General features: G+C 71.9%; 109 protein-coding genes, 2 pseudogenes and 1 riboswitch (2 of these 112 only partly in view). Of the genes and pseudogenes, 51 read left to right on the top strand and 60 right to left on the bottom strand.

The features are described from left to right. Nucleotides 1-111, bottom strand: the 5' end (the start) of a protein-coding gene (locus tag ABZ490_RS07365; RefSeq protein ID WP_358985587.1) for an alpha/beta hydrolase. The gene continues 864 nt to the left of window position 1, outside the view; only the first 111 of its 975 coding nucleotides appear in the window; the start codon lies at nucleotides 109-111; its stop codon lies off the left edge, out of view. Between the two features lie 520 nt (nucleotides 112-631). After that, nucleotides 632-1324 (bottom strand): metal-dependent transcriptional regulator, encoded by a 693-nt coding sequence (locus ABZ490_RS07360; RefSeq protein ID WP_358985584.1) that lies wholly within the window; start codon nucleotides 1322-1324, stop codon nucleotides 632-634. 226 nt (nucleotides 1325-1550) lie between these two features. On the opposite strand from ABZ490_RS07360, the gene ABZ490_RS07355 reads away from it, so the two are divergent. Next, a complete protein-coding gene (locus tag ABZ490_RS07355) occupies nucleotides 1551-2315 on the top strand; it encodes an SIS domain-containing protein (RefSeq protein WP_358985581.1) in 765 nt (254 codons plus the stop codon). Between the two features lie 29 nt (nucleotides 2316-2344). Here the strand turns inward: ABZ490_RS07355 and ABZ490_RS07350 are convergent, their stop codons facing one another. After that, a complete protein-coding gene (locus tag ABZ490_RS07350; RefSeq protein WP_358985579.1) occupies nucleotides 2345-3790 on the bottom strand; it encodes a PAS domain-containing protein in 1446 nt (481 codons plus the stop codon). A gap of 114 nt (nucleotides 3791-3904) precedes the next feature. After that, entirely contained in the window at nucleotides 3905-4354 is a 450-nt protein-coding gene (locus ABZ490_RS07345) for a GNAT family N-acetyltransferase (RefSeq protein WP_358985576.1), read from the bottom strand. A gap of 593 nt (nucleotides 4355-4947) precedes the next feature. On the opposite strand from ABZ490_RS07345, the gene ABZ490_RS07340 reads away from it, so the two are divergent. Then, entirely contained in the window at nucleotides 4948-5976 is a 1029-nt protein-coding gene (locus tag ABZ490_RS07340) for a 2-oxoglutarate and iron-dependent oxygenase domain-containing protein (RefSeq protein ID WP_358985573.1), read from the top strand. Nucleotides 5977-6022: 46 nt separating this feature from the next. Here ABZ490_RS07340 and ABZ490_RS07335 read toward each other — a convergent pair whose 3' ends face one another. Continuing rightward, a complete protein-coding gene (locus ABZ490_RS07335) occupies nucleotides 6023-7123 on the bottom strand; it encodes a citrate synthase 2 (RefSeq protein WP_358985570.1) in 1101 nt (366 codons plus the stop codon). A gap of 172 nt (nucleotides 7124-7295) precedes the next feature. Between ABZ490_RS07335 and pdxH the strand changes: the two genes are divergently transcribed. Further along, nucleotides 7296-7976, top strand: a complete 681-nt coding sequence (pdxH, locus tag ABZ490_RS07330; protein WP_358985567.1) for a pyridoxamine 5'-phosphate oxidase — start codon at nucleotides 7296-7298, stop codon at nucleotides 7974-7976. Nucleotides 7977-8000: 24 nt separating this feature from the next. Here the strand turns inward: pdxH and ABZ490_RS07325 are convergent, their stop codons facing one another. The 13 genes from ABZ490_RS07325 to ABZ490_RS07265 all read right to left on the bottom strand — a co-directional run bounded on the left by ABZ490_RS07325 (nucleotide 8001) and on the right by ABZ490_RS07265 (nucleotide 25168). Then, complete coding sequence (locus ABZ490_RS07325) at nucleotides 8001-8549, bottom strand: hypothetical protein (RefSeq protein WP_358985564.1); 549 nt, start codon at nucleotides 8547-8549, stop codon at nucleotides 8001-8003. Beyond that, nucleotides 8549-9190 (bottom strand): TetR/AcrR family transcriptional regulator, encoded by a 642-nt coding sequence (locus tag ABZ490_RS07320; protein WP_358985561.1) that lies wholly within the window; start codon nucleotides 9188-9190, stop codon nucleotides 8549-8551. The genes ABZ490_RS07325 and ABZ490_RS07320 overlap by 1 nt, the downstream gene beginning before the upstream one ends. Continuing rightward, nucleotides 9178-9912, bottom strand: coding sequence for an enoyl-CoA hydratase family protein (locus ABZ490_RS07315; RefSeq protein WP_358985558.1), 735 nt, complete (start codon nucleotides 9910-9912; stop codon nucleotides 9178-9180). Before ABZ490_RS07315 ends, ABZ490_RS07320 begins: the two co-directional genes overlap by 13 nt. Further along, nucleotides 9909-11477 (bottom strand): 4-coumarate--CoA ligase family protein, encoded by a 1569-nt coding sequence (locus ABZ490_RS07310; protein WP_358985555.1) that lies wholly within the window; start codon nucleotides 11475-11477, stop codon nucleotides 9909-9911. Before ABZ490_RS07310 ends, ABZ490_RS07315 begins: the two co-directional genes overlap by 4 nt. Before the next feature lie 30 nt (nucleotides 11478-11507). Beyond that, the gene (locus ABZ490_RS07305; RefSeq protein WP_358985552.1) at nucleotides 11508-12632 is read right to left on the bottom strand and encodes an acyl-CoA dehydrogenase family protein; all 1125 of its coding nucleotides are present in this window, start codon (nucleotides 12630-12632) and stop codon (nucleotides 11508-11510) included. An 87-nt stretch (nucleotides 12633-12719) separates the two neighbouring features. Then, complete coding sequence (locus ABZ490_RS07300) at nucleotides 12720-14561, bottom strand: biotin carboxylase N-terminal domain-containing protein (protein ID WP_358985549.1); 1842 nt, start codon at nucleotides 14559-14561, stop codon at nucleotides 12720-12722. A gap of 5 nt (nucleotides 14562-14566) precedes the next feature. Continuing rightward, complete coding sequence (locus tag ABZ490_RS07295; RefSeq protein ID WP_358985546.1) at nucleotides 14567-16165, bottom strand: carboxyl transferase domain-containing protein; 1599 nt, start codon at nucleotides 16163-16165, stop codon at nucleotides 14567-14569. Then, nucleotides 16162-17856 (bottom strand): acyclic terpene utilization AtuA family protein, encoded by a 1695-nt coding sequence (locus tag ABZ490_RS07290; RefSeq protein ID WP_358985543.1) that lies wholly within the window; start codon nucleotides 17854-17856, stop codon nucleotides 16162-16164. Before ABZ490_RS07290 ends, ABZ490_RS07295 begins: the two co-directional genes overlap by 4 nt. Next, entirely contained in the window at nucleotides 17853-18647 is a 795-nt protein-coding gene (locus ABZ490_RS07285; RefSeq protein ID WP_358985540.1) for a TIGR03084 family metal-binding protein, read from the bottom strand. Before ABZ490_RS07285 ends, ABZ490_RS07290 begins: the two co-directional genes overlap by 4 nt. Before the next feature lie 121 nt (nucleotides 18648-18768). Then, nucleotides 18769-19725 (bottom strand): EamA family transporter, encoded by a 957-nt coding sequence (locus tag ABZ490_RS07280; RefSeq protein ID WP_358985538.1) that lies wholly within the window; start codon nucleotides 19723-19725, stop codon nucleotides 18769-18771. A gap of 82 nt (nucleotides 19726-19807) precedes the next feature. Beyond that, nucleotides 19808-21829 carry an ABC transporter ATP-binding protein gene (locus ABZ490_RS07275; protein WP_358985535.1) on the bottom strand — a complete coding sequence of 674 codons (2022 nt, stop codon included), beginning with the start codon at nucleotides 21827-21829 and terminating at the stop codon, nucleotides 19808-19810. Between the two features lie 115 nt (nucleotides 21830-21944). Beyond that, nucleotides 21945-22070 (bottom strand): hypothetical protein, encoded by a 126-nt coding sequence (locus ABZ490_RS07270; RefSeq protein ID WP_358985532.1) that lies wholly within the window; start codon nucleotides 22068-22070, stop codon nucleotides 21945-21947. A gap of 173 nt (nucleotides 22071-22243) precedes the next feature. Then, nucleotides 22244-25168 carry an FAD-binding and (Fe-S)-binding domain-containing protein gene (locus ABZ490_RS07265; RefSeq protein ID WP_358985529.1) on the bottom strand — a complete coding sequence of 975 codons (2925 nt, stop codon included), beginning with the start codon at nucleotides 25166-25168 and terminating at the stop codon, nucleotides 22244-22246. A 90-nt stretch (nucleotides 25169-25258) separates the two neighbouring features. On the opposite strand from ABZ490_RS07265, the gene serC reads away from it, so the two are divergent. Then, nucleotides 25259-26377, top strand: coding sequence for a phosphoserine transaminase (gene serC / locus ABZ490_RS07260; RefSeq protein ID WP_358985526.1), 1119 nt, complete (start codon nucleotides 25259-25261; stop codon nucleotides 26375-26377). A gap of 57 nt (nucleotides 26378-26434) precedes the next feature. Here serC and gcvH read toward each other — a convergent pair whose 3' ends face one another. Then, nucleotides 26435-26821, bottom strand: coding sequence for a glycine cleavage system protein GcvH (gcvH, locus tag ABZ490_RS07255; RefSeq protein ID WP_358985522.1), 387 nt, complete (start codon nucleotides 26819-26821; stop codon nucleotides 26435-26437). 107 nt (nucleotides 26822-26928) lie between these two features. Beyond that, the gene (locus ABZ490_RS07250; RefSeq protein ID WP_358985516.1) at nucleotides 26929-28530 is read right to left on the bottom strand and encodes an alpha/beta hydrolase; all 1602 of its coding nucleotides are present in this window, start codon (nucleotides 28528-28530) and stop codon (nucleotides 26929-26931) included. 244 nt (nucleotides 28531-28774) lie between these two features. Between ABZ490_RS07250 and ABZ490_RS07245 the strand changes: the two genes are divergently transcribed. After that, nucleotides 28775-29257, top strand: coding sequence for a hypothetical protein (locus ABZ490_RS07245; RefSeq protein ID WP_358985513.1), 483 nt, complete (start codon nucleotides 28775-28777; stop codon nucleotides 29255-29257). Nucleotides 29258-29311: 54 nt separating this feature from the next. On the opposite strand, the gene ABZ490_RS07240 is transcribed toward ABZ490_RS07245, so the two are convergent. From ABZ490_RS07240 to ABZ490_RS07230, 3 genes are all read right to left on the bottom strand, one after another. Further along, nucleotides 29312-30844 carry a cellulase family glycosylhydrolase gene (locus tag ABZ490_RS07240; protein WP_358985510.1) on the bottom strand — a complete coding sequence of 511 codons (1533 nt, stop codon included), beginning with the start codon at nucleotides 30842-30844 and terminating at the stop codon, nucleotides 29312-29314. Nucleotides 30845-30990: 146 nt separating this feature from the next. Continuing rightward, nucleotides 30991-31200 carry a hypothetical protein gene (locus tag ABZ490_RS07235; RefSeq protein ID WP_358985507.1) on the bottom strand — a complete coding sequence of 70 codons (210 nt, stop codon included), beginning with the start codon at nucleotides 31198-31200 and terminating at the stop codon, nucleotides 30991-30993. 504 nt (nucleotides 31201-31704) lie between these two features. Further along, complete coding sequence (locus tag ABZ490_RS07230) at nucleotides 31705-32727, bottom strand: WD40 repeat domain-containing protein (protein ID WP_358985504.1); 1023 nt, start codon at nucleotides 32725-32727, stop codon at nucleotides 31705-31707. A gap of 89 nt (nucleotides 32728-32816) precedes the next feature. Here ABZ490_RS07230 and ABZ490_RS07225 point away from each other — a divergent pair, with 89 nt between their 5' ends. The 3 genes and pseudogenes from ABZ490_RS07225 (at nucleotide 32817) to ABZ490_RS07215 (ending at nucleotide 34981) form a co-directional block, all read left to right on the top strand. Further along, nucleotides 32817-33491, top strand: coding sequence for a GDSL-type esterase/lipase family protein (locus tag ABZ490_RS07225; RefSeq protein WP_358985501.1), 675 nt, complete (start codon nucleotides 32817-32819; stop codon nucleotides 33489-33491). Between the two features lie 43 nt (nucleotides 33492-33534). Further along, nucleotides 33535-33943: pseudogene (locus ABZ490_RS07220) on the top strand (Uma2 family endonuclease). A gap of 48 nt (nucleotides 33944-33991) precedes the next feature. Further along, nucleotides 33992-34981 carry an aldo/keto reductase gene (locus ABZ490_RS07215; RefSeq protein ID WP_358985498.1) on the top strand — a complete coding sequence of 330 codons (990 nt, stop codon included), beginning with the start codon at nucleotides 33992-33994 and terminating at the stop codon, nucleotides 34979-34981. A 216-nt stretch (nucleotides 34982-35197) separates the two neighbouring features. Here the strand turns inward: ABZ490_RS07215 and thpR are convergent, their stop codons facing one another. Further along, nucleotides 35198-35770, bottom strand: a complete 573-nt coding sequence (gene thpR, locus ABZ490_RS07210) for an RNA 2',3'-cyclic phosphodiesterase (RefSeq protein WP_358985495.1) — start codon at nucleotides 35768-35770, stop codon at nucleotides 35198-35200. Nucleotides 35771-35821: 51 nt separating this feature from the next. Here thpR and ABZ490_RS07205 point away from each other — a divergent pair, with 51 nt between their 5' ends. Then, nucleotides 35822-36340, top strand: a complete 519-nt coding sequence (locus ABZ490_RS07205; RefSeq protein ID WP_358985492.1) for a GNAT family N-acetyltransferase — start codon at nucleotides 35822-35824, stop codon at nucleotides 36338-36340. A 19-nt stretch (nucleotides 36341-36359) separates the two neighbouring features. Here ABZ490_RS07205 and ABZ490_RS07200 read toward each other — a convergent pair whose 3' ends face one another. Beyond that, a complete protein-coding gene (locus ABZ490_RS07200; RefSeq protein WP_358985489.1) occupies nucleotides 36360-37709 on the bottom strand; it encodes an MFS transporter in 1350 nt (449 codons plus the stop codon). A 28-nt stretch (nucleotides 37710-37737) separates the two neighbouring features. Continuing rightward, complete coding sequence (locus ABZ490_RS07195; RefSeq protein WP_133912015.1) at nucleotides 37738-38175, bottom strand: MarR family transcriptional regulator; 438 nt, start codon at nucleotides 38173-38175, stop codon at nucleotides 37738-37740. Nucleotides 38176-38326: 151 nt separating this feature from the next. Between ABZ490_RS07195 and ABZ490_RS07190 the strand changes: the two genes are divergently transcribed. Next, nucleotides 38327-38509 carry a ribbon-helix-helix protein, CopG family gene (locus ABZ490_RS07190; RefSeq protein ID WP_133912014.1) on the top strand — a complete coding sequence of 61 codons (183 nt, stop codon included), beginning with the start codon at nucleotides 38327-38329 and terminating at the stop codon, nucleotides 38507-38509. A gap of 25 nt (nucleotides 38510-38534) precedes the next feature. Here the strand turns inward: ABZ490_RS07190 and ABZ490_RS07185 are convergent, their stop codons facing one another. Beyond that, complete coding sequence (locus tag ABZ490_RS07185; RefSeq protein ID WP_358985484.1) at nucleotides 38535-39986, bottom strand: NCS2 family permease; 1452 nt, start codon at nucleotides 39984-39986, stop codon at nucleotides 38535-38537. Between the two features lie 117 nt (nucleotides 39987-40103). On the opposite strand from ABZ490_RS07185, the gene ABZ490_RS07180 reads away from it, so the two are divergent. Then, a complete protein-coding gene (locus ABZ490_RS07180) occupies nucleotides 40104-40397 on the top strand; it encodes a DUF2530 domain-containing protein (protein ID WP_358985481.1) in 294 nt (97 codons plus the stop codon). 94 nt (nucleotides 40398-40491) lie between these two features. Beyond that, nucleotides 40492-42858, top strand: coding sequence for a cation-translocating P-type ATPase (locus tag ABZ490_RS07175; protein ID WP_358985478.1), 2367 nt, complete (start codon nucleotides 40492-40494; stop codon nucleotides 42856-42858). A gap of 73 nt (nucleotides 42859-42931) precedes the next feature. Here the strand turns inward: ABZ490_RS07175 and ABZ490_RS07170 are convergent, their stop codons facing one another. From ABZ490_RS07170 to ABZ490_RS07155, 4 genes are all read right to left on the bottom strand, one after another. Continuing rightward, nucleotides 42932-43729 carry a hypothetical protein gene (locus tag ABZ490_RS07170; protein ID WP_358985476.1) on the bottom strand — a complete coding sequence of 266 codons (798 nt, stop codon included), beginning with the start codon at nucleotides 43727-43729 and terminating at the stop codon, nucleotides 42932-42934. Nucleotides 43730-43871: 142 nt separating this feature from the next. Beyond that, complete coding sequence (locus ABZ490_RS07165; protein ID WP_358985473.1) at nucleotides 43872-44684, bottom strand: hypothetical protein; 813 nt, start codon at nucleotides 44682-44684, stop codon at nucleotides 43872-43874. A 41-nt stretch (nucleotides 44685-44725) separates the two neighbouring features. After that, the gene (locus ABZ490_RS07160) at nucleotides 44726-45661 is read right to left on the bottom strand and encodes a hypothetical protein (RefSeq protein ID WP_358985470.1); all 936 of its coding nucleotides are present in this window, start codon (nucleotides 45659-45661) and stop codon (nucleotides 44726-44728) included. 502 nt (nucleotides 45662-46163) lie between these two features. After that, nucleotides 46164-49289: a molecular chaperone Hsp90 gene (locus ABZ490_RS07155; RefSeq protein WP_358985468.1), complete on the bottom strand. Its 3126-nt coding sequence runs from the start codon at nucleotides 49287-49289 to the stop codon at nucleotides 46164-46166. Between the two features lie 157 nt (nucleotides 49290-49446). Here ABZ490_RS07155 and ABZ490_RS07150 point away from each other — a divergent pair, with 157 nt between their 5' ends. Continuing rightward, the gene (locus ABZ490_RS07150) at nucleotides 49447-49695 is read left to right on the top strand and encodes a hypothetical protein (RefSeq protein WP_358985465.1); all 249 of its coding nucleotides are present in this window, start codon (nucleotides 49447-49449) and stop codon (nucleotides 49693-49695) included. Nucleotides 49696-49834: 139 nt separating this feature from the next. Here the strand turns inward: ABZ490_RS07150 and ABZ490_RS07145 are convergent, their stop codons facing one another. Continuing rightward, complete coding sequence (locus ABZ490_RS07145) at nucleotides 49835-50764, bottom strand: DUF3027 domain-containing protein (protein ID WP_358985462.1); 930 nt, start codon at nucleotides 50762-50764, stop codon at nucleotides 49835-49837. Nucleotides 50765-51078: 314 nt separating this feature from the next. Between ABZ490_RS07145 and ABZ490_RS07140 the strand changes: the two genes are divergently transcribed. The 4 genes from ABZ490_RS07140 to ABZ490_RS07125 all read left to right on the top strand — a co-directional run bounded on the left by ABZ490_RS07140 (nucleotide 51079) and on the right by ABZ490_RS07125 (nucleotide 54611). Next, a complete protein-coding gene (locus tag ABZ490_RS07140; protein WP_358985459.1) occupies nucleotides 51079-52503 on the top strand; it encodes an MFS transporter in 1425 nt (474 codons plus the stop codon). Nucleotides 52504-52565: 62 nt separating this feature from the next. Next, on the top strand, nucleotides 52566-53051 hold the full coding sequence (locus ABZ490_RS07135) for a DUF2771 domain-containing protein (RefSeq protein ID WP_358985456.1): 486 nt from the start codon (nucleotides 52566-52568) through the stop codon (nucleotides 53049-53051). 23 nt (nucleotides 53052-53074) lie between these two features. Then, nucleotides 53075-53770 carry a futalosine hydrolase gene (locus ABZ490_RS07130; RefSeq protein WP_358985453.1) on the top strand — a complete coding sequence of 232 codons (696 nt, stop codon included), beginning with the start codon at nucleotides 53075-53077 and terminating at the stop codon, nucleotides 53768-53770. Then, on the top strand, nucleotides 53760-54611 hold the full coding sequence (locus tag ABZ490_RS07125; protein WP_358985450.1) for a 1,4-dihydroxy-6-naphthoate synthase: 852 nt from the start codon (nucleotides 53760-53762) through the stop codon (nucleotides 54609-54611). The genes ABZ490_RS07130 and ABZ490_RS07125 overlap by 11 nt, the downstream gene beginning before the upstream one ends. A gap of 92 nt (nucleotides 54612-54703) precedes the next feature. On the opposite strand, the gene ABZ490_RS07120 is transcribed toward ABZ490_RS07125, so the two are convergent. Further along, nucleotides 54704-55087 carry a cold-shock protein gene (locus ABZ490_RS07120; protein ID WP_340378024.1) on the bottom strand — a complete coding sequence of 128 codons (384 nt, stop codon included), beginning with the start codon at nucleotides 55085-55087 and terminating at the stop codon, nucleotides 54704-54706. A 179-nt stretch (nucleotides 55088-55266) separates the two neighbouring features. On the opposite strand from ABZ490_RS07120, the gene ABZ490_RS07115 reads away from it, so the two are divergent. Further along, nucleotides 55267-55524 (top strand): hypothetical protein, encoded by a 258-nt coding sequence (locus ABZ490_RS07115; protein WP_358985446.1) that lies wholly within the window; start codon nucleotides 55267-55269, stop codon nucleotides 55522-55524. Here the strand turns inward: ABZ490_RS07115 and ABZ490_RS07110 are convergent. Continuing rightward, nucleotides 55512-56135: a haloacid dehalogenase-like hydrolase gene (locus ABZ490_RS07110; protein WP_358985443.1), complete on the bottom strand. Its 624-nt coding sequence runs from the start codon at nucleotides 56133-56135 to the stop codon at nucleotides 55512-55514. The genes ABZ490_RS07115 and ABZ490_RS07110 overlap by 13 nt on opposite strands. A gap of 39 nt (nucleotides 56136-56174) precedes the next feature. Then, nucleotides 56175-57101 (bottom strand): hypothetical protein, encoded by a 927-nt coding sequence (locus ABZ490_RS07105; protein WP_358985440.1) that lies wholly within the window; start codon nucleotides 57099-57101, stop codon nucleotides 56175-56177. 80 nt (nucleotides 57102-57181) lie between these two features. Between ABZ490_RS07105 and ABZ490_RS07100 the strand changes: the two genes are divergently transcribed. Then, on the top strand, nucleotides 57182-59725 hold the full coding sequence (locus ABZ490_RS07100; protein ID WP_358985437.1) for a helicase C-terminal domain-containing protein: 2544 nt from the start codon (nucleotides 57182-57184) through the stop codon (nucleotides 59723-59725). A gap of 116 nt (nucleotides 59726-59841) precedes the next feature. Here ABZ490_RS07100 and ABZ490_RS07095 read toward each other — a convergent pair whose 3' ends face one another. Further along, nucleotides 59842-60384 carry a hypothetical protein gene (locus ABZ490_RS07095; RefSeq protein WP_358985434.1) on the bottom strand — a complete coding sequence of 181 codons (543 nt, stop codon included), beginning with the start codon at nucleotides 60382-60384 and terminating at the stop codon, nucleotides 59842-59844. A gap of 130 nt (nucleotides 60385-60514) precedes the next feature. Between ABZ490_RS07095 and ABZ490_RS07090 the strand changes: the two genes are divergently transcribed. After that, a complete protein-coding gene (locus ABZ490_RS07090; protein ID WP_358985431.1) occupies nucleotides 60515-62158 on the top strand; it encodes a DNA repair helicase XPB in 1644 nt (547 codons plus the stop codon). A 4-nt stretch (nucleotides 62159-62162) separates the two neighbouring features. Here ABZ490_RS07090 and ABZ490_RS07085 read toward each other — a convergent pair whose 3' ends face one another. After that, complete coding sequence (locus tag ABZ490_RS07085; RefSeq protein WP_358985428.1) at nucleotides 62163-62345, bottom strand: hypothetical protein; 183 nt, start codon at nucleotides 62343-62345, stop codon at nucleotides 62163-62165. A gap of 312 nt (nucleotides 62346-62657) precedes the next feature. Here ABZ490_RS07085 and ABZ490_RS07080 point away from each other — a divergent pair, with 312 nt between their 5' ends. The 4 genes from ABZ490_RS07080 to ABZ490_RS07065 all read left to right on the top strand — a co-directional run bounded on the left by ABZ490_RS07080 (nucleotide 62658) and on the right by ABZ490_RS07065 (nucleotide 66829). Continuing rightward, entirely contained in the window at nucleotides 62658-63368 is a 711-nt protein-coding gene (locus tag ABZ490_RS07080; protein ID WP_358985425.1) for a hypothetical protein, read from the top strand. Between the two features lie 36 nt (nucleotides 63369-63404). Continuing rightward, nucleotides 63405-63815 carry a hypothetical protein gene (locus tag ABZ490_RS07075; RefSeq protein ID WP_358985422.1) on the top strand — a complete coding sequence of 137 codons (411 nt, stop codon included), beginning with the start codon at nucleotides 63405-63407 and terminating at the stop codon, nucleotides 63813-63815. A gap of 255 nt (nucleotides 63816-64070) precedes the next feature. Then, the gene (locus tag ABZ490_RS07070; RefSeq protein WP_358985419.1) at nucleotides 64071-64622 is read left to right on the top strand and encodes a hypothetical protein; all 552 of its coding nucleotides are present in this window, start codon (nucleotides 64071-64073) and stop codon (nucleotides 64620-64622) included. Nucleotides 64623-64786: 164 nt separating this feature from the next. After that, nucleotides 64787-66829, top strand: a complete 2043-nt coding sequence (locus ABZ490_RS07065) for a UvrD-helicase domain-containing protein (protein WP_358985416.1) — start codon at nucleotides 64787-64789, stop codon at nucleotides 66827-66829. Between the two features lie 93 nt (nucleotides 66830-66922). On the opposite strand, the gene ABZ490_RS07060 is transcribed toward ABZ490_RS07065, so the two are convergent. After that, nucleotides 66923-67603: a copper homeostasis protein CutC gene (locus tag ABZ490_RS07060; protein WP_358985413.1), complete on the bottom strand. Its 681-nt coding sequence runs from the start codon at nucleotides 67601-67603 to the stop codon at nucleotides 66923-66925. Between the two features lie 107 nt (nucleotides 67604-67710). Between ABZ490_RS07060 and ABZ490_RS07055 the strand changes: the two genes are divergently transcribed. The 3 genes from ABZ490_RS07055 (at nucleotide 67711) to ABZ490_RS07045 (ending at nucleotide 69698) form a co-directional block, all read left to right on the top strand. Continuing rightward, nucleotides 67711-68358: a hypothetical protein gene (locus ABZ490_RS07055; RefSeq protein WP_358985410.1), complete on the top strand. Its 648-nt coding sequence runs from the start codon at nucleotides 67711-67713 to the stop codon at nucleotides 68356-68358. Then, entirely contained in the window at nucleotides 68355-68843 is a 489-nt protein-coding gene (locus ABZ490_RS07050) for a GNAT family N-acetyltransferase (RefSeq protein ID WP_358985407.1), read from the top strand. Before ABZ490_RS07055 ends, ABZ490_RS07050 begins: the two co-directional genes overlap by 4 nt. Before the next feature lie 105 nt (nucleotides 68844-68948). Then, the gene (locus ABZ490_RS07045; protein WP_358985404.1) at nucleotides 68949-69698 is read left to right on the top strand and encodes a hypothetical protein; all 750 of its coding nucleotides are present in this window, start codon (nucleotides 68949-68951) and stop codon (nucleotides 69696-69698) included. Here the strand turns inward: ABZ490_RS07045 and ABZ490_RS07040 are convergent. After that, nucleotides 69688-69957, bottom strand: a complete 270-nt coding sequence (locus tag ABZ490_RS07040; RefSeq protein ID WP_358985401.1) for a DUF4031 domain-containing protein — start codon at nucleotides 69955-69957, stop codon at nucleotides 69688-69690. The genes ABZ490_RS07045 and ABZ490_RS07040 overlap by 11 nt on opposite strands. Nucleotides 69958-69964: 7 nt before the next feature. Continuing rightward, nucleotides 69965-70378, bottom strand: a complete 414-nt coding sequence (locus tag ABZ490_RS07035) for a hypothetical protein (RefSeq protein ID WP_358985398.1) — start codon at nucleotides 70376-70378, stop codon at nucleotides 69965-69967. A 54-nt stretch (nucleotides 70379-70432) separates the two neighbouring features. On the opposite strand from ABZ490_RS07035, the gene ABZ490_RS07030 reads away from it, so the two are divergent. The 3 genes from ABZ490_RS07030 to ABZ490_RS07020 are packed head-to-tail and all read left to right on the top strand — an operon-like array spanning nucleotide 70433 to nucleotide 73872. Beyond that, nucleotides 70433-71341 carry a MurR/RpiR family transcriptional regulator gene (locus ABZ490_RS07030; protein ID WP_358985395.1) on the top strand — a complete coding sequence of 303 codons (909 nt, stop codon included), beginning with the start codon at nucleotides 70433-70435 and terminating at the stop codon, nucleotides 71339-71341. Between the two features lie 49 nt (nucleotides 71342-71390). After that, nucleotides 71391-72374, top strand: a complete 984-nt coding sequence (murQ, locus tag ABZ490_RS07025; protein ID WP_358985392.1) for an N-acetylmuramic acid 6-phosphate etherase — start codon at nucleotides 71391-71393, stop codon at nucleotides 72372-72374. 16 nt (nucleotides 72375-72390) lie between these two features. Further along, nucleotides 72391-73872: a PTS transporter subunit EIIC gene (locus ABZ490_RS07020; RefSeq protein ID WP_358985388.1), complete on the top strand. Its 1482-nt coding sequence runs from the start codon at nucleotides 72391-72393 to the stop codon at nucleotides 73870-73872. Here the strand turns inward: ABZ490_RS07020 and ABZ490_RS07015 are convergent. Next, nucleotides 73826-75331: a subtype B tannase gene (locus tag ABZ490_RS07015; RefSeq protein ID WP_358985385.1), complete on the bottom strand. Its 1506-nt coding sequence runs from the start codon at nucleotides 75329-75331 to the stop codon at nucleotides 73826-73828. The two genes, ABZ490_RS07020 and ABZ490_RS07015, sit on opposite strands and share 47 nt — an antisense overlap. A 159-nt stretch (nucleotides 75332-75490) precedes the next feature. On the opposite strand from ABZ490_RS07015, the gene ABZ490_RS07010 reads away from it, so the two are divergent. Then, nucleotides 75491-76060 (top strand): hypothetical protein, encoded by a 570-nt coding sequence (locus tag ABZ490_RS07010; RefSeq protein ID WP_358985383.1) that lies wholly within the window; start codon nucleotides 75491-75493, stop codon nucleotides 76058-76060. A 367-nt stretch (nucleotides 76061-76427) separates the two neighbouring features. Here ABZ490_RS07010 and ABZ490_RS07005 read toward each other — a convergent pair. From ABZ490_RS07005 to ABZ490_RS06990, 4 genes and pseudogenes are all read right to left on the bottom strand, one after another. Continuing rightward, nucleotides 76428-77578 (bottom strand): annotated as a pseudogene (locus tag ABZ490_RS07005) (carboxylesterase family protein); the annotation flags it as partial. A gap of 116 nt (nucleotides 77579-77694) precedes the next feature. Continuing rightward, nucleotides 77695-79167 (bottom strand): MFS transporter, encoded by a 1473-nt coding sequence (locus tag ABZ490_RS07000; protein ID WP_358985380.1) that lies wholly within the window; start codon nucleotides 79165-79167, stop codon nucleotides 77695-77697. 143 nt (nucleotides 79168-79310) lie between these two features. Then, nucleotides 79311-80141 (bottom strand): metallophosphoesterase, encoded by an 831-nt coding sequence (locus tag ABZ490_RS06995; RefSeq protein WP_358985377.1) that lies wholly within the window; start codon nucleotides 80139-80141, stop codon nucleotides 79311-79313. A gap of 40 nt (nucleotides 80142-80181) precedes the next feature. Then, nucleotides 80182-81309 (bottom strand): NADH:flavin oxidoreductase, encoded by a 1128-nt coding sequence (locus ABZ490_RS06990; protein WP_358985374.1) that lies wholly within the window; start codon nucleotides 81307-81309, stop codon nucleotides 80182-80184. A gap of 228 nt (nucleotides 81310-81537) precedes the next feature. Here ABZ490_RS06990 and ABZ490_RS06985 point away from each other — a divergent pair, with 228 nt between their 5' ends. Next, on the top strand, nucleotides 81538-82230 hold the full coding sequence (locus ABZ490_RS06985) for a methyltransferase domain-containing protein (protein WP_358985371.1): 693 nt from the start codon (nucleotides 81538-81540) through the stop codon (nucleotides 82228-82230). On the opposite strand, the gene ABZ490_RS06980 is transcribed toward ABZ490_RS06985, so the two are convergent. Both ABZ490_RS06980 and ABZ490_RS06975 read right to left on the bottom strand, forming a co-directional pair. Next, nucleotides 82211-82585, bottom strand: coding sequence for a VOC family protein (locus ABZ490_RS06980; RefSeq protein WP_358985368.1), 375 nt, complete (start codon nucleotides 82583-82585; stop codon nucleotides 82211-82213). The two genes, ABZ490_RS06985 and ABZ490_RS06980, sit on opposite strands and share 20 nt — an antisense overlap. Nucleotides 82586-82659: 74 nt before the next feature. Further along, a complete protein-coding gene (locus ABZ490_RS06975) occupies nucleotides 82660-83016 on the bottom strand; it encodes a hypothetical protein (RefSeq protein ID WP_358985365.1) in 357 nt (118 codons plus the stop codon). Between the two features lie 117 nt (nucleotides 83017-83133). On the opposite strand from ABZ490_RS06975, the gene ABZ490_RS06970 reads away from it, so the two are divergent. The 6 genes from ABZ490_RS06970 to ABZ490_RS06945 all read left to right on the top strand — a co-directional run bounded on the left by ABZ490_RS06970 (nucleotide 83134) and on the right by ABZ490_RS06945 (nucleotide 86497). Beyond that, nucleotides 83134-83976, top strand: a complete 843-nt coding sequence (locus tag ABZ490_RS06970) for a helix-turn-helix transcriptional regulator (RefSeq protein ID WP_358985362.1) — start codon at nucleotides 83134-83136, stop codon at nucleotides 83974-83976. Beyond that, nucleotides 83957-84145: a DUF397 domain-containing protein gene (locus ABZ490_RS06965; RefSeq protein WP_358985360.1), complete on the top strand. Its 189-nt coding sequence runs from the start codon at nucleotides 83957-83959 to the stop codon at nucleotides 84143-84145. The genes ABZ490_RS06970 and ABZ490_RS06965 overlap by 20 nt, the downstream gene beginning before the upstream one ends. 273 nt (nucleotides 84146-84418) lie before the next feature. Then, nucleotides 84419-85231 (top strand): hypothetical protein, encoded by an 813-nt coding sequence (locus ABZ490_RS06960; RefSeq protein ID WP_358985358.1) that lies wholly within the window; start codon nucleotides 84419-84421, stop codon nucleotides 85229-85231. A 32-nt stretch (nucleotides 85232-85263) separates the two neighbouring features. Continuing rightward, complete coding sequence (locus ABZ490_RS06955; protein WP_358985355.1) at nucleotides 85264-85899, top strand: Uma2 family endonuclease; 636 nt, start codon at nucleotides 85264-85266, stop codon at nucleotides 85897-85899. 74 nt (nucleotides 85900-85973) lie between these two features. Further along, the gene (locus ABZ490_RS06950) at nucleotides 85974-86249 is read left to right on the top strand and encodes a type II toxin-antitoxin system Phd/YefM family antitoxin (RefSeq protein WP_358985353.1); all 276 of its coding nucleotides are present in this window, start codon (nucleotides 85974-85976) and stop codon (nucleotides 86247-86249) included. Continuing rightward, entirely contained in the window at nucleotides 86246-86497 is a 252-nt protein-coding gene (locus tag ABZ490_RS06945) for a type II toxin-antitoxin system RelE/ParE family toxin (protein WP_358985350.1), read from the top strand. The genes ABZ490_RS06950 and ABZ490_RS06945 overlap by 4 nt, the downstream gene beginning before the upstream one ends. Nucleotides 86498-86573: 76 nt before the next feature. Here ABZ490_RS06945 and groL read toward each other — a convergent pair whose 3' ends face one another. From groL to thrC, 4 genes are all read right to left on the bottom strand, one after another. Then, nucleotides 86574-88196, bottom strand: a complete 1623-nt coding sequence (groL, locus tag ABZ490_RS06940; protein WP_358985347.1) for a chaperonin GroEL — start codon at nucleotides 88194-88196, stop codon at nucleotides 86574-86576. A gap of 347 nt (nucleotides 88197-88543) precedes the next feature. Continuing rightward, nucleotides 88544-88750, bottom strand: a complete 207-nt coding sequence (locus ABZ490_RS06935; protein ID WP_007493268.1) for a cold-shock protein — start codon at nucleotides 88748-88750, stop codon at nucleotides 88544-88546. A gap of 473 nt (nucleotides 88751-89223) precedes the next feature. Beyond that, the gene (locus tag ABZ490_RS06930) at nucleotides 89224-89499 is read right to left on the bottom strand and encodes a MoaD/ThiS family protein (RefSeq protein WP_358985343.1); all 276 of its coding nucleotides are present in this window, start codon (nucleotides 89497-89499) and stop codon (nucleotides 89224-89226) included. 22 nt (nucleotides 89500-89521) lie between these two features. Next, the gene (gene thrC / locus ABZ490_RS06925) at nucleotides 89522-90820 is read right to left on the bottom strand and encodes a threonine synthase (protein WP_358985340.1); all 1299 of its coding nucleotides are present in this window, start codon (nucleotides 90818-90820) and stop codon (nucleotides 89522-89524) included. An 18-nt stretch (nucleotides 90821-90838) separates the two neighbouring features. Next, nucleotides 90839-90977: riboswitch (SAM riboswitch) on the bottom strand. Between the two features lie 136 nt (nucleotides 90978-91113). Between thrC and ABZ490_RS06920 the strand changes: the two genes are divergently transcribed. Further along, entirely contained in the window at nucleotides 91114-92058 is a 945-nt protein-coding gene (locus tag ABZ490_RS06920; RefSeq protein ID WP_358985337.1) for a glucosyl-3-phosphoglycerate synthase, read from the top strand. A gap of 105 nt (nucleotides 92059-92163) precedes the next feature. Further along, complete coding sequence (locus ABZ490_RS06915) at nucleotides 92164-93594, top strand: trehalose-6-phosphate synthase (RefSeq protein WP_358985334.1); 1431 nt, start codon at nucleotides 92164-92166, stop codon at nucleotides 93592-93594. Here ABZ490_RS06915 and otsB read toward each other — a convergent pair. The 3 genes from otsB to ABZ490_RS06900 are packed head-to-tail and all read right to left on the bottom strand — an operon-like array spanning nucleotide 93582 to nucleotide 95961. After that, on the bottom strand, nucleotides 93582-94436 hold the full coding sequence (gene otsB / locus ABZ490_RS06910) for a trehalose-phosphatase (protein WP_358985331.1): 855 nt from the start codon (nucleotides 94434-94436) through the stop codon (nucleotides 93582-93584). The genes ABZ490_RS06915 and otsB overlap by 13 nt on opposite strands. A 9-nt stretch (nucleotides 94437-94445) precedes the next feature. Then, nucleotides 94446-94676: a DUF3263 domain-containing protein gene (locus ABZ490_RS06905; protein WP_358985328.1), complete on the bottom strand. Its 231-nt coding sequence runs from the start codon at nucleotides 94674-94676 to the stop codon at nucleotides 94446-94448. Nucleotides 94677-94722: 46 nt separating this feature from the next. Continuing rightward, nucleotides 94723-95961 carry an extracellular solute-binding protein gene (locus tag ABZ490_RS06900; RefSeq protein WP_358985950.1) on the bottom strand — a complete coding sequence of 413 codons (1239 nt, stop codon included), beginning with the start codon at nucleotides 95959-95961 and terminating at the stop codon, nucleotides 94723-94725. 219 nt (nucleotides 95962-96180) lie between these two features. Between ABZ490_RS06900 and ABZ490_RS06895 the strand changes: the two genes are divergently transcribed. The 4 genes from ABZ490_RS06895 (at nucleotide 96181) to ABZ490_RS06880 (ending at nucleotide 99807) form a co-directional block, all read left to right on the top strand. Further along, nucleotides 96181-97122 carry an ROK family protein gene (locus tag ABZ490_RS06895; RefSeq protein WP_358985325.1) on the top strand — a complete coding sequence of 314 codons (942 nt, stop codon included), beginning with the start codon at nucleotides 96181-96183 and terminating at the stop codon, nucleotides 97120-97122. After that, a complete protein-coding gene (nagA, locus tag ABZ490_RS06890) occupies nucleotides 97122-98330 on the top strand; it encodes an N-acetylglucosamine-6-phosphate deacetylase (protein ID WP_358985322.1) in 1209 nt (402 codons plus the stop codon). The genes ABZ490_RS06895 and nagA overlap by 1 nt, the downstream gene beginning before the upstream one ends. A gap of 123 nt (nucleotides 98331-98453) precedes the next feature. Continuing rightward, nucleotides 98454-99377: a 1-phosphofructokinase family hexose kinase gene (locus tag ABZ490_RS06885; RefSeq protein ID WP_358985319.1), complete on the top strand. Its 924-nt coding sequence runs from the start codon at nucleotides 98454-98456 to the stop codon at nucleotides 99375-99377. A gap of 145 nt (nucleotides 99378-99522) precedes the next feature. After that, nucleotides 99523-99807: a hypothetical protein gene (locus tag ABZ490_RS06880; RefSeq protein ID WP_358985316.1), complete on the top strand. Its 285-nt coding sequence runs from the start codon at nucleotides 99523-99525 to the stop codon at nucleotides 99805-99807. A 70-nt stretch (nucleotides 99808-99877) separates the two neighbouring features. Here the strand turns inward: ABZ490_RS06880 and ABZ490_RS06875 are convergent, their stop codons facing one another. Continuing rightward, complete coding sequence (locus ABZ490_RS06875; RefSeq protein ID WP_358985313.1) at nucleotides 99878-100837, bottom strand: carbohydrate-binding protein; 960 nt, start codon at nucleotides 100835-100837, stop codon at nucleotides 99878-99880. A gap of 143 nt (nucleotides 100838-100980) precedes the next feature. Continuing rightward, the gene (gene cdgB, locus ABZ490_RS06870; RefSeq protein WP_358985310.1) at nucleotides 100981-102651 is read right to left on the bottom strand and encodes a diguanylate cyclase CdgB; all 1671 of its coding nucleotides are present in this window, start codon (nucleotides 102649-102651) and stop codon (nucleotides 100981-100983) included. Between the two features lie 399 nt (nucleotides 102652-103050). Here cdgB and ABZ490_RS06865 point away from each other — a divergent pair, with 399 nt between their 5' ends. Together ABZ490_RS06865 and ABZ490_RS06860 are read left to right on the top strand one after the other, a co-directional pair. Then, nucleotides 103051-103569 (top strand): flavin reductase family protein, encoded by a 519-nt coding sequence (locus ABZ490_RS06865; RefSeq protein WP_358985307.1) that lies wholly within the window; start codon nucleotides 103051-103053, stop codon nucleotides 103567-103569. A gap of 46 nt (nucleotides 103570-103615) precedes the next feature. Continuing rightward, entirely contained in the window at nucleotides 103616-104107 is a 492-nt protein-coding gene (locus tag ABZ490_RS06860; RefSeq protein ID WP_358985947.1) for a GNAT family N-acetyltransferase, read from the top strand. Nucleotides 104108-104110: 3 nt separating this feature from the next. On the opposite strand, the gene ABZ490_RS06855 is transcribed toward ABZ490_RS06860, so the two are convergent. Further along, entirely contained in the window at nucleotides 104111-104980 is an 870-nt protein-coding gene (locus tag ABZ490_RS06855) for an alpha/beta hydrolase (RefSeq protein WP_358985304.1), read from the bottom strand. Nucleotides 104981-105089: 109 nt separating this feature from the next. After that, a complete protein-coding gene (gene arfB / locus ABZ490_RS06850) occupies nucleotides 105090-105527 on the bottom strand; it encodes an alternative ribosome rescue aminoacyl-tRNA hydrolase ArfB (RefSeq protein WP_358985301.1) in 438 nt (145 codons plus the stop codon). A gap of 145 nt (nucleotides 105528-105672) precedes the next feature. Here arfB and ABZ490_RS06845 point away from each other — a divergent pair, with 145 nt between their 5' ends. Then, nucleotides 105673-106248, top strand: coding sequence for a TerD family protein (locus tag ABZ490_RS06845; RefSeq protein WP_055636540.1), 576 nt, complete (start codon nucleotides 105673-105675; stop codon nucleotides 106246-106248). A 146-nt stretch (nucleotides 106249-106394) separates the two neighbouring features. Then, complete coding sequence (locus ABZ490_RS06840) at nucleotides 106395-107342, top strand: bifunctional GNAT family N-acetyltransferase/NUDIX hydrolase (protein WP_358985297.1); 948 nt, start codon at nucleotides 106395-106397, stop codon at nucleotides 107340-107342. 4 nt (nucleotides 107343-107346) lie between these two features. On the opposite strand, the gene ABZ490_RS06835 is transcribed toward ABZ490_RS06840, so the two are convergent. Further along, entirely contained in the window at nucleotides 107347-108795 is a 1449-nt protein-coding gene (locus ABZ490_RS06835; protein WP_358985295.1) for a M1 family metallopeptidase, read from the bottom strand. On the opposite strand from ABZ490_RS06835, the gene ABZ490_RS06830 reads away from it, so the two are divergent. After that, nucleotides 108785-109285, top strand: a complete 501-nt coding sequence (locus ABZ490_RS06830; protein ID WP_358985292.1) for a hypothetical protein — start codon at nucleotides 108785-108787, stop codon at nucleotides 109283-109285. The two genes, ABZ490_RS06835 and ABZ490_RS06830, sit on opposite strands and share 11 nt — an antisense overlap. 61 nt (nucleotides 109286-109346) lie before the next feature. Here ABZ490_RS06830 and ABZ490_RS06825 read toward each other — a convergent pair whose 3' ends face one another. Further along, nucleotides 109347-110024 carry a pentapeptide repeat-containing protein gene (locus tag ABZ490_RS06825; protein ID WP_358985289.1) on the bottom strand — a complete coding sequence of 226 codons (678 nt, stop codon included), beginning with the start codon at nucleotides 110022-110024 and terminating at the stop codon, nucleotides 109347-109349. Between the two features lie 156 nt (nucleotides 110025-110180). On the opposite strand from ABZ490_RS06825, the gene ABZ490_RS06820 reads away from it, so the two are divergent. Beyond that, the gene (locus tag ABZ490_RS06820) at nucleotides 110181-111155 is read left to right on the top strand and encodes a zinc-binding dehydrogenase (protein ID WP_358985286.1); all 975 of its coding nucleotides are present in this window, start codon (nucleotides 110181-110183) and stop codon (nucleotides 111153-111155) included. A 100-nt stretch (nucleotides 111156-111255) separates the two neighbouring features. Further along, nucleotides 111256-111380: the 5' end (the start) of an MFS transporter gene (locus tag ABZ490_RS06815; RefSeq protein WP_358985283.1), read on the top strand. Its footprint extends 1369 nt past the window's final position; the window shows 125 of its 1494 coding nt (coding positions 1-125); its start codon is at nucleotides 111256-111258; its stop codon lies beyond the right edge, outside the window.

Below are 111380 nucleotides of genomic sequence, written 5' to 3'. Positions count from 1 at the left end.
GATCACGGCGTCCGGCCCGCTCCCGGGCTGCTCGGCCTTGGGAGGGTCGCCGAACTCCCAGGCCGCCAGCCGTACGCCGCCCGCCCCGGTCACGTCGATGCGTCGCGCCATGGATCCTGGCACCCCCCTAGCCGTCGTACCGCTGTGCTGCCGATGCCCAGTGCTGCCTTCGCTCTGCCCTCGATCACATGCAGGCTATCGAATGCCCTTTCGAGAAAGACACTCTCCGCGACCAACACCCCTCGTTCGAGTGACCCCCCTGAAGGAATGATCGCCGCCGTCGGGGGGAGATCTTCAGCGGGAGGCGGACCGCTCGGGGAAAACGGTCCGAGGGGAACGACCCTGGGAGCTCGGGGCTCCGGGTCGAAACAGGGGAGGACAGGCCCCGGTGCCACACGGCACCGGGGCCCTCCACTGCTCTGCGGCACATCATCCCCGCCCCCCTCAGGTCATATGCCTCACGCGACAGCGTGGCACGCGAACGGTCCGCGCGCTGCCATTCGACACAGGGAATCTGCGATTCGACAACATCGCCGGGGCGCATCAACTACCCCAGGAGCAACAGGAGTTGAACATCGCTCAGTATTTCAACAATCGCCGGGCGCCTGCCCGGCGACCGCCGGACGTCCGGTCAGCGCTTCGCCACGAACACATGCGACGCGACGTCCGACTCCAGCTCGGCCGCCTCGCCACCGCTGCCGACCAGCACCCCGCCCGCCGACTCCGTCACGCTCACCACCGAACCGGGCTGCACACCCGCCCGGCGCAGCGTGTACATCAGCTGCGCGTCCGTCTGGATCGGCTCACCGATGCGCCGGACGACGACCGTCTTGCCCTCCGAGCCCGGGTCGAGGTCGGCCAGGGAGACCATGCCCTCGTCCAGGAACGGGTCGGCGCCGTCCTTCTCGCCCAGCTCCTCCAGACCCGGGATCGGATTGCCGTACGGCGACTCGGTGGGGTGCCGCAGCAGCTCCAGCACCCGCCGCTCCACGGCCTCGCTCATCACGTGCTCCCAGCGGCACGCCTCGGCATGGACCTGCTCCCACTCCAGGCCGATCACGTCGACGAGCAGACACTCGGCGAGCCGGTGCTTGCGCATCACGCGCGTGGCCAGCCGGCGCCCCTCGTCCGTCAGCTCCAGATGCCGGTCGCTCGCCACGGAGACCAGACCGTCGCGCTCCATGCGCGCCACCGTCTGGCTCACCGTGGGCCCGCTCTGGTCGAGGCGCTCGGCGATCCGGGCCCGCATGGGGACCACACCCTCCTCCTCCAGCTCGAGGATGGTGCGGAGATACATCTCCGTGGTGTCGATCAGTCCGGACATTCGTGTGCCCCTCGATGAGATCTGCCGAAGGCTCGACGGCTCTCCGGCGCGTGCGCTGGCCCTGGCACCAATTCTGCCGGATACCACCGACAACCGTGCCGCGCCGGTGAAACCGGACGGTCACGCCGGGCTCCCCGGACCCGCCGCAGGCCGTATTGACACGGCACTGGTCCAGACCGCACGGTGATCCGCGACACGGACCCCGACGGCGAAGGAGCCCCCTCGGATGAGCGACCGCAGCGACCACGAGCTCGCCGCCCGCTTCCTCGACGCCACGATCGGCCTGCTGGAGCGGGTCCGCGACGAGGAGGCCGACGCCGTACGGGCCGCCGGCACGCTCCTCGCCGACACCGTCGCCACCGGCGGCCGGCTCTTCGCCTTCGGCGCCGGCCACTCCTCGCTCCCCGCCCAGGACCTCGTCTACCGCGCGGGCGGCCTCGCCCTGGTGAACCTGCTCGCCGTCCCCGGGGTCGTCGGCGTCGACGTCAGACCCGCCACCCTCGGCTCCGCCCTGGAACGGGTCGACGGCCTCGCGAGCGCCGTCCTCGACACCTCCCCGCTGCGCGCCGGCGACGCCCTCGTGATCATCTCGCTCTCCGGCCGCAACGCCCTGCCCGTCGAGATGGCCGCCAAAGCCCGCGCCCTCGGCGTGAAGGTCATCGGCGTGACCTCGGTGGCCTACGCCTCCGAGACCACCCCCCGCAACCCCACCGGCACCTTCCTCAAGGACCACTGCGACGTCGTCCTCGACTCGAAGATCGCCGTCGGCGACGCCGTCCTCACCCTGGACAGCGTGCCGGCCCCCTTCGCCCCCGCCTCCACCGTCGTCACCTCGGCCCTCCTCCAGGCCGTCCTGGCCACCGCGGCCGGCTCCCTCGCCGACCGCGGCATCGAGCCCCCGCTGCTGCGCTCCGGCAACGTCGACGGCGGCCACGACTGGAACCGGCGCGTCCTGGACGAGTACGGCGACCGGATCTTCTACCAGCACTGAACCCGCACGGGCCGACGGCGGCCCGCAGGTCAGGCGCCCGCGCCGCGCCCCGCCGGGTCCGCCGCGTCCGCCAGATCCGCCAGGTCCAGCGCCGCCGCGATCCGCACCGCGACGTCCTCGGCGTACGTCGCGTCGGAACGCTCGAAGGGCGTCCGGCCCGCACCCCGCAGGAACGTCACCACCCCCAGCGTGCGGCCCCGGCTGCGCAGCACCGCGCACAACGCGTGCACCGTGTCCTGCGGCCACTGCCGAGCCCGCGCCCACTCCCGCGCCTCCTCCACCGCCGCGCTCCCCGCGCCCGCCCGCACCGAACCGGCCCGCGCGACGCACTGCAACGCCGGATGCCCCTCCGGGTACCGGACCGGCAGCCCGGCGTACCCGGTCAGCGCGCTCGGTCCCGGACCGCCCGACGGCGTGGCCGCCACCCGGACCAGCCGCAGCGGCACCGCCGCCTCCGACTCCGCCGCCGCACCGCCCGCGATCCGGTCGACCAGCGCATGGTCGGCGAACCCCGCCAGCGCGAAGTCCAGATGGACCGTGGCCGCCTCCGCCGGGTCCTCGCACTCGGCCGCCGCCCGCGCGGCCCGGTGCACCTGGTTCGTACGGAACCGCAGCAGCGAGGCCTCCTGCTCCCCCTGCTTGGCCTCCGTGACGTCCTGGAACAACCAGCCCACACCGAGCGGCACCGGCTCCTCCGCCAGCGGCGAGGCCAGCCGCAGGAACCCGCTCCGCCAGCAGCGCCGCCGCTCCCCCTCGGGGGTGCGCACCCCCACCCACACCTCCGCCGGAGCGGGCGGGGCGCCCTCCGCGAGGACATGCGTCAGCGCGTTCTCCAGCTCCTCCACGCCCTGGGTCAGCAGCTCGCCCAGCGGACGGCCCAGCACCGCCGTACGCCCCGTGCCGAGCGCGCGGGCGGCATGCGCGTTGACCACGGCGGGCCGCAGATCCGCGTCCACCAGGACCACACCCCAGGAGGCGTCGTCGAACAGCGCCTCGCTGAGCGCGATGGACCGCTCCAGATCGATCTGCGCGTGCACCTCGCTGAAGGCGCAGTACAGGCCGGCCGGCTTGCCGTCCGGGCCGGGCACGGCGGCCGACTGGGTGCGGACGAGCACCCGGCCCCCGTCCTTCGTCAGCAGCGCGAACTCGTGCACCTGGCGGCCCGACGCGTGCATCGCCGCCATCAGCCGCGTCTCGACCTCCCCGGCGTCCGCCTCGCGCACCGCCCACCCGGCGAAGCCCTGCCGGCCCACGGCCTCCGCCGCGCTCCAGCCGAGGATGCGCTCCGCCTCGCGGTTCCAGTGGGTGACGACACCGTCGGCGTCGAACGCGCACAGGGCCGCGTCCATGCCGTCGAGGAGCGCGGCGAGGAGATCCGCGCCGTCCGGGCCGACGGGGCCGCCCGGGTTCTCCGACCGCCCGGGCTCGTCCGGCCCCAGTTCGTCGGTGGTCCCCTTACGCCGGGAAGCACTCACCTGGACCCCCTGCAGGTTCGCTCACTTGCCCTCATTCAACTCGAACGTGACGCAGCCCACATATGGTTCCCGCAAGATTGCAGGGGAATCGTTGTACCGCCGCAGTCGCCACCGTCACACCGGAACGGGCATCAGCCTCAGGTCGACCCATTCCGCCGTCCCGCCGTCCAGCACATAGCGCTCGACCTCGGTGAAGCCACGCGCGCGTGCGAAACGCAGACCGTCCTCGTTGACGGCCAGCACACACGTCTCGACCGCACCGGCGCCCAGCGCCCGCGCCTGCCCGAGAACATGATCGTAGAGCGCCGCCCCGTACCCCCGCCGACGGAACCCGGGCAGCACGCGCGCGATGACGGTCACCGCCCCGTCCCCGGCCGGCGGCCGCACCGTGGAGCAGCCGACCAGCACCTCACCGACGTACGCGTTCTCCAGCCGGTTGCGCCCCGCCCGCTCCCGCACCTCGGCCGGCGACAGCACGGCAGGCGGCACGATCACGTTGTGGACGTACCGCCACTGCTCCAGCGCGGCCTCACCGTCGACCGCCTCGACCCGAAGATCACTCACCCCACCAGCGAACCGCGCCCCCACGCCCACGTCAACGCGTTCCCGGGAACCCGCTAGTGAGGGGCCGCCGATGTCCGTTTCGAGAGTTCTTCCGAAAAACGGTTGATCGGGGGCCGGAACGGTTCCTAAGGTATCGGTCACACGAGAAGGGAGGTGGTTCGGCAGATGTATGGAAACCGGACGCGTGAGGTGACTGCGGGCTAGCGGCCCGCCACCACACTCAGTGCGGTGCCGGACCCGTGCGCGATCCACGCGTGCAGCCGGCCCAATCCCAGCAGTCACCCGACCCGCGAGTCGCCGGTACGTCCGGCCGGCCCCTTCCTCTGGGAGGACCAGACTCGCGGGTCGTCTGCGTTTGTCGTCTGTGTTTTCGGGGGCCGCCGGGGCGTTTCGGGAAACTTTCGCAGGCAGTACGCTGGGGAACATGCTTTCGCTCGTTCGACGCCGCCACGTGGACTTCGTCCGCGTCACGAGCATGGGCTGTCGGCGCTCCGCCTGACCCAGCCCCCTTCTGCTTCTCTCCCCTTCCGGCAGCTGGGCTCCGCCCCACCCTCGGCGGCCGCCCGCGCCCCGTACACCCGCGGACGCATCCCATGACGCACATCGCGACGGCACCGTCGTACGACCAGCTCCCCCTCATCGATCTGTCGGCCGCCGACCGCGGCCCCCAGGCGCGTGCGCTGCTCCATGCGCAGCTGCACAGCGCCGCCCACGACGTGGGCTTCTTCCAGCTCGTCGGACACGGCGTGCGCAAGGAGGAGACCGAGCGGCTGGTGGCGGCCATGCAGGCCTTCTTCCGGTTGCCCGAGGCCGAGCGGCTCGCCCTCGACAACGTGAACTCGCCGCACTTCCGCGGCTACACGCGCACCGGTGACGAGCGGACCGGCGGACGGCAGGACTGGCGGGACCAGCTGGACATCGGGGCCGAGCGGCCGGCCCGGGTGCCGGGGCCCGGCGAGCCCTCGTACTGGTGGCTCCAGGGGCCCAACCAGTGGCCGGGCGGGCTGCCCGAGCTGCGGGAGGCCGCGCTGGCGTGGATCGACCGGCTCAGCGGTGTCGCCGAGCGGCTGCTGCGGGAGCTGCTCGCGTCCATCGGGGCCGACCCGGGGTTCTACGACTCCGTCTTCGGGGAGCACGCGCATCCGCATCTGAAGCTGGTGCGGTATCCGGGGAGCTCGGGCGACGGGGCCGGGCAGGGCGTGGGGGCCCACAAGGACTACGGGTTCCTGACGCTGCTGCTGCAGGACCAGGTCGGCGGGCTCCAGGTGCAGCGGGAGGACGGGCTGTTCCATGACGTGCCGCCGGTGGAGGGGGCGTTCGTCGTGAACCTCGGGGAGCTGCTGGAGGTGGCGACCGACGGGTATCTCGTCGCCACCAACCATCGGGTCGTCTCGCCGCCGGGGGCCGTGGAGCGGTTCTCCGTGCCCTTCTTCTACAACCCCCGGCTGGACGCCCGGGTGGAGCCGCTGGTCTTCCCGTACGCCGCCGCCGCTCCCGGGGTGACGGCCGATCCGGGGAACCCGCTGTTCGCGGAGTACGGGTTCAACGAGCTGAAGGGCAAGCTGCGGGCGCATCCGCTCGTGGCGGAGCGGCATCACGCGGAGCTGCTCAGCCCCGCGTGATGCCGCCTCCCACGGCTCGGTGCGGCCCGGTCCGGCCCGGTGGGGTTCAGGGCGCGATGTCCTCGTAGCCCTCGATCGCCTGGGGGCTGCGGGTGCCGGGGCCGATGTAGCGGGCCGAGGGGCGGACCAGGCGGCCGGTGCGCTTCTGTTCGAGGATGTGGGCCGACCAGCCGGCGGTGCGGGCGCAGGTGAACATCGAGGTGAACATGTGCGCGGGGACCTCGGCGAAGTCGAGGACGATCGCCGCCCAGAACTCGACGTTCGTCGCCAGGACGCGGTCCGGGCGGCGGGCGTGGAGCTCGGCGAGGGCGGCCTTCTCCAGGGCCTCGGCGACCTCGAAGCGGGGGGCGCCGAGTTCGCGGGCGGTGCGGCGCAGGACGCGGGCGCGGGGGTCCTCGGCGCGGTAGACGCGGTGGCCGAAGCCCATGAGGCGTTCGCCCTGGTCGAGGGCGCGCTTGACGTAGGCCTCGGCGTCGCCGGTGCGTTCGATCTCCTCGATCATGCCGAGGACGCGGGAGGGGGCTCCGCCGTGGAGGGGGCCGGACATGGCGCCCACGGCGCCGGAGAGGGCGGCGGCCACGTCGGCGCCGGTGGAGGCGATGACCCGGGCGGTGAAGGTGGAGGCGTTCATGCCGTGCTCGGCGGCGCTCGTCCAGTAGGCGTCGACGGCCTGGACGTGCTTGGGGTCGGGTTCGCCGCGCCAGCGGATCATGAAGCGTTCGACGATGGAGTGGGCCTTGTCGATCTCGCTCTGCGGGACCATGGGGCGGCCCTGGCCGCGGGCGGACTGGGCGACGTAGGACAGGGCCATGACGGCGGCGCGGGCGAGGTCCTCGCGGGCGTGCTCGGCATCGATGTCGAGCAGCGGCTTGAGGCCCCAGACCGGGGCGAGCATGGCGAGGGCGGACTGGACGTCGACGCGGATGTCGCCGGAGTGGACGGGGATGGGGAAGGGTTCGGCGGGCGGCAGGCCGGGGTTGAAGGCGCCGTCGACGAGGAGGCCCCAGACGTTGCCGAAGGAGACGTGGCCGACCAGGTCCTCGATGTCGACGCCCCGGTATCGCAGGGCGCCGCCCTCCTTGTCCGGTTCGGCGATCTCCGTCTCGAACGCGACGACTCCTTCGAGTCCGGGTACGAAGTCGGACATCAGGCGGCTCCTCGTGAGGTGTGCGGCGGGTGGTGGCGCCGGTGCGTCCACTGCGCCGGTACGGCACTCGTCGTGGCATCTGCACCATATCCCCGAGTGTCACCTTTGGGGAGTGCTGCGGCACTCAGTGCCACCCGGTCCGCAAAGGTGTTCCATACGGCAGGATGGCCACGTGACCGATCACGACTCCGTCTACTCCGGGCCGGTGCCCGATCCCGCCGCCATGCGCAAGCAGTACCGGGCGGAGGGGCTCGACGAGGCGGAGCTGGCCGTGACGCCGGTGGAGCAGTTCGCGCGCTGGTTCAAGGACGCAGCCGTGGAGGCACACCTGTTCGAGCCGAACGCCATGATCGTGTCCACGGCGGACGCGGCGGGGCGGCCCGGTTCCCGGACGGTGCTGCTGAAGCAGTTCGACGAACAGGGGTTCGTCTTCTACACGAACTACGAGTCCCGCAAGGGGCGTGACCTCGCCGCGAACCCGTATGTGTCGTTGCTCTTCCCGTGGCATCCGATGGCACGGCAGGTCATCGTGCGCGGGGTGGCCCGGCGGACGGGGCGGGACGAGACCGCGGCGTACTTCCGGAGCCGGCCGCACGGTTCGCAGCTCGGGGCGTGGGCGAGCGGTCAGTCGTCGGTGATCGCCGGCCGGGCCGAGCTGGACGCGTCCTACGCCGAGCTGCTGGCGCGGTATCCGGAGGGTGAGCAGGTGCCGGTGCCGCCGCACTGGGGCGGTTTCCGGGTGGTGCCGGAGTCGGTGGAGTTCTGGCAGGGGCGGGAGAACCGGCTGCACGACCGGCTGCGGTACGTGGTCCGGACGGACGGCGGCTGGTCGGTGGAGCGGCTCGCCCCCTGAGCGGGTGCGCTCCTCACCGGGGCCTCAGAGTTTGCCCCAGAGGTACGCCGTGCGGTGGCCGTCCAGGAGGGCGGTGAGGTGGGCCTGGAACTCCTCGCCGAGGTCGGGCCAGTTCCAGAACTTCAGGCCGAGGTGGCCGAAGGCCAGGGGGGCGTTGTCCCAGGTCCACTCGGGTATCGGGGCGGACGCGGTGCAGCGGGGGCAGGCGAGGTCGGCGGCGCCGGTCTCGCTCCAGGCCGCGACGGCCGCGCCGACGCGGGTCCAGCCGTCGGTGTCGAGGGGGGTGTGGGCGTGGCAGTGCGGGCAGACGGCGTGCTCGGGGATGTCGGCGCCGCTGTGGAAGACGCCGCGGCCGAGATGCACGGCGAGTCCGTCGGTGGGATCCCCGTCCGGGTCGGGCGCCGCGGCGCGGTGCCAGTGGGGGCCGGGCGGGTGGGCCCCCAGCAGGAAGCCCTCGCGTTCGGCGAGGACGATGCCGTCGGTGACGAGGCGTTCGACCAGCTGTTCCGCGAGCCGGGGCGCGTCCTGCTCCCGCACGTCCAGGTCCACGATCACCTGGAAACGGTCACCCATCAGTCCCGCCCTCCGTCCAGCAGCCCGTCCAGCAGCACCGCCCACTGTGCCACCACGCGCTCGCGGCGGCCGGTGTCATCGGTGAGGAGGTTGGCGAGACCGAGGCCGCGGGCCATGTCGAGGAGGCCCTGGACGGTCTCGCGGACGCCCGGGACGGATTCGTCGGCGCCGAGGAGTTCCAGGGCGACACGGTGGGTCTCGCGGCCGACGCGGCCCTCCAGTTCGGTGACGCGGGGGCCGAGCTGTTCCTCGTTGGAGGCGGCGACCCAGAGGTGGAGGGCGGCGCGGAAGAGGGGGCCGGTGTAGACGTCGACGAGGGCGGTCAGGACCGCGCGGCGGTCGGCGCCGCCGTCGGGGAACAGGGCGCGCAGGGCCAGGCAGCGTTCCTCGGCGACGTACTCGACGGCCGCGGTGAACAGGTCCTCGCGGGTGGGGAAGTGGTGCTGGGCGGCGCCGCGGGAGACACCCGCGCGTTCGGCGACGACGGAGACCGTGGAGCCGGCCCAGCCGTGTTCGGCGAGGCAGGCGACGGCGGCTTCGAGGAGGCGCTGCCGGGTGGCCCGGCTGCGGTCCTGCTTGGGGACCCGGTCTCCGGAGGGGCGGTCGCCGGACGGCCGGTCGGCCGCGGTCACAGCACCCATGCGGGATCCCGTCGTTCGAGGAAGGCCGTCATGCCCTCGCGGGCGGGCGCGGAGGAGAACAGCCGGGCCGAGAGCGCGGTGAGGTGGGTCGCGTCCCGGTCGAAGGTCTCCAGCACCCTAGCCGTGAGCAGCCGTTTCGTCTCGGTGAGGGCCTGGGGGGCGGATCTGCGCAGTCCGTCGAGGACGGGGGCGAGGACGGCGTCGACGTCGTCGCCGGTGGTGGTGAGCAGGCCGATGCGGGCGGCCTCGGGGGCGTCGAAGCGTTCACCGGTGAGGTAGTAGCGGGTGAGGGCGCGGGGGTCGGTGCGGGGCAGCAGCGGGAGGGAGATGACGGCGGGTGCGACGCCGATGCGGACCTCGGTGAAGGCGAAGGTGGCCGGGGTGGCGGCGGCGGTGATGTCGCAGGCGGCGAGGAGGCCGAGGCCGCCGGCCCGGACATGGCCGGTGACCCGGGCGACGACGGGCCGGGGCAGCTCGACGATCTGCCGGAGGAGGGCCACGAACGCGTCCGGGGCGGGCGGGTCGCGCAGGTCGGCCCCGGCGCTGAAGGCGGTGCCGGTGTGGGTGAGGACGACGGCGCGGACGTCGGCGGCCCGGGCGCAGTCGGTGAGCGCGTCGGTGAGTTCGCCGACGAGGGCGGCGGAGAGGGCGTTGCGGGTGGCGGGGGCGTCGAGGGTGAGGGTCTCGACGCCGCGGTCGCGGGTGCGGGCGACGAGGGTCATGGGGTCTCCCTGAGCTGCCGGCGCAGGATCTTCCCGGAGACAGCGCGCGGGACGGCGTCGATGAACGTGACCTGGCGGACGCGTTTGTAGGGGGCGACGCGCTCGGCGACGTACATCGCGATCTCTCCTTCGGCGAGGTCGGGGGCGGTGGGGCGGCGGACGACGAAGGCGTGCGGGACCTCGTTGCCCTCGTCGTTGTAGACGCCGATGACGGCGGCGTCGGCGACGGCGGGGTGGGTGAGGAGGAGGGCTTCGAGTTCGGCGGGGGCGACCTGGAAGCCCTTGTACTTGATGAGTTCCTTGACGCGGTCGACGACGAAGAGCCAGCCGTCCTCGTCGACGCGGCCGATGTCGCCGGTGTGCAGCCAGCCGTCGGGGTCGATCATCGCGGCGGTGGCGTCGGGGCGGCCGAGGTAGCCCTTCATGACCTGGGGGCCGCGGATGAGGATCTCGCCGTCCGCGCCGGGGCCGAGGTCCTGGGTGGGGTCGTCGAGGGAGACGATCCGCATCTCGGTGCCGGCGATGAGCCGGCCGACGGTTCCGGCGGGGGCCTCGCGCATGGCGTCGAGGGGGACGACGTGGGTGCCGGGGGACAGTTCCGTCATGCCGTAGGCCTGGCCGACGGGCGGCAGGCCCAGACGGTCGGAGCAGGCGGCGGCGAGGGCGGCGTCCAGGGGTGCGGCGGCGCTGATGACGTACCGCAGGGACGACAGGTCGTACCGGGCGACCGAGGGGTGTTTGGCGAGGGCGAGGACGATCGGCGGGGCGACGTACAGGCCGGTGATGCGGTGGGTCTCGATGGCGGCGAGGAAGGGCTCCAGGTCGAAGCGGGGCAGGACGACGACCGTGGCGCCCTTGCGGAGGGGGGCGTTCATCAGGGCGGTGAGGCCGTAGATGTGGAAGAAGGGCAGGACGGCGAGGATGCGGTCGCCGGGACCGGCGGTGATCAGGGGTTCGAGCTGGGCGAGGTTGGTGGCGATCTGCCGGTGGGTGAGCATGACGCCCTTGGGGGTGCCGGTGGTGCCGGAGGAGTACGGCAGGACGGCCACGTCCTCGACGGGGTCGATGTCGATCCGCGGCTCGGGGGCGGCGGAGGCGAGCATGTCGATCAGGGAGCGGTGTCCGGGCGCGCTGTCGCAGACGAAGATCTCCTGGACGCCGCCGGCGAGTTCGGCGGCGCGGCGGGCGGTCTCCAGGAACGGTGAGACGGTGACGATCCAGCGGGCCCGGGAGTCGCCGAGCTGTTTGGCGAACTCCTCCTCGGTGGCGAGCGGATGCACGGTGGTGACGCAGGCGCCCGCGCGGGTGGCGGCGTAGAAGGCGAGGGGGAAGGCGACGGTGTTGGGGCTGTGCAGGGCCAGGACGTCGCCCTTGCGGACCCCGGCCTCGGCGAGGGCGGCGGCGACGCGCCGGTGGAACCGGTCCACCTGCTCGTAGGTGAGCGTGGTGCCGTCCGTGCCGTCGATCAGCGCGGGCTGCTCGCCGAAGGCGGCGGCGTGCCCCAGGACGGCGTCGTGAATGGGGAGTTCTACGGGCGGGACGTCTGCGTACGCGCTGTGGAACACGGTTCCTCCAAGGCGGTTCGGCCACACGGTTCAGTACGACTTGGGCAGGCCCAGGGTCTGGTGGGAGACGTAGTTGAGAATCATCTCCCGGCTCACCGGGGCGATCCGGGCCACGCGCGAGGCCGTGATCAGTCTGGCGAGGCCGAACTCCGTGGTGAGGCCGTTCCCTCCGAGGGTCTGCACTGCCTGGTCTACGGCGCGCACGCAGGCTTCCCCCGCCGCGTATTTGGCCATGTTGGCGGCCTCTCCCGCGCCGGCGTCGTCGCCGGCGTCGTAGAGGTGGGCGGCCTTCTGCATCATCAGGCGGGCCAGTTCGAGCTCGATGTGCGCCTGGGCGAGGGGGTGGGCGATGGCCTGGTGGGCGCCGATGGGCGTCTTCCAGACCGTGCGCTCCCGGGCGTACGCGACGGCCTTGGCGAGGGCGTGGCGGCCCATGCCGATCGCGAAGGCGGCCGTCATGATCCGCTCCGGGTTGAGGCCGGCGAACAGCTGGAGGAGACCGGCGTCCTCGTCGCCGACGAGGGCGTCGGCGGGGAGCCGGACGTCGTCCAGGACCAGCTCGAACTGCTTCTCCACGCTGTGCAGTTCCATGTCGATCCTGCGGTGGGTGAAGCCGGGGGCGTCGCGCGGGACGATGAACAGGCAGGGCTTGAGGCTGCCGGTGCGGGCGTCTTCGGTGCGGCCGACGATCAGGGTGGCGTCGGCGATGTCGACGCCGGAGACGAAGACCTTGCGGCCGGTGAGCAGCCAGTCGGTGCCGTCGCGGCGGGCGGTGGTGGTGATGCGGTGGCTGTTGGAGCCGGCGTCGGGTTCGGTGATGCCGAAGGCCATGAGGCGGGTGCCGTCCGCGAGGGCGGGGAGCCACTGCTGTTTCTGGGCCTGGGTGCCGAAGCGGGCGATGACCGTGCCGCAGATCGCCGGGGAGACGATCATCATGAGGAGGGGGTTACCGGCGGCGCCCATCTCCTCGAGGACGAGGGAGAGTTCGGTGATGCCGCCGCCGCCTCCTCCGTACGTCTCGGGGAGGTTGACGCCGATGTAGCCGAGTTTCGCCGCCGCCTGCCAGAGGTCGCCGGTGTCGGTGTGGGCCTTGGCGAAGGAGGCGACCGCCTTGCGCAGTGCCTTGTGCTCGTCGGATTCGATCAAGGTCGTCACTGTGGCTCCTTTGGCTGCGGGTTGTATGTGGCTGGTCGCGCCCACGCGGCGGTAGCCGCATATCGATACGGCCCCGCGCCCCTGGCGTCAGTTGCTCTCCACGACCGCCAAGAGCGCACCGACCTGGACCTGCTGTCCTTCCCTCACCTGGACCGCGGTCACCGTCCCCGTCGCCGGGGCCGAAATGACGTGTTGCATCTTCATCGCTTCGAGCCACACCAGCGGTTCGCCCGCTTCGACACTCGATCCGGTGATGAGACCTGGCGCCAGCTTGACGACCGTGCCCGGCATCGGGGCCAGGAGGGAGCCGGGGGCGTGCTGGGTGTGCGGGGCCGGGAAGCGCGGGAGGGCCGTCAGGGTGGTGGCGTTGACGTGGACGCGGTCGCCGTAGCGGGCCACCTCGTAGCGGTGGCGTACGCCGTCCGTCTCCAGGACGACCAGGGACGGGTCGGCGTGGACGACCTGGACGCCCTCGGCCGTGAGGCCGGACCGGCCGTGCGTGTACGCGATCTCGATCTCCTCGTCCCCCGCCGCGTACCGCTTCGTCTGCGGTTGGGAGGGCAGGTTGCGCCAGCCTCCGAAGCGCGACCCCGAGCAGGCCTCCGCGAGGGCCGCCGCGAGCGGGGCGTGCGGGTCGGCGGCCGATGTGGTCAGGGAGGCGAGGTGGCGGTCGTAGAAGCCCGTCGTCATCCGGGCCGAGGTGAACTCCTCGTGCCGCAGGGAGCGGATCAGGAGGTCGCGGTTGGTGGGCGGGCCGTGGAGGGCGGTGCGCTCCAGGGCGCCCGCCAGTGTGCGGATCGCCTCCGCGCGCGTGGGGGCATGGGCGACGATCTTCGCGAGCATCGGGTCGTAGTGGACGCCGATCTCGTCGCCGTCGGTGTAGCCGGTGTCCAGGCGGACGGTGTCCGGGACGGTCAGCCGGTGCAGGGTGCCGGTCTGCGGGGTCCAGTCGGCCGCGGGGTCCTCGGCGTAGAGGCGGGCCTCGACCGCGTGGCCGCGCGCGGGCGGCGGTTCGGGGGCGAGCGCGGCGCCTTCCGCGACGCGGATCTGTTCGGCGACGAGGTCGAGGCCGAAGACGGCCTCCGTGACGGGGTGTTCGACCTGGAGGCGGGTGTTCATCTCCAGGAAGTGCGCGCGGCCGCCCTCGACCAGGAACTCGACGGTGCCCGCGCCGGTGTAGGAGACGGCACGGGCGGCCCGTACGGCCAGCTCCCGCAGTTCCTCCTCCAGGGCCGCGGGCAGTCCGGGGGCCGGCGCCTCCTCGATCACCTTCTGGTGGCGGCGCTGGAGGGAGCAGTCGCGGGTGCCGAGCGCCCACACCGTGCCGTGGGTGTCGGCGAGGATCTGCACCTCGACGTGGCGGCCGTTCTCGACGTACGGCTCGATGAACACCTCGCCGTCGCCGAAGGCGCTCGCGGCCTCCGCGCGGGCGGTCTCCAGGGCGGCGGGCAGGTCCTCCAGGCGGCGTACGACGCGCATGCCGCGCCCGCCGCCGCCCGCGGCCGCCTTCACCAGCACGGGCAGGTCGGATTCCCCGACGTCCGCCAGGGGTGCGAGGCCCATCAGCCGCTTCGCGCGCGTCTTGGACGCCATCGCCTCGATGGCCTCCGGCGGCGGGCCGATCCAGACGAGCCCGGCGTCCAGGACGGCCCGTGCGAAGTCGGCGTTCTCGGAGAGGAAGCCGTAGCCGGGGTGCACGGCGTCCGCGCCGGCCGCGACGGCCGCCTTCACGATCAGGTCGGCGCGCAGATAGGTGTCCGCGGGGGCCGCCCCCGGCAGTCGTACGGCCGTGTCGGCCACGCGCGCGTGGAGGGCGTTCTCGTCGGCGTCCGAGTGCACGGCGACGGTCCGGATACCCGCCGCGGCGCAGGTGCGGACGATACGGCAGGCGATCTCGCCGCGGTTCGCGATCAGGACAGAAGTAATCATGAGCCTCACATCCGGAAGACGCCGAAGCCGCCGCGCGCGCCCTCGTACGGTGCCGTGTGGACGGCAGACAGGCACAGGCCGAGGATCGTGCGGGTGTCGCGCGGGTCGATGACGCCGTCGTCGTAGAGCCGCCCGGACAGGAACATCGGGAGCGACTCGGACTCGATCTGCTGCTCCACCAGGGCGCGCAGGGCGGCGTCGGCGTCCTCGTCGTACGGCTGTCCCTTCGCGACGGCCGACTGGCGGGCGACGATCGACAGGACGCCGGCGAGCTGCTGCGGGCCCATGACGGCCGACTTGGCGCTGGGCCAGGCGAACAGGAAACGGGGGTCGTAGGCGCGGCCGCACATGCCGTAGTGGCCGGCGCCGTAGGAGGCGCCCATGAGGACGGACAGGTGGGGGACGCGGCTGTTGCTCACCGCGTTGATCATCATCGCGCCGTGCTTGATGATGCCGCCCTGCTCGTACTCCTTGCCGACCATGTAGCCGGTGGTGTTGTGCAGGAAGAGGAGCGGGATGTTCCGCTGGTTGGCGAGCTGGATGAACTGGGCGGCCTTCTGGGACTCGGCGCTGAACAGCACGCCCTGGGCGTTGGCGAGGATGCCGACGGGGTAGCCGTGCAGCGCGGCCCAGCCGGTGACGAGGCTGGTCCCGTACAGGGGCTTGAACTCGTCGAAGTCGGAGCCGTCGACGATCCGGGCGATCACCTCGCGCGGGTCGAAGGGGGTCTTGAGATCGCCCGGGACGATGCCGAGCAGGTCCTCGGGGTCGTACCGGGGAGGCTCGGCCGGGTCCGGGTCGGCGTACGCCTTGCGGTGGTTGAGGCGGGCGACCACGCGGCGGGCCTGGCGCAGCGCGTCGCGTTCGTCGACGGCGAAGTAGTCGGCGAGACCGGACACGCGCGCGTGCATCTCGGCGCCGCCCAGCGACTCGTCGTCGCTCTCCTCGCCGGTGGCCATCTTGACCAGCGGCGGTCCGCCGAGGAAGACCTTCGCCCGCTCCTTGACCATGATCACGTGGTCGGACATGCCGGGGATGTAGGCGCCGCCGGCCGTGGAGTTCCCGAAGACGACGGCGACGGTGGGGATGCCGGCGGCGGAGAGCCGGGTGAGGTCGCGGAAGACGGCGCCCCCGGGGATGAAGATCTCCTTCTGGGAGGGCAGGTCGGCGCCGCCGGACTCCACGAGGCTGATGAAGGGCAGCCGGTTGGCGAGGGCGATGTCGTGGGCGCGCAGGGCCTTCTTGAGCGACCAGGGGTTGCTGGCGCCGCCGCGCACGGTGGGGTCGTTGGCGGTGATCAGGCACTCGACGCCCTCGACGACCCCGATGCCGGTGACCAGGGAGGCGCCGACGGTGTAGTCGCTGCCCCAGGCGGCGAGCGGGGACAGCTCCAGGAACGGGGTGTCGGGGTCGAGGAGCAGTTCGATGCGTTCGCGGGCGAGGAGCTTGCCGCGGGCGCGGTGCCGTTCGACGTACTTCGGGCCGCCGCCCGCGAGGGCCTTGGCGTGTTCGGTGTCCAGGTCGGTCAGCTTGGCGAGCATGGCCGCGCGGTGGGCGCGGTGGTCGGGGCCGGTCGTGTCCAGCGCCGACGGCAGGACGGTCACAGGAGTGCCTCCGGGAGGTCCAGATGACGGGAGCGCAGCCATTCGCCGAGCGCCTTGGCCTGCGGATCGAAGCGGTGCTGGGCGGCGACTCCGGCACCGAGGACGCCCTCGACGACGAAGTTCAGGGCGCGCAGATGCGGGAGCATGTGCCGGGTGACCGTCAAGTCGGCCGTCTCCGGGAGGAGTTCACGGAACCGGTCGACGGTCAGGGTGTGGGCGAGCCACCGCCAGGCCTCGTCGGTGCGGACCCACACGCCGACGTTGGCGTCCCCGCCCTTGTCCCCGCTGCGGGCCCCGGCGACGAGGCCGAGGGGGCCCCGGCGGACGGGGCCGGGCGGCAGGGGCTCGGGCGGTTCCGGTGCCGCGGCCTCGTCGAGTACGAGGGTGTCGGCGGCCGGGGGGACGGGGAGCCGGCGTCCGTCGTCGAGGACGGCGGTGTGCGCGACCTCGCCCTGGGGGACGTACGCGGCCTCGAACACCCCGTAGGGGGCGCCCTTGCCGGGTGGGGCGAGGACGTGGAAGCCGGGGTAGCTCCCGAGGGCCAGTTCCACGGCGGCGCCGCTCAGCGCCCGGCCCACGACGGCCTGGTCGGGGTCGCGGACGACGAGCCGCAGCAGGGCGCTGGCGGTCTCCTCGGTGGCGGCGTCGGGGCGGTCGGTGCGGACGAGGTCCCAGCGGACGTCGGCGGCCTTCGCGAGCGGGCCGGCCAGCTGCTCGCGCACCAGGTCCGCCTTGGCCTCGACGTCGAGGCCGGTGAGGACGAAGACGATCTCGTTGCGGAAGCCGCCGAGCCGGCTGCGGCCGACCTTGAGGGTGGGCGGCGGGGCCTCGCCGCGGACGCCGTCGACGCGGACGCGGTCGGGGCCGTCCTGGGTGAGCCGTACCGTGTCGAGGCGGGCGGTGACGTCGGGTCCCGCGTACCGGGCGCCCGTCGTCTCGTACAGCAGCTGTGCGGTGACCGTGCCGACGTCGACGAGTCCGCCGGTGCCGGGGTGCTTGGTGATGACGCTGCTGCCGTCGGCGTGGATCTCGGCGAGCGGGAAGCCGGGCCGGCGGACGTCCGCCTGCCGGAAGAAGGCGTAGTTGCCGCCGGTGGCCTGGGTGCCGCACTCCAGGACGTGTCCGGCGACGACCGCGCCCGCGAGCCGGTCGTGGTCCTGCGGGGTCCAGCCGAAGTGGGCGGCGGCGGGCCCGGTGACCAGGGCGGCGTCGGTCACCCGCCCGGTGACGACGAGGTCCGCGCCCTCGCGCAGACAGGCCGCGATGCCGAAGCCGCCGAGGTAGGCGTGGGCCGTGAGGGCGCCGGGGAACCGGTCGCCGAGGTCGTCGCCCTCGACGTGCGCGACACGTACGGGGACGCCGACCCGGTCGGCCAGTCTCCGTACGGCGTCGGCGAGTCCGGCCGGGTCGAGGCCGCCGGCGTTGGTGACGATCCGCACGCCCCGCTCCCGGGCGAGCCCGAGGCACTCCTCCAGCTGGCGCAGGAAGGTGCGGGCGTAGCCGGCGGAGGGGTCCTTCAGCCGGTCGCGGCCGAGGATGAGCATGGTCAGTTCGGCGAGGTAGTCGCCGGTGAGGACGTCGAGTTCACCGCCGGTGAGCATCTCGTGCAGGGCGTCGGCGCGGTCGCCGTAGAAGCCGGAGAAGTTGCCGATACGCAGAGGCGGCGGGGGTGACGGCGGCCGGTGCGTCACGCGGACTCCCCTCGCGGGGTGCGCCCCTTGCCGGGCGGGCCCGCGAAGGCCTGGGCGATGTCGAGCCAGCGGTCGGCGTCCTCGCCCTCGGCGCGCAGGGCGAGGTCGGCGCGGTGGGCGCGCTGGGTGACGAGGAGGCAGAAGTCGAGGGCGGGGCCGGTGACGCGGTCGGTGGCGTCGTCCGGGCCGTATGCCCACGACTCGCCGGAGGGGGCGGTGAGCTCGACGCGGAAGTCCTCGAACGGCGGGGTCAGTCCGTGCACGCCGAAGGCGTAGTCGCGGGTGCGGACGCCGAGGCGGACGATGTGCCGGATGCGGTCGGTGGGGGTGCGGACGACACCCAGGGCGTCGGCGATGTCCAGGCCGTGGGCCCAGGTCTCCATCAGGCGGGCGGTGGCCATGGAGGCGGTGGACATGGGCGGCCCGTACCAGGGGAAACGGGCGCCCTCGGGGGCGGTGCGCAGGGCGTCGGCGAGGGCCGAGCGGCCGGTCCGCCAGTCCTGGAGAAGCGCCGCGGGCGGCTTCCGGGCGCCCTCCTCGGCGCCGTTGTCGACGAAGTCCCCGGGCTCGGTCAGGGCCGCCTCGACCTCACGGGCGAAAGCCCGCTGGTCGGTGACGGCGAGCAGCGAGGAGTGGTCGGTCCAGGCGAGGTGGGCGATCTGATGGGCGACGGTCCAGCCGGGGGCGGGGGTCGGGAGCGTCCACTGCTCCGGCTCCAACTCGGCGACGAGCAGATCGAGTTCGTCGCTTTCGGCACACAGGTCGTCGATCACGGGCGTCGGGTCGGCCATGGGGTGGAGCATGGCAGGGCCCCCAGAAACAAGCAAGCATGCTTGCATTTAATTTTGCGTGCTCCGGGACCGGACCCGCGGAGCCGGCCGAACGGCGACCTCCCGGAAGGGCCCCGCCCGCTCAGGCCTCCGGCGCCGGCGCCTTCCCCCGGCCCACCTGGGTGCGCACCGCGCCCATGCTCGCGGCCACCACCAGGGCGATCGCGGCCGTTTCGGGGAGGGTCAGGGACTGGCCCAGGACGAGCAGGCCGGCCGCGGCGGCGACGGCCGGTTCCAGGCTCATCAGGATGGCGAAGGTGGACGCGGGCAGCCGGCGCAGGGCCAGGAGTTCCAGGGTGTACGGCAGCACGGAGGAGAGGAGGGCGACCGCCGCGCCCAGACCGAACGTCACCGGGTCCGCGAGTTTCGCCCCCGACTCCGCGATGCCCAGCGGGAGGAAGAGCAGCGCGCCCACCGCCATCGCCAGGGCCAGGCCGTCGGCCTGGGGGAAGCGGCGGCCCGTACGGGCGCTGAACACGATGTACGCCGCCCACATCGCGCCCGCCCCCAGGGCGAACGCGACGCCGACCGGGTCGAGCCCGGCGAAGCCTCCGCCGCCGAGCAGGAAGACCCCGGCGAGGGCGAGCCCGGCCCAGACCAGGTTGAGGGCGCGGCGGGAGGCGAGGACGGAGAGGGCGAGCGGGCCGAGGACCTCCAGGGTCACCGCCGGGCCCAGCGGGATGCGGTCGACGGCCTGGTAGAAGAGGCCGTTCATCGCGGCCATGGTGACACCGAAGACGACGACCGTGCCCCAGTCGGTGCGGGAGTGGCCGCGCAGCCGGGGACGGCAGACGACGAGCAGGACCACCGCGGCGACCGCCAGCCGCACCGCCACCACCCCGAGCGCGCCCGCCCTCGGCATCAGCGTCACCGCCAGCGCGCCGCCGAACTGCACCGAGACGCCGCCGGCGAGGACGAGGCCGACCGGACCGAGGGAGCCGAAGCGGCCGGGCGCACCGGGGGCGCCGGTCGGGACGGGGGTGGCGAGGGAGGTTTCCGAGGGGGCGGTCACGGGCGGTCCAAGGGCTCTTGTGTTCATCCGGTTGAACTGTCGAGTCCACAGTAATGAACTTCGACAGGTGCGTAAACCGCTGAAGCCGCTGTCTCGCGCCGTGAGACGTTCAGCTGCCGGGCCAGTGCCTCGGGTCGTAGGGGTCGTAGGGGTCGTACGGGGCGTAGGGGTCCGGCACCGGCTGGGTCCAGGAGTCCTGCGCCGGCGCCGGTGCCGCGTAGGGGTGGTGGCCGTACGCGTTCCAGTCGCCGCCGTACTCGGCCGTGGGCGCCGGCACCGGCACCGGCTGCTCCACGAACAGCGGCAGCCGCAGCTCGCCCGTGTCCATCAGGGCGTTGTTCTGCGAGCGGTGCAGCCGTGCGTACGCCCCGCCCCAGGCCAGCAGCTCCTCGTGGCGGCCGGTCTCCACGATCCGGCCCTGGTCGACCACGAGGATGCGGTCGGCGTCGGGGGCGAGGTTGAGGTCGTGGGTGATCATGATGGTCGTACGGCCGGCCATCAGACGCCGCAGCGGCTTCACGATCCGCCGGGCGGCCATCGCGTCCAGACCGGTGGTCGGCTCGTCCAGGACCAGGACCGGGGCGTCCCGCAGGATCGCGCGGGCGATCGCGAGGCGCTGGAGCTGGCCGCCGGACAGACGGGCCGAACCCGGGTCGATCCTCGTGTCGTAGCCCTCGGGCAGCCGGACGACGAAGTCGTGGGCGTCGGCCGCACGGGCCGCCTCCTCGATGGCCTGGTCGCTCGCGCCGGGCCGACCGCACGCGATGTTCGCGCGGACGGTGTCGTGCAGGACGAGCGTCTCCTGCGGCAGCAGGGTCAGGTACTCCCGCAGCCGCGCCAGCGGGAAGTCGCGCACGGGCACGCCGTCCAGCAGCACCTCGCCGGCGTCCGGGTCGTAGAAGCGCAGGAGCAGCTTGGAGACGGTGGACTTGCCCGCGCCGCTCGGCCCGGTGACGATCACCAGCTCGCCCGGGTGCACGGAGAAGGAGAGCCCCTGCAGGGTCTGCCGGTCCGCGCCGGGGTAGCGGAAGGAGACGTCCCTGACCTCGACCGTGCCGTCCGGGCGGCCGGGGGGCTCGGCCACGCGCCGGGGGTCCGTCACCGAGGGCCGTACGTCGAGGATCTCGATCAGCCGCTCGGCGCCCGCCGTCGCCGCCGTGATCGTCAGGCCGAGCTGGGCGAGCCCCCGCACCGGCGGGTAGAGGTAGCCGAGGAAGGCCGCGAAGGCGAGCAGCTGGCCGAGGGTCATGCGCCCGGTGGAGATCTCCCAGGCGCCGATGCCGATCACCGCGAGCACGCACACGGTCTCGATGACGGTCACGAGCTGTTCGTAGGCCTCGTTGAGCCGCGTGGAACGCACGGAGGCGCGGAACCAGGCGTTCGCCTCCTCACCGAGCCGGCGGCGCTCGGCGTCGCGCCGGTCGTACGCCTGGGTCAGCACGATGTTGCCCAGCGACTCCTCGACGACGGAGGTGATCGCGCCGTCGGCGACCCGGCCCTCGCGCGAGACGTCCTTGATGGAGCCGGAGAAGCGGCGCGCGGCCAGCCAGAAGAGGGGGGCGAGGACGAAGGTGGCGGCGGCCAGGTCCCAGCGCAGCCAGAACGCGGCGGCCGCGTAGAAGATCGCGGAGAAGGCGGCGGAGGCGGCGCCGACCAGGCCCGACACGACCATCGTCTCGATGGCCTCGACGTCGCTCGTCAGCCGGGACAGCAGATCGCCCTGGCGGTGGCGTTGGAAGAAGTGCGGCGGCAACTGCTGGACGTGGTCGAAGACATGCTCGCGCAGCCGCATCACGAACCGCTCGGTCGCCCAGGCGGCCAGGGAGTTGCCGGCGTAGGCCACGAGCGCGCCGACCACGGCGACCCCGAGCCACTTCACGGCCGGCGCCCAGAACGCGGCGAGCGAGCCCTCGCGCAGGGCGTTGTCGGTGAGATCGCCGAAGAGCAGGATGGCCTCGGTCTCGGCGAGCGCGGCGAGGATCGTGCACACCCAGACGACGAGCAGCCACCTGCGCAGGCCCCGGGTGAGCGGCCAGAAGCGGCGGAACGCTACGCGCGCGGGAATGGTGGGGGTGTCGTCCTCGTATTCTTCACATTCCTCACCCTCTTCTTCCTGCCGTTCTCCCTGCAAGAATTACCCTCCTTGAAAAAGCCCCCTGATTTTCCACCTGATTTTCCAGCTGATTTTCAAACGGAAAGGGGCCGACGGTGCACCGTCGGCCCCTTTCCAGCGTGTCAGCGTGGGCTCAGTTGTCCTGGCCCGGCACCGGCGGAACCGGCTTGAGCTTCTTCTTCGGCTTGGGCTTCGGCGGGGGCGGGAGCTGCTTCGACTTGGGCTTGGGGGGCAGCGGGGCAAGCTTCTTGAAGCTCATTCCAACTCCTTGCGGGGATTGCGCTGTGCTTTCGTCGTTTCGGGCTTTCCGCGTCCGGCTCCCGACATCGAGAAACTTACACGCTTCTCATCTCTGCAAACGGCAAAAAGAGCAAAGGTGCGCTGTGAATACCCTGGGAGAAGCTGGCAGTTGCTTGAGCGAGCCGTGGATCCTTAATCCTCGTCGAGCGCGTCCGCCAGCACCTCCGCCAGATGCCGGGCCCGCACCCCGGCCAGCTGGTCGAGCTGGGTGCGGCAGGAGTAGCCGTCGGCGAGGACGACCGTGCCGGGCGGTGACTGCCGTACGGCGGGCAGCAGTTGCTCCTGCGCGCACGCCACCGACACCTCGAAGTGGCCTTTCTCGAAACCGAAGTCGCCCGCCAGTCCGCAGCAGCCGCCGCTCAGTTCGCCGGTGAGCCCGGCGGCCTCGCGCAGCCGCCGGTCGGGGGCGTCGCCGAGCACCGCGTGCTGATGGCAGTGGGTCTGGCCGGCGACCGGCCGGTCCAGCCGGGGCGGCGCCCAGCCGGGCGCGTACCGCTCCAGCGCCTCCGCGAAGGTCACCACCCGCGCCGCGAGCCGCCGTGCGCGCGGGTCGTCGGGCAGCAGCTCCGGCAGGTCCGTCCGCAGGGCGGCGGCACAGCTGGGCTCCAGGACGACGAAGGGCACCTGCGTCGGCTCTTCCCGCGTCGGCTCGCCCTGCGTCAGGAACGGCTCCAGCAGGTCCAGGGTGCGCCGCATGACCTCCCGGGCCCGGTCCAGCTGGCCCGTCGAGACGTACGTCAGCCCGCAGCACACACGGCCGCGTCTCGCCGTGAGGGGATTGAAGGTGTACGACACCCCGTCGCCGACCGCCGCCTTCCGCCACCGGCGGGTGGGCGGGGTGAGCACGTCCAGCCCCGCCGCCTCCAGGACCCGTACGGCCGCCCTCCCCACGGACGGGGAGAGGTGTTCGGTGAAGGTGTCCGGCCACAGGAAGACCGCCTGCCGGGACCCGCCCGGTCGCCGTCCCCCACCTGCCTCCGCCCGCGCCCGCGCCACCAGCAGCCGCCCCCACCACCGGGTGAAGGTCTCCGGGGCCAGCGGCGGGATCGCCCGCTCCGGTGCGATCCCGGCCGCCCGTTTCGCCGCCCACGCCAGGGGCCGCACGCGCGCGAGGGCGTTCAGGAGCCTGCTCACGCGCGTGCGGGACGCCCAGCGCAGCCACTGCGGCAGCCGGCCCAGCGCGTAGTGGGCGGCGGGGCGGAGCCGGCCCGCGTAGTGGTGGTGCAGGAACTCCGCCTTGTAGGTGGCCATGTCGACCCCGACCGGGCAGTCGGAGCGGCAGCCCTTGCAGGACAGGCACAGGTCCAGGGCGTCGCGGACCTCCGCCGACCGCCAGCCGTCGGTCACCACCTCGCCGGCGAGCATCTCGTGCAGCAGCCGGGCCCGTCCGCGCGTGGAGTGCGCCTCCTCGCCCGTCACCCGGTACGAGGGGCACATCACGGCGGACCCGGTCGCCGCCGTCGTACGGCACCGGGCGACGCCCACACAGCGGCGTACGGCGGCCGTGAAGTCACCGCCGTCGGACGGGTAGCCGAAGGCGACCGGCAGCGGTGCGCGGGGCAGCACGGCGAAGCGCAGCCCGGAGTCCAGGGGTGCGGGGCGGACCAGCATGCCGGGGTTGAGCAGGTCGTCGGGGTCCCACACGCCCTTGGCGCGCTCGAACAGGGCGACCAGCTCGGGGCCGTACATCCTCGGCAGCAGCTCGGCCCTGGCCTGCCCGTCGCCGTGCTCCCCGGACAGCGAGCCGCCATGGGCGACGACCAGGTCGGCGAGTTCTCCGGAGAAGCGGCGGAAGCGCGCGACGCCCGGCCCGGTCAGCAGGTCGAAGTCGATCCGGACGTGGACGCAGCCGTCGCCGAAATGGCCGTACGGCGTCCCGCGCAGCCCGTGCGCGGCGAGCAGCGCACGGAAGTCGCGCAGGTAGGCGCCGAGCCGGGCGGGCGGCACCGCGCAGTCCTCCCAGCCGGGCCAGGCCTCGGCCCCGTCGGGCATCCGGGTCGCCGTGCCGCTCGCGTCCTCACGGACCCGCCACAGGGCGCGCCGGGCGGCCGGGTCCGTGACGACCAGGGTGTCCACGGCGTCGCCCGAGGCGGCCCGCACGATCGTCTCCGCACGCGCGCGTGCCTCGACCTCCGCATCGCCGCCGGTCTCCACGAACAGCCAGGCACCCCCGCGGGGCAGCCCCGCCGGTGACGGGACCAGATCGGCCGCCATCCCCTCAACGGTCAGCGGCCGGTGGGGCAGCAGTCCGGCCGCCGCCTCGGCGGCGGCGCTCTCGTCGCCGTACCCGAGCACCGCGAGCGCACGCGCGCGGGGGGCCTCGACGAGCCGTACGACCGCCTCCGTGAGCACGCCGAGCGTGCCCTCCGAGCCGCAGAAGGAGCGGGCGACATCGGCGCCCTTCTCGGGCAGCAGCGCGTCCAGCGCGTACCCGGAGATCCGGCGGGGCAGCTCGGGGAAGCCGGTCCGCAGCCGTGCCAGGTCCCCCTCCACCAGCTCCCGCAGCCCGTCGGGCGCCCCGGACCAGCCCTGCCCGAGCCGCAGCCGCCGCCCGCGCGCGGTGACGACCTCCAGCTCGCGCACACTGTCCGCGGTCGTCCCCCAGGCCACCGAGTGCGCGCCGCAGGAGTTGTTGCCGATCATCCCGCCGAGGGTGCAGCGGCTGTGCGTGGCCGGGTCCGGCCCGAAGCGCAGCCCGTGCGGGGCGGCCGCCTCCTGGAGCCGGTCGAGGACGAGCCCGGGCTGGACGACGGCGGTGCGCTCCCGGGGGTCCAGGGCGAGCACCCGGTTCATGTGCCGGGTGAAGTCCAGCACCACCCCGGTACCGGTGGCCTGCCCGGCGATCGACGTGCCCCCGCCGCGCGCGACGACCGGCACGCCGTGGGCCCGGCAGACCGCGAGGACGGCGCTCACGTCGTCGGCGTCCCGGGGGGCGACGACACCCAGCGGGACGCGCCGGTAGTTGGACGCGTCCATGGTGACCAGAGCCCGGGAGGTGACGTCGAAGCCCACGTCACCCCGGACGACCTTGCGCAGCTCGGCTTCCAGCTCTGTCATGACGTCCACCCATCAGCCACCTGTTGAAACACCGTCTCACCCGACGGACGAGGTTTCGCCGAGGTTTCCCCCACCCGATAACCTCCCCCCGTGGCTGAGATCCAGATTCCCTCTGACATCAAGCCCGCCGACGGACGTTTCGGCGCGGGCCCCTCCAAGGTGCGGACGGAGGCGCTGGACGCCCTCGCCGCCACCGGCACCTCCCTCCTCGGTACCTCCCACCGCCAGGCTCCGGTGAAGAACCTGGTCGGCAAGGTGCGCGAGGGCATCTCTGAGCTGTTCTCCCTCCCCGAGGGCTACGAGGTGATCCTCGGCAACGGCGGCTCGACCGCGTTCTGGGACGTCGCGACCCACGGGCTGATCGAGAACAAGTCGCAGCACCTCACCTTCGGCGAGTTCAGCTCGAAGTTCGCCAAGGCCGCCAAGCTCGCCCCCTGGCTGGCCGAGCCCACCGTCGTCTCCTCCGACCCGGGCACGCACCCCGAGCCGCGGGCCGAGGCGGGCGCGGACGTCTACGCCTTCACGCACAACGAGACGTCGACGGGTGTCGCGGCCCCGCTGAAGCGCGTCCAGGGCGCCGACGAGGGCGCGCTGGTCCTGGTGGACGCCACCTCCGGCGCCGGCGGCCTCCCGGTCGACATCGCCGAGACGGACGTCTACTACTTCGCCCCGCAGAAGTCCTTCGCCTCCGACGGCGGCCTGTGGATCGGCGTGTTCTCCCCGGCGGCGATCGAGCGCGCCGAGCGGATCCACGCGTCCGGCCGGCACATCCCGGAGTTCTTCAGCCTGCCGACGGCGATCGACAACTCGCGCAAGAACCAGACGTACAACACCCCGGCGCTCGCGACCCTCTTCCTGCTGAACGAGCAGCTGGAGTGGATCAACGGCCAGGGCGGTCTGGCCTTCTCCACCGGCCGCACCAAGGACTCGTCGACCCGCCTGTACACCTGGGCCGAGGAGTCGAAGCACGCGACGCCGTTCGTCACCGACCCGGCGAAGCGCTCGCAGGTCATCGGCACGATCGACTTCGCGGACGAGATCGACGCCGCCGCGATCGCCAAGGTGCTGCGCGCCAACGGGATCGTCGACACCGAGCCCTACCGCAAGCTCGGCCGCAACCAGCTGCGCGTCGCGATGTTCCCGGCGATCGACCCGGCGGACGTCGAGGCGCTCACGCGGTGCGTCGACTACGTGATCGAGAAGCTGTAGCGGCTTCCGCCACGACGTGAAGGGCGCCCGCCGGGATCGCGGGCGCCCTTCGTGCTGTCAGCCCCCGGCGATGAGCTTCTCGTACGCCTTGGCGTCGAGCAGCCCGTTGGAGGAGGCCGCATCCTTGCTCTTGATCTTGAAGAGCCACATCCCGTACGGGTCCGAGTTGACCTCCTCCGGGCTCTCGCTGGCCTCCTCGTTGATCGCGACGATCTCCCCGGTGAGCGGGCTGTACAGCTCGGACACCGACTTGACCGACTCCACCGAGCCGACGGGGTCACCGACCTCGAACTTCCTGCCGACCTCGGGCAGCTCGAAGAAGACGATGTCACCGAGGTTCTTCTGGGCGAAGTAGGTGATGCCGACGGTCACGGTGCCGTCGGTTCCGGTCTCGACCCATTCGTGCTCTTCGGTGTAGCGGAGGTGGGTGGGCACCTGGGACATGTCTGCTCCTTCGGCGGTCGGGGTGCGATCGGGAACAGCCTGACCCGATCGGTGCGCACAACCCGACATTTCCGGCACCACGGTCCACCATGCAGGTGACAGATCACTCAGCCGCGGACGCCGACCAGCGTGTGCAGGGTGTCGGCGGACGTCGTGCCGGTCGACCGGTCCGCGGTCAGGGCGGACCGCGTCGTGCTCGGCGGCACGGGGTCGGCCGTCTTCTTGCAGGTCGCGTCGGCCGTGCCGCTGCCGCGCGGGACCGTGCCGTCGGTGAGGTACTTGACGAGGTACTTGTCCAGGCAGGCGTTGCCGCTCAGCGTGATGCCGTGGTTGCCGCCGCCCTGCTCGACCACCAGGCTGGAGTGCTTGAGCAGCCGGTGGACGGCGACGCCGCCCTGGTACGGGGTGGCCGCGTCGTTCGTCGCCTGGAACAGCAGGACCGGCGGGAGCTTGCTGTTGGCGACGCTCACCGGCTTCAGGGTCTTCGTGGGCCAGTACGCGCACGGCGCGTTGTACCAGGCGTTGTTCCAGGCCATGAACGGGGCCTTGGAGTACACCGCCCAGTTGTCCTTGCGCCACTGCTTCCAGTCGCGCGGCCAGGCGACGTCACGGCACTGCACCGCGGTGTAGACGCTGTAACCGTTGTCACCGGAGGCGTCGATGGCCGCAATGCCCTCGTACGCCTTGACCAGCGGGGCGGCGTCCTTGTCGTTCACATAGGCGGCGAAGGCCGCGGCCAGGGTGGGCCAGTAGCCGTTGTAGTAGCCGCCGGGGATGAAGGTGTCCTCCAGCTCGGAGGCGCCCACCTCGCCGCCGGCCGGCTTCGCGGCGAGTTCGGCCCGCATCGCGTACCACTTGGCCTCGATCGCGGCCGGGTCGGTGCCGAGCTTGTACGTGCCGTTGTACTTGGCGATCCACGCCATCAGCGCCTTGTGACGGGCGTCGAAGGCGTAGTCCTGGGAGATGTTGGCGTCGTACCAGACCCCGCCGGGGTCGACGATCGAGTCCAGGACCAGGCGGCGCACCCGGGTCGGGAAGAGCTTGGCGTAGACCTGGCCCAGGTAGGTGCCGTACGAGTAGCCGAAGTAGTTGATCTTCTTGGCGCCGAGCGCCTTGCGGATCCGGTCCATGTCCTTCACGGCGCTGACCGTGTCGATGTACGGCAGGACGTCCGCGTACTTGGTGCCGCAGGCCTTGGCGAAGGCCTTGGCGCGCGAGAGGTTGGCCTTCTCGATCGCGGCGGTGCTGGGCACGGAGTCCGGGCGGACCGGGTTGAAGTAGCCCGGCTTGCAGTCCAGCGCGGGCTTGCTCTTGCCGACGCCGCGCGGGTCGAAGCCGATGACGTCGTACTGCGAGGCGACCGCCTTGGGCAGCGAGGACGCCACGAACCCGGCGAGGGTCAGTCCGCTGCCGCCGGGGCCGCCGGGGTTGACCAGCAGCGGGCCCTGGTACTTCCTCGCGGTGTGCGGGACGCGGGACAGCGCCAGGGTTATCTTCCGGCCGTTCGGCTTGGCGTAGTTCAGCGGCACCTTCACCGACGCGCACTGGAGCGTCGGGTAGTCGTCCGTCGCGCACTTCTTCCAGGTGACCTTCGCCGCCTGGACTGCGGGCTGCGCGGACTGCGACGAGGCGGCCTCGGCCGGGACGGCCGTCAGGGATCCGGCCAGGACGACGGTCGCGCCGCACAGCACGGCTGTGCTTCTTCTCATGAAGTTCCTTCACGGCATGGGGGGTTCGGCAGGACCGGAAAGTTCACGATCCTCGCGGGATCTTTCCGAAGAAGCACGCCCACAAGAAGCTTTTCGCCCAAAAATTTGGAACTCATTTGGCTCAGAGGGGTCTCACAGGCCCGGGAAAGCTGTCACCACGTCATGGCAAAGCCCCACGGGATCAGTTGAACCCCCGTCACCGCGCACCGCACACTGTCGATCACACCGAAGGGGGCGGCGGGACATGAACAGACCCATACCCGGCACCGTGCAGGTCGCGGTACGGCACATCCTCAGCGACAAGGTGACGGGCTTCCTCACCCGGACGCGCACCATCGTCTGGCGCGACACCTTCATGAGGGTCCGCCGGCCGCAGTCGGGCAGGCACACGGTCGAACTCACCTGCGGGGTCTGCGAGACCTCGCTGCTCGCCGAGGTGCGCGACGAGGCCCGCACCCGCCGCACGAAGACCGTCCTCCTCATCCTCGCGGCGGTCTCCGTGGTCCTCTTCGTGGCGGCCTTCGCCTACGCGATCCACGAGGGCGGCAAGACCCTCCCGGAGGGCCAGTCCCTCCCCGTCCTCTTCCCGGTCAGCGTGATCACCGTCTTCGTCACCTTCGTGGCCTCACCCGTCCTGTACTTCCAGGGCCGCAACTACAACGGGGTGAGCATGCTCAGCCCACGCCGGGAGGCGCGGGGCCACCAGCTCAAGCCGGTACGGGCCTGATCGGGAGGACGGCGCCCGGCCACGCACCCCGCGCGTGACCGGGCGCCGGGGCGCTCAGGCCGCCGTGCAGCTCACGGTCGGTGCCGACCCGCCGCCGGGGGTGCCCCCGAAGCCGAAGCTCGTCGAGGCGCCTGCGGCGATCGCGCCGTTGTGGGAGGCGTTCACCGCGGTCACGGTCGTCCCGGTCTGGGTGTACGAGGCGTTCCACAAGCTGGTGATCGTCCGGGAGCCGCTCCAGGTCCACGTCACCTTCCAGGAACTGACGGCCGTCGTCCCGGTGTTGGTCACCTTCACCTCGGCGTTGAAGCCGCCGCCCCAGTCGCTGGTGACCGTGTAGGCGGCGGAACAGGCGGCCGTGCTTCCGCCGCCTCCCCCGCCCCCGCCACCGGTGCCGGTACCGGGGAAGCCCGGCGCCTTGACGCTCGCCAGGTAGCCGTCCTTCACCGTGTCCACGGTCTGCCAGTCGTCCTTCAGGATCCCGCCCGTGTCACCGGAGTTGGGGTTCCAGGACCAGAACGTCCAGTGGAAGGAGTCGGCGCCGTACGTCGACGTCGGCCGCAGATAGCTCACCAGCGCCGCCAGCCACTGCTGGTCGACGGTCGCCTGGAGCGTCGTGCCGAACTCCCCCACCCACACGGGCGCGATGTTCTGCTTGAAGATGTAGCCCCAGTACTTGTCCCAGATCCCCGGCATGTTGGCGGGGAACGCCGGATCGCTGAACCAGCTCTGCTGGGCCACGCTGGTGGCGTAGTCGTGGGCCGAGTAGACGACCCGGTTCGCCACGTTCAGCTGCACCGGGTACTGCGCGACCCCCATCAGGTTGCCGCCCCACCAGCCGGAGACGCCGTTGAAGGACTGCACGCCCTCGACGAAGACCAGCAGGTCGGGGTTGACGGACAGGACGGCGTTCCCGGCGCGCTGGGCGGCCAGCCGCCAGTCGGTCGCGGTGTCGCCGCAGCCCCAGCAGGCCGGATCGTGGGGCTCGTTGTGCAGGTCGATGCCGATGACCGTGGACTGGCCCGCGTAACGGGCCGCCAGGGACTTGAGGTTGGCGATCCACGTCGACTCGGGGACGGCCGCGGTGTACCAGAGGGCCGACTGGCCGCCTGCGTCCGGGCGGTGCCGGTCGAGGATCACCTTGAGGCCGTCCTGACCGGCGTACGAGACGATCTTGTCGAGGATGCCCAGGGAGCCGAGCCCCTGGAGATCGGCGTTCTTGCCGCTGCTGAAGTCGATGCTGTTGGGCACGGTCGAGCTCTTGAAGATGTCGTCGCTGTACGGGATGCGGATCGTGTTGTACCCCAGCGTCTTCATCTGGTCGATCATGCTCTTGTAGTCACGGGACCACAGGCCGTGGACGACGTAGTTGCCGGTCTCGAAGCCGAACCAGTTGATCCCGGCGATCCGGACCGGCTGCCCGGCCGCGTCGAGGATCTGCCGGCCGCTGGTGTGCCAGTACCCGGCACCGGCGTCGGCCGCCGCGGCGGGGACCGCCGGGGCCGCTTGGGCGGACTGCGCGCCCGCCGCCAGGGGGAGCAGCAGGGCCGCGGCGGCGGCGCACACTGCTCTGCGGAGGTTGCGGAACATGGCGTTGCTTCCTCTCGGGGGCGGCGCGGGCCCGGAACTGATGGGAGCGCTCCCATACACCGCGCACTCCCCAGGAAACTGACGCTGCATGTTCGCGTCAAGGAGGGCGGCGGCACCGGGGTGCGGTGCCGCCGTCGGACGACGGGTCAGTGGGTGTCGGGGTTCTCGACGAGGTTGAGCAGCGCGACGATGTCGTCGATCTCCCCGGCCGGGGTGACGACCACGCCGACCTTCAGGAAGCTGATCGGGTGCGGGGGGACGACCGGACCCGACGGGAAGAAGGGGCTGATCTGGAGGAAGGTCGGGGAGGCGATCAGCGGGGGGGACGATCGGACCCGGCGGCCAGGCCACCACATTGCTGTCCGCGCCCACGAACAGGTACCGCCCGCCGGTCGTCTGCCCCACGCCGGTCGTGGGGCCGAGGGCGCTGGTGATCCGGGCGGTGCCGCCGCCGCCCGGATCCGTCCGGGTGACGACGGTGACGGAGAGGCTTCCGGTGAGGGCGATGTTCTCCTCCGCGCCCGTGATCAGGCCGCTCAGCGGCAGGGTGGCGGTGCGGACGTGGACGGCGGGGAAGGCGACGGCGGCCGCCCCGGCCTGCGGTGCGGCGGCGAGACCCACCGGAACCGTCAGGGCCAGGGCGGCGACGAGCAGACAGAGTCGGCGAGCGGCGCGTTTTCTCGCGGCGCGCAGGGCGGCATGACCGCGCATCGGGTCTCCCAAGGGGTGAGAGCGGGACCGCGTCCCGGGACGTGTCCCGGTCCGCCCCCGTCCCGCGGGACACCTCAGCCTGACCGGACGGCCGGACCGCTGTCGCGCGGTGCGGCGCGGACGGGTGACGCCGTCGCGCCGCGGGAGGCTCAGCTACGGCGCAGCAGTCGCCGGAAGCCGAAGAAGGCGGCGACGACGGCGGCCACGGCGAGGGCGCCGAACTTCACGTTACCGGTGGCCGCCGAGGAACCGGAGGAGTCGGAGGCCGAGTCCGAACCGTCCTTGCCCGAGGGGGACTTGGCGGCCGAGCCGCCGTCGGGGGCGTCCTCCGCGACCACCGAGCTCCCGGTGCCCTCGCTGCCGTACATCAGCTTGGTGCCGTCGGCCGAGTAGCTGAGGGACTCCCCCTGCCGCTGCAACGGCACGTCGAGCCGGCCCTTGCGCTCGATGTCGCCGCCGTTCCAGTCGTAGCGGATGCCGCCGAAGTAGCCGCGTACGGCGAGCTGGGTGCCGTCCGGGGAGAAGGCGGCGTCGGTGGCCCACAGGTCGACGGTGGCGATCGGCTTGAAGACGTTCTTGCCGCTGGTGGAGAGGGTCGCCGGGCCCTCGTAGAGGTGTCCGCCGTCCTCGTTCTTGTCGATGATGTAGACCCGGCCGGTCTTGGGGTGCACGATCAGCGACTCGGCGTCGCGGGCCCCGTCCGCGTACGTCACGACGTACTGCGTGGCGCGGACGGTGGCGTCGGCGAGGGTCTTGGGCTCGGGCAGCTTGTAGATCCAGACGTACGGCCAGTTGCCGCCGAGGTTGTCGCCGATGTCGCCGACGTAGATCTGGTTGTCGGGGCCGATGGAGATGGCCTCGACGTCACGGGGGCTGCCGATGCCGGTGAGCGTGAGGCGGGCGACGGTCTTTCCGGTGGCGCTGTCGACGGCGTAGAGGTACGGGCCGTCGTCGCTGTCGTTGTGCGTCCAGTAGACGCCGGGGTGCTGGTGGGAGGCGGCGAGGCCGCTGGACTCGGTGATGCGCGAATCCTCGATGGTGAACCCCTTGTCCCCCTTGTCCCCCGTGTCGTCCTGGTCCGCCGCGGCGGCGGAGGCGGGCACGGCGAAGGCGCCCACGAGGAGGGTGGCGGCGAGGAGGGCCCCGGCTCGGGCGGCGAAGGGTCGGCGCATGCCCTCAAGCCTGCCATCCCGCCCGGGCGTTCCGGCGTCGTGGCCGGTCTCACACGCCATGGGCCGCCTTGATCCCTCATCATGAGCGGATGCTCAGGTTCATGCCCGTAGGCGACTCGATGACGATCGGAAGCGCGGGCGAACACACGTGGCGCCACCGCATGTGGCAGCACCTGTGCGCGACGTACGGCGGTCCGTTCACGCTGGTCGGCCCGCGCGAGACGCTCTACGACAAGGCGGCGGACGCCCCGACCTCGTACGCGTACGCCGAGCCCGGTTTCCCGCGCGCCCATCTGGCCGGCTGGGGCGAGGGCTGGCTGCACATGGCACCCCTGATCGCCGACGCCGTCCGCGCGACGCGGGCGGACGTCCTCCTCGTCTCGCTCGGTCTGATCGACCTCGGCTTCTACACGAACGCGGAGCAGACCGCGGACAACGCCCGCGCGTTCGCGGCCGAGGCCCGCTCGGCCAACCCGCGGATCCGTATGGTCTGGCTGCCGGTGATCCCCAACGTCCGCGCCGCCGACGACCCGGACTTCGGGGACCAGGTCACCCTCTTCAACGAGCTGCTGGCGAAGACCGCGGCGGACCTGGACGAGCCGGCCTCGCCCATCCTGCTGGCGTCGGTCCCTGGGGACTGGGACCTGCACACCGACACCTACGACGGCACCCACCCGAACGCCCGCGGCGAACACCGCCTGGCGGCGGCCTTCGCGGAGGCGATGCATCAGGGGTGGGGGCTGGGCGACGTGTACGAGGACTGAGCCGGGGGCGCGTGTCCTGGTCACCGCGCACCTCGTTGAGCGCATGCCCGTCCCCGAAGGGTTCAAGGTCGAGATCGTCGGGGGCAACGTCCACATCGTCCCGCAGCGGGACATCCACTGGGAGACCATCCTCAAAATCCTCTGGGCCGTAGAGGACAGGTTAGAAGGACGACGAAGGCCGCTGGCACCACGGAGACGTGGAGTTCGTCGCCGAGGTCATCTCTCCGGGCACGGCCGCCAACGACTACAGCCCCAAGAAGACGGCCTACGCGGTCGCCGAGATCCCGGTGTACCTCATCGCAGACCCCTACAAACGCAGGTGCACGGTCTACACGGAGCCCAGGGACGGCGACTATCCGAGCGAACTCCGCGTCGGCTACGGCACCGATGTGGACATGACCACCACCCCACTCGGCATGATCCTCCAGACCGACGATTTCCCCCGCGACTGACCAATTGCCCTTGCCTGGAGCGCACTCCAGGACGTTGGCTTGAGTTCCATGAAGTACACGCAGCTCGGACGCACCGGACTCAAGGTCAGCCGACTCGTCCTCGGCACCATGAACTTCGGCCCGCAGACCGACGAGGCCGACTCCCACGCGATCATGGACTCGGCCCTCGACGCGGGCATCAACTTCTTTGATACGGCCAATGTCTATGGCTGGGGTGAGAACAAGGGCCGTACCGAGACGATCATCGGCGACTGGTTCGCGAAGGGCGGCGAGCGGCGCGACAAGGTCGTCCTCGCCACCAAGGTGTACGGCAACATGGCCGCCGACGGCGACGCCTGGCCCAACCACGACAAGCTCTCCGCCGTGAACATCCGGCGCGCGGTCGACGCGTCGCTGAAGCGGCTCCGGACCGACTACATCGACCTCTACCAGTTCCACCACATCGACCGCAGCACTCCCTTCGAGGAGATCTGGCAGGCGATCGACGTCCTGGTCCAGCAGGGCAAGATCCTCTACGCCGGGTCCAGCAACTTCCCCGGGTACAAGATCGCCCAGGCCAACGAGACCGCCGCCCGGCGCGGCTCCTTCGGCCTGGTCAGCGAGCAGTGCCTGTACAACCTCGCCGAGCGCCGCGCCGAGATGGAGGTCATCCCGGCCGCCCAGGACTACGGCCTCGGGGTCATCCCCTGGTCACCGCTGCACGGCGGGCTGCTGGGCGGGGTGATCAAGAAGGAGGCCGAGGGCGGGCGCCGGGCGAGCGGCCGGGCCGCCGACACCCTCGCCAACCCCACGGCACGGGCGCAGATCCAGGCCTACGAGGACCTGCTGGAGAAGCACGGTCTGGAGCCCGGCGAGGCCGCCCTGGCCTGGCTGCTCACCCGCCCCGGCGTGACGGGCCCGATCGTCGGCCCGCGGACGGCGGAGCAGCTGGAGTCGGCGATCCGCGCGGTCGAGCTGGAGCTGAGCGAGGACCTCCTGGAATCCCTCGATGAGGTCTTCCCGGGCCCGGGCCCGTCCCCGGAGGCCTTCGCCTGGTAGAGGCTTTGGCTTTCGCTTTGGCTTGGCTTTCGCTTTTGGCTTTCAGGGGCGCGGGGAACTGCGCGATCAGCCGCCCACGGTCCGCACCCGACCGGCGACGTGCAATTCCCCGGACTCCTACCTACCGAGCGCAGCCGCCAGGGCAACGACAACGAACATCAGCACAAGCGCACCGGCCATGATCCGGTTCCTGGTCTTCGGGTCCACGCATCGAGCCTAACCGGCCCCGCCGAGAGCCCAGCGCCCGACCGGCTCATAGCGGGGCTGCTCCCCCGGCACCCCGGACCGCGGCAGCCGGCTGCGGACCAGGACCAGCTCCCGCACGGTCCAGGTCCGCCCCCGGAACCCGTGCAGCTCCTCGACGTACGGCCCCGCGTCCACCGCGTCCCGGCTGCGGGCCAGCGTGAGGTGGGCCTTGTAGCGGCGGTGCTCGCCCATGTCCAGGCCCGTTTTGCGTGCCGCCGCCTCCGCCCGGTCGGCCAGCAGGCGCAGCGCGGGCAGGTCTCCCGCCGCCCCCGCCCACAGCGCCCGCCCGTGCCCGAACTGTCCCCCGCCCCGCACGGCCAGCTCGAAGGGCGCGCCGCGCCCGGCCGTCCGCTCCAGCCGGGCCGACAGCTCCGGTACGACGTCGTCGTCGACCTCGCCGTAGAACGCGAGCGTGAAGTGCCAGCCGGGGCGGCCGGTCCAGCGCAGCGCCTCCGCACCGGGCAGTGCGCGCAACCGCGCGACCTCGGCGGCGAGTTCCTCGGTGACGTCGGCGGGGGGCAGCACGGCCGCGAAGAGTCTCATGCCCTCGATTTTGGCGGCTCGCGCGGGCGTTCGCCTGCATGATGGGGTGCCATGGAGATCACCATCAGGGACGGCGGTCCCGAGGACGTTCCCGCGATGCTCGGCATGCTCGACAGCAGTGTGGAGTGGCTCGTCTCCCAGGGGCGCACCGGCCAGTGGGGGACGAAACCGCTCTCGGAGAGCCCCAGGACGGTGGAGTCGGTCGTCCGGTACATGGAGGAGGGCGCGGCGTTCGTCGCCGAGGTCGACGGGGTGCCGGCGGGCACGCTCACGCTGACCGACGCGCCGGGTGCGTACCTCGCGCACCTCCCGCCGCCCGGCGAGCCCGAGCGGTACATCCACTGGCTCGCCTCGGACCGCCGTTTCAAGGGCCTCGGCGTGGGCGGCGCGCTGCTGGCGCACGCGGCCGAGGTGACCCGGCGGGCGGGTGTCGCCCTGCTGCGGGTGGACTGCTACGCCGGTGACGACCGCAAGCTGGTCGCCTACTACGAGGCCAACGGCTTCACCCCGACGCACGCGTTCACCGTGCAGGACGCGTGGCCGGGGCAGCTGCTGGAGCGGCGGGTGTGAGCCCGGGGGGCGGGGCCGGTCACCCCACGGTGGCCAGCTCCCCGCTCTCGCGGGGGACGAACCGCACCTGGGGGTGGCCGTGGTGCCAGCCGACCGACAGGCGCAGATTGCCGACGCGGGCCAGGACCAGACCGATGGTGACCGCGGCCGCCGCGGCGATCGCGCCGCCCACCGCGAGGCCGGCGCGGACGCCGTACGCGTCGGTGATCCAGCCCGCTATGGGTGCGCCGACGGGCGAGCCGCCGAGGAACACCATCATGTAGAGGGCCATCACCCGGCCGCGCATGGCGGGGTCGGTGCCCATCTGGATGCTGGTGTTGGCGGTGACGTTGATCGTCATGCCGAACATCCCGATCGGCGCCATGAGCAGGGCGAACAGCCAGAGCGAGGGGGCCGTGGCGGCGAGGATCTCCATCGCGCCGAAGAGCACCGCCGCCCCGATCATCACCCGCATCCGGGCCGTGCCGCGCCGGGCGGCGAGCAGGGCGCCGGCCAGCGAGCCGACCGCCATCAGGGTGTTGAAGAGGCTGTAGGAGCCGGCGCCGGCGTGGAAGACGTCGTCGGCGAAGGCCGAGAGGTACACGGGGAAGTTGAAACCGAAGGTGCCGACGAACCCGACCAGGACGATCGTCCAGATCAGGTCCGGGCGTCCGGCCACATAGTGGAGGCCCTCCCGGAGCTGGCCCTTGCCGCGCGGGGCGCGCTCGACGGCGTACAGCTCGCGGGCGCGCATCAGGAGCAGGCCCGCTATGGGCGCGACGAAGGACAGGCCGTTGAAGAGGAAGGCCCAGCCGGTGCCGACGCCGGTGATCATCAGGCCGGCGACGGCGGGGCCGACCAGCCGCGCGGACTGGAAGTTCGCCGAGTTCAGGCTGACCGCGTTCTGGAGCTGGTCGGGCCCGACCATCTCGGAGACGAAGGACTGGCGGGCCGGGTTGTCGACGACCGTGGCGAGGCCGACGGCGAAGGCGGCGAGGTAGACGTGCCAGACCTGGACGTGGCCGGAGAGGGTGAGCGCGGCGAGGGCGATGCCGGTGACGGCCATCGCGGACTGGGTGACCAGCAGCGCGCGGCGCTTGGGCAGGCGGTCGACGAGGACCCCGCCGTAGAGGCCGAAGAGCAGCATCGGCAGGAACTGCAGGGCCGTGGTGACGCCGACGGCGGTGGCGGAGCCGGTGAGGCTCAGGACCAGCCAGTCCTGTGCGATCCGCTGCATCCAGGTGCCGATGTTGGAGACGACCTGGCCGGCGAAGAACAGGCGGTAGTTCCTGACCCTCAGCGAGCTGAACATCGAGGATCTGGGCGGAGGGACGGGGATGTCGGGGGTGGTCGGTGCGGGGGCGGAGTCTGCTCCGGGTCCCGTACTCAACAGGGTTCGCCTCCTCAGCTACTGCGGATCACAGGTGTGCGAGCTTCTCCAGCACGGGGGCGGCGGCGCGCAGTTTCGCCCACTCGTCCTCGTCGAGGCCGTCGACCAGGGTGGCCAGGAAGGCGTTCCGCTTGCGGCGGCTCTCCTCGAGCATGGCCTCGGCCTGCTCGGTCTTGGTCACGACCTTCTGGCGCCGGTCCTCGGGGTGCGGCTCCAGCCGGACCAGGCCCTTGGCCTCCAGCAGCGCCACGATGCGGGTCATCGAGGGCGGCTGGACGTGCTCCTTGCGGGCGAGTTCGCCCGGGGTGGCACTGCCGCAGAGGGAGAGGGTGCCGAGCACCGACATCTCGGTGGGGCTCAGCGACTCGTCGACCCGCTGGTGTTTGAGCCGGCGGGAGAGCCGCATCACTGCGGACCGGAGCGAGTTCACGGCGGCCGCGTCGTCGCCATGGGTGAGGTCAGGCATCTCTTTAGCGTAACTCATTACCCTGGCTAAACAAGCTGGGGCGCGCCAGGATTCCCGTGACCCTGGCCACGGAAACCGCTTCGTCACTCGAACGAGTGAGACGCGCGCGGAAAGTCACTGACGTACGGCACAGTGCGGCGACCCTCGACTCATGGGGACCACTGTGCTCAGCCTGCGGATAGACGGGGAGCTGCTCGAACGGCTCCGGCAGCATGCCGCCAAACGCGGAATGAGCGTCCAGGACTATGTCGTCCAGACGCTCATTCGCGATGACTTCGACCAGCGCTTCCAGTCGGCCGTCGAGGAGACCGAGAAGTTCTACGGCCTCACCTAGGGCTTCACCTCGGGCCTCAGGGGCTTCACGTCAGACCGAGGGCCGGCATCAGGTAGTAGAACGTGAAGACCGCCGAGACCACGTACATCGGGACCGGGATCTCCCGGGCCCTGCCCGCCACCAGGCGCAGCAGCACGAAGGTGATGAAGCCCATGCCGATGCCGTTGGTGATGGAGTAGGTGAACGGCATCATCACCATCGTGATGAAGGCCGGAATGGCGATCGTGTAGTCGGCCCAGTCGATCTCCTTGACCGAGTTCGCCAGGATCATGAAGCCCACCGCGAGCAGCGCGGGCGTGGCGGCCTGGGACGGGACCATGGTGGCGACCGGCGTGAGGAACAGCGCGACGGTGAAGAGGCCGCCCGTGACGAGGTTCGCGAAACCGGTGCGGGCGCCCTCGCCGACCCCGGCCGTGGACTCCACGAACGCGGTGGTGGCCGAGGAGGAGCTGGCGCCGCCGGCGGCCACGGCGAGACCGTCGACGAAGAGGACCTTGTTGATGCCGGGCATCTCGCCCTTGGCGTCGGTCAGCTTCGCCTCGTCGGAGACGCCCATGATCGTGCCCATCGCGTCGAAGAAGCACGACAGCAGGACCGTGAAGACGAACAGCACACCGGTCAGCACGCCGACCTCGCCGAAGCCGCCGAACAGGCTGACGTCGCCGATCAGCCCGAAGTCGGGGGTGGCGACCGGGTTGCCGGGCCACTCGGGCGTGGTCAGGCCCCAGGACGGGACGTGCGCGACCGCGTTGATGATCAGCGCGAGGGCCGTCATGGCGACGATCGAGATCAGGATCGCGCCCGGGACCTTGCGGACGATCAGGGCGAGGGTGAGCAGCGCGCCCAGGATGAACACCAGGACCGGCCAGCCGACCAGATGCCCGTCGGCGCCGAGCTGGAGCGGGACGGTGGTGTGGGCGGCGTCCGGGATACGGGTGACGAAACCGGAGTCGACCAGGCCGATCAGCATGATGAACAGGCCGATACCGATCGAGATCGCCTTGCGCAGTCCGAAGGGGACCGCGTTCATGACGCGCTCCCGCAGACCGGTGGCCACCAGCAGCATGACGATGAGACCGGCCAGAACGACCATGCCCATGGCGTCCGGCCAGGACATCCGGGGGGCGAGCTGGAGCGCGACCACCGAGTTCACGCCGAGCCCGGCGGCCAGTGCGATCGGCACATTGCCGATGACGCCCATGAGGAGTGTGGTGAAGGCCGCGGTCACACAGGTGGCGGTGACGAGCTGGCCGTTGTCGAGCTGATGCCCGTACATGTCCTTCGCGCTGCCGAGGATGATCGGGTTCAGCACGATGATGTACGCCATCGCGAAGAAGGTGGCGAAACCGCCCCGGATCTCGCGGGGCAGGGAGCTGCCGCGCTCGGAGATCTTGAAGTAGCGGTCGAGTGCGCCATGGGCAGGCCCGGCTCCCGGCTGTTCCGGAGCGGGGACCTTGGCGGGGGCCGAGGTGGACATGTATTCAGTGTTTCCTACGAAGAGAAGCGGTCAGACTCAAACCGTTTCAGTATGAACATATGACGATCCGATCGGCCATCTTCGCGCGTAGATGTGACCACCTCGTAAGCTGTCCCCATGGCGAAGTGGACACCCAAGCATGAGGCGCCGGAGCCCCTGGAAGGGCCCGTGGTCCCGGTCATCACCGGCGGCACGATCATCTGGTTCGTCCTCTTCCTCGTACAGCTCCCCTTCTACGGCTGGTTCGACGACCACGGCCAGCTGTGGTGGCTGTGGACCTGCCTGGCCGGGGGCGCGCTGGGCCTCCTCGGCATCCGGATCACCCGCAGCCGGGACGCGGCGATCAAGCGGGCGCAGGCGGCCGCGGAGGCCGGGCCGGCGCACGAGACCGAACAGGCCCCCGCCGAATAGCCGTACAACCCCCGCACTACCTGCCTCCTCCCCAGGTCGGATCTTCCGCACCTTCGGGGGGTGAACCCCCAAAACCGCACGTACCGTCGATTCCATGACCGAAATCGACGCGCCCGCCACCGTGCCGGCCGCGACCGGGCTCACCGCCGACCAGGTCGCGGAGCGCGTCGCACGCGGTCAGGTGAACGACGTACCCGTCCGCAGCAGCCGGTCCATCGGAGAGATCGTCCGGGCGAACGTGTTCACCCGGTTCAACGCGATCATCGGCGTCCTGTGGCTGATCGTGCTCGCCGTCGCCCCCTTCCAGGACGGCCTGTTCGGGTTCGTCATCCTCGCCAACACCGGGATCGGGATCATCCAGGAGTGGCGGGCCAAACAGACCCTGGACTCCCTCGCCGTCATCGGCGAGGTCCGGCCCACCGTGCGCCGGGACGGCGCCGCCGTCGAGCTGGCCACCTCCGACCTCGTCCTGGACGACCTCGTCGAGATCGGCCCCGGGGACAAGGTCGTCGTCGACGGCGTGTGCGTCGAGGCGGACGGGCTGGAGATCGACGAGTCCCTGCTCACCGGTGAGGCCGACCCGGTGGTCAAACGCCCCGGCGACCCGGTCATGTCCGGCAGCTTCGTGGTGGCCGGCGGCGGCGCCTTCCGGGCCACCAAGGTGGGACGCCAGGCCTACGCCGCCCAGCTCGCCGAAGAGGCCTCCCGGTTCACCCTCGTCCACTCCGAGCTGCGCTCCGGCATCTCCACCATCCTCAAGTACGTGACGTGGATGATGATCCCGGCCGCGATCGGCCTGGTCGTCACCCAGCTCTTCGTGAAGAACCACGACCTCAAGGAGTCCATCGCCCGGACCGTCGGCGGGATCGTCCCGATGGTCCCCGAGGGGCTGGTCCTGCTCACCTCCGTCGCCTTCGCGATCGGCGTGATCCGGCTCGGCCGAAAACAGTGCCTGGTGCAGGAGCTGCCCGCCATCGAGGGCCTCGCCCGCGTCGACACCGTCTGCCTCGACAAGACCGGCACCCTCACCGAGGGCGGCATGGACGTCACCGAGCTGCGCGCCCTCGACGGCGCCGACGAGACGTACGTACGCCAGGTGCTCGGCGCGCTCGGCGAGTCCGACCCCCGGCCGAACGCGTCCCTGCGGGCCGTCCTGGACGCCTACCCCGACGCCGAGGAGTGGCGCTGCACCGAGGCCCTCCCGTTTTCCTCCGCCCGCAAGTACAGCGGCGCCACCTTCAGCGAGGGCAACGGCGAGAGCAGCACCTGGCTGCTGGGCGCGCCCGACGTGCTGCTCGACGACGGCGACCCCGCCCTCGCCGAGACCGGGCGGCTCAACGAGCAGGGTCTGCGGGTGCTGCTGCTCGCCCGGGCCGTACGGGCCCTGGACGATCCCGGCGTCGCCGAGGGAGCCGGCCCGGTCGCCCTCGTCGTCCTGGAACAGCGGCTGCGGCCCGACGCGGCGGACACCCTGCGCTACTTCGCCGAGCAGGACGTCCGCGCCAAGGTGATCTCCGGGGACAACGCGGTGTCGGTCGGGGCGGTGGCCGCCAAGCTGGGGCTGCGGGGCCGTACGGTCGACGCGCGGCGGCTGCCCGCGGAGCGCGAGCCGATGGCCGCGGCCCTGGACGAGGGCACGGTGTTCGGGCGGGTCACCCCGCAGCAGAAGCGGGACATGGTCGGGGCGCTCCAGTCCCGGGGGCACACGGTCGCGATGACCGGCGACGGCGTCAACGACGTGCTCGCGCTCAAGGACGCCGACATCGGGGTCGCGATGGGGTCGGGCTCGGAGGCGACCCGGGCCGTCGCGCAGATCGTGCTGCTGGACAACAGTTTCGCCGCCCTGCCGTCGGTGGTGGCGGAGGGACGGCGGGTGATCGGCAACATCACCCGGGTCGCGACGCTGTTCCTGGTGAAGACGGTCTACTCGGTGCTGCTGGCGCTGCTGGTGGTGTGCTGGCAGGTGGAGTACCCGTTCCTGCCCCGGCACGTCACACTGCTGTCCACCCTCACCATCGGCGTCCCGGCCTTCTTCCTCGCCCTCGCCCCCAACAAGGAACGGGCCCGGCCGCACTTCGTACGGCGGGTGATGCGGTACTCGATCCCGGGCGGGGTGGTGGCGGGGGTCGCCACCTTCGTGTCCTACCTGGTCGCCCGGCACCACTACAGCGGGGCGGGGGCGCTGGAGGCGGAGACCAGTGTCGCCACCCTCACACTGTTCCTGATCTCCATGTGGGTGCTGGCGATCGTGGCGCGGCCGTACACGTGGTGGCGGGTGCTGCTGGTCGCGTCCATGGGCGCGGCTTTCCTGGTGGTGCTGGTGGTGCCGTGGTTGCAGGACTTCTTCGCGCTGCGGCTGGTGGGGATGACGATGCCGTGGGTGGGGGTGGGGATTGCGGGGGTGGCGGCGGTCGGGTTGGAGATCGTGTGGAGGTGGGTCGACCGCCGCGGTTCCGTCTAGCTTCGGTGCTTGTTCGGGTGCGGGTGCGTTGTGGCTTGTCGCGCAGTTCCCCGCGCCCCTTAAAGCGGTTGGGTTACTGGACGTCTATGTAATCCGCCGCCGAGTTGATCGGGGCCGTGTTCGACGTTCCCGCGAAGACATAGCGGTAGTAGCCGTCCGCGGAGGCCGTGGTCGTGGTCTTCAGGGTGCCCGTCGACGTGGTCTTGATGGTCTTGAGCGTCGTGTAGGCGGTCGCGCCCTTCTTCTTGAACTGGAGCTTCACCGACTGGGTGCCGTAGCCCGCGTACTTGTTGGTGTCCCAGTTGGCGCGGGAGAGCTTGCCGGTGACCGTGAGGGTCTTGCCCTTCTTCACCGGCTCCGGGGTGGCGTCGGCGGTGAGGGTGGCGCCGCGCAGGAGCTTGGTGGTGCCGAGGCCGCCCTGGTAGGTGACGCCGCCGGCCGCGTTGGCCGCGAAGGCGCCCAGCTTCCAGCTGCCGGCGTCGGCGTTGGTCAGGTCGATGTCCACGTCGGAGGACTTCGGGCGGAACTGGATCTTCGCCGTGCACTTCAGGACGGTCGAGGAGGACGTGGTGCAGGTGGCGACGTCGTCGCCGGCGAGCCCCTCGGAGTCCTCGGTGAGGGTGGTGCCGCGGTAGAGCACCGGCATGCTCGCGATGGTGTTCGGGTCCAGGCTCGCGGGCTTGGTCACCGTGTAGGTGGCCGTGACGGTGACCGTCGTCGCGGGGCCGACCACGATGTTCTTGCCGCTGTTGACCTTCAGACCGGAGAAGGTGACCGCGGGGCCGGCCGGGGCGGCCTGGGCGGCGGGCACGGCGAGGGCGGTCAGGGCCACGGCGCCGGAGGCGGCGAGGACGAGGGCGCGTATGCGCATGTGCGTTCCCCATGAGGAGAGAAGGATCTCGGGAGTCTGTTGACTCACCTGGTAGATCCGTGGCTCCTGGGGCGAGTTGTACGGGAAAAGGTAAGGAGAGGGGAAGAACGTCTTCCCCTCTCCCTCTCCTGGCCCTCGCGGGTTACTTCACGTCGACGAAGTCGGCGGAGGAGCTGACCGGAGCGGTCGTGGTGGTGCCGGCGAAGACGTAGCGGAAGTAGCCGTCCGCCGTCGCCTTGACCGTGGTCTTGAGCGTGCCGGTGGAGCTGCTCTTGATGGTCTTCACCGTCGTGAAGGCGGTGGCGCCCTTCTTCTTGAACTGGAGCTTCACCGACTGGGACGCGTAACCGGCGTTCTTGTTGGTGTCCCAGTTGGCCCGCGCCAGCTTGCCGGTGACCGTGATGGTCTTGCCCTTCTTCACCGGCTCCGGGGTGGCGTCGGTGGTGAGGGTGGCCTTGCGGAGGACCTTGGTGGTGCCGAGGCCGGTCTGCCACTTGAGGTCGTCGGCGCTGTCGGCGTCGTTCGGGACGGCGAGGGCGCCGACCTTCCAGGTGCCGGCCTGACTGTTGGTCAGGTCGTCGAAGTCGTCGCTCTCGGCGGGCCGGAACTGGATCTTCGCGGTGCACTTGAGAACCGTGGTCGAGGACGCGGTGCAGGTGCCCGGGTCGTCGCCGGAGATCGACTCGGTGCTCTCGTTCAGGGTGGTGCCCCGGTAGAGGATCGGGCCGTTCAGGAAGGAGCTCGTGCTGAGGCCCGCCGGCTTGGTCAGGGTGTACGACACGCTGACGGTGACCTTGGTGGAGGGACCGACCACGATGCTCTTGCCGGCGTTGACCTTCATGTTGGAGAAGGTCACGTCGGGCGCCGTCGTCGGAGCGGCCTGGGCGGCCGGAACGGCGAGGGCGGAGAGGGCGACGGCACCGAGTACGGCCGTCACCGAGGCGCGAATGCGCATGCTGTTCCTCGGATGGAGAGAAGTACGGATGTTCGGGTTGCTCACTTGACGTCGACGAAGTCACCCGCGGCGTTGACCGCCGGGGTCGTCGAGGTGCCCGCGAAGCTGTAGCGGAAGTAGCCGTCCGCCGACGCCTTGACCGTGGTCTTGAGGGTGCCGGTGGAGCTGGTCTTGATGGTCTTCAGGGTGGTGTAGGTGGAGCTGTTCTTCTTGCGGAACTGGAGCTTCACCGACTGGCCGGCGTAGCCGTGGTACTTGTTGTCGTCCCAGTTGGCGCGGGACAGCTTGCCCGTGACGGTGATGGTCTTCCCCTTCTTCACCGGCTCGGGGGAGGCGTTCACGGTCAGCTTGGACAGGCGCTGGAGCCTGGTGGTGGCGAGCGTGTCCTGCTGGGCGTAACCGACCTTGGACCAGTCGATGTCGTCGATGTCGACGCCCAGCTGGTCGTTGAAGTCGATGACGTAGCCGCCGGCCTTCCAGGAGGTGGCGTCGGCGTTGCTCAGCTCCTGGCCGGGGTAGACGTCGATGGTCCCCTTGCAGCTGGCGACCGTGGAGGAGGACGCCGTGCAGGTCGGCCAGTCGTCGCCCCACAGCAGGTTGGCCGGCGTGTCGTAGGACGTGCCGCGGTAGATCTCGACGTCCAGGAAGACGTCGGGGGCGGAGACGTCGAAGCCCTCGTCGTGCGTGACCTTGTACGTCACCGGCACGCTCACGTGGCCGCTGGTGCCCGCGACGATCGGCTTGCCGTTGTTGATCTTCACGGCCGAGAAGGTGACGTTCAGCGCGTACGGGGTGCCGTCGGCGGCGGTGGCCCCGGTGAAGGCGGTCCTGCCCGAGGCGGCGTGCGCCGCGGCGGCCGCCTTCCGGACGTCGTCCTTGCCGGACGAGGACGCGCCGGCGGCCTGGGCGGCCGGGACGGCGAGAGCGGAGAGAGCCAGGGCGCCGGTGACGGCGGCCACGGTGGCACGGAAGTGCATGCAATCCCCCGGTGAAGACAAGGACCCTGGTTGCGGTCGACCCCTACGGCTCGTCTCGGACAGGGCCCACGTGTTGGTGAAGCCTGTTGGCTCATGAGGTGAGATCAACGGGGGATGTGAATAGTTGTACGAAGTGAGGAAGATTTTCTGACGGACTCTCGGACAGGACCGGGCCGGGCGAGGAGGACAGAGTGAGCTACCCCTTCGAGTGCGGTGACAGGACCGTCTGGGACGCGGGGTACCACAGCGGGCGGCTCTACGCGTCCCTGGCCCGGGGAGCGGCCGAGTACCTCCAGGTGCCACGGCCTGCTGATCACCTCGCTGGTCCTGGTGGAGCGGACGGGAGGCAGCATCCCGCTCCGCCCGGAGCACGAGGCGTCCTTGGGCGGCGCGAAGGACACCCACGCCCGCTCGATGCCGATGGAGGACTGAACGGGCGGTACGCCGGCGAAGGCCGTCGCACCCTGAGGTAGCGGGTGCGACGGCCCTTTCCTTACCGGTGTCAGTCGAACCAGCGGTCCCGGGCCAGTTCCGGGGTGCGGGACGGGTCCTCCAGGAGTGCCGCCACCTCGAAGCGGCGGGGCCACTGGCCCGCGGCCCAGGCGAGGCCGGCGGCGACGCCCTCCAGGGTGGCGGCGTGCGGCACGCCGTCGTCGGTGAGGCGCCAGTCCAGCTCCACGCCGTCCACGACGAGTTCCTCGTGCTCGACGTAGACGGACGGGGTGCGCGGGCCGAGGAGGACGTGGACCGCTTCCGGTACCTCGTGCTCCGCGCCCTCCGAGTCGATCCGGCCGGTCACCGACTCGCTCAGGCGCCGTACCTGGAACAGTTCGGCCAGTTCCGCGGCGCGGGACGGGCGGACCGGGAGGAGCGGGACGCCCTCCGTGAAGGGCAGCAGGTCGGGGGAGTCGACGACCACCGCGTCGGCGGCGTCCACGACCTCCACCCGGCCGTCCACGACCGCCCGCAGCTCGTCGGGGAGGGTGACCTGATCGGGGTCCAGGTCGGCCAGCGCGCCGTAGAGACCGTGCAGCTGGGCGGGGCCGACGGGGCGGTCGGGGTCGGCCAGGCGGTCGAGGAGTTCGGCCGCGCCGCCCGGCTCGTCGAGGAGCGCCGCCACCGAGGTCCGTACGCCCAGCGCCCGCAGGACCTGCTCGTCGTCGAAGCCGGTCGCGTCGGCCTCGTCGTACAGGCCGTGCAGGAGCGGGTCGCCGCCGGACGCGAGCAGGCCGGCGGGGCGGCGGCCGTCGAGGACGGGGTGGCCGCGCAGCCACCACGCCGTGTAGGGGCGTACGACCTCGTGGGTGCCGTCGGGGAGGAGGATCCGGACGGGCTGGGTGAGGGCGTCCCGCAGCGGGGGCTGGGCGAGGAGGGCCAGGGCCTGGGGCCAGCGGTCGTCGTCGACCAGGTCGAGGTCGCGGACGGCGACGAGTTCGGTGGCCACCGGCGGGACCGGTGAGTCGGGGAAGCGGTCGAGGATGTCCTCGGACCAGACGTCCACCGCGTCCAGCAGACCGGCGTCGTCCGGCTCGGCGAAGTCGCCCTCGCGGGGCTCCAGTTCATCGGGATCGAGGACGACGTCGGTGGCGCGGACGAGCGCGAAGTTCGCGAGGACGCCGACCGCGGTGAGCGGGGCCTCGCCCCAGCGCTCGACCAGTTCGGCGTCGACGGAGGCGAGTTCGTCCTCCCGGATGACGGAGGCGAACGGGCTTCCCGGCAGGAGGAGTTCACCGGCCGGGACGAGTTCGCCGTCCTCGTCGGGCAGTGCGAGGGCGCCCAGCCAGGGCTCGTCGCCCGGCTCGAGGGCCGCGTCGCGGACGAGGGTGAGGACGGTGTCGGCGAGCTCCTCGGCGTCGGGCGTGTCCCGGTCGTCCCAGGCGCCGCCGTCGTCGTCGAGGGACGCGGCGACCGCGGCCCGCACCTGCGGGGTGGTGAGCACCGCGCGGGGCGTGGCGGGCAGGGCGCCGAGCTTCTCCAGCAGGGGGTGCGCGGCGTCCGCGTGGGCGACCTTCAGGCCGAGGCGGGTGAGGACCTCCGGGTCGGCCCCGGCCTCGTCGGCGACGGGCAGCAGGACCTGGCGCGGGCCGATCGTCGTCCGGCCGTCGGCCAAGGGCACGGGCAGTCCGGAGAGCCGGTCCGGGTCGACGCCGGCGAGGCTGTCGTAGAGCCGGTACCACCACTGCGGGTCCTTCTCCAGGCCCGCGAGGCGGTCGACGGCGTCCGCGAGCGGGATCCGGGCGACCCCGAGGGTGCGCAGCTCGACGCGGCGCTCCAGACCGGCGGGCAGGAGGGTCGGCAGGACCTCGGCGAGGACCCGTACGGTGTCCGCGCCCGCGCCCTCCACCACCTCGGCGTCCCGCGGGCGCAGCGCCTCCGGCAGGTCGTCCTCGTCCTTGACGGGCTCGACGGCGGGCGGCAGGAAGGCGGTGCGCGGCAGCCGCTCCAGGATCGCCCGGCGCAGCGCCCCGTCCAGCTCGCCCTTGCCGAGCGGGCCGGGCACCAGGTCGATGATGCCGGGGGTCACCGGGCGCCAGGCGGCGAGGAGTTCGGCGTAGGCGTCGGCCGCGCGCTCGACCAGGTGGTCGGTGAGCGGGCCGGGGGCGGCGTGCCGGCGGGTGGTGTCCAGCGGGAAGGACGCGATGAGCAGGGCGGGCACGCCGAGCGGTTCGTCGCTGGGGGTGGGGGCGTGCACGACGGGGCTGGTGCGGGGCCGGGCGGGGGCGTCCTGCTCGTCCACGGGGACGGCCCAGGTGACGGACCAGTGGGCCCGCTGCCGCTCCTCGACGGGGCGGTCGGCGAGCAGCTCGGGTGTGAGCGGCCCGTGCGCGGCGGCGGTACGCCAGCGGGTGGTGCCCTCGCGCGAGTCCTCCACGACGGTGAGGGCGCCGTCGACGGAGCGGCGCAGGGTGCGGGGCGCGTCGGCGCCGGTCTCGATCACGACCTCCGCCAGGCCCGGCAGGGCGAGGAGGAGGGCGTCGTCGACGGCGGCGAGGAGGCGTTCGGCGAGGTCGGCGGCGGCCGCGTCGCGCAGCGGGAGGATGACGGCGGTGTCGTACGGGTCCGGGGCGGTGCCCTGGGCGGCGAAGGGGAGGCGCAGGAGGGGGACGTGTCCGTCGCGGCGGCGGAGCTCGTCGCCGAGGCCGGGGCTGTGGCGGGCGGTGTCGGCGGCCAGCTCGCGGGCCTCGGCGAGGTCCCAGCGGACGCCGCCGTGCCTGCCGACGACGGCGGGCTCGTCGGTGACGGAGAGGACGGCGGCGAAGCCGACGCCGAAGCGGCCCACGGACACCTGCTGGGTGTCGCGCTTGGCGGAGGCGCGCAGGGTGGCGAGGGACTCCACGCCGGCCGCGTCCAGGGGGGCGCCGGTGTTGGCGGCGACGAGGACGCCGTCGCGGAGGGTGAGCCGCAGCCGGCCGGGCACCCCGGCGCGGGCGGCCGCGTCGGCGGCGTTCTGGGCGAGCTCCACGACGAGACGGTCACGGTAGCCGCCGAGGACGAGGTCCTCCTCGGCGTTGGCGTCCTCACGGAAACGGGCGGGACTGGTGGCCCAGGCGTCCAGGACGCCGCGGCGCAGGCGGGCCGTGCCGAAGGGATCAGCGCCCTCGGGTGCCGGCCGCACGAACTTGCTCACGTTCACTCTCCTCGTCGGCGTGAGGAGAAGGTATCGCGCACCGCACCCCCCGGGACCCGCCGCCCGGACGGAGCAGCGGGGGTGCGGAGCGCGTGCCGGGGTCCGGCACGGTCCGCACGATGGGCCCAGGGGGTACCGGAGAGCGAGGAGAGCCCAGATGCCTGCCCACGAAGATCCCTGCACGATGATGCGCCGCGCGGCCGAGGAGTCCCGTCAGGAGATCGAGCGCCTGAAGAAACGGATCCGCCGGCTCGAGGAGGACATCGCCGCGCTCAAGCAGCGGACCCCTCCCGACCAGGCGGCGATCGCGGCCCTGGAGCAGCGTCTGGCGAGTTTGCAGGAGCAGCTCGCGAACGACGAGCTCTCGCTGAGCACCCTCGAGGACGTGATCAGCGAGAACTGCTGATCACGTCTGCCCGGGGGCCCGGGGGCCTGGGGGCCTGGGCCTCTCGTTTGGATCAGGCCCCGATGTCCGGGCTGACGGACCCCTCCGCGGGAGTGCGTGCCCCACCCCGCGACGCGCGGCGTGATCCAAACGGCAGGGCCTACGCGTGGCCCAGTTCGGCCGTCGCCTCGTCGGGGAGCGCCGGGACCGAGCCCGAGTCCGCGGCGGGGCGGAGCGGGAAGGGGTCCACCCGGGTCTCGTCGATCACCGGTGCGGGCGGCTGCGGGGGCTTCGGCATGACCGCGGCCTCGGAGTGGCCGCCGCAGCCGTAGGCCAGGGACACGACCCGGCCGTCCGCCGGGGAGAACTCGTTGGCGCAGACGCCGAAGGCCTGGCCGAGGGAGCCGCCGATGGGGGTGAGGAAGCCGCAGCTGACGCAGGTCGCGGGGGCCGCCTGGGCCATCGGCGTCTTGGCGCCGAAGGAGTCCTCCCAGCGGTCGGCGGCGGTGTGCAGGCCGTAGCGGGAGAGGACCCGGGCGCGGCGCAGGCCCAGTTCCTCGGCGACCGCGGAGATCGAGCCGCGGGCCGGGGTCGTGGGCAGGGCGGCCGGCGGGGCGGTGGCGGTCACCTCGGCGTCCTCGGCCTCGACCAGGTCGGCCATCTCGTGCGAGACGGGGGCGTTCACCGCCGGCTCGTCCTCGCCGGAGTACCCGGGCTCCAGCCGCAGGTCCTCGGCGTCGGTGGGCAGCAGGTCGCCGGGGCCCATGTCGCCGGGGCGCAGCCGCTCGCTCCAGGGGACCCACTCGGGGGCGAGGACGGCGTCCGGGCCGGGCAGCAGGACGACCTCGTCGAGGGTGACGATCTTGGCGCGGGAGGCGCGGGCCACGGTGGCCGCCCAGCGCCAGCCTCGGTAGCCGAGTTCCTTGCACTCGAAGTAGTGCGTGACGACCCGGTCACCCTCGGAGAGCAGGCCTACGTGCTCGCCGATCACGCCGGGCGCGGCGGCCTCCTCGGCTGCGGCGCGGGCGAGGTCGACGGCCTCGGCGCACAGGCGGTCGGGGGTGCGGCTTCGCGTGGTCGCTGCGCTCACAGGTATCGCTTCTCTCCTACGCCGTCTCTCGGGTGCGCCGGCCTGAAGGCGGCGGGTGCGGACGGAGCGGACCGAAGGGCCGCGTCTTACGTCCGCGCCCGATCGCGCTCGGGCGCACCTGCTGTCACCCATTCTGCTGGATGCCGGGGAGGCGCGCGGCCGAGAACGATCGCCACGGCGCGCTACGCACGCTACCTGTTCCGCGACGTTCGGCCTACACCGACGGGACGTTTCCCCGCGACGGACCGTACCGGACCCCCTCCATCCGCGCGGTAACCGCACTATGCGGGGCCTTCTCGGGGCACTATGACGGAGTGGCAGCCGCGAAAGCATCCCCAGGTGCCACCGGGACCGGTGGGACGAGGGGATCGAAGGGATTCAGGGGATCGGGCCGGATCGGCGGGTCGGTCCGCGCGGTCGGCCGTGCCCTGCACCTTCCGTTCACCGGCACGGCCCGCGGCATCAGGAAGGCCACGCACGCGCACGGGGCGGGGGAATCCGGCCTCGGCAAGCTGATCGAGCTGCACGCGGTGAACGGCGCGGGGGACGTGATGATCACCGTCGCGCTCGCCTCCACCGTCTTCTTCTCGGTGCCGACGGACGAGGCCCGGGGCCGGGTGGCGCTGTACCTCGCCATCACCATGGCGCCCTTCACGGTGCTCGCCCCCGTGATCGGCCCGCTCCTGGACAAGCTGCCGCACGGCCGCAGGGCGGCGATGGCCGGGGCGATGTTCGCCCGGGCCCTGCTGGCGCTGATCATCGCCGGGGCGGTCTCCAGCGGCAGTCTGGAGCTGTATCCGGCGGCGCTGGGCGTGCTGGTCGCGTCCAAGGCGTACGGCGTGGTCCGCAGCGCCGTGGTCCCCCGTCTCCTGCCACCGCGTTTCTCCCTGGTGAAGGCGAACTCGCGGGTCACCCTCGGCGGGCTCCTCGCCACCGGTGTGGCGGCTCCCGTGGGGGCCGGGCTGCACGCGATCGGGCCGCGCTGGCCGCTCTACGGCGCCTTCGTGATCTTCATGGCGGGTACGTTCCTGTCGTTCTCCCTGCCGCCGAAGGTGGACTCGGCGAAGGGCGAGGACATCGCGCTGCTCGCGGCGGACGAGGAGCATCTGCACGGACCGCACCGGCAGCCGGTCAAGCGCCCCGGTCTGCGGACCGTGGGCATCGCGGTCACCCACGCCCTCGGCGCGAACGCGGCGCTGCGCTGGCTGTCCGGCTTCCTGACCTTCTTCCTCGCCTTCCTGCTGCGGGAGCATCCGCTGACCGGGTCCAGCGCGGCCGTGTCGCTGGGGATAGTGGCGGTCGCGGCGGGCGCGGGCAACGCGCTCGGTACGGCGGTGGGGGCGTGGCTGCGGGCCCGGGCTCCGGAGATCATCATCGTGACGGTCCTCGCGGTGGTCCTGGGCGCGGCGATCACGGCGGCGATCTTCTTCGGCGCGTTCCTGGTGGCGTGTCTGACGGCGACGACCGGGTTCTGCCTGGCGCTGGCGAAGCTGTCGCTGGACGCGCTGATCCAGCGGGACGTGCCGGAGCTGGTGCGCACCTCGGCGTTCGCCCGGTCGGAGACCATGCTCCAGATGGCGTGGGTGCTGGGCGGCGCGATCGGCATCGTGATGCCGCTCAACGGCACGCTGGGCCTGTGCGTGGCCGCCGGGGTCCTCGCGCTCGGCTGGCTGACGACGGTGCGTGGTCTGATCGGCTCGGCCCGTCACGGAGGAACCCCGAAGGCCCGCGTGGCGTAACACACAGCGGCATGGCCCCCCGCATAAAGAGACCGCCGCGCCCGCCCGATAGCCTTCGCCCCATGACCACGCTGCACTCCGTAACGCGACGCCGCGCCGTCGCCACCGCCGGCGCCGTTTCCGCCGGACTGCTCGTCCTGTCGGCCTGTGACAAGCCGACGCCGCTGTCCACGATCACCGTCGGCCGCACCTCGGTCAGCTCCGAGGCCACCTGCGGCGGCGAGGGCAAGGCGCTGAACGCCGCGGCCCTGACGAAGTGCCTGGCCGACAAGGACATCAAGTCCATCGACGTCGACCCGGACGAGACGGTCCGCTTCGGTGTCGACCCCGACGTCGCGGACAAGCGCTGGACCATCCTGATGAACGGTCAGCCGCTCACCGAGGACAGCGACAAGACGTACCGCACCATCCCGGGCAGCGTGTTCTTCAACGCCCAGTACGGCGCCCAGGGCAACTCGACGCTCGTCACCATCAAGGCCGGCGACGGCAAGAAGGACAGCCAGACCGCGACCGGTCTGTGGTCGTTCAAGCTGAAGAAGGACGACTAGTCACGTCCTCCGCCCGCATCCTCGTGGCCACCGCGGTCCCCGCAGAACGGGACGCGGTGGCACGGGCGTTTCCGGAGCCCGGCCGGCCGGTGTCCCTGCCCGGGGCGGAGCTCCACCGCACCGGCGGGGCCTGCGACCTCCTCGCCGCCGGGGTCGGCCCGGCGCTCGCCGCCGCGTCCGTGTCCGCCGCGCTGACCGCCGCGACGCTGGCCGGTGAGCCGTACGGCCTGGTCGTCTCGGCCGGTATCGCGGGCGGCTTCCTGCCCGGGGCGCCCGTCGGCTCGCTGGTCGTCGCGGACCGGATCACCGTGGCCGACCTGGGCGCGGAGAGCCCGGAGGGCTTCCTGCCGGTCACCGAGCTGGGCTTCGGCACCGTCACCCACCGTCCGCCGGACTCACTCGTACGGGCCATCGGGGACGCCGCCGGGGCCCGTACCGGCGAGATCCTGACCGTCTCCACGGTCACCGGCACCGCCGCCCGCGCCGCGGCCCTGCGCGCCCGCCACCCCGAGGCGCTGGCCGAGGCCATGGAGGGTTTCGGGGTCGCCGAGGCGGCCGGCGCGCACGGCACCCCCGTCCTGGAGATCCGCGCGGTCTCCAATCCCGTGGGCCCCCGTGACCGCGCGGCCTGGCGCATCGGCGAGGCGCTGGCCGCGCTGACGGCCGGTTTCGGGAAGCTCGCGCCCCTTCTGGAGAGTTGGAACCGGCATGACCAGTGAGCAGCCGCTGCGGATCGCGTACTCCCCCTGTCCGAACGACACGTTCGTCTTCGACGCCCTCGCCCACGGCCGGGTGCCGGGCGCGCCCGCGCTGGACGTGACGTTCGCGGACATCGACGTCACCAACGGCATGGCCGAGCGGGGCGAGCTCGATGTGCTGAAGGTGTCGTACGCCGTGCTGCCGTACGTCCTCGACACGTACGCGCTGCTGCCGTGCGGGGGTGCGCTGGGCCGGGGCTGCGGCCCGCTGGTCCTGACCCGGGAGGCCGGGCTCGACCTGACGGGGCGCACGGTCGCGGTCCCGTCCGAGAAGTCGACGGCGTACCTGCTGTTCCGGCTGTGGGCGGCGGACACGCTGCCCGGCGGGGTGGGCGAGATCGTGGTCCTGCCCTTCCACGAGATCATGCCCGCCGTACGGGACGGCAAGGTCGACGCGGGGCTCGTCATCCACGAGGCGCGCTTCACGTACCGGAACTACGGTCTGCACAAGCTCGCGGACATGGGCGAGCACTGGGAGTCCACCACGGGCCTGCCGATCCCGCTGGGCGCGATCATCGCCAAGCGCTCCCTGGGCCCGGACACCCTGACCGCCCTGGCGTCCGCGATCCGCACCTCCGTACGCACCGCCTGGGACGCCCCCGAGCTCTCCCGCCCGTACGTCATGGCCCACGCGCAGGAGATGGACCCCACGGTCGCCGACCAGCACATCGGCCTGTACGTCAACGAGTTCACGGCAGACCTGGGCGAGGCCGGCTACGCAGCGGTCAGAGGGCTGCTCACCCGAGCCGCAGCCGAAGGCCTGCTGCCCGCGCTCGGAGCCGAGTCGCTTTCGTTTCCCTGACGGCCGTCGCGGTCAGGGGGATGCTGACGCGCATCCGGGCCGAGGGGCTGGTGCCGCCCCTCGGCCCGGATGCGCCGGCGCTTCCCAGGGGGTCAGACGTCCAGCTGGTCGGCGACCGCGCGCAGCAGGCCGGCGATCTTCTTGCCGGAGGCCTTGTCGGGGTAGCGGCCCTTCTCCAGCATCGGCGTGATGTTCTCGAGGAGGGTCGTCAGATCCTGCACGATGGAGGCCAGTTCGTCGGGCTTCTTGCGCTGGGCCGCCGCGACGGAGGGCGTCGGGTCGAGGAGGACGACGGAGAGTGCCTGGTCACCGCGCTGTCCGGCGACGACACCGAACTCCACTCGCTGGCCCGGCTTCAGGGCCTCGACTCCGGCGGGGAGGACCGAGGAATGGACGAAGACGTCACCGCCGTCGTCACGGGAGAGAAAGCCGAAGCCCTTCTCGCTGTTGAACCACTTGACCTTGCCGGTAGGCACGTCTGTCCTCGTCCTCGTACTCGTCGGAAACTTGCTTCTGGAAAAAACAGCCCTGGAACGGCTCTTGAGAGCAGTCGGGCGGGTCGACCATGACCCGCCGGTACCAAGGCTAATGGTCTTCGAGCGGGTGACAAGACGTCGCCCGGTTGTTCCTTCGCGGTGGGAACTACCCTGGTCCGGTGCGTGACAAAACCCAAACGAATTCCGCCGCTCCCGGTGACCGACTGATCCGTGCCGGAGCCATCGTCTTCTTCGCCGGCGCCGTGGCCACCCTGGTCACGATCGCCCCGCTGCTCCTCGGCACGACGCCTTTCCCGACGTATATGTTCGGACTGAGCATGCTCATGGGCGTCGGATTCCTCGTCGCGGGCGCCGGAGTGCTCCAGTCGATCGCGGCGGGCCGCCGTCAGGCGCGGGCGGGAAATCAGCCCTCGTAGTCCGCGAACCACTCCCCGAACCGGGTCAGATCGTCGAGGACGACGTCCGCCCCGGCCTCGGTCAGCTCCGCCGCGCTGCACGGCCCCGTGGTCACGCCCACCGAGAACGCCTCGGCGAGCCGGGCCCCGCGCACATCCCCCACATGGTCGCCCACGTACACGGACGCGCCGTGCTCCCGCAGCGCCTCCGCCTTCTGCGCCGCCCACAGGTTGCCGATCACCGCGTCGGGCCGCATGCCCAGGTGCTCCATGTGCAGCCTGGCGTTGGGCTCCCACTTCGCGGTCACGACGATCGTCTTCCCGCCGGACCGCCGCACCGCCTCCAGCGCCTCGTGGGCGCCGGGCATCGCGAGCGTGCCGGTGACGGCGTACGCCGGGTAGATCTCGCGGTAGAGGTCGGCCATGGCCGTTATCTCCTCCGCCGGGAACCAGTGCGCCATCTCCTCCGCCAGCGGCGGCCCCAGCCGTGTGACCACCAGATCCGCGTCGACGTACGTCCCGGTCCGCGCGGACAGCTCCGTCCAGCAGGCGTGGATACCGGGCCGGGAGTCGATGAGGGTCATGTCGAGGTCGAAGCCGACGGTACGGGCGCGGGGGGAGGCGACGGTCATGCGGCACATTGTGCCCGGTCGGGCCCCTCGGACCACGGTCTATTTCCGCCGCTGCGACCGCCAGACCAGGAACAGCGCCGACGCCACGGCCGCGCCCCGCACCACCCACGGCCAGGTCTCGCCGATCGCGTCGTTCATGTGCCCCTCGGCGATGGGCGCACCCCAGCGGCCCTCGCTGCGGCCCCACAGCCACACCAGCCCGGCGGCGACGGACAGCCCCGGCAGCCACATGACCGCCAGCTTGGTCTCCCGGTCGGTCAGCCTCCGCGAGACATAGGCGATGGCCCAGCCCGCGACCAGCAGCAGCAGCTTGCCGAGCACCGCGCCGACGACGAGGGCGACCGCGGCGAGCAGCAGCAGGGGGTTGCTCCAGCCGCCGCTGGGGAGGGCGGGCAGGAACCGCCGCCGTGCCTTGGCGGCCGCCTCCGCCCCGGCCTCCCCTCCGGCGGCCTCGGCCGCCTCCTTCGGCGCCTCCGGCTCCTTCTCCGGCCGCGGTGGCCGCGGCGGGCGGAGCATCTCCGGGATCTCGACCCCGCCGACGAACCCGGGCACCTCGTCGCCCATGGCGAACGGATCGGACTCCCGCTCCCACCAGTCGGGCGCCTGCGCCTCGTCGGCGAGCGCCCCCGACCGGGGTCCGGGCACCTTGCCCAGGCCCTGGGGAGCCGGCGGCGGCCGGTCCTCGTCGTCCCGCTGCACGGGCACGGAGGGTGTCGGCGCCTGCGGGGCACCCGCGCCGCTGTCGGCCGCGGCGGCGACGACGTCGTCCGGGCTGCCGAGGCGGTCGATGATGCGGCGGACGGCGGCGGGCGAGTCGACGGTCGCCCTGGACCGGCGCCGGTCGATCTCGTTGCGCAGCTCGGACACGAGCCGCATCCGCGTGGCCGACGACAACTGCTGCTGGTGTGCGACGTCGCCGACGCGGCTCAGATACTCGTAGACGACCTGGTCGCTCTCGATCCCCACGAAAGGCACGGTATCGCGCAGGGGATGCGCGGGTCCCGGGACGCAGCCCCCGGGAACGGCGACCCGCTAACGTGGGCAAGATGAGCACCGAGGACCACCCGGCCCCCCGGTCCCTCGCGGAAGCGCTCCGCGGCAGGGACGACTCCTCCCTGGCCGCCCTCCTGCGCAGCCGCCCCGACCTCGTCACGCCGGTCCCCGGCGACCTCACCCAGCTCGCCACCCGGGCCGGCACGCGTGCCTCCGTCGTGCGGGCGCTGGAGCGGCTCGACCGGTTCGCCCTGCAGACCGCGGAGGCGCTGGCGGTGGCCGCCGACCCGTCGTCGTACGACGAACTGCTCGGCCTGATGGCCGGGGACGCCCGCGACCCGGAGGTGTCGGCCGCGCTGCCCGCCGCCCTCGCGGCGCTGCGCGAGCAGGCGCTGGTGTGGGGCGCCGACGACCGTCTGCGTCTGGTCCGCACGGCCCGTGAGCTGCTCGCCCCGTCGCCGCAGCACCCGTCCCCCACGGGCCTCGGCCCGAGTGTGCGGGAGGCGACGGCGGGCATGTCGCCGGGCCGGATCCAGGAGATCGTGGCGACGGCCGGGCTGCCGTCCACGCACGACTCGGTGTCCGCCGTGGACGCCCTGACCGCGCTCTTCACCCACCGCAGGAAGATGAAGGCCCTGCTGGCCAAGGCCCCGGCGGAGTCCCTGGAGGTGCTGGAGCGGCTGGTGTGGGGCCCGCCGTACGGCCAGGTCACCCATGATCCGGCGCCCCGGCTGCGCTGGCTCCTTGACCGCGCCCTGCTGCTGCCGACGGCCCCCGGCACGGTCGTCCTCCCCCGTGAGGTCGCCCTGCATCTGCGGGCCGGGCGGGCGCACCGGGCGCCGGAGCCGCTGCCGCCCGCCGTGGAGCCGGTCGCCGCCCACCGTCCACAGGTTGTGGACAGTACGGCGGCCGGGCAGGCCTACACCGCGCTGGCGACGGTGGAGGAGCTGCTGAAGGACTGGGACGAGGGCGGCCCCGCGGTGCTCCGGGCCGGCGGGCTGAGCGTGCGGGACCTGAAGCGGACCGCCGTCGCCCTCGACGTACCGGAGCCGGTCGCGGCCTTCTGGGTGGAGCTGGCGTACGCCGCCGGACTGATCGCCTCCGACGGCGAGGCCGACGAGCGGTACGCGGCGACCCCGGCGTACGACGAGTGGCTGGAGCGGCCCGCCGCCGAACGCTGGGCGGGGCTCGCCCAGGCCTGGCTGGCGGCCACCCGGACGTCCGGTGTGGTCGGCGGGCGGGACGCCAAGGAGCGGGCGCTGTCGGCGCTCGGCCCCGGACTCGACCGCTCCGCCGCGCCCGAGGTGCGCCACCGGGTGCTGTCGCTCCTGGCCGCCCTGCCGGAGGGCGCCGCGCCGGACCCGCAGGCGGTCCTGGCCCGGCTCCGCTGGGAACGCCCGCTGCGCGGCCCGCAGAGCTCCACCACCGAGGACGACCTCCGCTCCCGGCTCGCCCGCTGGACGCTCACCGAGGCCGAACTGCTCGGCGTGACCGGACGCGGCGCGCTGTCGGCACAGGGCCGGGCCCTGATCGGCGGGTCACCGGCCGCCCCCGGCCGGCACCCGGAACCGGAGGGCCCCGGCGACAAGCTCCCGGTCCACCACCACCGCACGGCCGCCCCGCTCGCCCCCCTGTCCCCGCCGGAGCAGGCCGTGGCCACCGCGGCCGCCGGCCGCCTCCTGGCCCCGCTCCTGCCCGAGCCCCTGGACCACGTCCTGCTCCAGGCCGACCTCACGGCCGTGGCCCCGGGCCCCCTGCGCCGCCCGCTCGCCGAGGTGCTGGGGGTGCTCGCCGACGTGGAGTCCAAGGGCGGCGCGACCGTCTACCGCTTCACGCCCGGCTCCGTACGCCGCGCCCTCGACGCCGGCCGCAGCGCCTCCGACCTGCACGCCTTCCTCGCCCAGCACGCGCGTACGCCGGTGCCGCAGCCGCTCGCCTATCTGATCGACGACGTGGCGCGCAGACACGGCCAGCTCCGGGTGGGCGCGGCCTCGGCGTACGTCCGCTGCGACGACGACACGGTGCTGAACGAGATCCTCGCCGACAAGCGGGCCGGCGCGCTGCGGCTGCGCCGGCTCGCCCCGACGGTGCTGGCGGCCCAGGCCGATCCCGCGACCCTCCTCGAAGGGCTGCGTGCGATGGGGTACGCCCCCGCCGCCGAGTCCGCCGAGGGAGATGTCCTGATCACCCGCGCCCACGCCCACCGCACCCCGCCCCGCACGGCCCCCGAGCCGGTCCCCGACGGTCCCCCGGTCCCCGACGCGACCCTCCTCACGGCGGCGGTCCGGGCGATCAGGGCGGGCGACCTGGCCTCGACGGCCCCCCGCAAACCCGCGGACACGGCGACCGCCCTCGCCCCCGGGGAGCTCCCCCGCACCAGCTCCGCCGAGACCCTGGCCACGATGCAGGCCGCCGTCCTGACCGGCGAGGCCCTCTGGATCGGCTACGTCAACGCGGAGGGCTCCGCCAGCCAGCGCGTCATCGCCCCCGTACGGGTGGAGGGCGGCTTCGTGACGGCGTACGACCACACGGCGGACGAGGTGAGGACGTATCCGCTGCACCGGATCACGGGGGTGGCGGAACTGGCGGACGATTAGAGCGCCCTCTGGGCCCGCGCCCCCAAGGGGCGCGGGGCTGTATCGATATGCGGCTCCGCCGCGTGGGCGCGACCAGCCACAACGCACCCGCACCCGCACCCGCACCCGCACGACGGCTAACAGTCCCCCACTGCTGAATCCGCGCCCAACCCGAAATGAACCCGCGCGGCACTCTCCAACCCCGCCGACGACACCGCCCCGTCCAACCGAGACTCTGCGAACACGGAGAAGTGGGCCTCCTCCCACTCCGCGTACCCGGCCCCGTCCGGCGGCTCCTCCTGGGACACGACCCGGTATCCCTCCCCGTCCCGCTCCAGCCGCATCACCTGCGGATAGTGCGACCCGGCGCACTCCTGGAGCGCCCCGTCCCGCACCCCGTACTCCACACACATCGTGTCGACCCCGGCCCGCACCCGACGCTCCCCCTCCTCCCGCAGATCCAGCGCCTTCGCCGTGCAGAACCAGCGCGCCCTCAGCCCGGGCTCGCTGTCCCCGACCCCGTCCCCCTGGGACCGCGCGACGAGCCGCTCCTCGATCGCGGGGCGCACGGACGCCCACAGACCGGCGTCCACGGCGCTCGACCCCCGCGCCCACGCCCCGGTCGCCACCAGCACCACCACAGCGCCCACGCCGGGTCCCCAGATGCGTACCGAAGTCACCGCGAGCTCCTCACCGAGCCGCGCGCGTTGCACGGCTTCCCCTGGACAAGACCGTCAAGAGGCGCTCGGGGTTGCACGCGGGATGGGGCACACTGGACGTTTGGCCGCCCCGGAAGGATGTGCGTACCACGTGAACGGACCGCTGATCGTCCAGTCGGACAAGACCCTGCTCCTGGAAGTCGACCACGAGCAGGCCGACGACTGCCGTCGCGCCATCGCGCCGTTCGCCGAGCTGGAGCGGGCGCCCGAGCACATCCACACCTACCGGGTGACCCCGCTGGGCCTGTGGAACGCGCGGGCGGCCGGGCACGACGCCGAGCAGGTGGTGGACGCGCTGGTGCAGTACAGCCGCTACCCGGTGCCGCACGCGCTGCTCGTGGACGTCGCGGAGACGATGGACCGCTACGGCCGGCTGACCCTGTCCAAGCACCCGGCGCACGGGCTGGTGCTGACCACGACCGACCGGCCGGTGCTGGAGGAGATCCTGCGCTCCAAGCGGATCGCCCCGCTGGTCGGCGCCCGGCTCGACCCGGACACGGTCGTGGTGCACCCCTCGGAGCGCGGCCAGATCAAGCAGACCCTGCTGAAGCTGGGCTGGCCGGCCGAGGACCTCGCCGGGTACGTGGACGGCGAGGCGCACCCGATCGAGCTGGCGGAGGACGGCTGGGCGCTCAGGCCGTACCAGAAGCAGGCGGTGGAGAACTTCTGGCACGGCGGGAGCGGGGTCGTGGTCCTGCCCTGCGGGGCCGGCAAGACGCTGGTCGGCGCGGGGTCGATGGCCCAGGCGAAGTCGACCACGCTGATCCTCGTCACCAACACGGTCTCGGCCCGGCAGTGGAAGCACGAGCTGGTGAAGCGGACCTCGCTCACCGAGGACGAGATCGGCGAGTACAGCGGGACGCGCAAGGAGATCCGCCCGGTCACCATTGCCACCTACCAGGTGCTGACGACCCGGCGGAAGGGCGTCTATCCGCACCTGGAGCTGTTCGACTCCCGGGACTGGGGGCTGATCGTCTACGACGAGGTGCACCTGCTGCCCGCCCCCGTCTTCAAGTTCACCGCCGACCTCCAGGCCCGCCGCCGCCTGGGTCTGACCGCGACGCTGGTCCGGGAGGACGGCCGTGAGTCGGACGTGTTCTCCCTCATCGGCCCCAAGCGGTTCGACGCGCCGTGGAAGGAGATCGAGGCGCAGGGCTACATCGCGCCGGCGGACTGTGTGGAGGTACGGGTCAATCTCACCGACTCCGAGCGGCTGGCGTACGCGACCGCCGAGGCGGAGGAGAAGTACCGCTTCTGTGCGACGACCGCGACCAAGCGGAAGGTGACCGAGGCGATCGTGCGGCGCTTCGCGGGCCAGCAGATCCTCGTCATCGGCCAGTACATCGACCAGCTCGACGAGCTGGGCGAGCACCTCGGGGCACCGGTCATCAAGGGCGAGACGTCCAACGCTCAGCGCGAGAAGCTCTTCGACGCCTTCCGGGAGGGCGAGATCAGCGTGCTGGTCGTGTCGAAGGTGGCGAACTTCTCGATCGACCTGCCCGAGGCGACGGTCGCCGTCCAGGTGTCCGGCACCTTCGGCTCCCGCCAGGAGGAGGCCCAGCGCCTGGGCCGGGTGCTGCGCCCGAAGGCGGACGGTCACCAGGCGCACTTCTACTCGGTCGTCGCCCGCGACACCATCGACCAGGACTTCGCGGCCCACCGGCAGCGCTTCCTGGCGGAGCAGGGGTACGCCTACCGGATCATGGACGCGGACGAGCTGCTGGCCGAGGGCTGAGCGGTCACCGCCGGCGGCGGACTCCGGCCTCTTCGCCGTACTCGCCGAGGATGACGACGTCGAAGGCGGCGCCCACGAACACCCTGATCGCATGCAGGGCGTCGCCGACGGGGTGACGGTGGACGTCGGAAAGCGGAGTCGCGCCGGACGGGCGACCGGGGGCTGGGGTGAGGGTCGCTGCACTCATGTCTCCATGGTGCGCCGGACGGCATAAAGGGGGCATCGGTCCCACGGGCGAACCTGCGCTGAACGCACGTACGACTCCCGGCTGACGGACCCCCCTCAGGGAGGCCACGAGATCCCCTAGGGGCTCCCTCGGCCGTGACCGGTGCCCGTCGGGCTGACGGCACGTCATCCAGCGATCGCCACAACAGGCCAGTGAATGCTGGCGATATGCGTTCCGACCTGGTCCGCTCCGCCTTTTTGAGGCTCCGTTTTCCGCTGGGAGTAGCTTCTTTACCGAGCTCCCATCGGAAACTTGAGTACCAGGAGGCCCCCGTTGTCGGCGAGCCGTTCTTCGCAGGATCTGTCGGGTCTGCTGAAACCTCACGCAGCCCGGCTGAAGCTCGAGATCTGGCCGCAGTACGGGCATCCCTGGTGGCCTTTCGATCCGTGGCTCAGCGCGTGCATGCAGGAGGCGTTCGTCGGCGGCCGGTACGGAGCACGCGTCCATCGTCCGCCCGTACGGAAGAACCCGCTGGTCAGGAGATGGCCGGAGCGATCCCCGGAGGAGAGGTTCAAGGAAGAGCTCATGGAAAAGGCCGCCCAGAAGCGGCAGTCGCTGCTCGACCCCGCGTACGACGGCCCGAAGGAAATGACCTGGGAACCCTTCTTCGATCTTCTGGCTCCCGAGGTCGAAGCGTGGCTGCTTAGCGAGGCCACCGACGAAAGGCAGAACGTGCATCAGCGAAGGGATTACATCCTGGGCGCACTCGAGTCCGCCCAGAACAAACTCACCAAACGACGGAAGCAGGTATTCCACCTGAGGGGAATTCTCGACCTTCCGGAAGGGCACTGCGCCACGCTTCTCCAGGTGGAGAAGGCGACCGTCAGCTCCCACCTGTGTCAGGCCTGGGGCCAGCTGAAGACCGAGGGGTGCGACACCGACGGCCTGGCCGCGTTTCTGAAAGGCATGGGCATCGGAGCCAAGCGCCCGGGACCGCCGAGCCGTCCGGAGCCGAGGCACGACTCCGTCCCGCAGGGGGTCTGAGGTGGACAGGACCGGAACCGAGAGGACAGGGAACTGATGGGAACCAGGGCCTGCGGCACCGAGACCGAGAACACCTCCCGTAAATTCCAGGCGTACAGGGGGCCGGCCGTGAGCCGGGAAGCGTTCCAGGAGCGGTACGCGGACGGACTGGCCACCGACATGCGGACCCGGCGCCAGACCGAACGGGAGAGCATCCGCCGACGGGCCGAGCGAGTGCCGAGCGCGGGCCTTCATATCGGCGCGGCCGCCATCGGGCTGACCGGCACGCTGATCCTGCTGGACCGGATCGGGGTGGCGTCGGCGATCGCCGCCAATGTGGGCGGGGCCCTGGCCTCGGCCTACTCGATCGCCCTCGATCTGCTGCGGTCCATGCAGCGGAACGACCCCGGCTGGCGGGACCGCCACCGGATCATCTCGCGGCTGGTGCCGCCTCATCCACTGGACTGACGGCGGGACCGGCCCGGTGCTCTCCAGGATTCCCAGCCTCTTGAGAGCACCGAGCGGACCCGGCGTTCATCCCACCTTCCCGCTGTCACGGAAAGTCACGAAGGATCAGCCCATGGTGCACGTTCTCATGTGCCGCCCCCGCCCCGGCGAAGAAGAGCGAAACGCTACACAACAGGTCGACAAATGCACGGATCGGACACATCGGACCACGGGGCGTGACGCACGACGTCCGGATCACCCCTCCAGGACGGCACCATGACGGCCTCGCTTCAGGCGCTTCCGGTGCGAGGCCTCACGGACTCGCCGCTGGGGGCCGATGTCACGGTCGGCGGCCCCACCCTGCTGGGCGGCATCGACGGGCCGATGTGGGCGGCGATCGCGACGATCGCCGGCGCCCTCGTCACCGTGGCCCTCTTCACCCTTCAGCTGCGCAAGCGCCGCTTCGAGCGGGAGGCCGAGGAGCTCCTGCCCCTGCGCGACCTCCTCTGTTCCACCCTCCTGCTGCTGGACGACCTCGACCGCAGGGAGGCCACCAGGGCCGACCTCGTCCTGCTGCTGGAGAAGCGCAGCCGGATAGACCACGCGGTGGATGCCTGGCCGGGCATCCCGCTCACCCCTGTCGTCGCCCTCATCACGGCCTACGAGACCACCGCCCTGCCCGACCGCCCGCACCGGCTCCGCCCCCGCAAGGACCGCGTGGGCCAGCTGCTCCTGCTCTCCCGCAAGCAGGGTGCGGCCATCGGCGCCCTGCGCACGGCGCTCCTGGAGGCGAAACGGGTGACGGAAGAACTCCGCAGACGGCGATGAGGCAGCGGGCGACCGGGGCGCCCGGGGAAAAGACGTTGGCCGCAGCTTCCTCGTTCCTCTAAAATCTCCGCTCTTGCCCGCCTCCCTCCACGGAGTGCCGCCGCCCGGACGGAAACCGGACGGCATCGCCGTAGCCCACCCCCAGCAGGCCCGGAGGCACCCCCTTGTCCACGTCCGTCCACGACGACCCGCTCGGCCGCGAGCGCGCCCACCTCACCTCCTCCCGGGCCGCCCTGCGGGCCATGCGGGAGGACGTCGAGGCGCTCGACATCAGAGACGTCACCGCGAACTGGGTGAACGCCGAGGTCCTCTCCCGCCAGATCGACGAACGCATCAAGGCGCTCGCCGACCTGAGCGACACCCCGCTGTTCTTCGGCCGCCTCGACTATCTGCACGCCCCGGGCGCCGAACAGGCCGAGGGCGCCGAGGGCGAGCGCTTCTACATCGGGCGGCGGCATGTGCACGACGGTGACGGCGACCCCATGGTCATCGACTGGCGCGCCCCGGTCTCGCAGCCGTTCTACCGGGCCTCGAAGAAGGACCCGATGGACGTCGGACTGCGGCGCCGCTTCGGCTACACCGGCGGTGACCTCACCGCGTACGAGGACGAGCACCTCTCCGACCCGCAGGAGGCGGCCCGCACCAGCAAGCTGCTCCAGCAGGAGATCGAGCGGCCGCGTGTCGGTCCGATGCGGGACATCGTCGCCACCATCCAGCCCGAGCAGGACGAGATCGTCCGGTCCGGGCTCGGCGGGACCGTGTGCGTCCAAGGCGGTCCGGGCACCGGGAAGACCGCCGTCGGCCTGCACCGGGTCGCCTACCTCCTCTACGCCCACCGGGAGCGGCTGGCCCGGACCGGCACCCTCGTCATCGGGCCGAACAAGTCCTTCCTCCACTACATCGAGCAGGTGCTGCCCGCCCTGGGCGAGTTGACGGTCCGCCAGGCCACCGTGGACGACCTGGTCGCGCACGTCGAGGTGCGCGGCACGGACGAGGCGCCCGCCGCGGTCGTCAAGGGCGACGCGAGGCTCGCGGAGGTCCTGAGGCGGGCCGTGTACTCCCATGTGCGGATGCCCACCGAGCCGGTCGTCGTGGTGCGCGGCTCGCGCCGCTGGCGCGTCCCGGCGTACGAACTGGAGGACATCGTCCGCGAGTTGCTCGACCGGAACATCCGCTACGGCGCCGCCCGCGAGGCCCTTCCGCAGCGCATCGCGCATGCCGTCCTGGTGCAGATGGAGCGGTCCGGGGAGGCCCCGGACGACCGGGTGCAGGACGCGGTGGCCCGGGGCAGCGCGGTCAAGGCGGCGGTGAAGGAGGTCTGGCCGCCCGTCGACCCGGCGAAACTGGTGCTGCGCCTGCTCACCGACGCGGACTTCCTCGCCGTCCACGCGGAGGGGATCCTCGACGAGGACGAGCAGAAGACCGTCCTGTGGGCGAAGCCGGTGCGGAGCGTGAAGGCCGCGAAGTGGTCGGCCGCGGACGCCGTGCTGATCGACGAGACGGCCGACATCGTGGAGCGCACGCACTCACTGGGCCATGTGGTGCTGGACGAGGCGCAGGATCTGTCGCCGATGCAGTACCGGGCGGTGGGGCGGCGCTGCACCACCGGCTCGGCGACCGTCCTCGGCGATCTGGCGCAGGGCACCACGCCCTGGGCGACGCGGAGCTGGGGCGAGGCCCTGGCCCACCTCGGCAAGGCGGACGGGGTGATCGAGGAGCTGACGGCCGGTTTCCGCGTACCGACGGACGTCATCACGTACGCCTCCCGGCTGCTCCCGCACATCGCCCCCGGGCTCGCTCCGGTCGCCTCCGTGCGGGAGAACCCCGGGTTCTTCGACCTCCGGCCGGTGGCGGGGGCCGACGACGTGGTCGCCGCCTGCGAGGAGTTGCTGCGCAACGAGGGGTCGGTGGGGCTGATCGCCGCGGACGCGCGGGTGCCGGCGCTGGCGGAGGCGTTGGGTGAGGCGGGCATCGCGTACCTGGACCCCGGTGAGGAGACGACCGCGGAGACCCGGCTGACGCTGGTGCCCGCGTCGCTGGCGAAGGGTCTGGAGTACGACTATGTCGTGCTGGACGAGCCTCGGGCGGTCGTGGAGGGGGAGCCGGACGAGCGGACGGGGTTGCGGCGGTTGTATGTGGCGCTGACCCGGGCGGTGTCGGGGTTGATCGTGGCGTATGCGGGGGAGTTGCCGGCCGAGTTGGGGTGATGTCGGTGGGTGGGTGCGGGTGCGTTCGGGCTGGTCGCGCCCACGCGGCGGAGCCGCATATCGACAGAGCCCCGCGCCCCTAGGTGGGACAGGTCAGCCCCTGTCGAGTACGTGGCGCCAATTGCGTACGGCCTCTGCCGATACCGGCTTCTGCCAGCCCCCGGGCCGCGCCGCTCCTCCGATGTGAAAAGCCGTCACCCCCGCCCTTCTCAGGGCCGGTACATGGTCCAGGCGCAGTCCGCCGCCGACCAGGAGCTGCTGGTCCCCTCCCCGGGTCGCCTCGGCCAGCAGGGTCGGCAGGCCCTCGTCCACGCCCGTGGGCGAGCCTGCCGTGAGGTAGGTGTCCAGGCCGGGCAGGCCGTCCAGCTGCTTGCGTACGGCGTCGCGGTCGGCGGCGTGGTCGAGGGCCCGGTGGAAGGTCCAGGGGCAGCCGTCCAGTGCGGCGACGACCCGTTCCACGGCGCCGAGGTCCACCCCGCCGTCCGCGGCGAGGAAGCCGAGGACGAACTCCTCGGCCCCGGCGGACCGCAACTCGCCCGCGACCCGCACCAGCCGGTCCACGTCCCCCGCCGCGAAGCCGTCCGTCAGGCGGAGCATCACGCGCAGCGGGATGTCGACGGCGGCCCGGACGGCGGTGAGGACCGGCACGGGTGGGGTCAGGCCGTCCGCGGCCATGTCGGTGACCAGTTCGAGGCGGTCCGCGCCTCCGGCCCGGGCCGCGATCGCGTCCTCGGCGTCGAGGGCGATCACCTCCAGCACTGCACGCTCGCTCATGGGACCCCATTCATCGAGAAGCATCACGGAGCATCCGCACAACAGGTCTAGTCCAGTTGTCTAGTCCAATTGCACCATACGTGCGGTCCCCGCGCGAGAATGAGCCCATGGCCGACCTCGACGCCCTGCGCACCCGCTTCGCCCACGCCCTGGAGGCAGCCAGGGCCCCCGCCGCCGGCGGCCCCGACCCCGCGCCCTACGCCGACGCCCTCCTCACCCGCTGGCGGGAACCCCAGCGGCGGTACCACACCGTCGAGCACCTCTCGGCGGTCCTGGACCACATCGACGTACTGGAGGAGCACGCGGACGACCCGGCCGCCGTACGGCTCGCCGCCTGGTTCCACGACGCCGTGTACCTGCCCGACCGCTCCGAGAACGAGGAGCGCTCCGCCCGGCTGGCCGAGCGGGCGCTGCCCGAGGCGGGGGTGGGGGAGACGCGGACCGCCGAGGTGGCGCGGCTGGTACGGCTGACCGTCACCCACGATCCCGCCGACGAGGACCGCGACGGACAGGTGCTGTGCGACGCCGACCTCGCGATCCTCGCCTCGCCGCCCGCCGCGTACGCCGCCTACACGGCCGCCGTCCGCGAGGAGTACCACTTCGTGCCGAACGACGCCTTCCGCGGCGGGCGCGCCGCGATCCTCCGTCAGCTCCTCGAGCTGCCCCGGCTGTTCAGGACGCCGTACGGGGCACGGCAGTGGGAAGCGACCGCGCGCTACAACCTGCGGTCCGAGCTGGAGCTGCTCGCGTCGTGACCCGGATCCCCGGCCCCCGGCTCACCCTCGAAGGGGCCTCCCCCACCGCCCTCGCCGATCTCTGGTCCGGCGGCGACGGCGGCTACGACTGGCTCGGCGGCAGCCCGTACGACGGCACGCGCGACGCCGCCGGCATGGTGTTCCGGGCCCATGAGACCGGCGTCCTGCGGCCCGGCTTCGGGCTCTACGTCGTCGTCCGCAGCGCGGACCGCCGGGCGATCGGCAGCATGGGATTCCACGCCGCGCCCGACGAGGACGGGCGGACCGAGATCGGCTACGACCTCGTCCCGGGCGCCCGCGGCCACGGCTACGCCACCGAGGCGCTGCGCACGCTGGCCGGCTGGGCGCTCGCCCGGGACGACGTACGCCGGCTGTTCGCCACGGTCGAAGAGGGCAACGCCCCCTCCCGCGCCGTACTCGAACGGACCGGGTTCGTCCGGGTCTGGGAGGGCGAGGGCACATACGCGTATGAGCTGCGCGGCTGACCTCGACCTGGCGTAGCCTGGGGCGATCTTCCGCCCTTCGGCTCCCCTCGCACCCCACGCGCTTCGGATAATTCTGGCGTACGCCGGGGGAAGCGGGGGAGCGTCATGAGTCAGAACGGCCCGGCCACGCCACCCGGACCGCCCGTACCGGACCCCCATGCCCGGCGGGGCGTGCTCTGGACCATCATCGGTATCGTGATCAGCACGGTGATCGCCCTGGTGAGCCTCTACTTCCAGGCCCAGCAGTCCAAGGGCGACAGCGCGGACCCGCCGCCCAGCCCCGGCGTCAGCACCCCCGTCGAGTCGACGCCCACGCCGGACGACGAGAGCCCGGACAGCGATCCGCCCTCCCCCACGCCGGACGACTCAGGGCCGGACGACACCGGCCCCTCCCCGTACGCCGACGACGGCCTCACCCTCGCCGAGCACGACCTGCGCGACTCGCTCAACACCGACCAGTGGTCGCGCGACAGCTGCTCGCACACCCTGTGGCAGGGCGCCACGGCCGCCCTGTACTGCACGGTCACCACGGTCGACCAGTTCGGCGTCACCGGCACCGGCAAGGCCAGCGTCGTGATGTACGGGACGAAGACAGACCGGGACAGCGTCTTCCAGAGCTACGCGGGCAGCATGCCCGAAGGGAACTGCGAGTCCCAGATCAACGTGCGCGGCAGCTGGTCCGAGAACAACACCGGCCAGGCGGCCGGCGACGTCGTCTGCTTCCTGTCGACCAGCGGGCAGTACGTCTTCCTGTGCAGCTACTACGACCGCCCCGCCCTGGTCCAGATCACCGGCCCCGACCAGAGCAGCCTCACCACCTGGTGGCACACCATGGAGCCGGTGTTCACCGACTGACCCCGCCCTTGCGCCGGCGCAGCCCCGCCGCGTGCAGCAGCCGCACCACCTCACGGCTGCCCACCTCGACCGCGCCCGCCGCGACCACCTCGGCGTACCGGTGCGACGGGATGTCGTAGTGGTCCCGCTCGAAGGCGCGCCGGGGCACGCCGAGCCCGTCGGCGAACGCGTGCAGTTCGTCGTACGAGACATCGCTGACGAGGTGGGACCACATCCGGCCGTGGCCCGGCCAGTTCGGGGGGTCGATGTAGAGCGTCACGCCGGCCTCATGAGGAACGCGCCCCGCCCGTCGCCGAGCCCAGCGCCCCGACCGCCGCGACCTTCACCCCCGCCAGGTGGCACACCCAGTGCGGATCGGGGCCCAGTTCGGGCTCGACCTCCAGGGCGTGCGGATCGCCGGAGCCGCAGACCGGGCACAGCGGCCAGCGGCCGTACCGTTCGAGGAGCGCGTCCTGCACGTCCTGGGCGACCAGCCCGGCCACGTACGCCATCCCGTCCGGCCACTGCTCCACCCACCAGCGGCGCTGCACGACGGACTCCTCGACCATCGACACCACGTCCGCCGCGGCCACCTCGCCGGAGGCCAGATCGGCCAGTACGAGGGCGCGGGCGGTGTGCAGCGTCTGTTCGAGGGCGCTGACGGAGAGGCCGGGCGGCCCGGCAGCGTGGGAGGGGTCCATGACCCTATTGTGCGCGTGCTTGACCACACCCCGGTGTGAAAATACCTTTCAGAGGTGACCCAGGAAGTGAAGGAAACCTTCGCGCAGGCAGCCTTCCGTCCGGCGCCCGGCGCGCTCGCCAGCAAGGTCCGCACCCTCGCGCCCTCCCTGACCCGCTCCATGCAGCGCGTCGCCGAGGCCGTCGCGAACGACCCGGCCGGCTGCGCCGCCCTCACCGTCACCGGGCTCGCCGAACGCACCGGCACCAGCGAGGCCACCGTGGTCCGCACCGCCCGCGTCCTCGGCTACCCCGGCTACCGCGACCTGCGTCTCGCCCTCGCGGGGCTCGCCGCCCAGCAGCAGTCCGGCCGCGCGCCCGCCCTCACCACCGACATCGCCGTCGACGACTCCCTCGCGGACGTCGTCGCCAAACTCGCCCACGACGAGCAGCAGACCCTCGCCGACACCGCCGCCTTTCTCGACACCGCCCAGCTGGAGGCGGCGGTTCATGCGGCGGCGGGCGCGCGGCGGGTCGACGTGTACGGCGTCGGCGCGAGCGGGCTCGTCGCCCAGGACCTCACCCAGAAGCTGCTGCGGATCGGGCGCGTGGCCCATGCGCACAGCGACCCGCACCTCGCGGTGACGAACGCGGTCCAGCTCGGCGCGGGGGACGTCGCCGTCGCGATCACGCACTCCGGGTCGACCCGGGACGTCATCGAGCCGCTGCGGGTGGCGTTCGAGCGCGGGGCGACCACGGTCGCCATCACCGGGCGGCCGGAGAGCCCCGTCACCCAGTACGCCGATCACGTCCTCACCACCTCGACGGCACGGGAGAGCGAGCTGCGGCCCGCGGCGATGTCCTCCCGGACCGGGCAGTTGCTGGTCGTGGACTGTCTGTTCGTGGGCGTGGCCCAGCGGACCTACGAGGTGGCGGGTCCCGCGCTGGCCGCGTCGTACGAGGCGTTGGCCCACCGGCACAGGTAGTGGTGTTGCACCGGACCCGCGTCAGAAAGATCGGAAAGAACCGACTGCCATGACCCCCGCCTCTTCCCCCGCCTCTTCCTCCGCCTCTTCCTCCGCCTCTTCCTCCGCCTCTTCCTCCGAGGCTCTGCGACATCAGCTCTCCTCCCTCACGACCGAGGCCTTCCGGCCCGAGCTCGCCGACATCGACCGGCTCGCCACCCTCGATCTGGCCCGGCTGATGAACCGTGAGGACGCCGGGGTGCCGGCGGCCGTCGCCGCCGAGCTGCCCCGTATCGCCGCCGTGATCGACGCCGTCGCGGAGCGGATGGCGCGCGGCGGGCGGCTGGTCTACGCGGGCGCCGGGACCGCCGGACGGCTCGGTGTGCTCGACGCCTCCGAGTGTCCGCCGACCTTCGACACCGCCCCCGGGCAGGTCGTCGGCGTCCTCGCCGGCGGGCCCCCGGCGATGACCACCTCCGTCGAAGGGGCCGAGGACTCCCCCGAGCTGGCCGTCACCGACCTGGCGGCCCTCCGGCTGACCGCCGACGACTCGGTGATCGGCGTCTCCGCCTCCGGCCGTACCCCGTACGCGCTCGGCGCGGTGGAGTACGCCCGGTCGCGGGGCGCGCTGACGGTGGGGCTGTCCTGCAACGCGGGCAGCGCGCTGGCGGCCGCCGCCGAGCACGGGATCGAGGTGGTCGTGGGGCCCGAGCTGCTCACCGGGTCCACCCGCCTCAAGGCGGGCACCGCGCAGAAGCTGGTGCTCAACATGGTGTCGACGATCACGATGATCCGGCTGGGCAAGACGTACGGGAACCTGATGGTCGACGTCCGCGCGTCCAACGACAAGCTGCGCGCCCGCTCGCGGCACATCGTCGCGCTGGCGACCGGCGCCGGGGACCGGGAGGTCGAGGCGGCGCTCGCGGCCACCGACGGCGAGACCAAGCAGGCGATCCTGGTGCTGCTGGCCGGGGTCGACGGGGTGGTGGCCGCCCGCCTTCTGGAGGAGTCCGGCGGTCATCTGCGTGCCGCGCTCGCCGCGGCGGCCGGCTGAGCCGCACGCTCGGTGGGTGAGCACCCCGAAGGACAGCGCCCATGACCTCGCCGCCGCGATCCTCCCCCTGGTCGGCGGCCCCGCGAACGTCACCTCCGTCGCCCACTGCATGACCCGCCTCCGCCTCACCCTCACCGACCCGTCCCGGGCGGACGAACCGTCCCTGTGCGCCCTGCCCGGCGTCCTCGGTGTCATCACGGCCGGCGCCGCCTGGCAGGTGGTACTGGGCCCGGGGGTGGTGGCCCGGGTGACGACCGCATTCGAACACCTGATGGAAACGGGGCGGCTGGCCGCGCGGGGCGCAGTGGTGCGGGAGGAGCGGGGGCGGCGCAACGCCACCCCCTTCAAGTCCGCCCTGCGCCGCCTCGCCGCCGTCTTCGTCCCGCTGATTCCCGCGCTGATCGGCTGCGGCATCCTCGCGGGGCTGGGCGGTCTGCTCGTCAACGCGGGCCTGCTGCCCGGGCTGACGCCCGCCCTGGCCGCCGTCGCCTCCGCCTTCATGGCGCTGATCCCCGTGTTCGTCGGCGTCAACACGGCGAAGGAGTTCGGCGGCACCCCGGTCCTCGGCGGTGCGGTCGCGGCGATCGTCGTGTTCCCCGGGGTGGCGAAGGTGACGGCGTTCGGGGTGCAGCTCTCCCCCGGCCAGGGCGGGGTGCTCGGCGCGCTGGCCGCGGCCCTGCTGGCGACCCGGGTCGAACGGTGGTGCCGGGGCAGGGTCCCGGACGCCCTGGACGTCCTCCTCACCCCCGCCGTCACCGTCCTCGTCGCGGGCCTCGGCACGCTGTACGGGATCATGTACGCGGCCGGCGCGGTCTCCGCCGCGATCGGTACGGCGGCGAACTGGCTGCTGGCCACCACGGGCGCCGCCGCCGGCCTGGTCCTGGGCGGCCTCTTCCTCCCCCTGGTGATGCTCGGCCTCCACCAGGCCCTGATCCCGATCCACACCACCCTCATCGACCAGCAGGGCTACACCGTCCTGCTCCCGGTCCTGGCGATGGCGGGCGCGGGCCAGGTCGGCGCGGCCGTCGCGGTGTATGTCCGGCTGCGCCACGACACCTCCGTCGGCACCTCTCTCAGCACTTCTCTCAGCACTTCTCTTAGCACCTCTCTCCGTACGACGATCAGATCGGCGCTCCCCGCGGGGCTGCTCGGCGTCGGCGAACCCCTCATCTACGGCGTCTCCCTCCCCCTCGGCCGCCCCTTCCTGACCGCCTGCGCGGGCGGCGCGGCCGGCGGAGCCTTCATCGGCTTCTTCGCGATGCTCGGCGACCGGGTCGGCGCGACCGCCATCGGCCCCTCGGGGTGGGCCCTGTTCCCCCTGCTCGCGGGGAACAGGGGGCTGGGCGTCACCGCCGCGATCTACGCGGGCGGCCTTCTCACGGGCTACACCGTCGGTTTCGCGGCGACCTACGCCTTCGGCGGCGTGCGGGCAGCGGCAACAGCCGCGGCCGCTACCGGTGGCGTGCCGTGTGACCCGACACCTTCCCGATCCAGCTGATGAAGTCGCCCGGGTCCAGGTCGGTGCCATGGCCGGCGTCCCAGTAGTACGCCGCGTTCACGTCGTCGCCGAGGCCGGTCAGCCGGGTGGCGAGGTTGGCGGCCACGGAGAGCGAGGTGTCGGTGTCCTTGGTGCCGAGGCGTATCCACCAGTGCTTGGCGCGGTGGGGGTTGGCCCGGCCGGCGAGGTGGTGCATCGGGTTCATCAGCCGCAGCTTGTCCGGGAGGTCGGCGTCCAGGCGGGCGCTGTCGCCGGCCGCATGGCGGAGGCTGTAGAGGGTGAAGTGCCGGGCCCGGGTGGTGCCGGTGCCGTAGAGGTTGCACTCGGGCGTGGACAGGTCGAACGCGTCGAACGACGGGGCGTTCTTCTTGCGCGCGCCGACATGGGTGAGGAAGTCGGCCCAGGTGAAGGTGGCCTTCCCGGCGGACCAGGTGAGGAAGGGGTGCGCGGTGAGGTAGGCGGCGCGGGCCGGGTCCGACAGGGCCGCCAGGTACGTCGTGGCGGACGGCTGGAGGAACGTCTCCAGGAGGTAGGTGTCCAGGTTGCGGGTGGTGAGCGTGCCGTAGCCCCGGGCGCGCAGGTGGAGGGAGGCGACGTAGTCCGTGTACTGGGCCCTGAGGCCGGCGGAGACCGTGGCGTCCACGGTGGCGCCGGAGGCGAGCGGGTTGCCGCCCCAGTTCCACTCGTAGGCGGCGTCGGCGTGTTCCAGGTCGGTGATCGGGCACCAGTCGCCGCTGGCGAAGACGGCGTCGCCGGCGTCGGCCGCGCCGATCTCCTCCAGATAGGGCGTGTAGAGCGGGCTGTCGCCGGAGGCGCCGAGGAGGGCGGAGAGGGCGCCGCCCGCGCTGACGCCGGAGGAGACGATCCGGTCCACGTTCCCCGGCACCCGGCCCCGGTTGTACTTCAGGTACCGCACCGCCGCCTTGAGGTCGACGATCGCTGCGGGCGCGGTGCCGTAGTACACGCCGTCGGCGTCGACGAGGGTACGGCCGCGCGCCCCGGGCTCCACGACGACGTACCCGGCGGCCAGCGCGAGGCCCTGCCGGCTGGTGCCGCCGCCCATGCCGGACGCGCCGATCCCGGTGGCGTTCGCCACGGACGACGGCATGTATCCGCCGATGGCGTTGGCGAGCAGCACGGGCGCGTCGGAGGCGTCGACGGCGACCCCGTCGATCGCGACCGGGACGCTGATGTTGAGGGACTGGTAGGTGGTGTCGACGGGCCGGGCCACATAGCTGGCGACCTTGAAGAACCGGTAGGTCACGCTGTGGGCGGTGCCGGTGGTGTCGGTGAGGGAGATCGTCTGCTCGGTGTAGGAGGACGGGTCGAAGACCAGGGAGGAGTCCCCGGCCGCCGCCCTCGGCGCGGTGCCGCTCGCCGCGCGCGCGGCGCCGGCGAATCCCACGGTCGGCGCCGCGGCGGCACCGGTCAGCCCCAGGACCACAGTTCTGCGCTTCACTCGCTTCACTTCCGTCTCTTCTGTAGGCAGCACTTACCCGACGGCCCTTGCTATCACCGCCCACTCCGGATCGTCATCAAAATTGTCAACAATCATAGGTTGCTGCGCACAGGTTGGCCGAGAGCCACCGCCCGCCGCGCCCGCCCTACCCTGGGTGCCATGAACCACGCCCAGTCCACCGCCCTGGGCCGTGCCCTCCGACTGCTCGGGGAGCACGGCGAGGCCCTGTCCGCCGACACCCCCGACGCCCGGCTGCACGAGGTCAAGGCCGATCTGCGGCGCGCCCTGGAACTGCTCGACGAGAGCGTCACCAGCGCCGCGCCCACCACCCGGTGCGCCGAGCATCCCCACGGCCCCGTCGACGAGGCCGCCCCCGATCTCTGCCTGCTCTGCGAGACCCGGCGACGGGCGGCCCGCCGGGCCGAGTTCAACGGCCCCGCCCCGCAGGGCGCGCCCTCCTCCCCCGCCCCCACCCGCTACGGCAGCCGCGGCGACCGCCCCCAGCCCCAGCAGCGCTGGCTGCCGGAGCTGTGGAACGGCCAGGAGTGGCAGCTGTGCGGCACGCCCCGGCGCGACCGGCACGAGGCCGAGCTGTACCTCGCCGCCCTGCGCCGCGGCTCCCGCCCCGCCATGGCCTACCGCCTGGTCCACGAGTTCACCGACTACGAGGTTTTGCGCATCTGGGGCACCCCGGTGAAGGTCGACATCGAGCCCCTGGGCAACCTCTAGCCGCCCAGCAGCGGCAGCGGCGGGAAGTGGCGGCCTCGACCGCACCCGAGGGGGACTTCACCCGATCGTGTGATCGTCGGCTTACGCGCTTGCGGCGTTCCGGACAGACCGGGCTACGGTGAGGGGGCGATCTGGGACGCCGGGTGCGGCGCCAGCGTGCAGGGCCCCTGCTCCACCAGCGAGATGGTTCAGGGCCTCCCTCTCGCCTCTGGCCGCTCCACAAGGCCAGGTCGTCAGGGACTCCGCCCTCCCGGAGCCGGACCACGGACGCGATCCGTGTCGCCGCCCGGGCTGCGAAAGCGGACGACCAGTGCGCTCAGGACCGTTCGGGGCGTGCCGGTGTGCGCACTCACCTGTGCTCACCGCCCAGGAACGGTATGTGGAACAGCCAGTCCTACAGCGGACGCGCTCGGACCACTCCGCCGGGCCCACCTCCGGGTGAGCCCGGCGGAAAACCCGCCCAACCTGCGCCTCCCCGCCCGGCGCGAACATCCGCAGCACACCGGCGGCCTGTTCCTCCGTCACCTTTCCCAGCAGCCCCGCCAGGACCAGGAACAGCCGGTACTCCTGCGCGTTGTGCCCGACGACCAGCTCGATGTCACGGCCCGCGCCCGCCGCCAGCGCCTCCCAGGGGGTCACCGGCAGCACCTCGCCGTCCACCACCGGGGAGAACGGGGTGACCGTGGGCGCCACCTGCCCCCAGCGGTCCACGCGCTGCGCCATCTTCGCGCTCAGCGCCGCCCCGGCCTCGGGCAGCTCGCGCGGGTCGACGGTCGCCAGGTCCGCGGCCGTCGGGCGCAGCCCCGCCTCGGCGGCGATCGCGGTGGCGAGGTCACGGGCCAGGGCGTCGGAGAAGAACGTGCCGGGCACGCTCTGCGCGACGGCCCGCCCGAACAGCCCCCGGGCGGACGGCATGGCCAGCAGCGACGCCACCGAACCGGCCCCCGCCGACTCGCCGAACACGGTCACCCGGCCCGGATCCCCGCCGAACGCCGTGATGTTGTCCCGCACCCATTCCAGCGCGGCCACCTGGTCCAGCAGCCCCCGGTTCGCGGGCGCCCCCTCGATCCGCGCGAACCCCTCTATGCCGACGCGGTAGTTGAGGGTGACGACGACCAGATCACCCGCGTGGGCCAGCTGCCGGGCGTCGTAGCCCGGGCTGCCGGAGTGGCCGAGTTTGTACGCGCCGCCGTATATCCAGACCATGACCGGCCGGCCGCCCCCGGCGTCCGCCTCGGGCGTCCACACGTTCACCGTCAGCCAGTCGTCGCCCGTCGGGGCGTCCAGCACGCCGGTCCGTCCCTGGATGCCGGCCTCCTGCGGGGGCGGCGGGCCGAAGGCGAACGCGTCGCGCACGCCGTCCCACGGGCGGGGCGGTCGCGGGGCCTGGAAGCGGGCCTCCCCCACCGGCGGGGCGGCGAACGGGATGCCGCGGAAGACCGTCACACCGTCCTCGCGGCGGCCGCGCACGGCTCCGGCGGTGGTCCGCGCGACGAGGGCTGGCTCGGCTGTCGTCATCGATCACTCCTGTAGTCGCTGGCTGTTCGGGAAACGGGCGGTGCCCGGCGAAAGTGCCGAAGACGGCCGACACCCCTCGTGTGGGTGACGGCCGCCTCCGGCGGTCGGGTCGGGGCTCACGCCTTGACCGGCGTGGCCTCCTCGGCGTCTTCGACCACCGAGAGCTGCGCGGGGGCCTTGCGCTTCGGGATGAAGCTCGCCAGGAAGAAGGCGAGGAGTGCGGCGCCCGCGCCGATCGCCATGATGACCTTGAAGCCGTTCTCCGACGGAAGGGCGTACCCGCCGAAGTCCGTGGTCATCTGGGCGAGGATCACACCGGCGATGGCGCTGGCGAAGGACGTTCCGAGCGAGCGCATCAGGGTGTTGAGGCTGTTGGCCGCACCGGTCTGCGAGGGGTCGACCGCGCCCATGATCAGGGCGGGCATGGCGCCGTAGGTGAAGCCGACACCGGCGCCGATGATGCAGGACACCAGGACCAGGTGCCAGACCTCGCTCATCAGGACGATGTTCAGGGCGTATCCCGTGGCCACGATCAGCGCGCCGATCATGAGCGTCACCTTGGGCCCCTTGGCCTTGGTGATCCCGGCGGAGACCGCCGACATGATCATCATCACGAAGCCCTGCGGGGCGAGCACCAGACCGACCGTCAGCATCGACTTGCCGAGGCCGTAGCCGGTCTGCTCGGGCAGCTGGAGCAGCTGGGGCAGGACCAGGGACATCGCGAACATCGAGAAGCCGAGGGCGACCGAGGCGAGGTTGGTGAACAGGACCTGGGTCTTCGCGGTGGTGCGCAGGTCGACCAGCGGCTGCTTGGCCTTCAGCTCCCACCAGCCCCAGGCGCCCAGGATCAGGACGGCGGCGGCACCGAGGCCCAGCGTGGTCCCGGACGTCCAGCCCCAGTCGGCGCCCTTGGACACGGCCAGCAGCAGCGCGACCAGGCCGGCCGACAGCCCGAGCGAGCCGACGAGGTCGAAGCGTCCGCCGGAGCGGTTCTGCGACTCGGGCACGAAGACCAGCACGAGCAGGAGGGCGACGACGCCGAGGGCCGCGGAGGTCCAGAACAGGACGTGCCAGTCCCAGTTGTCGGCGATGAACGCGGCGGCGGGCAGTCCGAGCGCACCGCCGACACCGAGCGAGGCGCTCATCACGGCCGTGGAACCGGCGAGTTTGTCGGCGGGCACGGTGTCCCGCAGGATGCTGATGCCGAGCGGCACCACGGCGGCGGCCAGACCCTGGAGGGCGCGGCCGACGATCATCGGGACGAGCGAGTCGGCGAGGGCGCAGACCAGCGAGCCGGAGATCAGCATCAGGATGCTGACCACCAGCATCCGCCGCTTGCCGACCATGTCGCCGAGCCGTCCGACGACCGGGGTGGCGACGGATGCCGCGAGCAGGGTGGCGGTGACGGCCCAGGCGGTGTCGGACGCCGGCGCGTCCAGCAGCTTCGGCAGTTCGGGAACGATCGGGATGACCAGGGTCTGCATCAGCGAGACGACGATCCCGGCGAGGGCCAGCACCGCCACCACGGCGTTCGACCTCGGCGGGGCGGATGTCCCCGCCGCGGCGGGTCGGGCAAGGGCGTCGGACATGACAGGGCCTCCGTCGGATGCGCAGGGAACGAGGAAGAGGGGCAAGCACTGGTGAACTGCTTGACTCAAGCAAGCTTATGCAGATTGATTGAGTTAAGCAAGCTAAATCCGCCACCAGTGCCCCGCACATCCCGCACCACGGCTCAGCCGTGCCGCGCGATGATCTCCCGGGTCCGCTCCTCGTCCAGCTCGTACACCAGCTCATGGGCCCGCGGATCGCGCGCGTGGAACGTGTGGAACATCGGCCCCTCCGCCCCGCCCAGCTCCACCAGCGAGGCCGACGGACCGCGCACCGCCCGCTCCGTCCCGGGCGCGGTGGTCAGATCGATCCGGTTGACGATCCCGGGCGTCACCCACACCGGCACCGAGGCCAGGAACCCGCAGAGCTGGAGGTGGTAGTGCCCGGTCAGCAGGACCCGTACGTCACTCCCCCGGATCACCGCAGCCAGCTCGCCGGCCTCCCGCAGCCCGAAGACCCGCTGGGTCGCCGAGAGGGCGAGGCCGATCGGCGGATGGTGGAAGGCGAGGACGGTGCCGTGCCCGGCCGGCGTGCTCAGCACGCCCCGCAGCCACTCCAGCTGGGCCGCGCCGACACGGCCGTACACCTTGCCCGGGACCAGCGAGTCGAGCGTGACGAACCGCCACCCGCCGACCTCGCTGACGGCGGCCCGCTCCTCCCCCGGGAACGCGACGGCTCCCTCCGGGTGCCCGCTGCCCAGCACCTTCGCGAAGGCGGACCGCTCGTCGTGGTTGCCGGTGGTGTAGAAGACGGGCGCGCCGAGAGGGCGCGCGAAATCGCCGACGAGCGCGCGGACGGTGGCGTACGCCTCCGTCGCGCCGTCGTCGGCGAGGTCACCGGTGACGACGACGGCGTCCACGTCCCGCACCTGCCGGAGCTCGCCCAGCATCAGCCGCAGGGAGTCGACGGCGCCGTCCTTCCCGATGTGCGGGTCCGAGAGATGAAGGATCCTCATCTCCCGGACCGTACCCGCGCGTCGCCCGGCGAACCGGGGTTCAGCTGAGGGTGTTCAGCGCGGCGGCGTCGTATGCCTTCAGCTCGTCCGTGCGCCCCGCGAGGACCTTGGCCGCCCACTCCGGGTCCTGGAGCAGCGCGCGCCCCACGGCCACCATGTCGAACTCGTCGCGCTCCAGGCTGTCGAGGAGGTCCTCGATGCCCTTGACCGGCGAGCCCTCACCGGCGAAGCCCCGGATGAAGTCGCCGTCGAGACCCACCGAGCCGACGGTGATGGTGGTCTTGCCGGTGAGCTTCTTCGTCCAGCCCGCGAGGTTGAGGTCGGAACCCTCGAACTCCGGGATCCAGTAGCGGCGGGTGGAGGCGTGGAAGGCGTCGACACCGGCTGCGGCCAGCGGCGTGAGGATGGCCTCCAGCTCCTCCGGGGTCTCGGCGAGGCGGGCCTTGTAGGCCTCCTGCTTCCACTGCGAGTAGCGGAAGATGATCGGGAACTCGGCGGAGACGGTCTCGCGGACGGCCGCGACGACCTCGGCGGCGAACGTCGTACGGGCCACCGCGTCACCGCCGTAGGCGTCGGTACGGCGGTTCGTGCCGGCCCACAGGAACTGGTCGACGAGGTAGCCGTGGGCGCCGTGGATCTCGACGCCGTCGAACCCGATGCGCTCGGCGGCGGCCGCGGCCTCGGCGAACGCGCCGATGACGTCGTCCAGGTCGCGCTGGGTCATCGCCTTGCCGGTGCCCTCGGTGCCGTCCATGCGCAGCCCGGACGGGCCGACGGCCGGGGCGTCCGCGTACGGCGGCTCGCCCTGCTTGCGGACCATGCCGATGTGCCACAGCTGCGGCACGATCGTCCCGCCCGCCGCGTGCACGCCCTCGGCGACCTTGGCCCACCCCGCGAGCTGCTCCTCACCGTGGAACCGGGGCACCCGGTCGCTCTGCCCGGCCGACTCGTGTCCGACGTACGTCCCCTCGGTGACGACCAGACCGACGCCGGCGGCGGCGCGGCGGGAGTAGTACGAGACCACGTCCTCGCCCGGGATGCCGTCCGGGGAGAACATCCGGGTCATCGGCGCCATCGCGATCCGGTTCGGGACGGTCAGACCGTTGATGCTCACCGGCCGGGAGAGGATCTCGGCGGCGCGGGTGGGGGTGGGCTCGGTGACGCTCACGCGGGGGGCTCCTCGTGAAGAATACGGCCTTGAAGACCGATCGGTATGTGCACATGCATCGAGTGACTCTGCAACGAGAACTACCGCGCCGCCCTTCCCATTCCGGCCGCACCCCGGAACGCCCTGTGATCCCGGCCACGCGGGGGCGTTGTCAGTGGTGCCGGTTAGCGTTTCCGCATGGGAGACACGAGGTGGGCGGGAGGTCGCGGTGCTGGTCCGGATGAGCGCATGACGGGGCCCGAACTGGTGGACACCTCCGAGCTGGAGCGGTCCTCCGTGGTCGCCAACAACACCATGAACCGCGAACGCGGGCTGGCCGGGGTGAACAGCTACGCCCGCGAACTGGGCCTCGACCCGCGGGCCTGGCTGCTGGACCGCCGCCCCGGGGCACGTGCGTGGCTGGACCTGTGCAGCGGCGAGGGCCGGGCCCTGCGGGAGGCGGCCCCGGCCCTGCCCGCCGACGCGGTCCTCACGGGCGTGGACCTGGTGGGCCCGCCGCGTCCCCTGCCGACTCCACCCGCCCTGGAGGAGATCACGGCGTCGGTCTCGACCTGGGCGCCGACCCGCCCCTACGACCTCATCACCTGCGTGCACGGCCTGCACTACGTGGGCGACCAGCTGGGCCTGCTCGCCCGGGCCGCCTCCTGGCTGACGGAGGACGGACTGCTCCTGGCCCACTTCGACCCGGAGTCGATCCGCCACCCGGACGGCGGGCCGGCGAAGAGACAGGTACTCGCCGCACTCCGCGCGGCGGGATTCACGTACGACGCCCGCCGCCACCTGCTCACCCTCCGGGGCGCCCGCAGGCCCGCCCTCCCCTTCACCTACCTGGGCGCCGATCCGACGGCCGGCCCCAACTACACGGGCCAGCCGGCGGTCGGCTCCCACTACGCCCGGACGGTCACAGATACGGCCGGGTGATCAGCTCGATGGCATGACCGGCGGGGTCCTTGAAGTAGACCCCCCGGCCGCCGTGTTCGTCGTTGATCTCGCCGGGCCGCCGCATCTGCGGATCGGCCCAGTGCACGACACCCTGCTCGCACAGGCGCCGGTACGCCCGGTCGAAGAGCTCGTCGTCGATGAGAAAGGCGTAGTGCTGCATCTGGATGTCCACCGGCGGCTCGGCGAACTGGAGCAGGACACCGTCGTCGAGCTGGATGTTGGTGAAGGGACCCCACGAGGGGGCTTCCGCCAGCTCCAGCAGCTCCCGGAAGAACCGGGCCGACTCGGTGCGGTCCTTGGCGGCGATGATGGTGTGGTTGAAGGTGACTGCCATACGACTGACCTCGCTTTGTACTCGACACGAAGAGGGGTTCTCGGTGCACGAGCACTGCGGCGGTCCGCGGGCGGTCAGCTCTCCACCGGATCGCCCATCCGTGAGTGGCGCGAGGCCGGTCCGGTGTTCATGTCAGGAACCCTACCGGTTGCGAGGCCGCCCCGGTTGAGCAGACGCACCCGCTCCCTCAACTCGTCGGCGGCGGACGCCTCGCCGGTCTCCTCCGGCCCGGGGCGTCCCGCCAGGGCATCGGCGAGCCGCGAGGCCACGACGAAGTTGCAGCGCCCCAGGTCGATCAGGGCGAACCGCTCGTCCTGCGCGGCCGACACCGGGTCCAGCCGGACGGAGGGCAGCCGCACCCCCGCGTCCCGCAGGGCGGTGTGCAGCCGCGCCAGAGCCTCGGGGGCGGTCCGGGCAGGTGTCGTGTCCATGGGCGCCACTTCCTCCACGCTGAGTATTCGCTTTCACCACACAGCGTGTCCGCCCGCTCCCTAACCTGACCAGGGACGGCGTCCCAACAACCTCGTTCGTTGGACAAGGGAGGTGCCATGCCCGAACCGAAGGGCCTCGACCCCTCATCGTCCCCACGCGCGCTGCTGGGCGCGGAGTTGCGCCACGCACGGGAGAGGAAGGGGCTGAGCCAGGCCGACCTGGGCGAACCCCTCTTCGTGAGCGGTTCGTTCATCGGCCAGCTGGAGGCCGGGACGCGCCGCCTGCACCTCGAATACGCCGTCCAGATAGACGAGATCCTGGGCACGAACGGCTTCTTCGCCCGCAACTGCCGGGCCCTGGCCAAGTCGAAGTACCCGGACCACTTCGCGGAGGCGGCGGAGGCGGAGGCGGTCGCTACGGCGATCAGGCAGTACGCCCAGATCCTGATTCCGGGACTACTACAGACCAGGGCGTATGCGGAGGCCGTGTTCCGTGCCTACAAACCCACAGCTCAGGACGCCGAAATCGATGACTTGGTGGCCACTCGGCTGGAACGCGCGCATCTCCTCGACGATCCAACAACGCCGTTGTTGTGGGCGATCCTCGATGAGGCGGCGCTGCGTCGAGTGGTCGGCGGCAGGGCGGTGATGGCCGAGGCCGTCCGCCACGTACTGAGCCTTGCCCGGCAGCGGCGGATCATCGTGCAAGTGCTGCCGTTCGGGGCCGGTGCACACGCCGCGATGGACGGCCCGCTGAAACTCATGGAGTTCAAGGACGCGCCACCGCTCTCCTTCGTGGAAGCGCCGGACATGGGAAAGCTGCTGGACGATCCCGCCACCGTCGCCCGCCACATCCTGATGTTCAACCTCCTCCAGGCCACGGCGCTTTCGCCGCAGGATTCGCTGGCCCTCCTGGAGTCGGTGGCGCAGGATTACGAGCATGGAGAACAGCACCCATGAGGTCCTGACCTGGCACAAGTCCAGCTACAGCGGCGGCCAGGGCGGCGACTGCCTCGAAGCCGCCCTCACCCACCCCACCCTCATCCGTGACTCCAAAGCGCCGCACGGCCCGAGGCTCGCGTTCCGGCCGGAGGCCTGGGCGGCGTTCGTCCAGCACATCAGCCACTGAAACCGCTCCCGAAGCTCAAGCGCCCAGCTCCGAGCGCTCTTTGCTGGGAATGGGTGGAGGGCCTCAACCCACCCTCCCCCCCTTCGAGTTGACTTTCGGCGACCGAGTTGCGACGGACAGTCACGGACCTCTAGCGTGCGCATAACGCAACAGCCCCCGACAAGTGCTAGCAACACCTGCGGGGGCTTAACCAACGCGATCAAAGAAAGTGATCCCGTGGCTGCCGCCAAGACTAGTACTGCCCCCCTCCCCACGCACTCTTACCCGCACCCAATGGCCAATCCGGGTTACGGAAAGCGCTCCGCGCCGGACCAACTCCGCCGCACCGCACACGACTTCGCACACCTCCCGCCCCGAGAAGCCGCCATCGCCGCGTACGTCGACCGGCTCCCCGAGGGCGCCGACATCTCCGTGAAGACATTGGCGAAGACGACGCCGTACGGCCAGTGCGCACTGCGGACCGCGCTCAACAGGATCCAGGCGGCCGGACATCTGAGGCGGGGTCGGGAGCGGGTGGAGGCCGAGGACGGCGGCTCGCGCTGGATCACCCGATCGTGGTGGTCCCGTACGGCACGTGACGACGGCTGGTGGGCGGGCTTCACGCGCGGCGAGGTACCGGAGGAGGACCCCCCTCCGCCCCCTCCCACCCGCTCCCGCGCCCACATCCTCCTCGCGGCCCTGGGCCGCAACACGCCGTGCCTGTCCCTGTCCGCCGCCGATTGCGTGCGGCTCGCTCCGCTGGTGGAGGAGTGGTTCGCGCGCGGCGCCGGCGAGGAGACGATCGTGGCCACCCTCACCGCCGGTCTGCCGACACCGGTCCACAGCCCCGCCGCCCTCCTCCACCGCCGCCTGACGGACAAGCTGCCGCCACCACCTCCGGCCCCACGTCCACCCCGTCGGGTCATGGAGTGCGCGGAGTGCGGGGTGCCGGGTCATCCCGATGCCCTGCCGGGCGGCTTGTGCAACGGCTGCCGAGACCAACCCGCCCCCACGCGCGCCACCGCACCCCTGCCCGCCCCGGCGATCCATGCCCTCGCCGACGGGATCCGTGCCGCAATGTCCCTGCGCCGAGAGAGGACCACATGAGTCCTGAGGCCCCTGGACGCCCGCAGTTGCCCATGGAGGACTTCGAGGACCTCGCCGAGGCGGCCCCGGCACATGTTCGGCTCGAATTCATCGACGGCCGCGTCCGCACCAAGGATCCGCTCACTGTGGAGGACTTCGAGGAGCTGGAACGCCGGGCACCGGAAACCGTGCAACTGGAATACGTCAGCGGAAAACTCGAGGTCAAAGCTCTGCGGGACGGCAATCACACGTCCATCTTCATGTGGCTGCTCCGGCTGCTCACACAAAGCCGACCCGAGCTTGGCCTCTACCCCAGCACCGGCCTCAAGACCGAGGCCGACCACAAGGGCCGTAGTCGCTGTGATGGCACGGTCGCGCGTCGCGGGCACTTCAAAGGACACGGTGAATGGTCCGACGCGTCCGGCATCCTGATGGCCGTCGAGATCACGACGCGCTGTCGCGACACCAACCAGCGCTGCCGCATCGACAAACCTCTCGGCTACGCAGCCGTGGGAATCCCCGTCTATCTGCTCATCGACCGCGACAGCCTCACGCTGACCGTCTTCAGCGAACCGAAAGAGGGCCGTTACCGGCGGTCCCCCTCCTACTCCTGGGGATCGACCGTCGAACTCCCGTCGCCGCTGAACATGCCCCTCGATACCGACCTGCTCAGGCAGTACGCCGGATGATCATCCGCCCTGACCGTCGAAGGCCCAGCCATATGCACACAGCGCACACACCCGCAACTCTGTACAGTTTTCCCATGGAGACGTATCCGCTGGTGGAAGCCCGTAATCAGCTTGGTCAACTGGTCGGCCGGGTTCGTCACGGCCACGAGCACATCCTGATCACCGAATACGGCAAGCCCGCCGCCGCGCTCATCCCGATAAGCGAACTGGAAGAGTTGCAGCGGCTGCGCGACGAGGCCGACATCGCTGAGGCACGAGCCCGTGAGGCGACTCCGTCCGGCGCGTCCATGACACACGACGAATTCATGGCCCAGCTGGAGGAAGAAGACCGCCGCGAGGCCGCTTCGTGACCTACACGGTGGTGTGGGAAACCCACGCCATGAACGAGTTCCGACGGCTCCGCACGAGCGACCCCGTGGGTGCGAAGGCGACCGCTGCGGCGGTGCGTGCCCTCGCCGACAATCCTCGTCCGGAGGAATCCCGCGCCTTGGGTGCCTCCGGTTACTTCCGGCTGCGCGTCGGGACGTGGAGAGTGCTGTACCGGCCAGACGGCGCAACCGTCACCGTGCATGTCCTGAAAGTCGGCCGCAGCAGCTGAAACGCCCGAGGGCGGCACCCCCAGCAGGAACTGGGGATACCGCCCTCGGTAAGGACGCAGATCAACCAGAGGTCGATCAGAAGTCCATGTCACCGCCCGGCATACCGCCACCGGCGGGCGCGGCGGCCTTCTCCGGCTTGTCGGCGATGACGGCCTCGGTGGTGAGGAAGAGCGCGGCGATGGAGGCGGCGTTCTGCAGGGCAGAGCGGGTCACCTTCGCCGGGTCGATGATGCCGGAGGCGATCATGTCGACGTACTCACCGGTCGCGGCGTTCAGGCCGTGGCCGACCTGGAGGTTGCGGACCTTCTCCACGACGACGCCACCCTCGAGACCACCGTTGACGGCGATCTGCTTGAGCGGGGCCTCGAGCGCGAGCTTCACGGCGTTGGCGCCGGTCGCCTCGTCACCCTCGAGGTCCAGCTTCTCGAAGACCGAGGCGGCCTGGATGAGGGCCACGCCACCGCCGGCGACGATGCCCTCCTCGACGGCCGCCTTCGCGTTGCGGACGGCGTCCTCGATGCGGTGCTTGCGCTCCTTGAGCTCGACCTCGGTGGCGGCACCGGCCTTGATGACGGCCACGCCGCCGGCCAGCTTCGCCAGACGCTCCTGGAGCTTCTCGCGGTCGTAGTCCGAGTCGCTGTTCTCGATCTCGGCGCGGATCTGGTTCACACGGCCCGCGACCTGGTCCGAGGAGCCGGCACCGTCGACGATGGTGGTCTCGTCCTTGGTGATGACGACCTTGCGGGCCTTGCCCAGGAGGTCCAGGGTCGTGTTCTCGAGCTTGAGACCGACCTCCTCGGAGATGACCTCGCCGCCGGTGAGGATGGCGATGTCGTTCAGCATCGCCTTGCGGCGGTCGCCGAAGCCCGGGGCCTTGACCGCGACGGACTTGAAGGTGCCGCGGATCTTGTTGACGACCAGGGTCGACAGGGCCTCGCCCTCGACGTCCTCGGCGATGATCAGCAGCGGCTTGCCCGACTGCATGACCTTCTCCAGGAGCGGGAGCAGGTCCTTGACGTTCGCGATCTTGGAGTTCGCGATCAGGATGTACGGGTCGTCGAGGACGGCCTCCATACGCTCCATGTCGGTGGCGAAGTACGCCGAGATGTAGCCCTTGTCGAAGCGCATACCCTCGGTGAGCTCCAGCTCCAGACCGAAGGTCTGGGACTCCTCGACGGTGATGACGCCTTCCTTGCCGACCTTGTCCATGGCCTCGGCGATGAGCTCGCCGATCTGGGTGTCGGCGGCGGAGATGGAGGCCGTGGAAGCGATCTGCTCCTTGGTCTCGACATCCTTCGCCTGCTCCAGCAGCGCACCGGAGACGGCCTCGACGGCCTTCTCGATACCGCGCTTCAGAGCCATCGGGTTGGCGCCGGCGGCCACGTTGCGCAGACCCTCGCGCACCAGGGCCTGGGCCAGGACGGTCGCGGTCGTCGTGCCGTCACCGGCTACGTCGTCCGTCTTCTTCGCGACTTCCTTGACCAGCTCGGCGCCGATCTTCTCGTACGGGTCCTCGAGCTCGATCTCCTTGGCGATGGACACACCATCGTTGGTGATCGTGGGGGCGCCCCACTTCTTCTCGAGGACGACGTTGCGACCCTTGGGGCCGAGCGTCACCTTGACGGCGTCCGCGAGCTGGTTCATGCCGCGCTCGAGGCCGCGCCGCGCCTCCTCGTCGAACGCGATGATCTTGGCCATGTGAAGTGGTCCCTCCAGGACTGGGGGTGATTCCTTCGGACCGCGCCCGCGCCCGCGACGGACGGCTCGCATGCCGCGTGGTTCCTTGCCCCACCTGGCCTGCGGGCCTCACCGACCCGGTCCTTCTTTGTCACTCTCACCTTCAGAGTGCTAACGCCAATGATTAGCACTCGGCATGGTCGAGTGCAAGCGCCTCCCGAGGACTGGGGTCCATCGAGGCGTCCATCGAGGGGTCCATGGAGGGGTCCGCCGGGCCGTCCGCCGGGCATGCCGAAGGGCCCGTACCCCAGGAGGTACGAGCCCTTCGAAGATGAAACAGAAGAACGACGCTTCAGTCGGCGCGTGCTTCAGCCGGTCGCCAGCCGGACCATGTCCGCCTGCGGCCCCTTCTGACCCTGCGAGATCTCGAAATCGACCCGCTGACCCTCTTCCAGGGTGCGGTACCCGTCCATCTGGATCGCGCTGTAGTGGACGAAAACATCCGCACCACCGTCGACCGCGATGAAGCCGTACCCCTTCTCCGCGTTGAACCATTTGACGGTGCCCTGAGCCATGCCTAACTCCCCTATTACTGGCCCTTGCACAGATCCACACTTCGCGGATCCGGGTCAGACCTCACCCCCCAGTTGGTTGGGGGCGTGCGCCGGAACGCGTCGACCGCGGCCGAATGTATCTGTCCAACTGCCCTCTGCAACAGGTCACTTGGACGAGAATTCTGGACGCACGCGATCCGGAATATGGCGAGAATTCGCCTGAATTCAGGGCAAGTCGGGCCCCGCAAAAGCCACAAATGCCGCGCAAGAGGCACGCACTTTGGCTACTTCTTGTCGGACTCAAGGCAGAAATCAAAGATTCCGGATCAGGTTCCGCGACCCGGTTCCCCAACTGTACCGCGCTCAACCCCACTGAATTGCCCCCTCCGCTTCTCTCACGGAGGGGGCAATTCGATGAACACTCGGTAATCACTGTTACCGACGGTTACTACTGGTGGGTACTGACCGAGGGTCAACCACCGGTCGGACCCGGCTCAGCCGCCGGCGACGGCCGGGATGATCGACACGCCCGCCCCGTCCGGGGTCGCCGTCTCCAGGCCCTGCTCGAAGCGGACGTCGTCGTCGTTCACGTACACGTTCACGAACCGCCGCAGCTTGCCCTGGTCGTCCAGGACCCGGGCGGCGATCCCGGTGTGGTTCTTCTCCAGGTCCGAGATGACCTCGCCGAGGTTGGCCCCTTCGGCGGAGACCTCGGCGGCACCACCGGTGTAGGTGCGCAGGATGGTGGGGATGCGGACGGTGACGCTCATTGCCGATGACCTCCAGTAGGGATTACGCGAGCCCGGCCTCGTGGAAGGACTCCAGCGACGGGCGGATCGTCGCGGTGAGTCCGGTCCCGGCCACCGCGTCCAGCGTCTTCAGACCGTCACCGGTGTTCAGCACGACGGTCGTCTTCGCCGGGTCCAGCAGCCCGTTCTCGATCAGCTTCTTCGTGACGCCGACCGTCACACCGCCGGCGGTCTCCGCGAAGATGCCCTCGGTCCGGGCGAGGATCCCGATCGCCTCGACGACCTGCTCGTCGGTCACGTCCTCCACCGCGCCGCCGGTGCGACGCGCGATGTCGAGGACGTACGGCCCGTCCGCCGGGTTGCCGATCGCCAGCGACTTGGCGATGGTGTTCGGCTTCTGCGGGCGGACCACGTCGTGCCCGGCCTTGAAGGCCACCGACACCGGCGAGCACCCCTCGGCCTGCGCACCGAAGATCTTGTACGGCTTGTCCTCGACGAGCCCCAGCTTGATCAGCTCCTGGAGACCCTTGTCGATCTTCGTGAGCTGGGAGCCGGAGGCGATCGGCACGACCAGCTGGTCCGGGAGCTGCCAGCCGAGCTGCTCGGCGATCTCGTACGCCAGTGTCTTGGAGCCCTCGGCGTAGTACGGCCGCAGGTTGACGTTGACGAAGCCCCAGCCCTCGCCCGCCGGGTCGCCGATGAGTTCGGAGCAGAAGCGGTTGACGTCGTCGTAGTTGCCCTCGATGCCGACGAGCTCGCCGCCGTAGATCGCGGCCATGACGACCTTGCCCTGCTCCAGGTCGTGCGGGATGAACACGCAGGAGCGGAAGCCGGCCCGGGCGGCGGCGGCGCCGACGGCACCGGCGAGGTTGCCGGTGGAGGAGCAGCTCAGGGTGGTGTACCCGAAGGCCCGCGCCGCCTCGACGGCCTGGGCGACGACCCGGTCCTTGAAGGAGTGGGTCGGGTTGCCGGAGTCATCCTTGACGAACAGCTTGCCGGCCTCGACGCCCAGCTCGCGCGCCAGGTTGTCGGCCTTGACGAGCTTGGTCCAGCCGGGGTTGATGTTGGGCTTGTCGGCCACGTCCGCCGGGACGGGCAGCAGCGGCGCGTAGCGCCAGATGTTCGCGGGTCCCGCCTCGATGCGCTTCCTGAGCTCCTCCGGGTCGTAGGAGGAGAAGTCGTACGCGATCTCGAGCGGGCCGAAACACTCCTCGCAGGCGAAGACCGGGCCGAGCGGGACCTGGTGACCGCATTCCCGGCAGCTCAACGCGGCGGCGGGGCCGAGGTCTACGGTGGAGGCGACGGAATCGGTGGATCCGGTTTCAACAGTCTGCGCAGCCATGTGAGGCGAGGCCCTTTCTCCTCATCTTCCTCACGACGCATCTCGCCGTGAGACGGATTTGGCACCTTCCCAAGCCGGGAGCCTCGCGTGAACGAGACCGGCTGGAGGGTTGCCGGGGCTTCATCGGGCCGTATCCCTCTGCCCCTCTGGATGAGCGGTATGAAGTTGTGGACGCCGGGCCACCGAGGACATGCGATGGTCACCCGCGTTGTCCAAGACTGTAACCGACAACCTGGACAGTTGAGATAGTCGTCCGAACCGCGAGATGGATCACAGGTGAAGGAGCCGCCTACGTGCTGGAAGAAGTCGAGCGCTGGCTGACCACCCGCTCCTGGACCATGACCGATCGGCCACTGCACCGGATCATGGCCGCCAAGCGGTCCTCGGGGCAGCGGGTCAGTGTCGTGCTGCCCGCACTCAACGAGGAGGAGACCGTCGGTGACATCGTCGCGGTCATCCGGCACGACCTCATGCAGCAGGTCCCGCTGGTCGACGAGCTCGTGGTCGTCGACTCGGGGTCGACCGACCGCACGGCGGCGGTCGCGGCGGCGGCGGGGGCGCGGGTCGTCCACCGCGACACGATCCTGCCCCGCATCCCGGCCGTGCCCGGCAAGGGCGAGGTCCTGTGGCGCTCCCTGCTGGTCACCGGCGGGGACATCGTCTGCTTCATCGACGCCGACCTCCGGGAGTTCTCCTCGGACTTCGTCTCCGGCATCGTCGGCCCGCTGCTCACCGACCCCGCGGTGGACCTCGTCAAGGGGATGTACGACCGTCCCCTGGGCGGCGCCGCCGGGCAGGGCGGCCGGGTCACCGAGCTGATGGCGCGCCCGCTGCTGAACATGCACTGGCCGCAGCTGGCCGGTTTCGTGCAGCCGCTCGGCGGCGAGTACGCGGCCCGTCGCTCACTGCTCGAACAGCTGCCGTTCCCGGTGGGGTACGGCGTCGAGCTGGGGATGCTGATCGACGCGCTGCACCTGGTGGGCCTCGACGCGCTCGCGCAGGTCGACGTCGGGGTGCGCAGGCACCGCCACCAGGACGGGCAGGCCCTCGGCCGGATGGCGGCGGCGATCTACCGGACCGCCCAGCTGCGGCTGGCCCGCGGCCATCTCGTCCGCCCCGCCCTGACCCAGTTCGAGCGCGGCGCCGACGGGTTCGAGCCGCGTACGTACTCGGTGGACACGGAGGAGCGGCCGCCGATGGCGGAGATCGCGGAGTACCAGTCCCGCAAGGTCGCCTAGCCGATTCCGCCGTACGGGGGACGGGTCGTATACGGCCGGATATGACCCGTCCACGCAGCGCCACCGTACGTTTGAGCGTTTCCCGACCGGGCTAGGTTGAGGCGTATGGCTTCCACGCACGACACTGCTGCTCGGGGTGCTCAGGTGCTGGTCGCGTCCAACCGCGGCCCGGTCTCCTACACGGTGGGCGAGGACGGCTCGCTGCACTCGAAACGCGGGGGCGGCGGGCTGGTCTCCGGTCTGTCGGCGATCGGCCCCGAGGCGGGCGCCCTGTGGGTGTGCTCGGCGCTGTCCGACGGCGACCGGGAGGCGGTCCGGCGCGGGGTCGGCGAGGAGGGCGTGCGGATGCTGCCCGTTCCCGCCGACGTGCACGCGGACGCCTACAACGGCATCGCGAACTCGGTGCTCTGGTTCATCCACCACCTGCTGTACCAGACCCCGCTGGAACCGGCCTTCGACTCGGAGTTCCGGCGCCAGTGGGCGTCGTACGAGACGTACAACCGCGCCTTCGCGGAGGCGCTCGCGCAGGAGGCGGGGCCGGGCGCGGCGGTCCTCGTGCAGGACTACCACCTCTGTCTGGTCCCCGGGATGCTCCGCGCGCTCCGCCCCGACCTGCGGATCGGGCACTTCTCGCACACGCCGTGGGCGCCGGTGGACTACTTCGGGCTGCTGCCGTCGGACATCCGCGAGCAGCTGCTGCGGGGCATGCTCGGCGCGGACCGGCTGGGTTTCCTCACCCGACGCTGGGCGGACGCGTTCACCGCGTGCTGCGCGGAGTACGCGGGCGGCACGGGCGGCACCCGGATCGGGGTGCACGGGCTGGGCGCCGACGCCGACTTCCTGCGCGAGCGCGCGCACCGGCCGGACGTGGCGGAGCGGATCGCCGCCCTGCGCGCGGAGATCGGCGGCGCGGAGTCGGGGGCCGGGCGGCGCCGGACGATCGTCCGGGTCGACCGCACCGAGCTGTCGAAGAACATCGTGCGCGGTCTGCTGGCGTACCGGCAGCTGCTCGACGACCACCCCGAGTGGCGGGAGCGGGTCGTCCACCTCGCCTTCGCCTATCCCTCCCGGCAGGATCTCGCCGTCTACCGCGACTACACGGCTGAGGTGGCGCGGCTGTCGGCGGAGATCAACGAGCGGTACGGCACACCGGGCTGGACCCCGGTGCTGCTGAACCTGGAGGACGACTTCGCCCGCTCCCTCGCCGCCTACCGCCTCGCGGACGTGGCCCTGGTCAACCCGATCCGGGACGGGATGAACCTGGTCGCCAAGGAGGTCCCGGTGGTCTCCGACGAGGGGTGCGTGCTGGTGCTGTCGCGGGAGGCGGGGGCGTACTGGGAGCTGGGCGAGGACGCGCTCGTGGTGAACCCGTACGACGTCCTGGAGACGGCCCGGGCCCTGCACGAGGCCCTGACCATGGGGCCGGAGGAGCGCGCCGAGCGCGTCAAACGGCTGGCCGCCGCCGCGACCGCGCTGCCCCCGGCCCAGTGGTTCCTGGACCAGCTGACGGCCCTGCGGGACCTTCAGCCCAGCTGACGGGCGAGGTCCTTCAGGAGCCGTACGACGCCGGCGGGGCCGTCGACGACCAGGTCGGCGCGGGTGGCGAGTTCCGTCACCTCGGTGGAGCCGCTGCAGACGAGGAGGCCGGGGACGCCGTCCTGGCGGAGTTTCTCGACGGCGGCGAAGGCGGGGAGGTCGCCGAGGTCGTCGCCGGCGTAGAGGACGGACCGGGCGCCGGTGGCGCGGACGTGGTCGAGGAGGGCGACGCCCTTGTCCATGCCGGGCGGGCGCAGCTCCAGGACGTACCGGCCGGGTTCGACGATCAGGCCGTGGCGGGCGGCGAGGGCGGCGAGGGGTTCGCGGAGGGCCTCGAAGGCGGCGAGGGGGTCGGTGGCGCGGCGGGTGTGCACGGCGACGGCGCGGCCGCCCTTCTCCTCCACCCACACGCCCCGGCCCGCGTCGGCGGCCGCCAGGACGGCGGGCAGTTCGGCGCGGACGGCGGCGACGCCCGGGTGGGGTGCGGGGGCGGTGATCTCCTGGGTGCGGGCCTCCCAGCGCTCGGCGCCGTAGTGGCCGAGGACGGTGAGGTGGTCCAGCCCCCTGGCGCCGGCGAAGCCGCCGTTGCGGACGGCCACCTCGGCGGGGCGGCCGGTGATGACGGCGACGGCGGCGACCCGGGGTGCGAGGGCCGCGAGGGCGGGGAGGGCGTCGGGGTGCGCGCGGGCGTCCTCGGGGTTCTCGACGATCGGGGCGAGCGTGCCGTCGAAGTCGAGGCCGACGAGGGTGGCGGCGGGGCGCGCGAGGATCGCGGCGAGTGCCTCGCGGCCGGCCGGGGTCGTGGGTACGGGGTCCGTTGAGTACGTCTCGTGGGTGCCCATACGGCGACCCTAGCGGTCGCCCCGCCTGGTCTCGCGGACCCTTCTCAGTCTGTTCACCGTCACCGGGTCGTGGGCCAGCGCCCTCGGGTCGTCCAGGAGGGCGTTGAGGAGCTGGTAGTAGCGGACCGGGGAGAGGTCGAGTTCCTCGCGGACGGCGCGTTCCTTGGCGCCGGGGCCGGGGAAGGTGCGGCGTTCCAGGGCGAGGACGGCCCGTTCCCTGGGCTCCAGTTGCTCCTGCATACCCGCACCGTAACCCCGGCCACCGACACCGGGCTCGTCCGCCGGGTCACTCCCCGGCGGCGCTCTGCGCGGTCATCGCCTCCGTCTGGAGGCCGGACAGGACGGCGGCCGGGTCGCCGGAGGGGGTCACGGCCTTGCCGATGCCCTTCTTGACGGCGGCGCTGACCTGCGCCCAGGAGGTCCGCCCGACGGGGTAGACCTCGGCGAGCGGGAGTTCCTCCAGGAAGGGGCGCAGCTCGGCGTCCTGCTGGTCCGTGCTCATGATCTGGGAGGCGGAGGTGGTGACGGGCAGCAGGTCGTACTCGCGGGAGAAGCCGAGCACGTTCCGCTCGCTGTAGACGAAGTCGAGGAACTGTCCGGTCTGCTCGGCGTGCCCGTTCTTCTTGAAGGCGGTCATCCAGTCGGCGACGCCCATGGCGACCTTGGAGGGGCCGTCGACGCCGGGCATCGGCACCATGCCGAACTTCACGCCGGTCTTCTGGGCCATTTTCATCAGGGAGGGGTGTCCGTTGAGCATGCCGACCTGTCCGTCGGCGAACGCCGTGAACGCGTCGGCGCGGTTGAGCGAGCCCGGGGCGACCGGTCCGGTGAGCCCCTTGCCGACCAGCTTGTCCTTCAGCCAGTCGAACGTCTCGACGTTCTCGGTGGAGTCGATGCTGTAGCCGCCGGCGGTCTGGGCGTAGCCGCCTCCGCCGCTGAGCAGCCACTGGAGGGTCTCGGCCTGTGCCTCCTCGGGGCCGAGGGGCAGCGCGTAGGGGTACTTCACGCCGTCGGCCTTGAGCTTGGCGGCGTCCGCGGCGAGTTCGGCCCAGGTGGTCGGCGGGGTGATGCCGGCCTCGGCGAAGAGGGTCTTGTTGTAGAAGAGCAGCCGGGTGGAGGAGGCGAACGGCATGCCGTACTGCACGCCCCGCACCTTGCCCGCGGCGGCGAGCTGCTGCACGAAGTCGGCCTGGACGGTGACGGAGAGCAGGTCGTCCGCCTTGTAGAGCTGGTCGGCGGCCGCGTAGTCGGCGTAGGAGCCGATCTGCGCCATGTCGGGCGGGTTCCCGGCGTCGACCATGGCCTTGACCTTGGCGTCGACGTCGTTCCAGGAGGAGACGGTGACCTCGACGGTGACGTCGGGGTGCTTCTTCTCGTACGCCTCGACCAGCGCGCTCCAGTATTTCTTCGAGCTGTTGGAGGCGCTGTCACCGTAGTCGGCGGCGACGAGTCTGAGGGTGGTGTGCTCGGAGCCTGAGGTGAGTCCGCAGCCGGACAGCACCGCCGCCAGGCCCAGCGTGGACAGTCCGCCCACGATCGTCGTCACTGACTTCCCTGCCCGCCGGTGCACGCGTTGCCCCTCAATCCCGTATTGATTGCTCATACCAATGGGTCCGATATCCGGAACAAGGTCTACACCATCTGGGTGGACTAGACCTCTTTTGGGTCTCATGAGGCGGCACCGTACCCCCAAGACGGGTAAGTGGACTAGACCTCTCACGGTTCCTCGGTCCACACTGTTCCCGTGAGACATGTCATCGCCCTCGACGTGGGCGGCACCGGGATGAAGGCGGCGCTGGTCGGCGCCGACGGCACCCTCCTGCACCAGGACCGCCGGCCCACCGGCCGCGAGCGCGGCCCCGACGCGGTGGTGGACGCCATCCTCGGCTTCGCCGCCGACCTGCGCGCGCACGGCGTCGAGCGGCTCGGCGAGCCCGCGGCCGCCGCGGGTGTCGCCGTGCCCGGCATCGTCGACGAGACCGACGGCATCGCCGTCTACGCGGCCAACCTGGGCTGGCGGGACGTCCCCCTGCGCACGCTCCTCACCGAACGGCTCGGCACCCCCGTCGCCCTCGGCCACGACGTCCGCACCGGCGGGCTCGCCGAGGGCCGGGTCGGCGCGGGCCGGGGCGCGGACCGCTTCCTGTTCGTGGCGCTGGGCACCGGCATCGCGGGCGCGATCGGTGTCGACGGCCGGGTGGAGGCGGGGGCGCACGGCTTCGCCGGCGAGATCGGCCATGTCGTCGTACGGCCCGGCGGGACCCCGTGTCCCTGCGGGCAGCGCGGCTGTCTGGAGCGGTTCGCCTCGGCGGCGGCGGTGTCCGAGGCCTGGGCGGCGGCCTGCGGGGACGCGGAGGCGGACGCGGCGGACTGCGCCAAGGCCGTCGCGTCCGGCGACCCGAACGCCGTCCGGGTCTGGCAGCGGGCGGTGGACGCCCTCGCCGACGGCCTGGTCACCGCCCTCACCCTGCTGGACCCGCGCACCCTCGTCATCGGCGGCGGCCTCGCGGAGGCCGGGGACACCCTGTTCACCCCTCTCCGTGACGCCGTCCGCGCCCGGGTCACCTTCCAGAAACTCCCGGAGATCGTCCCGGCGGCCCTGGGCGACACCGCCGGCTGCTGCGGCGCGGGCCTGCTGGCCTGGGATCTCCTCCACACCACTGACGCCACGGAGGTATCGACCTGATGGCAACCCCCCCAGGGGCGCGGGAAACTGCGCGACGCGCCACCACGCACCCGCACCCCGCGACGACCGGCACCCCCCTGCTCCTCACCGGCGCCAACGTGGTCATGCCCACCGGAACGGTCAAGGGCGGCCAGGTCGCCGTCGAGGGCCGGTACCTCACCGCCGCCACCCCGGCGAACGCCCACGTGATCGACGCGAGCGGCCACTGGCTGGTCCCCGGCTTCGTGGACCTCCACAACCACGGCGGAGGCGGAGCCTCCTTCTCCGGCACGGCGGACGACGCGCTGACGGCGATCCACACCCACCGCCGGCACGGCACCACCACTCTCGTCGCCTCCACCGTCACCGACGACATGGACGTCCTGGTCCGCCAGGCCGGCCTGCTGAGCGAGCTGACCGAGCAGGGCGACCTGGCCGGCATCCACTTCGAGGGCCCGTTCATCTCGCCCTGCCGCAAGGGCGCCCACTCCGAGGCGCTGCTGCGCGACCCCGACCCGGCGGACGTCCGCAAGCTGCTGGACGCGGCGCGCGGCACGGCCCGCATGGTCACCCTCGCCACCGAACTCCCGGGCGGTCTGGACTCCGTACGGCTGCTCGTGGACCAGGGCGTGATCGCGGCGGTGGGGCACACGGACGCGACGTACGAGCAGACGGTTCAGGCCATCGACGCGGGCGCCACGGTCGCCACCCACCTCTTCAACGCGATGCCGCCGCTCGGCCACCGCGCCCCCGGCCCGATCGCCGCGCTCCTCCAGGACGAGCGGATCACGGTCGAGCTGATCAACGACGGCACCCATCTGCACCCCGCCTCCCTGGCCCTGGCGTTCCGTCACGCGGGGGCCCACCGGGTCGCGTTCATCACCGACGCGATGGACGCGGCCGGCATCGGCGACGGCCGCTATCTGCTGGGACCGCTGGAGGTCGAGGTCAGCGAGGGGGTGGCCCGGCTGGTGGAGGGCGGTTCGATCGCCGGCTCGACGCTGACCCAGGACCGTGCCTTCAAGCGGGCGGTGACCGTCGACCGGATCCCGGTGGAGGACGTCGTCACCGCGCTGTCCGCGACCCCGGCCCGTGTGCTCGGCCTCTCCGACACCGTGGGCTCCCTGGAACCCGGCAAGGACGCCGACCTGGTCCTTCTCGACGAGAACTTCGACGTCAAGGGCGTGATGCGCAGGGGCGATTGGGTGGTGGATCCCCAACTGGGCTGAAAAGTCCCCTCCGCCGAGGACGGTGACCGACCGGGGGTCTGGGCCGGTCGCCGTCCTTTTGGCATGATCGGGCCCCGGAAACAGTCACGCGCACGCGGCACCGCTCGGGGGAGGTCGGCACAGGTGATCCTCACGGTCACGCTGAACACCGCTCTCGACCTCACGTACCGCGTCCCGGCGCTGCGGCCGCACGCCACCCACCGGGTGACGGAGGTGACGGAGCGTCCGGGCGGCAAGGGGCTGAACGTGGCACGGGTGCTGGCCGCGCTGGGGCACGAGGTGACGGTCACCGGTTTCGCGGGCGGGGCGACCGGACGGGTCGTCCGGGAACGGCTCCCGCCGGCGATCGGCGACGCACTGCTGCCCGTCTCCGGCGCCACCCGCCGCACGGTCGCCGTCGTCGACACCCGCAGCGGTGACACCACCCAGCTCAACGAACCCGGGCCGCTGATCACCCCGGCCGAGTGGTCCGCCTTCCAGGAGGCGTACGAGGATCTGGTCGCCGACGCCGACGCGGTGGCCCTGTGCGGGAGTCTGCCGCCGGGGGTGCCGGTGGGGGCGTACGCGGGGCTGGTGCGCACGGCGCGGGCGTTGGGGGTGCCGGTGCTGCTGGACACGAGCGGGGAGCCGCTGCGGCGGGGGGTCGCCGCCCGCCCGGACGTGGTCAAGCCGAACGCCGGGGAACTGGCCGAACTCACCGGCTCGCACGAGCCGCTGAGGGCGACTCAGGACGCGCGACGACGGGGCGCGCAGGCCGTGGTGGCCTCACTGGGCCCCGACGGCCTGCTCGCGGCGACCCCGGAGGGCCGCTGGCGCGCCACCCCGCCCACCCGCGTCCACGGCAACCCGACGGGCGCCGGCGACGCGGCCGCGGCCGGCCTCCTCTCGGCCCTGGTCGAAGGCCTCCCCTGGCCGGCCCGCCTGACCCGAGCGGTGGCCCTCGCGACAGCAACGGTCCTCACCCCGACAGCAGGCGACTTCGACCACACCACGTACGAGGACCTCCTGGAGCACGTCACGGTGACGGGAGAGGCCACGGCGGCTTGATCCGCTCTGCCGGAGCAACTCACCTGATCGCTAGTGTCGTTCGCGACCAAAGATCCATTTTCAATCGGGGTGAGTCATGCATACCGCCACAACATTCGCACGCCTTGCGGGCATCGGCCTCGCCGCAGCGGGCCTCCTCGTCTCCATGAGTTCCACAGCCTCGGCAACCGAGAGAGCCGGTGTGTGGATGACGGACGGCCACCGGTTCACCATACGTGCCGGCGCGAGCACCACCTCCACGGCGATCGCGACCATCGGCGACCCTGACACCAGGGTTCCCTGCACCACCACGCCGTGCACGAGGAACAACAGCGGCGGCTCGTACACCTGCTGGTCCGGCGGCCCCTCGGACAACGACTGGGTCAAGGTGACCTGGAGCGGCAGGACCGGCTGGGTGGCCATCAGGTGCGTCGAGGCCGGCCGTATCTGAAGGACCTGACACGAAGGCCGTCGAGGTGGTGCACCCCGGCGGCCTTCGGTACGGATTTCCCTTGCGGGCGCTACTCCTTGACCTGGCCCGCCTTCAGCCAGAACTGGTCCAGCAGGACATCGCATTTGTCGCCGTTCTCGCAGGAGAGCGAGAGGGTGTTGGTGCCCTTGGTCAGGTTGGGCCAGGAGTAGGTCTTGGTCCAGCCCTTGGCGAAGTCACCGTCCTCGGCGTGCGCGAAGTTGCCCAGGTTGACCTTGCTGCCGAAGGCCTTGCCGTTGACGGTGAGGGTCATCGACTGGTCTTCTCCGGCCGCGCTGAACCGGGTGAACAGGGTGTAGACACCGTCCTTGGGGATCCCGTTGACGGTCCAGGTCACGGAGTTGCCGACCTGGTTCAGACCGCCGACGTAGACCCCGCCGTCCGACTGGGCGCCCTCGACGTCCGAGGCCAGGCCGGCACTGCCGCCCAGCTTGAGGGCCTTGGCGTCGATGGTCGGGAGCTCCTCCGCGGCGTCACTCGTGGAGGACTCGCTCGGGGAGGCACTTGCCGAGGCGGAGGACGAGGTGGAGACCTCGTTGCCTGCCTGGTTGTCGTTGCCGGTGTCCGAGTCGCCGTTGGCCATGGCCACCGCGATGCCGATCACGACGGCGGCGACCACGGCGACCGCGCCGATCAGGAGGCCCTTGGTGTTGGGGCCGCGGCCACGGCCGCCGCCGCCCGGTACGGGCTGCTGACGGCCGGTCGGGCCGCCCGCGCCGGGGAAGGTCTCGGGTCCGCCGAAGTTCGCGTTCGGCTGGCCGTAGGCGCCCTGCTGGGGCACCGTGGGCTGGCCGTACTGACCGTACTGCGCGGTCTGCTGCTGCGGCTGTCCGTACTGGCGCTCACCGACCGCGCGCACTCTGTTGACCGAGCCCGGGTAGCCGTAGCCACCGGAGGGCGGCTGGGCGCCGTTGGCCTGGCCGTCGGCATAGAGGTAGCCGAACGGGTCGTCGTCCTCGGGCGTACTCGCGCCGTTGTTGCCGGGCGTCATCCCTTCGTACTCCTCAACAGGTGCGGGGCTGATGCGTTGCAAGGTGCGAATGGCGAGCCTACCCGGTCCAGCTGCCCCGAACGGGTGACCCGGATCGCATCACCTCGGCGACCTGGGGGCTGACCTGGCGGTTCGTCGGAGTTTCACCCCGCACGTCTGTGCTGTTTGGGACGAGATCGTTTCTCGACGTACATCCGCTCGTCGGCGGATTTCAGGACTTCGTCGGCGGTCATCCCGCAGTGCGCCCATCCGATGCCGAAGCTGGCGCCCACCCGCACCGCCCGGCCCTCGGCGCGGATCGGCTGGATGATCTCGTTGCGCAGGCGTACGGCGAGGTCGGCGGCGTCGGCGCGGCCGAGGCCGTCGGCGAGGATCACGAACTCGTCACCGCCGAGCCGGGCGACGGTGTCGCCGTCACGGACGGCCCGCGACAGCCGCCGGGCGACCTCGATGAGGACCGCGTCACCCGCGTTGTGCCCGAACCGGTCGTTGATGGACTTGAAGCCGTCGAGGTCGCAGAAGAGGACCGCGAGCCCCTTGGTGCCGTCGTCGCGCGCGGCGTCCTCGGGGGCGGCGGTGTGGACGTGGTGGTCGTAGCCGTCGTAGGACTCGGCGCCGGCCGGGCGGTAGTCGAAGCCGTGGCCGTTGGCGTCGAAGGCGGGGTGGCCGTACGTCTGGTCCATGGCGTCGACGGCGGCGGGGTGGGTCGACTGGGGCCGCCGGCAGATCCGGGCGGAGAGCCGCGAGCGCAGTTCCGCGGAGTTCGGCAGGCCGGTGAGGGAGTCGTGCGAGGCACGGTGGGCGAGCTGGAGCTCGCGGCGCTTGCGCTCCTCGATGTCCTCGACGTGGGTGAGGAGGAAGCGGGGCCCGTCGGCGGCGTCGGCGACGACGGAGTTGCGGAGGCTGACCCAGACGTAGGTGCCGTCGCGGCGGCCGAGCCGCAGCTCGGCGCGCCCGCCCTCGGCGGACGTACGGAGCAGGGTGCCTATGTCCTCGGGGTGGACGAGGTCGGAGAACGAGTAGCGGCGCATCGCGGAGGCGGGGCGGCCGAGCAGCCGGCACAGGGCGTCGTTGGTGCGCAGGATCCGCCCGTGCTGGTCGCCGCCCATCTCGGCTATCGCCATGCCGGAGGGGGCGTACTCGAAGGCCTGGCGGAAGGACTCCTCGCTGGCGCGCAGGGCCTGCTGCTCCCGCTCGAGGCGGACCAGTGCCCGCTGCATATTCGCACGTAGACGCGCGTTGCTGATGGCGATGGCGGCCTGGAACGCGTACATCTGGAGCGCCTCGCGCCCCCAGGCGCCGGGCCGGCGGCCGTTGCGCGGCCGGTCCACGGAGAGGACGCCTATGAGCTCACCGCAGGTGCCGCCGCTGCCGGGCGGGGCGGGGGTGTACATCGGGGCGAAGAGCCGGTCGGAGGGGTGCCACTCGTCCTCGAAGCGGGGGGCGGGCCCGTCGGTGTACCACTGCGGGACGTCGTCGTCGTCGAGGATCCAGCCCTCGGTGTGGGGTATGAAGACCAGGTCGCCCCAGGTCTCGCCCATGTTCAGCCGGCGTTCCCAGGACTCGCGGGAGCCGACCCGGCCGGTGATGAGGGCCTCGGCGGCGGGGTTCCCGGCGAAGGCGGCCACCACGAGATCCCCGTCGGGGCGCACGAGGTTGACGCACGCGAGCTCGTAGCCCAGCGCGGTGACCACACCGTCGGCGACGGTCTGCAGTGTTTCGGCCAGGCTGCGGGCCGTGTTCATCTCGGCCATGACCTGGTGCAGCTGTCGCAGGGACGCAAGACGGACGTACGGCTCCGACTCGGTCTCCATGCTTCGCCCTCCCCCCGAGACTTCGCAGCGAATCAAGGGTTGTCTTCGGCGTAACGTTCGTTTCTGTCGTTCCAGTCCGTTGCGTATGTCCTAGTGACACCTCCGCCACTGAATCACAGCGCGCTGCCCACTCGGTACACAGGGTCAACAATTAATGCGTCTTGTGACTCAAGTCACAGACGAACCTGAACATTTGAGTGGAGTTTCTGCGTTTTCCCTGTGTGTTTACTGAACACAGCAAGTGCACAACCGAGCACACAACAAATCGGTCCAGGGACCTACGACCCTACTCGGACCGAGGTCCGATGCGGCGGGCCGGTCACCGACACTAGCGTTCCGGACGTGGCTACCGACGTACTGAAGACCCCTGCCGTCCCCGCCTTTGGGCATCCTGAGGGAGTGAGCAGCGAAGAGTTCCGCGCCGTGATGTCCCGGCTGGCCGGCGGGGTGGTCCTGGTGACCGCGCAGGAGCCGCCGCTGGACCCGGACGACCCCGGGGCACCGGACGGCGAGTACGCCGGCATGACGGCGACGGCGTTCCTCTCGGTCTCCCTGGACCCGCCCCTGGTGCTGGTCAGCCTGCGTACGGGCTCCCGGATGGACGACGTGCTGGACGAACAGCCGCTGTGGGCGGTGTCGGTGCTCTCCGAGAGCCAGCGGCACATCGCGGGCCGCTTCGCCATGAAGGGCCGGCTCAGCGACCGACTGCTCTTCGAGGACATCCCGTACGTCCGCGGCGAGGCGACCGGGGCGCCGCTGGTGGGCGGTGCGCTGGGGACCCTGGAGTGCCGGACCGAGCAGCGGGTGGCGGCGGGCGACCACACGCTCGTGATCGGGCGGGTGCTGAAGGCGAGGATGCCGAGCGCGGACGGCGGTCCGCTGCTGTATTTCCGCGGCCGGTACCGGCAGTTGGGCTGAACGGAATTCAGTGGCCGAAGGTGACGGGCCGTCTTACTTTCCCCGGATGACGAACACACCGCCGCCGAACACATCCCGTACTTCTCTCAGGCTCGAAGAAATCACCTCCGGGAATCTCGACGCGGCGCTCGCGGTCACGGTCGCACCCGAGCAGGAATTCGCAGTCGCACCCGTGGTGAAGTCGCTCGCCGAGGCCTTTGTGCATCCCGGTGTGGCCTGGCCCCGACTGATCATGGACGGTGACCGTCCGGTCGGCTTCCTGATGGCCTTTTTCGACATCGACTGGCGGCTCGACGGCACACTGTTCCGCTCCGGTCTGTGGCGCTTGAACATCGCCGCCGGAGAGCAGGGCCGCGGTTACGGCCGTTTCGCCGTGCAATCGGTCGCGGACGAGATCCGGCGGCGCGGCGGCGGGGAGCTGTACGTCACCTGGCACGAGGGCGGGCACGGTCCGGAGGCGTTCTATCTGCGGCTCGGTTTCCGCCGGACGGGTGAACTGAGCGGGGGCCAGGCGGTGGGGGTGCTGGACCTGGCCTGAGCGTCAGGCGGCCGCCCGGGCCCGGCACTCCTCCAGGAAGTCCAGCAGGCGCAGATGGTGGCGGCGGGCGGAGCGGCCGAGGCTGATGTTGTGGCCGGCGTCCGGTTCGTGGTCGACGCGGACGAGGGGGGCGGTGAGGCAGTGGGTCAGCTCGCGCAGGGCCGGCGGGTCCCAGGCCCACAGGCGCTCGTACTCCGCGAAGGTGAACCGTACGGGGACGCGGATCCGGCGGGCCACGTCGGCGTACCGGCCGGGCCAGCCGGGGATCTCCTCGGCCTCCCGGGCCGGGACGGGCGCGAGGAAGCGGCGCGCGAGCCGGAAGGTGTCCGGCGGGTAGAGGGTGAGCGGGCCCCAGTGCAGCCGGGGGTCGGGACGGTGGCGCAGGGCGGCCAGCCGGTCGGGCGGTACGGCCCAGCGGGCGCCGACGCCGGAGACGTCCACGCCGAGCAGCCGGTCGTCCCGGCCCGCCGTGGCGGCCGCGGTCAGTGCGACCTTGCCGCCGAGCGAGTGCCCCACCAGCAGGAACCCGGCCCCCGTCCCGTTCCCGTCGGCGTACGCCCGTACGGCCGCCCGCACGCACCGGGCCTGCTCGGCGAGGCACAGGCCGTGCGGCAGCGCCCGCGCGGAGAGGCCGTAGCCGGGCCGGTCGAGGGCGAGGGCGGCGTAGCCGGCGCGGGCGGCGAGCGTGAGGAGCGAGGTGGAGGCGTCGGCCTGCCCGTGGAAGTACCCGGCGGCCATACCGCTGCCGTGCAGGGCGACGAGAACGGCACGGGGCGGTGCGCCGTCCGGGGGAACCGCGAGCAGCCCGGACAACGAGACGTCCCCACCGTCCAGCTCGACCCGCCGGACCTGCTCCGCCTGCCGCACGCCCATGCCACCGCTCCTCGCTGCCGAGCTGCCGACGCCTGCGCTCCAATGTCACATCGATGGGGGCGGGGTGCTCGGTGGGGAGGGCCGGACCGGGGTGGAGTGCGGCAGAGGTTCAGGTCCAGTTGCGGCCGGTTCTGCCCTGTTTGGTCTGTGAGCGGGCCTTCTTCTGGCTGAGGCGGCGTTCGTTGATGCCGCGGGGGATGCGGGTGGGCCGGCGCGGCTTGGGCGGCGGGGCCGTCGCCTCGGCGAGGAGCGCCGCGAGACGCACCGCCGCGGTCTCCCGGTTGCGCCACTGGGAACGGTGCTCGGAGGCGCGTACGACGATCACGCCGTCGACCAGACGGCCGGCGAGCCGCTCCAGCGCCCGTGCCTTCCACACCTCGGGCAGGGCCTCGGTGCGGGCGAGGTCGAAGCGGAGCTCCACCTGCGAGTCACTGGTGTTGACGTGCTGCCCGCCCGGCCCCGAGGACCGCGAGAAACGCCACGCCAGCTCCGCCTCGGGCAGCGGGACGGAACCGCGGATGAGATAGGGACCGGACATGTCCCCCATGGTCGCCCGCCGGGCATGCCCGCGTCATCCGAAATTCCTCGGTAAAGAAAGCAAAGAGACCTGGAACCTTGTGTACCCCCCTTGGCGTTCATACCGGTAGCTGTAGCTTTCTGCCGTACCTGAACCGAGGGAAGGGTCCCAAACCATGGCTGTAAGCCTGTCCAAGGGTGGCAACGTCTCGCTCACCAAGGAGGCTCCGGGCCTGACCGCCGTCACCGTGGGCCTCGGCTGGGACGTCCGCACCACCACCGGCACGGACTTCGACCTCGACGCCTCCGCCATCGCGGTCAACACCCAGGGCAAGGTCTACTCCGACGCCCACTTCGTCTTCTTCAACAACAAGCAGACCCCGGACCAGACCATCGTCCACACCGGCGACAACCGCACCGGCGAGGGCGCGGGCGACGACGAAGCGATCAACGTCAACCTGGCCGGCCTCCCCGCCGACATCGACAAGATCGTCTTCCCGGTCTCGATCTACGACGCGGAGAACCGCTCGCAGAACTTCGGCCAGGTCCGCAACGCCTACATCCGCATCGTGAACCAGGCCGGCGGCGCCGAGATCGCCCGCTACGACCTCTCGGAGGACGCGGCGACCGAGACCGCCATGGTCTTCGGCGAGCTGTACCGCAACGGCGCGGAGTGGAAGTTCCGCGCGGTCGGCCAGGGCTACGCCTCCGGCCTGGTCGGCATCGCCCAGGACTTCGGCGTCAACGTCTGATCCAGCACCCGATCCAGCGGCTGATCAGCAGCTGATCGAGCCACCGAGGGGCCCCGGTTCACGCCAGGGGCCCCTCGTGCGTGTCCGGGCACACGGCTTCGGCGGACCGAAGCCCCGACCCCGGCCCGCCCGGCTAGCCTGCCCCCGTGATCCTCGAACCGCTCCCCCTCACCCCCGACCACGACATCCCCGCCCCGCTGCTCACCGAACTCACCGCGCTGTACGCCTCGAACCGCGAGTTCCAGGCGCTCAGCGGTGACTTCCCGGACCCGGACGACATCCGGCCGGAGCAGGTGGCCCGGGCGCTGGCGGACGAGTTGGCCGGTCCGGGGGTGGAGGTGCTGCTCGCGAGGAGCGAGGGCCGGCTGGTCGGGGTGGCGGTCACCCTGGACCGCCACCCGGACCCGGCCGACCCGGATCCCTGGATCGGGCTGCTGATGGTCGACGCGGGGGCGCACGGGCGGGGCCACGGGCGGCGGATCGCCGAGCGCGTGGCGGAACGCTTCCGCGCCGCCGGTCGTACGGCCGTACGGCTCGCCGTGCTCGACGCCAACCCCGAGGGACTCGCGTTCTGGACGGCCCTCGGCTACGAGGTGATCGGGCACCGGCCCGATCTGCAGCTCGGGCGCCCGTGCTCCGTGCTGCGCAAACAGCTCGGCAGGGACCGCCGCTCCGCCCGGGTCGCCGTGCTCGACCCCGCGGGCGGCGTCTTCCTCTTCCGGTACGACAACGAGGACATCGGCCCGCACTGGGCCCTGCCCGGCGGCGGACTGGAGGCGGGCGAGACCCCGCCCGAGGGCGCCCTGCGCGAACTGCGGGAGGAGACGGGGTGGACGGACCTCGCACCCGGACCGCTGCTGGGCACTTGGGAGCACGACTTCACCCGCTTCGGCGTCCGCGTCCACCAGCACGACCACATCTACGTCGCCCGCGGCCCGCACCGGGAGCCGGCCGGACCGCACCTCGCCGAGGCCCACGCCGCCGACGGCATCCTCTCCTGGCGCTGGTGGACCCGGGACGAACTGCGCGCACCCGCCGAGCCCGTGTGGCCGCCCCATCTGGCCGAGCTGCTCGACCGCTTCGACGAGAACTGAGCGCTCAGGGCAGTTCGGGCTTGCCCTCCCCGTACAGCCAGTCGTCCCAGATCCCGTCGAAGTCCTCGTCCGGCGCCTGCCGTTCGACGTACGCCATGAAGTCGTCGGCGTCCGCGGTGTCGTGGCGGTGGGCGGCGGTCCAGCCCTGGACGATGTCGTAGAACGTGTCGTCGCCGACGGTCTGCCGGATGCGGTGGACGACCATCGCGCCGCGCTGGTAGACGGGGTCGGACGAGATGTCCTCGGCGGTCGGGGGGTCGCCGGGCGGGACGTCCCACAGGTCGGGGTAGTCGTCCTCGCCGTGCTCGTAGAGGTCGGTGAAGGTCTCCTCCGCCGTGGCGCCGCCCTCGTCCTCCTCCCACAGCCATTCGGCGTAGGTCGCGAACGCCTCGTTCAGCCACATGTCGCGCCAGGTCCGCGGGGTGACGGAGTCGCCGAACCACTGGTGGGCGATCTCGTGGACGAGGGTGGCGGTGTCGGGGGCGCCGGGGAAGACGGGGCGGTTCTGGGTCTCCAGGGCGTAGCCGGAGTCCTCCGGGCGGTCGACGATCGCGCCGGTGGAGGTGAAGGGGTAGGGACCGAAGTTGTACTGCGCCCAGTCCATGATCTCCGGCAGCCGGGCGAGCACCTCGCGGCTCGCGGCCGCCTGCGTCGGGTCGACCGCCACGTACACCGGCAGGCCGTCCTTCGTCGTGGAGCGGGTGACGGTGAAACGGCCGATCGCGAGGGTGGCGAGGTAGCTCGCCATGGGTTCGGCCGTGTGCCAGGTGTAGGTGCTGCGGCCGCCGACGGTCCGCTCCCCGGCCGGCTCGCCGTTGGAGACGGCCGTCAGGCCCTTCGGGACGGTGACCGCGAGATCGTAGGACGCCTTGTCGGAGGGGTGGTGGTTGCCGGGGAACCAGGCCATGGAGCCGACCGGTTCCCCGAGGGCCAGGGCGCCGTCGGCGGTGCGCAGCCAGCCCTCCTGCGAGCCGTCGGGGTCGGTGACCGGGCGCGGGGTGCCGGAGTAGGCGACCGTGACGCGGAACGTCTCGCCCCGGTCCAGGGCGCGCGCCGGGCTCACCTCCAGCTCCTGGCCCTTCCGGCTCCAGCCGGCCCGGGCGCCCTCGACCGTGACCTTCTCGACGCTCAGTCCCTTCAGGTCCAGGTGGAAGGAGTCGAGGTCCTGGGTGGCGCGGGCCGTGATCGCCGCCGAGCCGGTCAGCGCCGGACGGCCCCCGGGGTCGTAGGCGAGGGTCAGGTCGTAGTGCGTGACGTCGTATCCGCCGTTGCCGGCCTTCGGGAAGTACGGGTCGCCGACGCCCGCCGCCCCGTCGGCTGCCCGCCCGCCGCCGCCCGAGCAGGCGGTCAGGAGGAGCAGCACCAGGACGGAGCGCACGAGGACGGAGCGCGCGTATCGGGGCACAACCGCGATCCTACGAGGGCATGACACCATCACCCTCGTGCTCGACATCGGCTACGCCCTCTCCAACCGCTTCCCCGACCCGCCGCAGACCGACTACCGGCGCGCGGACGTCCACGCGCTGCGGCACGACCTGTTCTGCGGTGACGTCTACCTCGCCGACACCAAGGCGGACCGGGAGCTGTCCACAGCCTGGGGATGGGTGCCGGTGCTGGACTTCGCCTGGGCGCTGTGCGACATCGTGGAGCGGATCGACCGGGACCCGGCGGGCTCGCGCGCCTCCCGCCCCCAGTACGCCGAGCTGGACTTCACCGAGTCCACCGACCGCATGCTCTTCGAGCGCCGCTTCGGCTGGGTGGACGTCGAGGCCGACTGGATGCCGGCCGAGGAAGCCCCGCTGACCTTCTCCCACACCGAACTGCGCCGCGAGTCCCGCGACTTCCTCCACGACCTCCTCGCCGATCTGATCGACCTGCACGAGGACCTGGGCGAGAACCCGGCGATCTGGACCCTCCAGGCCCGCTTCCCCCGCATCGCCTGACACCGCCGGCCCGTCCGCCCCGGCGGCCGGGACAGCCCCTGGCCCAGCCCCAGCCCCAGCCCTAGCCCTCCACCCTGAGCCCCAGCTGCGCCGCCAGCACCGGTGCCAGGTCCAGGAGCTGGGCCGAGCTGATCACCGCGCCCGACAGCCGGTCCACGCCCGAGGCGATCCCCAGCTCCACCGCGCCGCGCAGGTCGACGTCGGTGAGGGTCGCCGCGGTGAAGTCCGCCGCCCGCACCGCGCAGTCCACGAACTCCACCCGCTCCAGCCGGGCCCCGCCGAAGTCCGGCTCGACGAGCACACAGCCCTGGAACACGACGTCCCGCAGCCGCGCCTGCCGCAGATTCAGGAAGTCGATCTTCCCGCCGCGGACCAGCACCCGCTCCAGCACGGCGCCGTACAGCTGCGTGCCGCCCAGACGGGCCTCGGCCAGCTCGACATCGCGCAGGGTCGCCTCCGCGAGATCGGTGCCGACGCCCCGGACGCCGGTGAGGACCGAGTCGAGGAAGCGGGCGTGTCTGAGCCTTGTGCCGTCCAGCGCGCACTCCGTCAGGGCGCAGTCCATGAAGCGGGCCCCCGCGCCGTCCTGCCCGGCGAGGTCCAGCCCGCGGAACTCCACCGCGTCGTAGTCCCCGTCGGGCTCCAGCCCTGCTCCCCCGTACGGCTCCAGTGCGGGCAGCCGCACCTCCGGCCGCCGCGCCGCCTTCACCCCTGCCCCACCGCTCGCACGCCTCGCCATGCCCCCATCGTGCACCCCACCACTGACAACGCCCCTGACCTGCGCCTTCCCACCCACCCTTGACCCCAAGCGCACTTGAGGTTGAAACGTGGATCCCTGAACAGCACACCCGCACACCCGCACACCCGCACACCGACCCACCCATGGGGGATCCCGATGCACGCCATCCGTCTGCACGCCTTCGGCCCGGCCAAGAACCTCTCCCACGAGGAGGTGGACGACCCCGCCCCCGGCCCCGGACAGGTCCGTATCGCCGTACGGGCCGCCGGCGTCCATCTCCTGGACACCGCCCTGCGCGAGGGCATGCAGGGCCCGCCCGCCCCCGCGCCGACCCCGCTGCCCACGATCCCCGGGCGGGAGGTCGCCGGAGTCGTCGAGTCGCTCGGCGCGGGCACCCCCGGCTCCTGGCTCGGCCGGCGGGTCGTCGCCCACCTCGGCTTCGCACCGGGCGGCTACGCCGAGCTGGCCGTCACCGACGCCGCCCGGCTGCACGAGATCCCGCCGGACCTGGACTTCGCCGCGGCCGTCGCGATGATCGGCACGGGGCGTACGGCGCTGGGGGTCCTGCAGTTCGCCGAGCTGGGACCGGAGGCCGTGGTCCTCGTCCCGGCGGCCGCCGGAGGCATCGGCACCCTCCTCGTCCAGTACGCGCGGAGCACCGGTGCCACGGTCGTCGGTCTGGCCGGCGGGCCCCGCAAGACGGCCCTGGCCGCGGCGAACGGCGCCGATCCGGCCGTCGACTACGACGACCCCGACTGGCCGGGGAAGGTCCGCGCCGCACTGGGCGGCCGGGCCGTCACGGTCGTCCTCGACGGCGTCGGCGGGAAGGTCGCCCCCGAGGCGGTCGCCCTCCTCGGTCCCGGCGGGCGGCACCTCGTCTTCGGCTGGTCCGCCGAGGGCGTCCGCGACGGGAAGGGCCACTTCGTCGAGGGCGTCTCGCAGTCGGTCCTCGGGCCGGTGATGCTGGAGCGGGCGGGCGGTCTGCGCGCCCTGGAGGAACGCGCCCTCGCCGAGGCCGCCGCCGGCCGGCTCACCCCGGCCGTCCAGCGCTTCCCGCTCGCCGAGGCCGCCGCCGCGCACCGCGCCCTGGAGACCCGCCGGACCGTCGGGAAGGTGGTGCTGGAGCCATGACCCGCCACCCGCCGGACCACCGACGCGATCACCCACCCAAAAAGTCGCCCCAGTCACCGAACAGGATGCAATACCTCCCGATTCGTGGTCTTCTGGGCAAATGAGTGTCACCCGGACAGGTGAATCCTCGACGGAGCCCGATCCCCGCCGCTGGTGGGGCCTGGTGATCATCGCCCTCGCCCAGCTGATGGTGGTCCTGGACGCGACGATCGTGAACATCGCGCT

Origin of the sequence: Streptomyces sp. NPDC005811 (genome assembly GCF_040630405.1) — a bacterium.
Classification (GTDB): domain Bacteria; phylum Actinomycetota; class Actinomycetes; order Streptomycetales; family Streptomycetaceae; genus Streptomyces.
The sequence above is the reverse complement of the archived record's forward strand: the minus strand, read 5'-3'. Positions and strand labels throughout refer to the sequence as shown.

Bases quoted from the DNA above. Each gene is read 5' to 3' on its own strand.
- ABZ490_RS07360 (WP_358985584.1), bottom strand. From the start codon at position 1,324: ATGTCCGGACTGATCGACACCACGGAGATGTATCTCCGCACCATCCTC.
- ABZ490_RS07355 (WP_358985581.1), top strand. From the start codon at position 1,551: ATGAGCGACCGCAGCGACCACGAGCTCGCCGCCCGCTTCCTCGACGCC.
- ABZ490_RS07340 (WP_358985573.1), top strand. From the start codon at position 4,948: ATGACGCACATCGCGACGGCACCGTCGTACGACCAGCTCCCCCTCATC.
- ABZ490_RS07335 (WP_358985570.1), bottom strand. From the start codon at position 7,123: ATGTCCGACTTCGTACCCGGACTCGAAGGAGTCGTCGCGTTCGAGACG.
- ABZ490_RS07325 (WP_358985564.1), bottom strand. From the start codon at position 8,549: ATGGGTGACCGTTTCCAGGTGATCGTGGACCTGGACGTGCGGGAGCAG.
- ABZ490_RS07320 (WP_358985561.1), bottom strand. From the start codon at position 9,190: ATGGGTGCTGTGACCGCGGCCGACCGGCCGTCCGGCGACCGCCCCTCC.
- ABZ490_RS07315 (WP_358985558.1), bottom strand. From the start codon at position 9,912: ATGACCCTCGTCGCCCGCACCCGCGACCGCGGCGTCGAGACCCTCACC.
- ABZ490_RS07300 (WP_358985549.1), bottom strand. From the start codon at position 14,561: ATGATTACTTCTGTCCTGATCGCGAACCGCGGCGAGATCGCCTGCCGT.
- ABZ490_RS07285 (WP_358985540.1), bottom strand. From the start codon at position 18,647: ATGGCCGACCCGACGCCCGTGATCGACGACCTGTGTGCCGAAAGCGAC.
- ABZ490_RS07280 (WP_358985538.1), bottom strand. From the start codon at position 19,725: ATGAACACAAGAGCCCTTGGACCGCCCGTGACCGCCCCCTCGGAAACC.
- ABZ490_RS07270 (WP_358985532.1), bottom strand. From the start codon at position 22,070: ATGAGCTTCAAGAAGCTTGCCCCGCTGCCCCCCAAGCCCAAGTCGAAG.
- ABZ490_RS07265 (WP_358985529.1), bottom strand. From the start codon at position 25,168: ATGACAGAGCTGGAAGCCGAGCTGCGCAAGGTCGTCCGGGGTGACGTG.
- gcvH (WP_358985522.1), bottom strand. From the start codon at position 26,821: ATGTCCCAGGTGCCCACCCACCTCCGCTACACCGAAGAGCACGAATGG.
- ABZ490_RS07250 (WP_358985516.1), bottom strand. From the start codon at position 28,530: ATGAGAAGAAGCACAGCCGTGCTGTGCGGCGCGACCGTCGTCCTGGCC.
- ABZ490_RS07245 (WP_358985513.1), top strand. From the start codon at position 28,775: ATGAACAGACCCATACCCGGCACCGTGCAGGTCGCGGTACGGCACATC.
- ABZ490_RS07240 (WP_358985510.1), bottom strand. From the start codon at position 30,844: ATGTTCCGCAACCTCCGCAGAGCAGTGTGCGCCGCCGCCGCGGCCCTG.
- ABZ490_RS07235 (WP_358985507.1), bottom strand. From the start codon at position 31,200: ATGTGGTGGCCTGGCCGCCGGGTCCGATCGTCCCCCCCGCTGATCGCC.
- ABZ490_RS07230 (WP_358985504.1), bottom strand. From the start codon at position 32,727: ATGCGCCGACCCTTCGCCGCCCGAGCCGGGGCCCTCCTCGCCGCCACC.
- ABZ490_RS07225 (WP_358985501.1), top strand. From the start codon at position 32,817: ATGCTCAGGTTCATGCCCGTAGGCGACTCGATGACGATCGGAAGCGCG.
- ABZ490_RS07215 (WP_358985498.1), top strand. From the start codon at position 33,992: ATGAAGTACACGCAGCTCGGACGCACCGGACTCAAGGTCAGCCGACTC.
- thpR (WP_358985495.1), bottom strand. From the start codon at position 35,770: ATGAGACTCTTCGCGGCCGTGCTGCCCCCCGCCGACGTCACCGAGGAA.
- ABZ490_RS07205 (WP_358985492.1), top strand. From the start codon at position 35,822: ATGGAGATCACCATCAGGGACGGCGGTCCCGAGGACGTTCCCGCGATG.
- ABZ490_RS07195 (WP_133912015.1), bottom strand. From the start codon at position 38,175: ATGCCTGACCTCACCCATGGCGACGACGCGGCCGCCGTGAACTCGCTC.
- ABZ490_RS07190 (WP_133912014.1), top strand. From the start codon at position 38,327: ATGGGGACCACTGTGCTCAGCCTGCGGATAGACGGGGAGCTGCTCGAA.
- ABZ490_RS07185 (WP_358985484.1), bottom strand. From the start codon at position 39,986: ATGTCCACCTCGGCCCCCGCCAAGGTCCCCGCTCCGGAACAGCCGGGA.
- ABZ490_RS07180 (WP_358985481.1), top strand. From the start codon at position 40,104: ATGGCGAAGTGGACACCCAAGCATGAGGCGCCGGAGCCCCTGGAAGGG.
- ABZ490_RS07175 (WP_358985478.1), top strand. From the start codon at position 40,492: ATGACCGAAATCGACGCGCCCGCCACCGTGCCGGCCGCGACCGGGCTC.
- ABZ490_RS07170 (WP_358985476.1), bottom strand. From the start codon at position 43,729: ATGCGCATACGCGCCCTCGTCCTCGCCGCCTCCGGCGCCGTGGCCCTG.
- ABZ490_RS07165 (WP_358985473.1), bottom strand. From the start codon at position 44,684: ATGCGCATTCGCGCCTCGGTGACGGCCGTACTCGGTGCCGTCGCCCTC.
- ABZ490_RS07160 (WP_358985470.1), bottom strand. From the start codon at position 45,661: ATGCACTTCCGTGCCACCGTGGCCGCCGTCACCGGCGCCCTGGCTCTC.
- ABZ490_RS07150 (WP_358985465.1), top strand. From the start codon at position 49,447: ATGCCTGCCCACGAAGATCCCTGCACGATGATGCGCCGCGCGGCCGAG.
- ABZ490_RS07135 (WP_358985456.1), top strand. From the start codon at position 52,566: ATGACCACGCTGCACTCCGTAACGCGACGCCGCGCCGTCGCCACCGCC.
- ABZ490_RS07125 (WP_358985450.1), top strand. From the start codon at position 53,760: ATGACCAGTGAGCAGCCGCTGCGGATCGCGTACTCCCCCTGTCCGAAC.
- ABZ490_RS07110 (WP_358985443.1), bottom strand. From the start codon at position 56,135: ATGACCGTCGCCTCCCCCCGCGCCCGTACCGTCGGCTTCGACCTCGAC.
- ABZ490_RS07100 (WP_358985437.1), top strand. From the start codon at position 57,182: ATGAGCACCGAGGACCACCCGGCCCCCCGGTCCCTCGCGGAAGCGCTC.
- ABZ490_RS07085 (WP_358985428.1), bottom strand. From the start codon at position 62,345: ATGAGTGCAGCGACCCTCACCCCAGCCCCCGGTCGCCCGTCCGGCGCG.
- ABZ490_RS07075 (WP_358985422.1), top strand. From the start codon at position 63,405: ATGGGAACCAGGGCCTGCGGCACCGAGACCGAGAACACCTCCCGTAAA.
- ABZ490_RS07070 (WP_358985419.1), top strand. From the start codon at position 64,071: ATGACGGCCTCGCTTCAGGCGCTTCCGGTGCGAGGCCTCACGGACTCG.
- ABZ490_RS07060 (WP_358985413.1), bottom strand. From the start codon at position 67,603: ATGAGCGAGCGTGCAGTGCTGGAGGTGATCGCCCTCGACGCCGAGGAC.
- ABZ490_RS07055 (WP_358985410.1), top strand. From the start codon at position 67,711: ATGGCCGACCTCGACGCCCTGCGCACCCGCTTCGCCCACGCCCTGGAG.
- ABZ490_RS07045 (WP_358985404.1), top strand. From the start codon at position 68,949: ATGAGTCAGAACGGCCCGGCCACGCCACCCGGACCGCCCGTACCGGAC.
- ABZ490_RS07035 (WP_358985398.1), bottom strand. From the start codon at position 70,378: ATGGACCCCTCCCACGCTGCCGGGCCGCCCGGCCTCTCCGTCAGCGCC.
- murQ (WP_358985392.1), top strand. From the start codon at position 71,391: ATGACCCCCGCCTCTTCCCCCGCCTCTTCCTCCGCCTCTTCCTCCGCC.
- ABZ490_RS07010 (WP_358985383.1), top strand. From the start codon at position 75,491: ATGAACCACGCCCAGTCCACCGCCCTGGGCCGTGCCCTCCGACTGCTC.
- ABZ490_RS07000 (WP_358985380.1), bottom strand. From the start codon at position 79,167: ATGTCCGACGCCCTTGCCCGACCCGCCGCGGCGGGGACATCCGCCCCG.
- ABZ490_RS06995 (WP_358985377.1), bottom strand. From the start codon at position 80,141: ATGAGGATCCTTCATCTCTCGGACCCGCACATCGGGAAGGACGGCGCC.
- ABZ490_RS06985 (WP_358985371.1), top strand. From the start codon at position 81,538: ATGACGGGGCCCGAACTGGTGGACACCTCCGAGCTGGAGCGGTCCTCC.
- ABZ490_RS06980 (WP_358985368.1), bottom strand. From the start codon at position 82,585: ATGGCAGTCACCTTCAACCACACCATCATCGCCGCCAAGGACCGCACC.
- ABZ490_RS06975 (WP_358985365.1), bottom strand. From the start codon at position 83,016: ATGGACACGACACCTGCCCGGACCGCCCCCGAGGCTCTGGCGCGGCTG.
- ABZ490_RS06970 (WP_358985362.1), top strand. From the start codon at position 83,134: ATGCCCGAACCGAAGGGCCTCGACCCCTCATCGTCCCCACGCGCGCTG.
- ABZ490_RS06965 (WP_358985360.1), top strand. From the start codon at position 83,957: ATGGAGAACAGCACCCATGAGGTCCTGACCTGGCACAAGTCCAGCTAC.
- ABZ490_RS06960 (WP_358985358.1), top strand. From the start codon at position 84,419: ATGGCCAATCCGGGTTACGGAAAGCGCTCCGCGCCGGACCAACTCCGC.
- ABZ490_RS06955 (WP_358985355.1), top strand. From the start codon at position 85,264: ATGGAGGACTTCGAGGACCTCGCCGAGGCGGCCCCGGCACATGTTCGG.
- ABZ490_RS06950 (WP_358985353.1), top strand. From the start codon at position 85,974: ATGGAGACGTATCCGCTGGTGGAAGCCCGTAATCAGCTTGGTCAACTG.
- groL (WP_358985347.1), bottom strand. From the start codon at position 88,196: ATGGCCAAGATCATCGCGTTCGACGAGGAGGCGCGGCGCGGCCTCGAG.
- ABZ490_RS06935 (WP_007493268.1), bottom strand. From the start codon at position 88,750: ATGGCTCAGGGCACCGTCAAATGGTTCAACGCGGAGAAGGGGTACGGC.
- ABZ490_RS06930 (WP_358985343.1), bottom strand. From the start codon at position 89,499: ATGAGCGTCACCGTCCGCATCCCCACCATCCTGCGCACCTACACCGGT.
- thrC (WP_358985340.1), bottom strand. From the start codon at position 90,820: ATGGCTGCGCAGACTGTTGAAACCGGATCCACCGATTCCGTCGCCTCC.
- ABZ490_RS06915 (WP_358985334.1), top strand. From the start codon at position 92,164: ATGGCTTCCACGCACGACACTGCTGCTCGGGGTGCTCAGGTGCTGGTC.
- otsB (WP_358985331.1), bottom strand. From the start codon at position 94,436: ATGGGCACCCACGAGACGTACTCAACGGACCCCGTACCCACGACCCCG.
- ABZ490_RS06905 (WP_358985328.1), bottom strand. From the start codon at position 94,676: ATGCAGGAGCAACTGGAGCCCAGGGAACGGGCCGTCCTCGCCCTGGAA.
- nagA (WP_358985322.1), top strand. From the start codon at position 97,122: ATGGCAACCCCCCCAGGGGCGCGGGAAACTGCGCGACGCGCCACCACG.
- ABZ490_RS06880 (WP_358985316.1), top strand. From the start codon at position 99,523: ATGAGTTCCACAGCCTCGGCAACCGAGAGAGCCGGTGTGTGGATGACG.
- ABZ490_RS06875 (WP_358985313.1), bottom strand. From the start codon at position 100,837: ATGACGCCCGGCAACAACGGCGCGAGTACGCCCGAGGACGACGACCCG.
- cdgB (WP_358985310.1), bottom strand. From the start codon at position 102,651: ATGGAGACCGAGTCGGAGCCGTACGTCCGTCTTGCGTCCCTGCGACAG.
- ABZ490_RS06860 (WP_358985947.1), top strand. From the start codon at position 103,616: ATGACGAACACACCGCCGCCGAACACATCCCGTACTTCTCTCAGGCTC.
- ABZ490_RS06855 (WP_358985304.1), bottom strand. From the start codon at position 104,980: ATGGGCGTGCGGCAGGCGGAGCAGGTCCGGCGGGTCGAGCTGGACGGT.
- arfB (WP_358985301.1), bottom strand. From the start codon at position 105,527: ATGGGGGACATGTCCGGTCCCTATCTCATCCGCGGTTCCGTCCCGCTG.
- ABZ490_RS06845 (WP_055636540.1), top strand. From the start codon at position 105,673: ATGGCTGTAAGCCTGTCCAAGGGTGGCAACGTCTCGCTCACCAAGGAG.
- ABZ490_RS06835 (WP_358985295.1), bottom strand. From the start codon at position 108,795: ATGTCGAGCACGAGGGTGATGGTGTCATGCCCTCGTAGGATCGCGGTT.
- ABZ490_RS06825 (WP_358985289.1), bottom strand. From the start codon at position 110,024: ATGGCGAGGCGTGCGAGCGGTGGGGCAGGGGTGAAGGCGGCGCGGCGG.
- ABZ490_RS06820 (WP_358985286.1), top strand. From the start codon at position 110,181: ATGCACGCCATCCGTCTGCACGCCTTCGGCCCGGCCAAGAACCTCTCC.